General features: G+C 36.9%; 104 protein-coding genes (1 of these 104 running past the window's edge). 91 read left to right on the forward strand and 13 right to left on the reverse strand.

The features are described 5' to 3' along the window. Positions 1–219: 219 nt before the first annotated feature. The 4 genes from CVT13_RS07710 to mraY form a co-directional block, all read right to left on the reverse strand. The gene (locus tag CVT13_RS07710) at positions 220–1,002 is read right to left on the reverse strand and encodes a hypothetical protein (RefSeq protein WP_107812152.1); all 783 of its coding nucleotides are present in this window, start codon (positions 1,000–1,002) and stop codon (positions 220–222) included. Positions 1,003–1,011: 9 nt separating this feature from the next. After that, positions 1,012–4,563: a glycoside hydrolase family 19 protein gene (locus CVT13_RS07715; protein WP_107812153.1), complete on the reverse strand. Its 3,552-nt coding sequence runs from the start codon at positions 4,561–4,563 to the stop codon at positions 1,012–1,014. A gap of 144 nt (positions 4,564–4,707) precedes the next feature. Further along, entirely contained in the window at positions 4,708–5,925 is a 1,218-nt protein-coding gene (gene murD, locus CVT13_RS07720; protein WP_107812154.1) for a UDP-N-acetylmuramoyl-L-alanine--D-glutamate ligase, read from the reverse strand. A gap of 8 nt (positions 5,926–5,933) precedes the next feature. Continuing rightward, positions 5,934–6,998, reverse strand: a complete 1,065-nt coding sequence (gene mraY, locus CVT13_RS07725; RefSeq protein ID WP_021091573.1) for a phospho-N-acetylmuramoyl-pentapeptide-transferase — start codon at positions 6,996–6,998, stop codon at positions 5,934–5,936. A 79-nt stretch (positions 6,999–7,077) separates the two neighbouring features. Here mraY and gpmI point away from each other — a divergent pair, with 79 nt between their 5' ends. From gpmI to CVT13_RS07825, 20 genes are read left to right on the forward strand one after another with little or no spacing between them, the layout of a single operon-like run. Then, positions 7,078–8,541: a 2,3-bisphosphoglycerate-independent phosphoglycerate mutase gene (gene gpmI / locus CVT13_RS07730; protein ID WP_107812155.1), complete on the forward strand. Its 1,464-nt coding sequence runs from the start codon at positions 7,078–7,080 to the stop codon at positions 8,539–8,541. A gap of 4 nt (positions 8,542–8,545) precedes the next feature. Next, complete coding sequence (fliR, locus tag CVT13_RS07735) at positions 8,546–9,307, forward strand: flagellar biosynthetic protein FliR (protein WP_107812156.1); 762 nt, start codon at positions 8,546–8,548, stop codon at positions 9,305–9,307. 57 nt (positions 9,308–9,364) lie between these two features. Continuing rightward, positions 9,365–10,807 (forward strand): Highly acidic protein, encoded by a 1,443-nt coding sequence (locus tag CVT13_RS07740; protein WP_107812157.1) that lies wholly within the window; start codon positions 9,365–9,367, stop codon positions 10,805–10,807. Further along, positions 10,808–11,419 carry a guanylate kinase gene (gmk, locus tag CVT13_RS07745; RefSeq protein ID WP_087584055.1) on the forward strand — a complete coding sequence of 204 codons (612 nt, stop codon included), beginning with the start codon at positions 10,808–10,810 and terminating at the stop codon, positions 11,417–11,419. It abuts the gene before it with no gap. Positions 11,420–11,469: 50 nt separating this feature from the next. Continuing rightward, complete coding sequence (gene tatA, locus CVT13_RS07750) at positions 11,470–11,691, forward strand: twin-arginine translocase TatA/TatE family subunit (RefSeq protein WP_107812158.1); 222 nt, start codon at positions 11,470–11,472, stop codon at positions 11,689–11,691. Positions 11,692–11,700: 9 nt separating this feature from the next. Continuing rightward, positions 11,701–13,284, forward strand: a complete 1,584-nt coding sequence (gene argS / locus CVT13_RS07755) for an arginine--tRNA ligase (protein ID WP_107812159.1) — start codon at positions 11,701–11,703, stop codon at positions 13,282–13,284. Positions 13,285–13,334: 50 nt separating this feature from the next. Further along, complete coding sequence (locus tag CVT13_RS07760; protein WP_107812160.1) at positions 13,335–15,050, forward strand: ABC transporter ATP-binding protein; 1,716 nt, start codon at positions 13,335–13,337, stop codon at positions 15,048–15,050. Next, a complete protein-coding gene (locus CVT13_RS07765; RefSeq protein ID WP_107812161.1) occupies positions 15,043–15,816 on the forward strand; it encodes a methyltransferase domain-containing protein in 774 nt (257 codons plus the stop codon). The genes CVT13_RS07760 and CVT13_RS07765 overlap by 8 nt, the downstream gene beginning before the upstream one ends. Beyond that, entirely contained in the window at positions 15,813–16,340 is a 528-nt protein-coding gene (locus tag CVT13_RS07770) for an HAD hydrolase family protein (RefSeq protein WP_107812162.1), read from the forward strand. The genes CVT13_RS07765 and CVT13_RS07770 overlap by 4 nt, the downstream gene beginning before the upstream one ends. Then, positions 16,337–17,482 (forward strand): hypothetical protein, encoded by a 1,146-nt coding sequence (locus CVT13_RS07775; protein ID WP_107812163.1) that lies wholly within the window; start codon positions 16,337–16,339, stop codon positions 17,480–17,482. Before CVT13_RS07770 ends, CVT13_RS07775 begins: the two co-directional genes overlap by 4 nt. Before the next feature lie 12 nt (positions 17,483–17,494). Then, positions 17,495–17,842, forward strand: a complete 348-nt coding sequence (locus CVT13_RS07780) for a cupin (RefSeq protein ID WP_107793367.1) — start codon at positions 17,495–17,497, stop codon at positions 17,840–17,842. A gap of 3 nt (positions 17,843–17,845) precedes the next feature. Further along, positions 17,846–19,423, forward strand: coding sequence for a phosphotransferase (locus tag CVT13_RS07785; protein WP_107812164.1), 1,578 nt, complete (start codon positions 17,846–17,848; stop codon positions 19,421–19,423). Next, the gene (locus CVT13_RS07790; RefSeq protein WP_107812165.1) at positions 19,413–20,555 is read left to right on the forward strand and encodes a class I SAM-dependent methyltransferase; all 1,143 of its coding nucleotides are present in this window, start codon (positions 19,413–19,415) and stop codon (positions 20,553–20,555) included. Before CVT13_RS07785 ends, CVT13_RS07790 begins: the two co-directional genes overlap by 11 nt. 11 nt (positions 20,556–20,566) lie before the next feature. Next, positions 20,567–21,775: a glycosyltransferase gene (locus tag CVT13_RS07795; protein ID WP_107812166.1), complete on the forward strand. Its 1,209-nt coding sequence runs from the start codon at positions 20,567–20,569 to the stop codon at positions 21,773–21,775. Further along, positions 21,768–22,829 (forward strand): glycosyltransferase family 4 protein, encoded by a 1,062-nt coding sequence (locus tag CVT13_RS07800; protein ID WP_107812167.1) that lies wholly within the window; start codon positions 21,768–21,770, stop codon positions 22,827–22,829. The genes CVT13_RS07795 and CVT13_RS07800 overlap by 8 nt, the downstream gene beginning before the upstream one ends. After that, positions 22,822–23,925 carry a glycosyltransferase gene (locus CVT13_RS07805; protein WP_107812168.1) on the forward strand — a complete coding sequence of 368 codons (1,104 nt, stop codon included), beginning with the start codon at positions 22,822–22,824 and terminating at the stop codon, positions 23,923–23,925. Before CVT13_RS07800 ends, CVT13_RS07805 begins: the two co-directional genes overlap by 8 nt. Beyond that, complete coding sequence (gene asnB, locus CVT13_RS07810; RefSeq protein WP_107812169.1) at positions 23,913–25,778, forward strand: asparagine synthase (glutamine-hydrolyzing); 1,866 nt, start codon at positions 23,913–23,915, stop codon at positions 25,776–25,778. Before CVT13_RS07805 ends, asnB (CVT13_RS07810) begins: the two co-directional genes overlap by 13 nt. Before the next feature lie 6 nt (positions 25,779–25,784). Continuing rightward, positions 25,785–26,861, forward strand: a complete 1,077-nt coding sequence (locus CVT13_RS07815) for a glycosyltransferase (RefSeq protein WP_107812170.1) — start codon at positions 25,785–25,787, stop codon at positions 26,859–26,861. Further along, positions 26,849–28,741, forward strand: a complete 1,893-nt coding sequence (gene asnB / locus CVT13_RS07820) for an asparagine synthase (glutamine-hydrolyzing) (protein ID WP_107812171.1) — start codon at positions 26,849–26,851, stop codon at positions 28,739–28,741. The genes CVT13_RS07815 and asnB (CVT13_RS07820) overlap by 13 nt, the downstream gene beginning before the upstream one ends. Continuing rightward, positions 28,734–29,840 carry a glycosyltransferase family 4 protein gene (locus CVT13_RS07825; protein ID WP_107812172.1) on the forward strand — a complete coding sequence of 369 codons (1,107 nt, stop codon included), beginning with the start codon at positions 28,734–28,736 and terminating at the stop codon, positions 29,838–29,840. Before asnB (CVT13_RS07820) ends, CVT13_RS07825 begins: the two co-directional genes overlap by 8 nt. Before the next feature lie 4 nt (positions 29,841–29,844). Here CVT13_RS07825 and CVT13_RS07830 read toward each other — a convergent pair whose 3' ends face one another. Then, on the reverse strand, positions 29,845–30,780 hold the full coding sequence (locus tag CVT13_RS07830; RefSeq protein ID WP_107812173.1) for a sugar transferase: 936 nt from the start codon (positions 30,778–30,780) through the stop codon (positions 29,845–29,847). A 103-nt stretch (positions 30,781–30,883) separates the two neighbouring features. Between CVT13_RS07830 and CVT13_RS07835 the strand changes: the two genes are divergently transcribed. Further along, a complete protein-coding gene (locus CVT13_RS07835) occupies positions 30,884–31,867 on the forward strand; it encodes a YeiH family protein (RefSeq protein ID WP_107812174.1) in 984 nt (327 codons plus the stop codon). Here the strand turns inward: CVT13_RS07835 and nadD are convergent. Next, positions 31,851–32,732: a nicotinate (nicotinamide) nucleotide adenylyltransferase gene (gene nadD / locus CVT13_RS07840; RefSeq protein ID WP_107812175.1), complete on the reverse strand. Its 882-nt coding sequence runs from the start codon at positions 32,730–32,732 to the stop codon at positions 31,851–31,853. The two genes, CVT13_RS07835 and nadD, sit on opposite strands and share 17 nt — an antisense overlap. A gap of 79 nt (positions 32,733–32,811) precedes the next feature. On the opposite strand from nadD, the gene gap reads away from it, so the two are divergent. From gap to CVT13_RS08025, 38 genes are all read left to right on the forward strand, one after another. Further along, on the forward strand, positions 32,812–33,810 hold the full coding sequence (gene gap / locus CVT13_RS07845; protein WP_107812176.1) for a type I glyceraldehyde-3-phosphate dehydrogenase: 999 nt from the start codon (positions 32,812–32,814) through the stop codon (positions 33,808–33,810). A 16-nt stretch (positions 33,811–33,826) separates the two neighbouring features. Further along, entirely contained in the window at positions 33,827–35,026 is a 1,200-nt protein-coding gene (locus tag CVT13_RS07850; protein WP_107812177.1) for a phosphoglycerate kinase, read from the forward strand. A 3-nt stretch (positions 35,027–35,029) separates the two neighbouring features. Then, positions 35,030–35,707, forward strand: a complete 678-nt coding sequence (locus CVT13_RS07855) for a triose-phosphate isomerase (RefSeq protein WP_107812178.1) — start codon at positions 35,030–35,032, stop codon at positions 35,705–35,707. A gap of 438 nt (positions 35,708–36,145) precedes the next feature. Continuing rightward, a complete protein-coding gene (fabI, locus tag CVT13_RS07860; protein WP_107812179.1) occupies positions 36,146–36,964 on the forward strand; it encodes an enoyl-ACP reductase FabI in 819 nt (272 codons plus the stop codon). Between the two features lie 128 nt (positions 36,965–37,092). After that, on the forward strand, positions 37,093–37,392 hold the full coding sequence (locus tag CVT13_RS10580; protein ID WP_320205055.1) for a DUF2625 family protein: 300 nt from the start codon (positions 37,093–37,095) through the stop codon (positions 37,390–37,392). Between the two features lie 747 nt (positions 37,393–38,139). Then, positions 38,140–38,385 carry a hypothetical protein gene (locus tag CVT13_RS10495; RefSeq protein WP_234412003.1) on the forward strand — a complete coding sequence of 82 codons (246 nt, stop codon included), beginning with the start codon at positions 38,140–38,142 and terminating at the stop codon, positions 38,383–38,385. 19 nt (positions 38,386–38,404) lie between these two features. Then, positions 38,405–40,159, forward strand: a complete 1,755-nt coding sequence (locus tag CVT13_RS07870; protein WP_234412004.1) for a TonB-dependent receptor domain-containing protein — start codon at positions 38,405–38,407, stop codon at positions 40,157–40,159. Between the two features lie 128 nt (positions 40,160–40,287). Next, positions 40,288–41,634: an FAD-dependent oxidoreductase gene (locus tag CVT13_RS07875; protein ID WP_107812180.1), complete on the forward strand. Its 1,347-nt coding sequence runs from the start codon at positions 40,288–40,290 to the stop codon at positions 41,632–41,634. A gap of 38 nt (positions 41,635–41,672) precedes the next feature. Further along, positions 41,673–42,350: a DUF4272 domain-containing protein gene (locus CVT13_RS07880; RefSeq protein WP_234412005.1), complete on the forward strand. Its 678-nt coding sequence runs from the start codon at positions 41,673–41,675 to the stop codon at positions 42,348–42,350. 45 nt (positions 42,351–42,395) lie between these two features. After that, positions 42,396–43,454, forward strand: coding sequence for an NAD-dependent epimerase (locus tag CVT13_RS07885; protein WP_107812182.1), 1,059 nt, complete (start codon positions 42,396–42,398; stop codon positions 43,452–43,454). A gap of 9 nt (positions 43,455–43,463) precedes the next feature. Then, positions 43,464–44,042 (forward strand): DNA-3-methyladenine glycosylase I, encoded by a 579-nt coding sequence (locus CVT13_RS07890; protein ID WP_107812183.1) that lies wholly within the window; start codon positions 43,464–43,466, stop codon positions 44,040–44,042. Continuing rightward, a complete protein-coding gene (locus CVT13_RS07895; RefSeq protein WP_107812239.1) occupies positions 44,042–44,890 on the forward strand; it encodes a DNA ligase in 849 nt (282 codons plus the stop codon). The genes CVT13_RS07890 and CVT13_RS07895 overlap by 1 nt, the downstream gene beginning before the upstream one ends. 80 nt (positions 44,891–44,970) lie before the next feature. Next, positions 44,971–45,954, forward strand: coding sequence for a UDP-glucose 4-epimerase GalE (gene galE, locus CVT13_RS07900; protein WP_107812184.1), 984 nt, complete (start codon positions 44,971–44,973; stop codon positions 45,952–45,954). Positions 45,955–45,962: 8 nt separating this feature from the next. Beyond that, positions 45,963–47,285 (forward strand): UDP-glucose dehydrogenase family protein, encoded by a 1,323-nt coding sequence (locus tag CVT13_RS07905; RefSeq protein ID WP_107812185.1) that lies wholly within the window; start codon positions 45,963–45,965, stop codon positions 47,283–47,285. Continuing rightward, positions 47,282–47,722 (forward strand): ecotin family protein, encoded by a 441-nt coding sequence (locus CVT13_RS07910; RefSeq protein ID WP_107770771.1) that lies wholly within the window; start codon positions 47,282–47,284, stop codon positions 47,720–47,722. Before CVT13_RS07905 ends, CVT13_RS07910 begins: the two co-directional genes overlap by 4 nt. Then, complete coding sequence (locus CVT13_RS07915) at positions 47,719–48,951, forward strand: nucleotide sugar dehydrogenase (protein ID WP_107812186.1); 1,233 nt, start codon at positions 47,719–47,721, stop codon at positions 48,949–48,951. The genes CVT13_RS07910 and CVT13_RS07915 overlap by 4 nt, the downstream gene beginning before the upstream one ends. An 8-nt stretch (positions 48,952–48,959) precedes the next feature. Beyond that, entirely contained in the window at positions 48,960–51,086 is a 2,127-nt protein-coding gene (locus tag CVT13_RS07920) for an STT3 domain-containing protein (RefSeq protein ID WP_107812187.1), read from the forward strand. Next, a complete protein-coding gene (locus CVT13_RS07925) occupies positions 51,086–52,603 on the forward strand; it encodes an MATE family efflux transporter (protein ID WP_107776324.1) in 1,518 nt (505 codons plus the stop codon). Before CVT13_RS07920 ends, CVT13_RS07925 begins: the two co-directional genes overlap by 1 nt. After that, positions 52,604–53,365 (forward strand): glycosyltransferase family 25 protein, encoded by a 762-nt coding sequence (locus tag CVT13_RS07930; RefSeq protein ID WP_107776325.1) that lies wholly within the window; start codon positions 52,604–52,606, stop codon positions 53,363–53,365. Then, entirely contained in the window at positions 53,366–54,298 is a 933-nt protein-coding gene (locus CVT13_RS07935; RefSeq protein WP_107776326.1) for a glycosyltransferase family 2 protein, read from the forward strand. Further along, on the forward strand, positions 54,295–55,353 hold the full coding sequence (locus tag CVT13_RS07940) for a glycosyltransferase (RefSeq protein ID WP_107812188.1): 1,059 nt from the start codon (positions 54,295–54,297) through the stop codon (positions 55,351–55,353). Before CVT13_RS07935 ends, CVT13_RS07940 begins: the two co-directional genes overlap by 4 nt. Next, positions 55,350–56,393 (forward strand): glycosyltransferase, encoded by a 1,044-nt coding sequence (locus CVT13_RS07945; RefSeq protein ID WP_107812189.1) that lies wholly within the window; start codon positions 55,350–55,352, stop codon positions 56,391–56,393. The genes CVT13_RS07940 and CVT13_RS07945 overlap by 4 nt, the downstream gene beginning before the upstream one ends. Next, on the forward strand, positions 56,390–57,514 hold the full coding sequence (locus tag CVT13_RS07950; RefSeq protein WP_107812190.1) for a glycosyltransferase: 1,125 nt from the start codon (positions 56,390–56,392) through the stop codon (positions 57,512–57,514). The genes CVT13_RS07945 and CVT13_RS07950 overlap by 4 nt, the downstream gene beginning before the upstream one ends. After that, positions 57,507–59,606 carry an STT3 domain-containing protein gene (locus tag CVT13_RS07955; RefSeq protein ID WP_107812191.1) on the forward strand — a complete coding sequence of 700 codons (2,100 nt, stop codon included), beginning with the start codon at positions 57,507–57,509 and terminating at the stop codon, positions 59,604–59,606. Before CVT13_RS07950 ends, CVT13_RS07955 begins: the two co-directional genes overlap by 8 nt. A 2-nt stretch (positions 59,607–59,608) precedes the next feature. Further along, entirely contained in the window at positions 59,609–60,724 is a 1,116-nt protein-coding gene (gene pglA, locus CVT13_RS07960; RefSeq protein ID WP_107812192.1) for a N,N'-diacetylbacillosaminyl-diphospho-undecaprenol alpha-1,3-N-acetylgalactosaminyltransferase, read from the forward strand. Continuing rightward, positions 60,717–61,322: an undecaprenyl phosphate N,N'-diacetylbacillosamine 1-phosphate transferase gene (gene pglC / locus CVT13_RS07965; RefSeq protein ID WP_021091777.1), complete on the forward strand. Its 606-nt coding sequence runs from the start codon at positions 60,717–60,719 to the stop codon at positions 61,320–61,322. Before pglA ends, pglC begins: the two co-directional genes overlap by 8 nt. Then, positions 61,309–61,899 carry a UDP-N-acetylbacillosamine N-acetyltransferase gene (pglD, locus tag CVT13_RS07970; RefSeq protein WP_107812193.1) on the forward strand — a complete coding sequence of 197 codons (591 nt, stop codon included), beginning with the start codon at positions 61,309–61,311 and terminating at the stop codon, positions 61,897–61,899. The genes pglC and pglD overlap by 14 nt, the downstream gene beginning before the upstream one ends. Before the next feature lie 48 nt (positions 61,900–61,947). Further along, a complete protein-coding gene (gene pglE, locus CVT13_RS07975) occupies positions 61,948–63,039 on the forward strand; it encodes a UDP-N-acetylbacillosamine transaminase (RefSeq protein WP_107812194.1) in 1,092 nt (363 codons plus the stop codon). After that, the gene (gene pglF / locus CVT13_RS07980) at positions 63,040–64,821 is read left to right on the forward strand and encodes a UDP-N-acetylglucosamine 4,6-dehydratase (configuration-retaining) (RefSeq protein WP_107812195.1); all 1,782 of its coding nucleotides are present in this window, start codon (positions 63,040–63,042) and stop codon (positions 64,819–64,821) included. It begins immediately after the preceding gene. A 2-nt stretch (positions 64,822–64,823) separates the two neighbouring features. Continuing rightward, positions 64,824–65,720 (forward strand): PDC sensor domain-containing protein, encoded by an 897-nt coding sequence (locus CVT13_RS07985; protein WP_107812196.1) that lies wholly within the window; start codon positions 64,824–64,826, stop codon positions 65,718–65,720. Then, positions 65,717–66,328, forward strand: coding sequence for an imidazole glycerol phosphate synthase subunit HisH (hisH, locus tag CVT13_RS07990; RefSeq protein ID WP_107812197.1), 612 nt, complete (start codon positions 65,717–65,719; stop codon positions 66,326–66,328). Before CVT13_RS07985 ends, hisH begins: the two co-directional genes overlap by 4 nt. After that, on the forward strand, positions 66,328–67,038 hold the full coding sequence (gene hisA, locus CVT13_RS07995) for a 1-(5-phosphoribosyl)-5-[(5-phosphoribosylamino)methylideneamino]imidazole-4-carboxamide isomerase (RefSeq protein WP_107812198.1): 711 nt from the start codon (positions 66,328–66,330) through the stop codon (positions 67,036–67,038). Before hisH ends, hisA begins: the two co-directional genes overlap by 1 nt. A gap of 63 nt (positions 67,039–67,101) precedes the next feature. Then, positions 67,102–67,467, forward strand: a complete 366-nt coding sequence (locus tag CVT13_RS08000; RefSeq protein ID WP_002939933.1) for a chemotaxis response regulator CheY — start codon at positions 67,102–67,104, stop codon at positions 67,465–67,467. Continuing rightward, positions 67,467–68,300, forward strand: a complete 834-nt coding sequence (locus tag CVT13_RS08005; RefSeq protein WP_107812199.1) for a 50S ribosomal protein L11 methyltransferase — start codon at positions 67,467–67,469, stop codon at positions 68,298–68,300. Before CVT13_RS08000 ends, CVT13_RS08005 begins: the two co-directional genes overlap by 1 nt. Continuing rightward, on the forward strand, positions 68,293–70,218 hold the full coding sequence (ftsH, locus tag CVT13_RS08010) for an ATP-dependent zinc metalloprotease FtsH (RefSeq protein ID WP_072594437.1): 1,926 nt from the start codon (positions 68,293–68,295) through the stop codon (positions 70,216–70,218). Before CVT13_RS08005 ends, ftsH begins: the two co-directional genes overlap by 8 nt. Before the next feature lies 1 nt (position 70,219). Then, positions 70,220–70,846, forward strand: coding sequence for a phosphatidylserine decarboxylase (locus CVT13_RS08015; protein WP_107812200.1), 627 nt, complete (start codon positions 70,220–70,222; stop codon positions 70,844–70,846). Further along, the gene (pssA, locus tag CVT13_RS08020; RefSeq protein WP_072594435.1) at positions 70,839–71,570 is read left to right on the forward strand and encodes a CDP-diacylglycerol--serine O-phosphatidyltransferase; all 732 of its coding nucleotides are present in this window, start codon (positions 70,839–70,841) and stop codon (positions 71,568–71,570) included. The genes CVT13_RS08015 and pssA overlap by 8 nt, the downstream gene beginning before the upstream one ends. A 145-nt stretch (positions 71,571–71,715) precedes the next feature. Further along, the gene (locus CVT13_RS08025; RefSeq protein WP_107812201.1) at positions 71,716–73,230 is read left to right on the forward strand and encodes a 2-isopropylmalate synthase; all 1,515 of its coding nucleotides are present in this window, start codon (positions 71,716–71,718) and stop codon (positions 73,228–73,230) included. A 650-nt stretch (positions 73,231–73,880) separates the two neighbouring features. Here the strand turns inward: CVT13_RS08025 and CVT13_RS08030 are convergent. Beyond that, positions 73,881–74,531 carry a ThiF family adenylyltransferase gene (locus tag CVT13_RS08030; protein ID WP_107812202.1) on the reverse strand — a complete coding sequence of 217 codons (651 nt, stop codon included), beginning with the start codon at positions 74,529–74,531 and terminating at the stop codon, positions 73,881–73,883. Continuing rightward, the gene (gene surE / locus CVT13_RS08035; protein WP_107812203.1) at positions 74,521–75,297 is read right to left on the reverse strand and encodes a 5'/3'-nucleotidase SurE; all 777 of its coding nucleotides are present in this window, start codon (positions 75,295–75,297) and stop codon (positions 74,521–74,523) included. Before surE ends, CVT13_RS08030 begins: the two co-directional genes overlap by 11 nt. A gap of 102 nt (positions 75,298–75,399) precedes the next feature. On the opposite strand from surE, the gene lpxB reads away from it, so the two are divergent. From lpxB to CVT13_RS08155, 24 genes are all read left to right on the forward strand, one after another. Beyond that, entirely contained in the window at positions 75,400–76,434 is a 1,035-nt protein-coding gene (lpxB, locus tag CVT13_RS08040) for a lipid-A-disaccharide synthase (protein ID WP_107812204.1), read from the forward strand. A gap of 2 nt (positions 76,435–76,436) precedes the next feature. Then, positions 76,437–76,922 carry a transcription elongation factor GreA gene (gene greA, locus CVT13_RS08045; RefSeq protein ID WP_072594430.1) on the forward strand — a complete coding sequence of 162 codons (486 nt, stop codon included), beginning with the start codon at positions 76,437–76,439 and terminating at the stop codon, positions 76,920–76,922. Positions 76,923–76,985: 63 nt separating this feature from the next. Then, positions 76,986–77,777, forward strand: coding sequence for a UDP-2,3-diacylglucosamine diphosphatase (locus tag CVT13_RS08050; RefSeq protein WP_107812205.1), 792 nt, complete (start codon positions 76,986–76,988; stop codon positions 77,775–77,777). Then, complete coding sequence (locus CVT13_RS08055) at positions 77,777–78,730, forward strand: chemotaxis protein (protein ID WP_021091802.1); 954 nt, start codon at positions 77,777–77,779, stop codon at positions 78,728–78,730. Before CVT13_RS08050 ends, CVT13_RS08055 begins: the two co-directional genes overlap by 1 nt. Before the next feature lie 8 nt (positions 78,731–78,738). Next, on the forward strand, positions 78,739–81,081 hold the full coding sequence (locus tag CVT13_RS08060; RefSeq protein ID WP_084109471.1) for a chemotaxis protein CheW: 2,343 nt from the start codon (positions 78,739–78,741) through the stop codon (positions 81,079–81,081). A 9-nt stretch (positions 81,082–81,090) separates the two neighbouring features. Beyond that, positions 81,091–81,588 (forward strand): chemotaxis protein CheW, encoded by a 498-nt coding sequence (locus CVT13_RS08065; protein WP_072594427.1) that lies wholly within the window; start codon positions 81,091–81,093, stop codon positions 81,586–81,588. An 8-nt stretch (positions 81,589–81,596) separates the two neighbouring features. Next, complete coding sequence (gene serB / locus CVT13_RS08070; protein ID WP_103618793.1) at positions 81,597–82,223, forward strand: phosphoserine phosphatase SerB; 627 nt, start codon at positions 81,597–81,599, stop codon at positions 82,221–82,223. Between the two features lie 6 nt (positions 82,224–82,229). After that, positions 82,230–83,222: a transaldolase gene (locus tag CVT13_RS08075; RefSeq protein ID WP_107812206.1), complete on the forward strand. Its 993-nt coding sequence runs from the start codon at positions 82,230–82,232 to the stop codon at positions 83,220–83,222. Between the two features lie 117 nt (positions 83,223–83,339). Further along, complete coding sequence (locus tag CVT13_RS08080) at positions 83,340–83,876, forward strand: 50S ribosomal protein L25/general stress protein Ctc (protein WP_021091684.1); 537 nt, start codon at positions 83,340–83,342, stop codon at positions 83,874–83,876. 11 nt (positions 83,877–83,887) lie between these two features. Continuing rightward, the gene (gene pth, locus CVT13_RS08085) at positions 83,888–84,436 is read left to right on the forward strand and encodes an aminoacyl-tRNA hydrolase (RefSeq protein WP_107785279.1); all 549 of its coding nucleotides are present in this window, start codon (positions 83,888–83,890) and stop codon (positions 84,434–84,436) included. Continuing rightward, a complete protein-coding gene (locus tag CVT13_RS08090) occupies positions 84,433–85,497 on the forward strand; it encodes an LptF/LptG family permease (protein WP_107812207.1) in 1,065 nt (354 codons plus the stop codon). The genes pth and CVT13_RS08090 overlap by 4 nt, the downstream gene beginning before the upstream one ends. Positions 85,498–85,552: 55 nt before the next feature. Beyond that, a complete protein-coding gene (gene lysA, locus CVT13_RS08095; protein ID WP_107812208.1) occupies positions 85,553–86,776 on the forward strand; it encodes a diaminopimelate decarboxylase in 1,224 nt (407 codons plus the stop codon). Beyond that, positions 86,760–87,839, forward strand: coding sequence for a prephenate dehydratase (pheA, locus tag CVT13_RS08100; protein WP_107812209.1), 1,080 nt, complete (start codon positions 86,760–86,762; stop codon positions 87,837–87,839). The genes lysA and pheA overlap by 17 nt, the downstream gene beginning before the upstream one ends. Continuing rightward, entirely contained in the window at positions 87,839–88,936 is a 1,098-nt protein-coding gene (gene hisC / locus CVT13_RS08105) for a histidinol-phosphate transaminase (RefSeq protein WP_107812210.1), read from the forward strand. Before pheA ends, hisC begins: the two co-directional genes overlap by 1 nt. Before the next feature lie 4 nt (positions 88,937–88,940). Then, positions 88,941–90,638 carry a flagellar basal-body MS-ring/collar protein FliF gene (fliF, locus tag CVT13_RS08110; protein WP_103576694.1) on the forward strand — a complete coding sequence of 566 codons (1,698 nt, stop codon included), beginning with the start codon at positions 88,941–88,943 and terminating at the stop codon, positions 90,636–90,638. Continuing rightward, complete coding sequence (gene fliG, locus CVT13_RS08115; protein ID WP_103603771.1) at positions 90,638–91,669, forward strand: flagellar motor switch protein FliG; 1,032 nt, start codon at positions 90,638–90,640, stop codon at positions 91,667–91,669. Before fliF ends, fliG begins: the two co-directional genes overlap by 1 nt. Continuing rightward, the gene (fliH, locus tag CVT13_RS08120; protein WP_107812211.1) at positions 91,666–92,529 is read left to right on the forward strand and encodes a flagellar assembly protein FliH; all 864 of its coding nucleotides are present in this window, start codon (positions 91,666–91,668) and stop codon (positions 92,527–92,529) included. Before fliG ends, fliH begins: the two co-directional genes overlap by 4 nt. Beyond that, positions 92,522–94,348, forward strand: coding sequence for a 1-deoxy-D-xylulose-5-phosphate synthase (dxs, locus tag CVT13_RS08125; protein WP_107812212.1), 1,827 nt, complete (start codon positions 92,522–92,524; stop codon positions 94,346–94,348). Before fliH ends, dxs begins: the two co-directional genes overlap by 8 nt. A 72-nt stretch (positions 94,349–94,420) precedes the next feature. Beyond that, positions 94,421–94,831 carry a Fur family transcriptional regulator gene (locus CVT13_RS08130; protein ID WP_054197019.1) on the forward strand — a complete coding sequence of 137 codons (411 nt, stop codon included), beginning with the start codon at positions 94,421–94,423 and terminating at the stop codon, positions 94,829–94,831. Positions 94,832–94,971: 140 nt separating this feature from the next. Then, entirely contained in the window at positions 94,972–96,378 is a 1,407-nt protein-coding gene (locus CVT13_RS08135; protein ID WP_234412006.1) for a CHAD domain-containing protein, read from the forward strand. A gap of 12 nt (positions 96,379–96,390) precedes the next feature. Beyond that, on the forward strand, positions 96,391–97,113 hold the full coding sequence (ubiE, locus tag CVT13_RS08140; RefSeq protein ID WP_107812213.1) for a bifunctional demethylmenaquinone methyltransferase/2-methoxy-6-polyprenyl-1,4-benzoquinol methylase UbiE: 723 nt from the start codon (positions 96,391–96,393) through the stop codon (positions 97,111–97,113). After that, positions 97,106–98,272, forward strand: a complete 1,167-nt coding sequence (gene xseA, locus CVT13_RS08145; protein ID WP_107812214.1) for an exodeoxyribonuclease VII large subunit — start codon at positions 97,106–97,108, stop codon at positions 98,270–98,272. Before ubiE ends, xseA begins: the two co-directional genes overlap by 8 nt. A gap of 2 nt (positions 98,273–98,274) precedes the next feature. Further along, positions 98,275–99,354, forward strand: coding sequence for a phosphoserine transaminase (serC, locus tag CVT13_RS08150; RefSeq protein WP_107812215.1), 1,080 nt, complete (start codon positions 98,275–98,277; stop codon positions 99,352–99,354). Beyond that, positions 99,354–100,814: a class I SAM-dependent methyltransferase gene (locus CVT13_RS08155; protein ID WP_107812216.1), complete on the forward strand. Its 1,461-nt coding sequence runs from the start codon at positions 99,354–99,356 to the stop codon at positions 100,812–100,814. Before serC ends, CVT13_RS08155 begins: the two co-directional genes overlap by 1 nt. Positions 100,815–100,844: 30 nt before the next feature. Here CVT13_RS08155 and CVT13_RS08160 read toward each other — a convergent pair whose 3' ends face one another. Next, complete coding sequence (locus tag CVT13_RS08160) at positions 100,845–101,585, reverse strand: sulfite exporter TauE/SafE family protein (protein WP_107812217.1); 741 nt, start codon at positions 101,583–101,585, stop codon at positions 100,845–100,847. A 152-nt stretch (positions 101,586–101,737) separates the two neighbouring features. Here CVT13_RS08160 and CVT13_RS08165 point away from each other — a divergent pair, with 152 nt between their 5' ends. Further along, complete coding sequence (locus CVT13_RS08165) at positions 101,738–103,009, forward strand: anthranilate synthase component I family protein (protein ID WP_107812218.1); 1,272 nt, start codon at positions 101,738–101,740, stop codon at positions 103,007–103,009. Here the strand turns inward: CVT13_RS08165 and CVT13_RS08170 are convergent. The 4 genes from CVT13_RS08170 to CVT13_RS08185 are packed head-to-tail and all read right to left on the reverse strand — an operon-like array spanning position 103,006 to position 108,878. Continuing rightward, on the reverse strand, positions 103,006–105,876 hold the full coding sequence (locus tag CVT13_RS08170) for a response regulator (protein WP_107812219.1): 2,871 nt from the start codon (positions 105,874–105,876) through the stop codon (positions 103,006–103,008). The two genes, CVT13_RS08165 and CVT13_RS08170, sit on opposite strands and share 4 nt — an antisense overlap. Beyond that, on the reverse strand, positions 105,866–106,621 hold the full coding sequence (locus CVT13_RS08175) for a hypothetical protein (RefSeq protein WP_107812220.1): 756 nt from the start codon (positions 106,619–106,621) through the stop codon (positions 105,866–105,868). The genes CVT13_RS08170 and CVT13_RS08175 overlap by 11 nt, the downstream gene beginning before the upstream one ends. Further along, the gene (gene uvrC, locus CVT13_RS08180) at positions 106,618–108,435 is read right to left on the reverse strand and encodes an excinuclease ABC subunit UvrC (RefSeq protein WP_107812221.1); all 1,818 of its coding nucleotides are present in this window, start codon (positions 108,433–108,435) and stop codon (positions 106,618–106,620) included. Before uvrC ends, CVT13_RS08175 begins: the two co-directional genes overlap by 4 nt. After that, positions 108,429–108,878 carry a hypothetical protein gene (locus CVT13_RS08185; protein ID WP_107812241.1) on the reverse strand — a complete coding sequence of 150 codons (450 nt, stop codon included), beginning with the start codon at positions 108,876–108,878 and terminating at the stop codon, positions 108,429–108,431. Before CVT13_RS08185 ends, uvrC begins: the two co-directional genes overlap by 7 nt. 30 nt (positions 108,879–108,908) lie before the next feature. On the opposite strand from CVT13_RS08185, the gene CVT13_RS10300 reads away from it, so the two are divergent. The 7 genes from CVT13_RS10300 to CVT13_RS08220 all read left to right on the forward strand — a co-directional run. Then, positions 108,909–109,076 carry a hypothetical protein gene (locus CVT13_RS10300; RefSeq protein WP_021091736.1) on the forward strand — a complete coding sequence of 56 codons (168 nt, stop codon included), beginning with the start codon at positions 108,909–108,911 and terminating at the stop codon, positions 109,074–109,076. A 116-nt stretch (positions 109,077–109,192) separates the two neighbouring features. Beyond that, the gene (gene nhaD / locus CVT13_RS08190; protein ID WP_107812222.1) at positions 109,193–110,581 is read left to right on the forward strand and encodes a sodium:proton antiporter NhaD; all 1,389 of its coding nucleotides are present in this window, start codon (positions 109,193–109,195) and stop codon (positions 110,579–110,581) included. A 10-nt stretch (positions 110,582–110,591) separates the two neighbouring features. Further along, positions 110,592–112,124, forward strand: a complete 1,533-nt coding sequence (gene guaA / locus CVT13_RS08195) for a glutamine-hydrolyzing GMP synthase (RefSeq protein WP_107812223.1) — start codon at positions 110,592–110,594, stop codon at positions 112,122–112,124. Positions 112,125–112,512: 388 nt separating this feature from the next. Then, entirely contained in the window at positions 112,513–112,917 is a 405-nt protein-coding gene (locus CVT13_RS08200) for a YbgA family protein (protein ID WP_107812224.1), read from the forward strand. Next, positions 112,901–113,269 (forward strand): TIGR02328 family protein, encoded by a 369-nt coding sequence (locus CVT13_RS08205; protein WP_107812225.1) that lies wholly within the window; start codon positions 112,901–112,903, stop codon positions 113,267–113,269. Before CVT13_RS08200 ends, CVT13_RS08205 begins: the two co-directional genes overlap by 17 nt. A 552-nt stretch (positions 113,270–113,821) precedes the next feature. Further along, positions 113,822–114,466 carry a cupin domain-containing protein gene (locus CVT13_RS08215; protein ID WP_107812226.1) on the forward strand — a complete coding sequence of 215 codons (645 nt, stop codon included), beginning with the start codon at positions 113,822–113,824 and terminating at the stop codon, positions 114,464–114,466. Between the two features lie 113 nt (positions 114,467–114,579). Continuing rightward, positions 114,580–115,343, forward strand: the 5' portion of a protein-coding gene (locus CVT13_RS08220) for a multidrug effflux MFS transporter (RefSeq protein ID WP_107812227.1). It continues 397 nt past the right edge of the window; 764 of the gene's 1,161 nt are visible here — the first part of the coding sequence; the start codon lies at positions 114,580–114,582; the stop codon falls past the right edge of the window.

A 115,343-nucleotide genomic window follows, 5' to 3' on the forward strand; every position in this document is an offset into this window, starting at 1 on the left:
TTTGGTTGCGTGTGATGTTTATAAGATACATCCTTTATCTACTCTAGTTAAACTCTTTGATTTATTAAAAGAGCTAATAAATTTATACATATTTTTTTGCTTAGCTTCTCATCTTCATATATATTTACATCCTACGCTTGATCTATATTTTTATTTATCAAGACATCATCATGTCTTAGATTGGTTTTAAATATCTTTTCTTTACAAGAAGTAGACACACTACTCCTCTTTTTTATTCTTAGGCAAAATCAAATGACCATTTTTATCTATTAGGGAGTATTGAATAAGTATGATATAGAGCAGGTCATCTATCTGTGGATAATCGGCATCATAGTGGTAAATTTTGTATTTTTGTAAAAATTTGTTATTTTTTTCAGTTCTTTTTACGTCTCTTGATGCACTACCATTTTCTATCGGTACATATTTTAAGGTATCTTCAAAAACCTCTTTAAATTTCTCGTAATCTTCGTCGTAAATTCTCTCAAATAGCTTTTTATCGTTTTCATAAAGCATTAAAGCTAGCTTAGCAGTATACTCTCTATAGAAATTCTTTACGCAATAGATACTTTCAGATACAAAAAATGCTGACTTTGCGATAAAGCTATAGTCATACTCTTTTTTTGAGTATCTAATGCACTCTTTTTTACTATCTTTTATCCTTTCTCTAGCTATCTTTTGAGCTTTATCTTTTAACTTAGGATTTTCTTGTATGATGAGATTATAAAGATCGCTAAAATAGTTATCTCTAAAAGAATTATAGTCTGACTGGCATATAAAGTCTTCTAGAGAGTATTTTTTAAATTTATATTTGCCTTTGGTGTCATAGCAGGCAAAGCTTGGTTTGCTCTTTGTGCCGTAATCCCTCCAAGGGCTTGAATCATAATCATTTAGTTGGTAAAAATCATTACTAAATTTATTGATAGCATTTTCAGGGCTTAAAGGTTCAAAAGCGCTTAAATTTAAACTAGCAATTAGGGCTAGCAATATAATTTTAAATTTCATCCTACATCCTTACTGAAACATCTTAAATATATTTGCATCTCTGATACGTTTATACGCCTCTTTCCTATGCTCTAGCCCAAGTTTTTGTGGATTTATAACAGTAGTTATGCGCTCTACTATATCACTATTGTCCGAATCTGCTTTGCTTTCATCGGCTATTTCATAAAGACGATATTTTTTAGGTTTTGGTCTTTCTATGGTCCAAAAATAAGCAGCAGATACTAGAGCATATTTTCCATCTAAAATCAATAAATCTGGTGAATTTACAAAATTTACTTCTTCATCCAGCCAATAATTATTATGCGCATATTTGTTGAAATCTTTATAGTTAAATTTTCCAGTAAGTTGCTTAATTCCTCTACCTCTAAAATTAAATCCATCATCGCCACCATCATTGCCCAAATAACCCTTTCCACGATCAGAGTACATAGCATTACCAACAAATTTGGCCCATTTTGAAGGATTTGTCTTATCGTAATATTGCGGATATAGTTTTTTGGCTTCTTCTAATCTGGCTTTGCCTCTATGGCTAATTATATTATTCTCTGTAAATTTTTCTAACTCTTCTTCTAAAGTAAAATCACCTTTTGTTGTCTTTGCCTCTACAAAGCATTGCCCAAAAAAATGTTCTAATCTATTTCTAGTATCAAGCTTATATTTTACATACATTTGAATTCCATCATCATCTCTTCTATTTAGCTCATCCACCATCTCTTGTAAGATATATTCTTGATTTGTTTTTATGTTGGTAAATACCTGCTTTAGCATACTTAGCGTAAAAGGATAGTCTTTAATCTCAATTAAAACATTTATCTCCTCATCCCCATCTTCCCATATACCACTATCTACTCTAGTTAAACTCTTTGATTCATTAAAAGAGTTAATAAATTTATCCATATTCTCTTTATTTAATAAATTTATACCAAGCTTATCATCTTTATCTGCATTAGACTGATTATTAGAGCTCTCTTTTTTTGCATAAATTTGATAGCTCTTATTTGTCTTCTCATCACTTTTTAGCTCTTTGCTTAGCTTATCATCTTCATATATATTTATCTCATTTGAAGAGATATTTTTATTTATATATAAGTAATTATCATTTTTTATTAAAGCATCGTCTTTATCATCACTAAGCTTTAATTTAGCATCAAATGCCTTCTCTTTTATAGCATGCTCAAACTCATATATAACTAGCTTATCATCTTTAAGTTTAATATATAAAGGTATCTTTATATCTATTCTCATATGATTTTTGCCATATCTTGTATAAAACTTAAATTTATCCTTATCATCTTCAAGATATGCAAAAAATACTATAGTATGACCACCTTGCTTTAGCTTATCTAGATCATCTTTTTGTATAACATCTGAAATTTTAAATGTTATCTCTTTACCTTTTTGATCTTTTAAGGCTACTACATCTTTTGGATTTGATTTGGATAGCTCATCATACTCTTTACTTTTTATTACCTTATATCCCCAAAGTATCTCTTTATATCTCTTACTACCTTTTTCTTGTTTATATATAGCCTTTAAACATATTGGCTCATTTGTCTTAAATGGATACTCACTATCAGAGATTACATTTGTTATATGATCTGTTATATCTCTTAACGAGACCTTATTGCTATAGCAAAAGTTAGAGCTACTCTTGTCCTGATATCCTAAAGATATTACAGCTGTATCAGTGTGAGCATGAATATCTTTAGTGCTATAAACTTTACTTAGATCACTTGAATAAAGTATAAATTTAGTATCTCCTTTATTCTCTTTATCTATTGGGATATTAAATGTAGCTGTATATGAGTTTTTGATATCTGAGTCTTCATTTTTTACTAAAGATATACTCTCGTATATACTTTTATCAAAGCAGTGATGAAGATATATCTTATCTATATCTTCACTTGCCTTACCATCTTCGTTTTCAATGATGAGATTATTTATTGTAAGAGTAAGACCTGAACTTGATGCTGATGTAGGCACTACATTGTTGCCATGAGCTAGACGAAGCTTTATATCAAACATAGCTGAGTCTTTATCATCTCTTAGGGTAAAGTTATTCTCTTTGGCGAAATTTAATAAAGAGAAATTTAGGTGTTTGTTTTTAGACGTTTGGTCTTCAAAGTACTTCATACTTATAACGCCATCTTCTAGCTTATACTCTATATCATCACTATTTTGCTTTATGCTAGTAAAGGTAGCACCATTTATCTTATCCTCTTCATTTTTGTTTTCTTGATAGAGTATTACTGTATCTTTGCTCTTTGTATTTTTAAATTTTATCTCTTCATTTTTACTATCTTCATAAGAGTCAAATTTAAAGTCAGTAAGTATTAGCTCACATAAATTCACCTTGCCATAGTTTGGCCTACTAGAATTTAGCTCTTTTGGGTTTAGCTCACTGCAATCAAATGGAGTCTGACTAGCTAGCACGACAGTAAATTCACTCTTTTTAGGTTGAAAGACTCTAATAGGAGTTGTCATCTTCCTTGGACATAGCAAGAGTATATTTTCTTGTTTGTAAAATTCCTCCTCTTTTTGTCTTAAGAGCTTATTTATTCTTGAAGTGTTTGAGGCATTTGAGCTGACTAAATTTACGCAGTATATATTTTCAAGGTTAAAAGTCTTTGTACTTTGAGTGCTTAATAAAGAATTTATCTTTGTAACAAATGGCTGAAATAAAGCCTCGCACTTTGATACATCTGATGTGTTTAAATTCGATCCATTTTCTTGAAGCTTCATAAATTCTAAATGAGTGACGTTTTGGATGATCTCTTTATTGTTTTGATTTTTTGATTTATATTTTGCTTTGGATATATTTAAATGGCTAAAAATATCTATACACTCGGCAAAATTAATATTTTGTTCATCACTCTCATAAAGCCCAAACTGATTTGAAATTTTTTCTCGTAAAAGAGATATTTTATTGCTTACTTCATCACTAAAGCTCTCATATGCTAGCCAAAACCAGGCCTTAAAACGATTTTTGCTTTTGATGTAGCTTGCTAGGGATGGATCAATATTACTTTTCTTGCTGATATAAAGAAGTGCTAAAAGCGCGACATGCTCTCTTGAAATTTGGCTGTTTTGTGTATCTGAAGTGAGCGAAACGGCTTGTAAATTTTTAAGCGGAGAGTTGTTTAATTTTTGATTTATCTCTTGGATTAGTGGCGTAAGCTTTTGCTCCAAGATAGCATTTAACTGATCTTCTGAGCTAAATTCAAACTCAGGTAAAGTATCGGCACCTCCAGACTTTGCATAAGCCTCTTTTGCGGCATCATTTATCTTTTTAAAAAGTTCATCTGTATCTATCTTTTCTATGGTAGTCTTACTTGTGGTGTTAGCAATAGTTTGCTTGATATCTTTTATGACTTTGTCTTTGTTGTTTTTATAAATTTGAGCACAAATAAGTTCTATATCATCTTTTAGGCTAAAGCCATATCCAATAAGTAGTTTGTTGTTAGATATAAATGGTCTGCTTATGTCATTGTCATATGAAAATTTTATGATATCTATTAAATTTCTTTTAAAATTTACATCATTTCTGGGCGTTAGAGGCATTAAACTTCCTTGGAAATTTTTGCTAAATATTAGCACAAACTTAAAAAGTATTCAACAATAAAACTTTATAGTAAAAATTTATATCAAAAACATAAATTTGCATGTTTTTATTTTTGACAAGGCTATTTAAAAGAGCTTGTAAATTTAAAGCGCCTTTATAAACTCTTTAAATTTATCGCCTCGCTCGGCATAGCTCTTAAACTGATCAAGGCTCGCAGCTGCCGGGCTTAGAAGTGCTATCTCGCTAGTCTTTAGCTCTTTATTTATCTCATTGACGGCATTTTGCAAAAAGTCGCATTTCAAAGCTGGTATGCCAAATTTAGTCGCTAATTTCATAAGTTTGTCACTATTTGAGCCGATGGCGTAAATTTTTACTCTTAAACTCTTTAAGCCTTCAAAAAGTGGCGTCATATCAACACCCTTATCATCGCCACCAAGTATTAGATGTATGAAATGATCTTTGTAGCGCTTTACGGCCTGTATGCTCGCGTCTATGTTAGTCGCTTTTGTGTCATTGACCCATATTCTGCCATTTTTATCGCTAAATTCTTCAAGCTTGTTTGCCTCGATGACGAAGGTATTTAAAAGCGCGACATCGCAGCGGTCAAATAAAATTTTCTCTACCGCAAGTGCTAGCAGTGCATCAAGCAAAAATGGCGTTTTGAAATTTATATCATCTACGTTTACGCCGCAAAATTTAGCCAGATCGCTCTCGTCTTTATAAGCGATCACTTTTGCCTTTGTTGGCGTATTGGCGTAAATTTCAGGCACGATCACCACGCTACTTTCACTCATGCTAGCAAGCGGCTTTAGCTTAGCCTTTTCGTATTCGCTCATATCGCCATGCCAGCTTAGATGATCTGGAGTGATCGGTAAAAGCACGTAGATGCCCGGTGTGGCGTGATTTGTGTAGTGAAGTGTAAATGAGCTAGTCTCAAGTATCCAAATTTTAGCGTTTGAGTCTAAATTTGCTAGTGCGATGCCGACGTTACCGCCCATTACCGAGCCCTTGCTCTCTAGTAGGTGCTGCGTCATCTTTGTGGTTGTAGTCTTGCCGTTTGTGCCGCTTATCCAGATATTAAATGGCAGATTTTCTTTATAAATTTCATAAAAATAGTCATACTCGCTAACTAAATTCTTAGCTTTTTTAATAAGCTCGTGATGAGGCGGGATGCCTGGACTTGGTATCTCTAGGCTGCTTTTTGCTGGATCAAATTCGCTAACTGGCAAAAGAGCATTGCCAAACTCATCTTTTGAAATTTCACTAAATTTATCATCATAGATATCCCAAAGGCCGTCTTTTGTGAAATTCTTCGCGATAGCCTTTATCGTGCCACCGTAGCCAAATAGCGATTTTCTCATGACTTTCCTTATCTGATCTTTAGTGCGGTTAGTGCTATTAGATTTGCTAAAAGTGCGATGATCCAAAAGCGAACGATGATCTTATTTTCCGCCCAGCCTTTTATCTCAAAATGGTGATGTATAGGCGCCATGAGGAAAATTCTGCGTTTAAAAATTTTAAAGCTACCCACTTGCAAGATGACGCTTAGGGTCTCAACCACAAATATAAGGCCGATGATAATGAGTAAAATTTCATTTTTTGTCGCAACGCCCATAAAACCGATATATGCGCCAACGCTTAGGCTACCGCTATCGCCCATAAAGACTTCAGCTGGATGGCAGTTAAACCATAAAAAGCCCATCAATGAGCCAATTAGGGCTGAAGAGACAACAACACTTTCGCCAACGCCTATGATCTTTGGCAAGAGCAAATATGAGCTAAAGACAGCGTGTCCGCAGATATAAGCAAAAACGCCAAGTGTTAGAAGCGAAAATATAGATGGCACAGTAGCTAGCCCGTCAAGCCCGTCTGTTAAATTTACTGAATTTGAGGCAGCAACTATGACCAGTGTCCAAAAGAAAATGGCAAAAATTTTTAAATCTAAAATAGGTTGCTTAAAAAAAGGTAGATAAAACTCGGTGCTAAGCTCGTGACTTGCATATAAAAAAACAGAAATTACAAAGGCTATTAAAAACTGAAAAAAGAGCTTTGCTTTTGGGCTTAGGCCGGCGTGATTTTTTGCTCCTAAAATTTTACTGTAATCGTCCTTGTAGCCAAGCAGCGTAAAGCAAACTAAGCAAAAGAGCGATGTTAAGACAAATGCGTTATCAAGCCTTGCGCAAATTATCGTGGAAAGTACGGCTGTAAAGACAAAGACGAGTCCGCCCATGGTCGGTGTTTTGGCCTTTTTTTGATGAGTTTGCGGAGCAAGCTCGTAGATAGGCTGGGCGGCATTTTTCGCCTTTGCCCAAGTGATAAATTTGGGCATCAAATAAGTTGTGAGTGCAAAAGCGATGAAAAAAGCGATACCAGCACGGACGGTGATGTATTGAAAGATATTAAAATTTAAAATTTCATAGATATAGTAAAACATGAGAGCCTTTATTTTTAAAAAAAGCAATTTTAGTATAATGGCCTTAAAAATTATCTAAAATTAAGGATAAATTTTCAAAATGAGTCAAAAAACTATTTTAATAATAACTGATGGTATTGGATTTAATAAAAGCGGTAAATTTAACGCATTTGAGGCGGCTAAAAAGCCAAATTACGAGAAATTTTTTAAAGAGATTCCAAACTCGCTCATAAAGACATCTGGAAACGCTGTGGGACTACCTGAAGGGCAGATGGGAAATAGCGAAGTAGGGCATATGTGCATAGGAAGTGGGCGAGTTTTGTATCAAAATTTGGTCAAAATTTCACGCGGCTTTAATGACGGCTCTATAGCAGAAAATGAAGCACTAAAAGCTCTTTTTAAAAAGTGCAAAAAGATCCACGTTATAGGGCTTTATAGCGACGGCGGCGTGCACTCACATATGGAGCATTTTGATGGTATGTGCGAGCTTGCTAGTAAAAATGGCTGCGAGGTTTTTGCTCACGCTATAACTGACGGACGCGATGTTAGCCCAAATAGCGGTATAAATTTTATAAAAAGTTTGGAGGCTAAATTTAAGGTAGCGACGGTTTGTGGAAGATTTTACGCGATGGATAGAGATAAACGCTGGGAGCGCGTAAAAGAGGCCTATGATAGCTTGGTGGAGGGAACAAATTTAAGCAGCTTGTCGCCAAGCGAGTATCTACAAAAAAGCTACGATGAGGGCGTGACTGATGAGTTTGTAAAGCCAGCAAGCTTTAATGGCTTTAAAGGCATAGGCGAAGATGACGGCGTGATCGTAATAAATTTTAGAAATGATAGAGCTAGAGAAATTTGCCAGGCTCTAGGCGAGGAGAAATTTAGCGAGTTTGAGCGACCTTTTGCTATCAAAAATCTAATTACTATGACCGAATACGACGCAAATTTTAAATTTGAAGTGCTATTTAAAAATGAAAAGATAAAAAATACCCTAAGCGAGGTCATAGCGGCTGCTGGGCTAAGGCAGCTTCACACGGCTGAGACTGAAAAATATGCCCACGTAACATTTTTCTTTAATGGTGGCATTGAGGAGCTAGCCAGCAACGAAACTAGGGTGCTCATCCCTAGCCCAAAAGTAAAAACATACGACGAAAAGCCAGAGATGAGCGCTGCAGAAGTTTGCAAAGCCGTACTAAAAGGCATGGATGACGAGCAAGACTTCATCGTGGTAAATTTCGCAAATGGCGATATGGTGGGGCATACTGGCAACTATGAGGCTGCTATAAAAGCAGTTGAAGCAGTGGATGCTGCCCTTGGAGAAATTTACGCCAAAGCAAAAGAGAAAAACTACGCTATGATCATCACGAGCGATCACGGAAACTGCGAAGAGATGCGTGATAGCAGCGGTGAGCTACTGACAAACCACACGACTTATGATGTCTTTTGTTTTGTGATGGCTGATGGCGTAAAAAAAGTAAAAAACGGCGGTCTAAATAATATCGCTCCTAGTGTTTTAAAGATCATGGGGCTTGAAATTCCAGCTGAGATGGACGAGGCGTTAATATAAAATAATGGAGCTAGTCGAGTTTTTCGGAGCGGATAAAGTCATAACCTTCATGCTCCTTTTTGCACGTCTTAGTGGGCTTATTGTATTTTTTCCATTCTTTTCTCACAATCAAATCCCGCTTAGCGTAAAAACTTTACTAGTTTTCGCCCTTTGTATCGTGCTTTTCCCGCTCTCACACACCCATGAGCACGCTATAAATTTTTTGATCATGGAAATTTTAAGTGAGGCCATGCTCGGACTTTGCGCTGGACTTTTACTAAATATCGTTTTTGCCATACTTCAAATGGCTGGCGAGCAGATCTCAATGATCATGGGTTTTTCGATGGCTTCAGTGCTTGATCCGCAAACTGGTACAAATTCGCCAGTGATCGCAAATATTTTAAATTTTATTGCGCTTCTTGCATTTTTAATGCTTGATGGGCATCATTTGATATTACAGTTTTATTCCACTTCACTTTCTGCTATACCGCTTGGAGATTTTTATCCAAGAAGTGGTGTGATGAGCTACGCCCTAAAGCTCTTTGGTAATCTTTTTATGTTTGGATTTATTCTAGCTTTTCCTATTATCGCGCTTTCTATACTTTCAGATGCTATTTTTGGCATGCTTATGAAAACTATGCCACAATTTAACCTATTAGTCGTTGGTTATCCTATTAAGGTAAGTATCGGCTTTTCGGTTTTGATAGCTATTTTAGCTGGTATTATAAAAATCATAACTGATATGATGGTGCAGATTTTAAACGATATGCCAGCACTATTTTTTTAAGTAAATAGCAATGAAATTTATCATAAAATACAGCCTCAAGCTCTTCAAGGAGGGATTATGAAAGTTGCACTTGTAAACAAAAACCCAGCAGTTTCTCGTCTTATAACGTTAAGTTTAAATAAGCTAGGCATAGAATATAGTGAATTTGACGATGTTAATAGTGTTGGAGATCAATTTGATTATATTATCATCGATAGTGATATGGATAGCAGCGATGTTAATTTAAATCAAAAGATAATGTATCTAGCACCTAGAGGCGGTGAAAAGCCAGATTTTGCTGATGTTATGCTTGAAAAGCCCTTTTTACCAACAGAATTTATTAGTTTGTTTGAACAAAACAAAGATACTGACAATGATAAAGAACTTGAACTTGGACTAGATGAGTCTGCAAATTTTAATGACTTTGACGAAAGCAATAAAAACTTTGATGATTTAGAAAATTTTGAGCTTCCAGAAATTGATATGGGTCTTGAAAATTTAGCAAAAGAAGATAATGAGGCAGATAAATTTGATAATGAGGCTTTAGATGATGAGTTTTTAAAAGAGGAGCTAAGTGAGCTAGAGACCGAGGATTTAAAGGATAAAGATATCAGTTTTGATGAAACAGATACTGAACTTATAGATGATGATATGATAAATGACATAGCTAGCAAATATATGGCTGATTCAGAAGATATAGATAAATCCTTAGAGCAAAACAATGAGCCGCCTGTGATAAAAGAAGAGCATAGTGATAATTTTGATGAGCTTAGTTCACTTGTAGATGAGATAGATGATATGGGTGAGAGTGACTTGGCGGATGAAGAGGCGAAAAACGAGCTTGATAAAATGGTCGAGCAAAATTCTCAAAATTTAGAAACTACCGAGCTTAATGAAGAATTTGTAGATGATATAAGCCAAAGTAAAAAAGAGCTCAGCGAGATCGAGTCTTTGGATAAAGAGCTAAACGAAGAAGCTAACGAAGATAGCGAAAATTTTGATGAGCTAGAGACTGATTTTGGCAATGATGAAAATTTTGGGCCTGAAAGCAGCGAGGCAAATTTGATAGATGAAGCTAGTCAAAATTTAGAGGAAGATATAGATGAAGAATCTACCCAGGAAGCAGAGGAGATTTCTTTGGATGAAGATATAGACCTTGAAAAAGAGCCAGCCAAAGAAGATCATGAAGAAATTTCTGAAGAAGTCCTTGCGCAAGAAGATCTAGGTATGGTAGATGAAGTATTTGAGGAAGAAAATTTTAAAGAAGAGACGTTAGGTAGCCCAAATTTTGATGTAGCATCTATTGAAGAAATAGATGAAAATACGATGCAAGCAGCATTTGGATTAAATAATGCGCCACAAACTAGCTCATGCGATGAAACAAAAATCGATGCTGACTATAAAGAAGAGCTAACCAAAAAGATCACAAAACACGTCCATGAGTCGTTAAACGAAAGCTCGCTAAGAGATGTGCTAAAAGATATGAACATAAAGATAAATATAAGTTTTGAGGAAAAGTAGTTGCAAGGACAAATTTTAGTAGTTTCTGGGCCTAGTGGAAGTGGGAAAAGTACGCTTTTGGGCCGTCTTTTAAAGGAAGAGAAGGATCTTTATTTTTCTATTTCAAGCACGACAAGGGCAAAAAGAGAAGGTGAAGTCGATGGAGTGGATTACTATTTTATAAAAGAAGATGAATTTAAAAGCGGCATAGAAAAGGGCGAATTTTTAGAATGGGCGCAGGTGCATAAAAACTATTATGGAACGAGTCTAAAGCCTGTTTTAGCAGCACTTGAGGCTGGGAAGATAGTTATATTTGATATCGACGTACAAGGCTTTCACATCGCACTTGAAAAATTTAGAAGCTACATAACTTCAGTTTTTATCACAACTGCAAATAAAAAAGAGCTTAAAAAACGCTTGAAAAACCGCGGAACTGATAGCGACGAAACGATAGAAAATCGCCTAATGAACGCAGTTGGCGAGATGGAACACATCTTAGAATATGATTATTTTTTGGTAAATGATGACATTGAAAAGAGTTATAAAGGCCTAAAATCAATTCTTAGAGCGATGAGGTTAAAAAGCGCGAAAATAGACTTAAGACGCGTTATTGATGAGTGGATAGATTGCTAGAAATTCAGGAATTTATGATAACATTTTGAAAAATTTATTGAGGAGAAAAAATGGGTTCTTTTAGTATTGGTCACTGGCTAGTTGTTTTAGCGATTATTGTTTTACTTTTTGGAGCAAAGAAGATCCCAGAACTTGCAAAAGGACTAGGCAAAGGCATAAAGACTTTTAAGGCTGAGATGGAAGATACAACACCTGAAAAAAGTGAGAAAGTCGAGCACAAAGAAGAGAGTGCTACTAGTCAAAAGATAGAAGAAACAACTAAAAACGCATAGGTTTTAGAGTTGAAAAATAAAATAAAAGCTGAAATTTCAAAGGTTTTAGAGCGTGAATTTGTGCTTGAAAAGCCAAAGGATAAAAATTTAGCCCACTATGCTACGCCACTTTTTAGCCTAGCAAAGGAGCTAAGAAAGTCTCCAGCTATGATAGCTAGCGAGTTTGCCGATAAATTTAGTGATAGCAAAATAGTTGAAGCTAGTGCAGTAAATGGCTACTTAAATTTCAAACTAAAAAGCGAGTTTTTAGATGAAATTTCAAAGCAAATTTTGCTAGACAGCGAAAATTTTGCAAAAGAAGATGCGAAAAAAGATAGCTATTTAATAGAATACATCAGCGCAAATCCAACTGGGCCACTTCACATCGGACACGTTAGAGGTGCAGTTTACGGCGATACCTTGGCAAGACTTGGCAAAAGACTTGGCTACGCTATCTCAACAGAATACTACATAAACGACGCTGGTAATCAAATTGATCTGCTTGGCACTTCGATATCGCTTGCGGCCAAAGAGCAGCTTTTTAACGAAAGTGTTGTATATCCAGAGAAATACTACCGCGGGGATTATATTTTAGATATTGCTAAGCTTGCAAATGAGAAATTTGGCAAGGAAATTTTTTATGACGAAAGCAAAAATCTCGAACTTGCTGAGTTTGGCAAAGATATCGTGCTTGAGATCATCAAAAAAGATTTAGCAGATGTTGGGATATTTATAGAGAGCTGGGCTAGTGAAAAGGCTCTTTATGACGGCCTAGAGCCAACTATAAACAAGCTAAAACGTTCAAATCAAATGTACGAAAAAGAGGGCGCTACTTATATCGCTTCGACTACGCTTGGCGATGATAACGATAGGGTTGTGGTTAGAAATGACGGCAGACCAACATATCTAGCTGGCGACATTATCTATCACAACGCTAAATTTGAGAGAAATTTTGACCACTACATAAACATTTGGGGTGCTGACCATCACGGATATATTGCAAGACTAAAGGCTGCGATAAATTTTCTTGGATACGATGAAAACAAGCTTGAAGTGATACTTATGCAGATGGTTAGCCTGCTAAAAGAGGGCAAGCCATACAAGATGAGCAAGCGCGCTGGTAATGCCGTGCTGATGAGTGATATCGTAAGTGAGATCGGTGCTGAGGCGCTTAGATTTATCTTTATAAGCAAGGCAAACACGAGCAGTTTGGAATTTGACGTGGATGAGCTTAAAAAAGAGGATAGTTCAAACCCTATCTTTTATATAAACTACGCTCACGCTAGGATAAATCAGATCTTTGCAAAGGCTGAAAAAAGCGTTTGTGACGTAATAAATGCAGACTTTGAGTGCCTAGATGAAAATGCTAAAAATTTACTTTTTGAAGCGCTTATATTGCCTGAAATTTTAGAAGATGCTTTTGCTTCAAGGCAGCTTCAAAAAATACCAGACTATCTAAAGTCGCTGGCTGCTAGCTTTCATAAATTTTATAATGAAAACCGCGTGGTTGGAAATGAAAATGAAGATAGCTTGCTAAAAGTCTTTGCAGTCGTTGCTGTCTCAATAAAAACAGCATTTAATATAATGGGAATCACAGCTAAAGATAGGATGTAAAGTTTTGGCAAATAAAAGTTATTTTTCTTGTTGTTAAAAAAGAAGTTTATATGCATGATATAAAGAGACTTATTTGTATTATTCCAAATAATTACAAAATTATTTTTTTTATTTTATTAGCTATGAGTATCTTTTTATCTGTTGCTGAAGTTGTAGGTGTCTCCATTGTTATGCCGTTTATTACGCTTGCCTCAAATCCTGAGCAAATATTTAATAATGTTTATTCTAAAGCTATTTTTGATTATTTTTCTTTTAAAAGTTCAGTGACTTTTATAATTTATTTCGGATTTGTATTGGTAGCTTTTTATATTTGTAGAATAGTTTATACTATTCTATATAACTATTTCTTAAATAAATTTACGTTCAATCTATTTAATTATTATACTAATGCACTTTTTGCAAGTTATATAAAATTACCATATGCTGAATTCACTAAAAAAAATACATCCAATCTTATGCGTATAATAACAAATGAAACTATAAATTTATCCATTTATATCCAAAATCTTTTAATGATATTTGTTGAAATTTTTACTATTTTATTACTATACATTGTATTATTAACTATTGACTGGAAAATGACTATTATCTTAACAGCATTTATCGTTTTTATGGTATCTGTTTTAATATTTTTTTTAAGAAATAAAATAAAAACAGAAGGAGCTAAAAGAGCATCAATTCAATCAGATTTTTTTAAAATAGTAGATGAAATGTTTGGAAATTTTAAATTATTAAAATTCATTAAAAATAACGCAAAAGTTAGTGAAAATTTTTATAAAACTTCACTTATGTTTTCTGAAGTCAATATCTTAAATAATGTATTAAGTAATTTACCAAAAATACTACTTGAAAATATTGGCTTTACGATTCTTGTGGTTATTGTAATGTATGTATTATTTAAATACGATGATCCTAACTTTGTGTTACCAATTATCTCAGTGTATGCATTAGCTCTATATAGAATATTACCTGGAGTAAATAGAATATTAGGCAGTTATAATACTATTTTATTTTTATCAAAATCACTAGAATCTATACACAACGAGCTAAGTATAAAATATGTAATTGAAGGAGGAGACCGTATAGAGTTTAAAAAAAATATAGTTTTAGATAATGTTACTTTTGAATATACAAATGGTAAACCAATATTAAATAATATAAATTTAACCATACATAAGTACGATAGAATCGCTTTTGTAGGTAGGAGCGGTGGGGGCAAAACAACTCTAGTTGATTTAATTATTGGACTTTATATGCCAGTTGAAGGTAGTATTTTATTAGATGGCATAAAATTAAGCAGTAATAATATTCAGCATTATCGTTCAAAAATAGGATATATACCACAATCAGTTTATCTATTTGATGGTACTGTTGGAGAAAATGTTTCTTTTGGTTATAAATATGATAAAAAAAAGATTATAGACTGTTTAAAAAAAGCTAATATATATGATTTTCTAGCTACTAAAGATGGTATAAACACTATGGTTGGAAATGGTGGTATACAAATTAGCGGTGGTCAAAAACAGCGCATAGGCATTGCTAGAGCATTATACAATGATCCTGATATACTAGTACTTGATGAAGCAACTTCTGCACTCGATGAAAATACGGAAGAAAAAATTATGGATGAAATTTATAGAATAAGTAAAGAAAAAACTCTTTTAATTATAACTCATAGGTTAACTACTGTTTCTAGATGTAATAAAATATATAAAGTGAACAATGGTGATGTAAAATTATTAAAGGATGGTTCTTTAAATGAATAAGGATAAAGCAGGTTTGGGCTATTGGGCTAAAAATTGGAACCAATACTTAGAGATATCAAAAATTGATATTAATTATTATACAAATAGGTTATTACATAAAATTTTTACGAAATATTTAAACTATAATAAAGAAAAAGATATATGCGAAATAGGGTGTGCTTTTTCGCCATATTTGTTGTATTTTCACGATCATTTTGGTTATAGGATTAATGGATTTGATTACGAAGGGATTTCTGTTAAAAAAACAAAAGAAATATACGATAATATGGGTTATTGCTCTAACATATACCACCACGATTTCTTTGATATAAAAAAATGTAGAAAATATGATATTTTGACATCCTTTGGCGTATTTGAACATTTTGAAGATTTAAATAGTACCATAAATTTAAGTAAGTATTATTTAAAGGACAATGGGACTATAGTTACTGTTATTCCTAATATGTGCGGGTTTTTTGGTTTTTTGCAAAGAATTTTTGATAAGAGAATTTATGACATACATATTCCGTATGATAAAAATGATATTTTATTAGCACATGAAACAAATGGCTATAAAACATTATTTTGTGATTACGCTGGGATTTATCAATTTGGTGTTGTAAATATATCAAATATCAAATACAATAAAATAATAAAAAAATTTTTTTCTTTACCTGGGAAACCTCTATATTATTTTTTAAATTTATTTAATATTAATATGAATTATAAAATCAACTCTCCATATATTATATATATTGGAAAAGCAAAAGAAAAGGTGTTGGAATGAAAGTAAAACCAAAAATATTTATTTTAGATGTTGACGGCGTTATGACAGATGGTAAATTTTATTATAGTGCTGATGGTAAGATTATGAAAATTTTTGGATCAGATGACCATGATGCTCTTTCTTTGTTAAAGCCACATATGTCTATACATTTTGTAACTGGCGATCATAGAGGATTTGAAATAACAAAGGCTCGAATCGTAGACGATATGAAAATGCCACTCGATTTAGTTAGCACTATAAAAAGAATAGATTGGATTAAAGAAAGATGGAATCCAAACGAAGTTATATATATGGGAGATGGTATTTTTGATCACTATGTTTTTAAGAATGTAATGTATTCAATTGCACCAGCCAACTCTAGCAGTATAGCAAAATCGTATGCGAGTTATGTAACAAAAACAAGTGGAGGTGAACGGGCAGTCTCTGAAGCATCTTTGCATATCTTGGAGAAATTTTTTGTGCCGTATAATCCTGATGTTTTGCCAGATAAACAAATTAAATTTAGCGGAGAATGGACGATATGATAAGAGAATTTATAAAAGCAAAAAAAGCAACAATGCTTTGTAGTGGACCTATGAGTAAAAATTGTATTGATGCTGCCATTGAATTATCTAATGAACTACGTATTCCACAAATATTAATAGCAAGTAGAAGACAAATTGACTCTTCTGAATTTGGTGGAGGTTATGTAGAAAATTTTGACACACATAGTTTTGCAAATTATGTAAGATCAAAAAAATCAGATAATATTTTTATCGCAAGAGATCACGGTGGTCCTTGGCAAAGCTTAGTGGAACAAAATAGTAATCTAAATATTAATGATTCTATGAGATCAGCAAAAAAATCTTTTGAAACAGATATATTGTCTGGATTTGATTTTATTCATATTGACCCAAGCATACCTATACAAAACGAAAATTTAACGATAGAACAAATATTAAGTCGACTTTTTGAGCTATATGGTTATACATATGAGTTTGCTAAACAAAATAATAGAAATATAGAATTTGAACTTGGTACGGAAGAACAAAATGGATATGCTCAAGATCTAGAAAAATTTGAGTATTTTTTAAATGAAGTTCAAAAATTTTGTATTAAAAATAAAGTAACAAAACCAACATTTGTTGTAGCCCAGACTGGTACTAAGGTTATGGAGATGCAAAATATAGGTATTTTTGGATCAAACCTTAATGAAAGTAAAAAAATATCTTTAAATATTTTGTTTAAAACACTTGAAATATGCAATAAGTTTGATGTTTTGCTAAAAGAACATAATACCGATTATTTATCAGATGAAGCACTAGCCTTAAGGCCAATTATAGGAATACATGCTTCAAATGTAGCTCCAGAATTTGGTGTTATTGAAACAAAAGCGTTGTTATATATATTGAGAATGTTTGGATATGATGAGGAATTTAATCTTTTTATACAAACGGCATTGAGTTCAAATAAATGGAAAAAATGGATGTTAAAAAATAGTAAAGCAACAGATATAGATAAAGCAATTATTTGTGGACACTATATCTTTGCAAATGAAAGTATAAAAAATATGAGAGATAAGGTTTCTAGAGAATTGATTGTAAAGAATATAGATTTAGATAATTATCTAAAAAGAATAATAAAGCAGGCAATGACAAGATACATTAGATTATTTAAGATGATTTAAAAGGATATTAAAATGGAAATTATTGTTATAGAAAAGCCATGGGGAAAAGAGGAACTTTTAGAAAAAAACGAGCGGTACATGTTTAAAAGACTTACTATGTATAAAGGTCATGCTTGTAGCCTTCAGTATCATGAAATCAAGGTAGAAACAGTTTATTTATTAAGTGGAATTTTAAAAGTATATTTGGGAGATAATGAGCATGAACTAAGTCAAATCATAATGAACCCAAATGATGTAATTACACTAAAGCCATTTAAAATTCATAGGATGGAAGCTATTGAAGATTGTATTTATTTGGAGGCTTCAACACCAGAACTCGAAGATGTTATAAGATTACAAGATAGGTATAAGAGAGCATAAGTCATGAAATATAAAGTCCTTATTGCTTCGGCTGGTCTTGGCAATCGTTTAAAAGGCATGACTAAAAATGTAAATAAAGCATTGATATCAGTTGCACACAAACCAGCTATTTCATATATCATTGATAAATTTGACAAAGATATAGAATTTGTAATCCCTGTTGGATATAAGGCACAAACAGTAAAAGATTGCTTGAAATTAGCGTATCCTGATAGAAAATTTACATTTGTTGATATTGATTTATATCAAGGAGACGGATCCGGGCTCGGTTATACTATCATGAAGTGCCAAGACAAGCTTCAGTGTCCATTTATATTTACTTCAAACGATACTATTGTCTTAGAAAATATAAAGCCACCCATTCATAATTGGATGGGACAGGCAGATACAGATGATAATTCGCAGTATAGAACAATCGTAAGCAAAAACAGCCATGTTATAGAAATTTGCCCAAAAGGTTCAAAGAGTGGTAAGGCATATATTGGATTGGCTGGCATATTTAATTATAAAGAGTTTTGGGACGCTATGAATGATGGCGTCAATCAAGGTTCTATAGAAATAGGAGAAAGTTTTGGCCTAAGGTCGCTTATAGACTTTGGCATAGAGCCTATCGATTTTACATGGTTCGACACCGGAAATATAGAGCAACTTGAAAAAACAAGAGAGTATTTTGCAAAAAATATAGATGCAAATATCCTGGAAAAAGAAGAAGAAGCCATTTGGTTTGTTGATACGCGTGTAATCAAATTTTCTATTGATAAAAATTTTATACAAGATAGAGTTTATAGGGCTAAATCGCTCGGAAATTTTATTCCTAAGATAGAAAACTCGACCGAAAATATGTATGCATATAAAAAAGTAAATGGTGATGTTTTTTCAAAAAACCCAACTATTTCTACATTTAAATACTTTTTAGATTGGATGGATGGATTTTGGATTAAAAAGGATTTAAATTTACAAGAACAAGTAAAATTTAAAAGCATATGTATGGATTTTTATAAAGAAAAAACTTACAAGAGAGTAAAACAATATTTTACAAATTTTGAGCAGATTGATAGTGAAGAATTTATTAATGAAAATAAAGCACCTAAAATTTTTGATTTACTAGATAAAGTAAATTGGCAAGAGTTATCCAATGGCTTACCGGTTAGGTTTCATGGTGACTTACATTTTGAAAATATTTTAATAAATGATGATGAAAAGGCACCATTTACACTATTGGACTGGAGGCAGAATTTTGGTGGATGCATGGAATATGGAGACATTTATTATGATTTTGGAAAGCTAAATCACGGCATAATAATGTCTCATGAGATAGTTGACAAAAAGTTATTTAATGTTAGTCGTAAATTAAACAATGTTCATTATGATTTTTTAAGAAAGCAAAGTTTGGTTGATTGTGAGCAATATTTTAAAGAATGGATAGAAAATAAAGGATATGATTATACTAAAGTTAGGTTGATGACGGCTATTATTTACTTAAATATAGCAGCTTTGCATCATTATCCTTATAGTTTGCTTTTGTTCTATCTTGGTAAAAATATGTTAAATGAAATTCTAAAGGATAAAGATGAAAACTGAAAAAAGGATGAAATGTGAAATAACTGGTTCCAGTGATATGGAACACCTTTATACGTTTAAAAACTTCCCAGTGTTCATGGGTTGTACCAATCAAGACAAAAAAGATGACATTTTGCACGATATGAGCTGGAGTATATCAAAGAGTAGTGGTATCATACAACTTGATGAACTTCTACCTCTTGATATTCTTTATCCAGAAGCTCATGGTGCTGGTATTATAGGCGATTTGTGGCTGAAACATCATTTGCAATTTGCAAAATTTATATCAAATTACTCTCCTAAAAGTGTGATTGAAATAGGTGGTGGCTCTGGGATATTATCCAAGGAGTACCAAAAAAATAATGATATTGATTGGACCATTGTAGAGCCAAATCCAACTCCAATTGATGGCGTTAAGGCCAAATTTGTAAAATGTTTTTTTGATGAAAAATTTAAATTTAATCATGAATATGATGCGATACTTCATTCTCATGTATTTGAGCATATTTATCATCCAAATATTTTTGTAAAACATATTGCTAACTTCATGAAAGAAGGAAAAAGATTAATATTTAGTGTGCCAAACATGCAAGCGTGGCTAGAAAGAAAGTATACAAATTGTATAAATTTTGAACATACTATTTTTCTTTCAGAGCCTTATATAGAATATCTTCTTAACAGTAATGGTTTTATTTTGGAGAAAAAAGAATACTTTTTGGATGACCACAGTATATTTTATAGTTTTATAAAAAGTAAAAAATCAGCAAGTCAAATTACCAAGCTTGACAAAAATTTATATAAGAAAAACAAGGATCTTTATTTGGAATATTTGTGTTACTATAAAAAACTAGTAACCAAGATAAATAAGCAAATAGAAAGTAGCAATAAAGATATATTTTTATTTGGAGCCCATATTTTCACGCAATATCTTATTTCTTTTGGTCTTGATGTAAATAAAATAAAACTTATATTAGATAATAATCCAGATAAGCAAGGAAAGAGACTTTACGGAACAGATCTTTTTGTTGCCTCACCAAAAATCTTAAAAGATAATAACAATTCTTCAGTGATATTACAGGCAGGAGTTTATAATAAAGAAATCAAAGATGATATTTTAAACAACATTAATAAGAATATTGAGTTTTTGGAGTAGTTTTAAAATAGATGAAAAAAATTATATTTTATAACCCATATATAGAGCAGTGGTATGGTAAAAATGTTTTTAATTTTGTAACAAGAAGACAGCATATGCATAAATATTGGTATATTCTAGAAAACATAATAAAAAAATACTACAGTAATGTTTATATATATCTTGATCTTAAAGAAAATTCCTTTTATAGAACCTTTTTTAAAAGTCCTTTTATTTGTAAAATATTTGCATTATTTGAATTTTTGTTTTGGTGTGTTTTAAATAAAGTAAATTTTTTTAAATTAAATATAATTTTTAATATAGATGGTGTAGAACGTGAAGATGCTTTGGTAGCGTTTGCCTTTAAAAATATAAAAGATGATTTTAAAATGGTGCAATTTTCTAAAGCTAAATGTAAGAAATTTTTTTTTCTAAACCATTATCATATTTATACTAGTAAGATTTCTGATAACCTTAAAAAGGTTGGTGTTTATAGATTTTTGGCTGAAAGCGATTTAGCTAAAAATAGTGAATATTTTAAACATTACTTTCAATGGTATAAAAATAGTGTTCTGCTATTGCCATATGTTTATAATAAAAGATTTATGTTACTTAATGATTTTAATATGCGAGAAAATTTATGTTTGGCAACAGGAAGTCTATTTTATTTTAAAAGAACTGAAGATATTATTGACTGTATAGATTTTTACAATACCGATACTCTCCATCCAATGAGAAAAGAAATTTATGAAAAGCAAGATGAACTCAAGGATGTGATTTTTTCTAGGATATCTGACCTTACTAGTGAAATTCAATCAAAAGAGGTTTTAGGAAAAAGTATTATAAAAGATTTTTTTGCAAAAATTTACAACCTATTTTATGTAAAACAAAAAGAATATTATAAGTTTGATATGGTTAATGAATATAATAAATATAAAATGTTTATAGTGCCAGAAGAGATTACTGGATTGCCAGCTATAGGCTTTGTTGAAGGAATGGCATGCGGTGCAGCTTTTATCGGTTTAAGTAGTCCTATCTATAAGGATATGGGGCTTATAGAAAATTTTCATTACATATCTTATGATGGTAGTTTAAAAGATTTGGTAAAAAAAATAAGATATTTTCAGTTACATAATGATGAGCTTCAAAGAATTGCTAAAAATGGTTATGAATTTGTGATTAATAATTTTAATGGAGAAAAAATTGCACAGCAATTTTTAAATTATTTAAATAATGTATAAAATAGCATTTATAATTTTCTCTTTAGCTTCTGGAGGAGCTGAGAGAGTCTTAACAATATTGGCGAATGAACTTATAAGAAAATATAAAATATATATAATTACTTTTTCAAGTGATGATCCTTTTTATAGTCTAGACAGCAGGATAGAACATATAAAATTAGGTATAGACAAAGAATCAAAAAACATATTTCAATCTATTAAGAATTCTTTGGCACGTTTGACCCTATTAAAAAGAACATTAAAAGACATCAATGCTAATACTAATATAAGTTTTATGACTCACACAAATATTTTGAGCATAGTTGTATCAAAACTAAATAGGCAACATATTATTATTTCTGAGCGTGCAGCATATGATTTTTATAATTCATTAGCCTTAAATATTTTACGAAGAATAACCTATACATTTTGTGATATGCTAGTTTTACAAACATTGTCTGATCGAAATAACTATAAATTTATAACCAATAGTATTGTTATTTATAATCCTGTTAGTAAAATCCAAAATGCAAAAATGAATAAAAAAAATATAATTTTAGGTGTAGGGAGGTTGGAAAACAAAAAGGGATTTTATAATTTGGTCTTAGCCTTTGAGAAACTAAAATTAGATGATTGGCAACTACATATTGCAGGGGATGGTCCACAAAGAATTGAGTTGGAGAATTTAATAAAAAAACTAAGATTAGATAATGTTAAATTACTTGGCAATAAAAAAGATATATTTAGTCAATATGCAGTAGCTTCTATTTTTGTACTATGTTCTGAAAGAGAAGGATTTCCAAATGTACTTTTAGAGGCAATGTCTTGTGGCTGCGCTGCTGTGAGCTTTAATTGCAATTATGGACCTGGAGAAATTATAGAAAATAGAAAAAATGGAATTTTAGTAGAAGATCAAAATTTTGAAGAATTGGCCAATGAAATTAGGGCGTTAACAATGGATAATGATATGAGAAAAAAAATAGCTAGTGAAGCTGTTGGGGTAAAAGAAAAATTTTCTTTAGAGAAAATAGTAAAACAATGGGATAGCGTAATCCAAAAGGTTCTTGATGATTAGCCTTGTTTTAGCAATACGTTCATTAAATATTGGGGGCGCAGAAAGACAATTTATAGAGCTTTTAAAAAATATTGATAAAAGTAAATTTAAAGTATCTGTTTGTACTATGTATGGTGGTTGTCAGGAAGTAGATATTATGGGTATAGGGAATATAGAATATTATAACCTTAAAAAGAAGGGTCCATATGATATTCTAGGGTTTTATTTGACTTACAAAAAGCTTTTACACGGTATAAAACCAGATGTCGTTTATAGTTTTATGCCTGAGATGAACCTTTTTTCCCTATGGTGCAAGCCTAAAAAAACAAAAATTATTTGGGGTTTTCGTGCTTCAAATATAGATTTAGATAAATATAATAATATTGCTAAGCTTGTTTTTTTATTGCAAAAAATATTTTCAAATAAAGCAAACCTTATTATTGCGAATTCATATAGTTCTATAGAATTTCATAAAAGTGTTGGATATTTTATGGATAGATCCGTTGTTATTCCAAACGGAATAGATGTCAATAAATTTACGCCAAATAAAAAAGAAAATAATAATTTTAGAGAGAAGTACGGCATTGATCAAAGAGACATTGTTATAGGCATAGTTGCAAGACTAGATCCTATGAAAGGGTATATAGTGCTCTCAAAAGCTGCAAAAGAAATACTTGAAAAATATAAAAATATAGTATTTTTTTCGGTAGGACGTGGCGATGAAAATATTAAAATAGAATGCCAAAAGGTGCTAGAATATAATAATAGGTTTATTTGGCTTGGACAGCAATATGATGTCGAAAGACTGTATGCCGGTTTTGATATCGTTGTTTCTTCTTCCAGTAGTGAAAGTTTTAGTAACTCAATAGCAGAAGCCATGAGCTCTGGGTGTATGGTTGTAGTTACTGATGTTGGTGATAGCAGAAGGATTGTGGGGGATATTGGAGTGGTTGTTGAGCCAAATAATGTTGATGCGCTACTTTGTGGAATAGATAGGGCATTGCAAAGCAATTATAAATATATTGGTCGTATGTGTAGAGATCGAATACTAAATAATTTTTCTATAAAGAATATGATAGAAAGTACCCAAATGGAAATAATAAAATGTGTGGAATAGTTGGATTTAATAGTAAAAATAGTGCAAAAATAGATGCCATGTTAGATAGTATAAAACATAGGGGTCCTGATGGAGTTGGCAAATTTGAAAGCGATTTATTTTCTATGGGCCATGTTAGATTGTCGATATTAGATCTTAGCAAAAATGGTGATCAACCAATGTATTTTGAAAATATTGTTATGGTCTATAATGGTGAGATTTATAATTTTAAGGAGATACGCAAAGAGCTTATAAACTATGGATATCATTTTGTATCAAACACCGATAGTGAGGTTGTTCTAAAAGCTTATCATAAATGGGGTATAAAAGCTATTAATAAATTTATAGGCATGTTTGCTATTGCATTTTATGATAAAAGTAACCAAATTCTAACAATAATAAGAGATAGAACTGGAATTAAACCATTATATTACTTTTTTAATGGTGATGATTTTATTTTTGCTAGTGAATTAAGACCGATAATGAAATTTCAAAATAATTTAGATATATCAAACGATGCACTAAGTGAGTTTTTTCGCTATGGATATATTTCATCAAACCTGTCTATTTTTAAGGACTGTTATAAATTACCAGCTGGATATTTTGGAGTATTTGATTTAAATCAAAAAAGTTTTAAATTAGAACAGTATTGGTCTGTTTTACCTTTTTTTGACATGCCTAAGTTTGATGTGAGCGAAGAGAAGCTCATAGATAATTTAGAAGAAGTTCTTGTTAATGCTTTTACCTGCACAACTGTATCCGATGTTCCTATAGGTATTTTTTTGAGCGGTGGCATAGATAGTAGTATTGTAACTGCAATACTACAAAAGCATTGTGGTAATGTTAATACTTTTACTATAGGTTTTAATAATGAAAAATATAATGAAGCAGAATATGCGAAGAACATAGCTAGATTTTTGAAAACAAATCATCATGAGGAATATCTAGATATTTCACAGGCAAAATCTATATTAAAGAAATTCCCGGATATCTACGATGAACCTTTTGCTGATAGTAGTGGAATACCAACTGTTTTGGTTAGCGAGTTTGCAAAAAAAAATGGTATAAAAGTAGTTTTAAGTGCCGATGGTGGTGATGAAATATTCTGTGGATATGAACGATATTGGAATATACATAAAATTGGAAAAGAAATGTTTAAGGTCCCAAAAATATTACGTAAATATATATCCCGTACTATGACTTTCTCAAAAGGATATGTTTTGCCATTATTGTCTCTTTCTGAAAATTTAAGGCATAAGTATTATCAGTTAAAAGAAATATTGAATTGTAATGAATGGTTAAATTTTTATGAGCTTATGGTTCAAAGTAATAAAAACTATGAAATAGAAGAGCTTTTTAAGAAACGAACATTTATTGAAAAAAGCATTATATCTTTAAATAGCTCAAATGAACATGCTATGCAAGATATGATGTTATGGGATTTTAATAGATATATGCCAGATGATATACTAACAAAAGTTGATAGAGCTACAATGAGTGTAGGAATAGAGGGGCGAGAACCTATGCTTGATCATCGAATAATAGAATTTATGGCTAGGGTTCCATTTGAATTAAAATATAAAAATAAAACAAGTAAATATATTTTACGTAAGGTTCTAGAAAGATATGTACCAAGCGAAATGTTTAGTAGACCAAAGATGGGATTTGGAATCCCTATGTTGGAGTGGTTTAGCGGCGATTTATCGTATTTATTCAATGAGTTTTTAAGAAAAGATAGAATACAACATAATTTATTAAATGAGTGTTGTATAGCTAATGAGCTTAAAAAATTAAAAAATGGCAAACAGCGAAACATAAATAAACTATGGTTTATTTTAGCATTTCAAATGTGGTATTTTAAATATATAAAATAACTTATCATGAAGAAAATAAATGTATTGCAACTCATAACCGGACTTGGTATCGGAGGTGCTGAAAAGGTAGTATATGATATTTCTATTAATATAGATAAAGATAAATTTAATAATTATGTCGTTTCACTATCTAAACAAAATGATATGCTAAAAGAATTTATAGATTCTGGAACTAGTGTAATATCTTTAAATAAAAAAAAATCTTTGGTTGATTTGTTTTGCATGTTTATAAGACTTGTAAAGTTTGTTTATGAAAAAGATATTGATGTTATTCATGCCCATATGTCGCATTCAATCATTGTTGCTACTTTGCTAAAAATTACGAAACCAAAAATTAAGATTATAACTACATCACATAGCTTAAAAATGGAATCATTGTGTCGTGAAATTTTTCTTTATATATTTAAATTTTTACGTTTTAAGGATATTATTTTTTCTAAAAGAATGGTTAGATTTTTTTATATTAAAGACTATGAGGTTTTACCAAATGGAATTGATGTCTCGCATTATAGTATTGATAAAAAAAAGAATAACAGGTTTACATTTATATCAATTGGAAGACTTGAAGAGGTAAAAAATCATAAAGATATAATAAGAATAGCTTATGAGATGAAAGGTAGGTTTGATTTTGAGCTACAAATAGTTGGCGATGGAATACTTAGATGCGAATTGCAAAAATTGATCGATGAATTAGAACTTAATGACAACGTAAAACTATTAGGATTTAGAAAAGATATTCCTTTGTTGCTAAATCAAGCACATTGCTTTCTACTGCCATCGTTATGGGAAGGTATGCCAATTGTACTTCTCGAGGCTGCTGCTAGCTGTTTGCCAATAATTTCAACCCCGGTAGGAGGAATAAAGGATTTTCTTGATGATACGAATGCAACACTTTCTTCTATTGCTAATTTTAAGCAGGAAATGATAAAAATGATAAATAACTATGATGCTTACTTGGTAAAAGCAAACAAACTTTATTTAAAAGTTAAAAATGAGTATTCAATTAAAGCAATAGTAGAGAGGCATGAGAGAATTTATTTGGAAGCTTTTCAAAAAACAGAAAGCATAACATGTGCGGGTTAGTTGGTTTTATAGATAAAAATAAAAATGAGCAAATTTTAGTAGATATGCTAGAGATACAGGCATATCGCGGCCCAGATGATAGAGGTGTTTTTTTTGATGAAAAAAGTGGCGTTCACCTTGGCCACAACCGCCTATCTATAATGGATCTAAGCTCAAATGGTCATCAGCCATTTGTGAGTGATTGTGGTGGGTATGTGATAGTTTTTAATGGAGAGGTTTATAACTTTAAAGCTATAAAGGGAGAGCTATTAGCCCTTGGCTATAAATTTGTATCAAATTCTGACACCGAAGTTATTTTGTACTCTTATAAAGAGTGGGGTGATGAGTGTCTTGCTAAATTTATAGGAATGTTTGCATTTGCTATTTTGGATAAAAATAAAAATGAGCTATTCTTATGCCGTGATAGAGCTGGTGTAAAACCACTTTATTACTATTTTGATGGTATAAATTTTATTTTTTCTTCTGAGATCAAATCTTTTCACAAGCATCCAAAATTTAAGAAAGAGCAAAATTTAGATACGCTAGCTTATTTTTTCCAGTTTGGCTACATTCCTGCACCTTATAGTATTTTTAAGGATTGTTTTAAACTTCCTGCTGGTTATTATTTAAAATTTGATATTGTCAAAACAACATTTAAAATAACAAAATATTGGGATGTAGGATATTTTTATGCACAGCCAAAATTTAATAAAAACGAGAGTGAAATTTTAAACGAACTTGAAGGTCTTTTAGATAGTGCAATAAATTTACGTACTATCGCTGATGTACCAGTTGGTGTCTTTTTAAGCGGTGGATATGATAGCTCACTGGTGACTGCTTTACTAAGCAAAACGCATAAGATTGATACATTTACCATAGGTTTTGATGATACTAGATTTAACGAGGCTGCCCACGCAAAGCAAGTGGCCGCGCACTTTAGTACAAATCATCATGAGTATTATATAAATGAAGCCGATATGCTTTCATGCATCGACACTCTTTCTTTCTTTTATGATGAGCCTTTTGGGGATAGCTCTGCGGTAGCGACTATGGCAGTTTCAAAAATGGCAAAACAAGATGTAACAGTTGCACTTAGCGCAGATGGTGGAGATGAACATTTTTGTGGATATAGCAAGTATTTCTTTTTATATAAATTTCATAATATTTTTTCTACTTCGTTCAAGAGAAATTTGATAAAAATTGGATTAAATTTAATAAATGAAAAAATAGCCGACATTGCAAATCAAGTCTTACCAAATAATATCCGCCAGACAAATTTTAGAGATAAATTTCTAAAGTTAAAAAGAGCTATAAATAGTAAAAATTTAGACGAAATGTTTATAAATGCAAGTAGTTATGTAGATAGGTCGGACGTAACTAAATTTCTAAAAATAGGGCTAAAACAAGAGTATGTGAATGTGTGGAAAAATGAGCACAAGCTTGATTTTTTAGATCATATGATGATGTGTGATTATAAGCTTTTTATGTGTGATGATGTGCTTACAAAAGTTGATCGCGCTACAATGAGTGTTAGCTTAGAGGGACGTGAGCCGCTACTAGATTATCGTTTGATAGAGTATTTGGCACGCGTTCCAGTAAATATAAAATATAAGAATAATCAGCCAAAATATTTGCTAAGACAAATTCTGTACAAATATATCCCAAAAGATATAATAGACAAGCCAAAATCAGGCTTTCAGATCCCGCTTGCAAAGTGGTTAAGGGGTGATATAAGATGGCTCGTTGAAGAGAATTTGGACTCTAGGGCTTTAAATGATGAGATATTTGATGTAAAACAAATACAAAATTTAAAAGATAGATTTTATGCTGGAGAAGAGCTTCAAAGTCTTATTTGGTTTATGGTGGTTTATCAAATGTGGAAAAGGAGATGGCTTGAGTAAAAGCGTCTTTATGGTGACAAATAGCGCTTGGAGTGGGTACAACTTTAGACTGAGCCTTGCAAATCACCTAAAGAAAAACGGCTTTAAAGTGTCGTTTGTTGTTCCATTTGATGAAAAATACTCGGCTTTATTAGAAGAAGAATTTGAAGTTTTTCATGTAAATTTTGATGCAAAAGGGATAAATCCGTTAGTTGATCTAAAAACTTTTTTTAGTTTGCTAGCCCTTTATAAAAAGGAGAAGCCAGCTTGTGTCTTAAATTTTACTATTAAGCCAAATATTTATAGTTCACTTGCCTGTAAAATTTTGGGCATTTGTTGTATTAGCAATATCACGGGACTTGGGACGGTTTTTATAAAACAAAGTTTTGTCACAAGCATAGTTAAATTTCTTTATAAGATATCGCTAAATGCAAACAAGGTTGTATTCTTTCAAAATTTAGATGATCAAGATCTATTTAAAAATTTAGGCATTATTTCAAAAAGAAAATGCGACCTGCTGCCAGGAAGTGGTGTAGATATAAATAAATTTGCCCCAAGACAAGAGAACAAAAGCGACGAAAAATTTAAATTTTTATGTGTAGCAAGACTTATAAAAGATAAAGGCATTTTCGAATTAGTTGAGGCTGGTAAAATTTTAAGAAAAAAAAGAGATGATTTTAAGATATTGCTACTTGGAGAAAAAAATGTTAAAAATAATACTGCCATTAGTGATGAAGAGTTAAATTCGTGGCTTAAAAACGACTTTTTGGTTTATCTTGGTATGAGCGATGATGTAAGTAAAATTGTAGCTAGTGCTGAGTGTGTTGTGCTGGCATCGTATAAAGAGGGAATGTCAAAAAGTTTATTAGAGGCCGCATCCATGGCAAAGCCATTAATAGCTACAAATGTTAGTGGCTGTAAAGAAATAGTAGATGATGGAGTAAACGGCTTTTTGTGTGAGCCAAAAAACTCTATAGATCTCGCTAAAAAAATGGAAAAAATTTTAAATCTTGATAAAAATATTCTTGAACAAATGGGTAAAAACGGCAGAGAAAAGATGATTTTATCTTTTGATGAGAATATTGTCCTAGAAAAATATACGAAAGCTATTATGGACTAAACAACTAAATACCTTTTTTGCCTAGTATTATCTCAAATGTTTTAAATATAGTTTTTATCTCTAGCCAAAGCGACCAGTGTTTGATGTAGTAAAGATCATACATCAGCTTTTGCTTGGCGTCATGTGTATTTGCGCCATAATGGTAATTTACCTGTGCCCAGCCGGTAATCCCTGGGCGGACGATATGGCGTTCATTGTAGTAAGGTATCTCTTTTTCAAAGAAATTTATCCAGTATCTTCGCTCAGGCCTTGGACCTATCAGATGCATTTGCCCTCGAAGCACATTTATACACTGCGGCACCTCGTCTATACGAGTTTTTCGCATAAATTCGCCAAATTCAAACACTCTCTCATCATTTTCACTAGCAAATTTTGCTCCATCTTTCTCGGCATCTTCCATCATCGAGCGAAATTTTATACATTCAAATTCCTTGTTATTTAGACCAACTCTACTTTGTAAAAAGTAAAGGCTTCCAGGCGATTGCACGTCTATCTTTCTTTTTACATAAAATTTTAGGCCAAAAAGCAAGATAAAAAGTATTAAGCAGCTAGCATAATCGATCATCCGCTTGAGTGTGTAAGCAAAGGCACCATAAGGCCTTATCTCATCTAAAAAATTAAGATTTTCACCATTTTCTGGGATATAACATTTGTGCAGATAAATTTCTAAAAAATTCTCTACGTTTAGAAATTTTATCTTTTTATACTTCGTTTTAAACTGCAAAAGCGTGAGAAATCTCACCAGTTTGCCATCAACTGGCTTTGCGGTATTTAGCACGATTAGCCTTTGATCGCCTGATTTTATGAGATTTTCTAGTGCGCTTCGCAAGGCTTTTGCGTCGCTATTTTCATGGGATAAAAAATTTACTTGACCAAATTTCTTTCTAAGCTTTTCTAGTTCTAAGCTGGTAAAAGCATATTTTTCGCCAAGGATGATCATAGTCCTATCCCTTTATCTTTATTTTAAATTTGCATTATAAAATTCGTCTAATTATACCCAAACGTGCTAATTGCATTTTTAAAAAAAGAGTTAAGGTTAAAATATGTCTCATAAATTTCTTGCTGTGCTTGTTTTAGCGCTGATTTGTGCCATTTCTTTTATGCTCTCAAACACGATTTTAGCTAAATTTCACACCAGCCCGCTCATTATCTCTATCATTTTAGGCGCCATTTTTGCAAATCTTTTTACAAAACAAACTCAAATTTTAAAAAGTAGTGGCGTCGTAGCGATCGCTGGGAAGCAAATTTTAAGACTTGGCATCGTACTTTTTGGCTTTAATATAAGCCTTAGCGAGATCGCAAGTGTCGGCACCATTGGCGTGATATATGCAGCTTTTATGGTATTTGCGACCTTTTGCTTTGCGCTTTTTACCGCTAAAGCTTTGGAGCTTAGCAAAGATAGCGCTGCGCTCATTGGCTCAGGAGCTAGTATATGCGGTGCAGCTGCTGTTATGGCTACTCAAAATGAGATAAAAGCAGACGCAAACAAGCTTGCTATCGCTATTTGCACGGTGGTACTTTTTGGGACGATTGGTATGTTTATCTATCCATTTATCGCTAAATTTCTAGCTCTCACGCCGCACCAAACCGGTTTTTTTATCGGTGGCTCGCTTCACGAAGTAGCCCATGTAGTGGCAGCCTCAGCGGCATTTGATAGTACAGCAAACAGCACCGCCGTCATCATAAAAATGCTTCGCGTCATCATGCTAGTACCTTTTTTGTTTTTGCTAAATTTCTTAAATTTAAGCCAGAATAGCGGCGGCTCAAAGCTAAAGAGCATACCATGGTTTGCACTATTTTTCCTAGTGGCGATCTGCGTTAGGTCTTTGCCATTTTTCCCTGAAAATTTGGTGCAAATTTTAAAGCTAGCCGCCAGCATTTGCCTTTGTGTTGCGGTGTGTGCTTTGGGATTTGGGATAGATAGGAGTATATTTAAAGCGACTGGCAAAAAGCCATTTTTGCTAGCATTTTTTATATTTTTATGGCTTATTTGCTCATCGCTTATCTTTGTTAAGACTCTTTGCTAGTTTTTAGCTTTTGCAAAAACTCTTCGATGTTGTATTTTGCTCGATAAGCTGGGCTTAAAAGATGTACTAAGATGTCGCCAAGGTCCATCACGATCCAATCAGGCGAACTCTCAGTGCCTATAAATTTTTCTCCAAGAGGTTTAAGTTCCTCTTTTAGATCCTCGCTCAGTGAGTAAGCGTGCCTCTCGCCAAGTGTTGTGGCGATAACTACGGCTTTTACGAAATAATCATCTCCACTCATATCAAACACTTGTATCTCTTCAGCCTTTTTTGCGTCTAAAACCTTAACTATACTTTCGGTGCGCTCTTGCATCGATCTCTCTTGCATTTTTAATCCTTGGTAAAAATTTATAATTTCATTTTTTATCTTGCTAGGCAGCTCATCAAGCCCCTTTTGATGCCTGATCTGCGACGAGCTAACATCCACGTGTACGTCCATTTTTTGTAAATTACGTGGAATTTCTATGTGATTGCGCTTGGCGATCACAAACTGCACTAAATTTTTTAGCTCCTCGTACCCGTGCCATTTATCAAGTGTGGCTAGGTGGTCCGCGCCTATTATGAGATAAAATTTTTCTATCTTGAATTTCTCATACAAATACTTAACCGTCTCTATGGTAGGCACCGGGCGAGCTAAATTTATCTCATAGTCAGAAATCTCGACCTTCTCTAGGCCGCCCCAAATTTCTCTTATCCACTTTAGGCGAAGCTCTGGTGGAGCTGAAAATTCGCTCTTAAAGGGACTTATAAAAGTTGGCATGATGATGAGCTTGTCAATATCTAGGCCACTTAGTGCCATTTTTACAATACTATCGTGTCCTAAATGAACTGGATCAAAGCTCCCGCCAAAAAGTGCTAACTTCATCTATTAAAGTGCCTTGTTTATATTTGTTTTAAAATTCTTTTTTGTAGAATTAGGCGTAATTATATCAAAAGGAGCTAAGATGTCAGTTAAAGTAGCAATAAACGGCTTCGGGCGTATCGGCAGGTGTGCCGCTCGTATTATTTTAGAGCGAGACGACGTTGAGCTTGTCGCTATCAACGACACGGCGACGCGCGACATGACGCGCTATCTGCTCAAATACGACAGCGTGCACGGCGAATTTAAACAAGACGTTAAGGTGATAAGCGACGATTTTATAGAAGTAAACGGCAAAAAAATAAGAGTTTTTTCAACAAGAGATCTAAACGAGCTTAGCTACGCAGACTACGGCGCAGACGTAGTTTTGGAGTGTACGGGCAAGTTTTTAACCACTGAAAAATGCGAACCGTATTTAGCTCGCGGTATCAAAAAAGTCGTCATGAGCGCTCCGGCAAAAGACGACACGGCGACGTTCGTAGTCGGCGTAAACGACGATAAATACGCAGGCGAAGCTATCGTCTCAAACGCAAGCTGCACGACAAACGGCCTAGCTCCCGTCGCAAAGGTGCTAAACGATAAATTCGGCATCGTAAAAGGGCTCATGACCACGATCCACGCCTATACAAACGGCCAAAGCTTGGTTGACGTGAAGGCCAAAGACTTCCGTCGCTCGCGCGCTGCAGCCCTAAATATCGGGCCTACGACCACAGGAGCCGCCAAAGCGATCGCCAAAGTGCTTCCCGAGCTAAACGGCAAGATGCACGGCCAAGCCGTCCGCGTGCCGGTCGCAAACGTCTCGATGGTCGATCTAACGGCGGTTTTAAAAAGACCGGCTGGCAAAGAGGAGATAAACGAGGCGTTTAGAGCGGCTGCGGAGTCAAATTTAAAGGGGATTTTATTTGTCGATGACGATTATAGAGTGAGCAGCGACTTTTGTACGAGCGCATACAGTAGTATCGTGGCTAGCGACACTACGCAGGTTATTGCGGGCGATATGGTGAAGGTCTTTGCATGGTACGACAACGAGTGGGGCTACTCGACAAGGCTTGTTGACCTAGCTAAGATCGTGGCTACGAAGTAAATTTAAAGGGTGAAAAATGAGTGAAATTTTATCGATCAATGATCTTGAGCTCGGCGGCGCGAAGGTATTTGTTAGGTGCGATTTTAACGTGCCGATGGACGAGTTTTTAAACATCACCGACGACCGCAGGATCCGCTCGGCGATACCAACTATTCGCTACTGCCTAGATAACGGCTGCAGCGTGGTTTTGGCTAGCCACTTAGGACGTCCTAAAAATGGCTTTGAGGAAAAATTTTCGCTGCGAGGCGTGGCAAAGAGGCTTTCTAGGCTACTTGATAGAGACGTGATATTTGCCGAGGACGTCGTCGGCGCGGATGCCAAAGCTAAAGTCGCCGCGCTAAAACCGGGCGAAATTTTACTTCTTGAAAATTTGCGCTTTGAAAAGGGCGAGACCAAAAACGACGAGGCGCTAGCCGCTGAGCTCGCTAAATACGGCGAATTTTACATAAACGACGCGTTTGGCGTCTGCCACAGAGCTCACAGCTCGGTCGAGGCGATCACTAAATTTTACGACGAGAAGCACAAAGCGGCGGGATTTTTGCTGCAAAAGGAGATAAATTTCGCCCAAAATCTCATCAAACACCCTACGCGCCCGTTCGTCGCGGTCGTCGGCGGTAGTAAGGTTAGCGGCAAGCTGCAAGCCCTGCACAACCTGCTTCCGCGCGTGGATAAGCTGATAATCGGCGGCGGCATGGCGTTCACGTTTTTAAAATCGCTCGGCGAAAATATCGGAAATTCGCTGCTCGAAGAAGATCTCATCGAGGACGCGCGCGAAATTTTACGCAAGGGCAGGGAGCTTGGCGTTAAAATTTACCTACCAGTAGATGTCGTCGCTGCTCAGACATTTTCAGCTGAAAGTGCCGTAAAATACGTCCCAGCCCAAGAGATCCCAAATGGCTGGATGGGGCTTGACATCGGGCCTGCGTCGATTAGGCTATTTAAAGAGGTCATCGCCGATGCGCAAACCATCTGGTGGAACGGACCTATGGGCGTTTTTGAGATGGATAAATTTAGCAAAGGCAGTATCAAAATAAGCCACGCTATCATCGACACTCACGCGACAACCGTCGTTGGCGGTGGCGATACGGCTGACGTGGTCGAGCGCGCAGGAGATGCTGATGAGATGACATTTATCTCAACTGGCGGAGGTGCGAGCTTGGAGCTAATAGAAGGCAAAGAGCTGCCTGGCATAAAGCCGCTTAGAAAAGAGGAGTAGGTCTTGAAATTTCTAGCGAATTTAAAGTGCAACCACACAAGAGCAAGCTTTAGAGAGTACGCGAAAATTTTAGACGAAAATTTAAGCGCAAACGACGACGTGACGGTATTTCCTCCGTTTAGCGCGCTTGATCTTGCGGCTCATAAATTTAAACTCGGCGCGCAAAATTTCTATCCGTGCGAAAGCGGTGCTCACACCGGCGAGATCGGCAAGGCGATGCTGGACGAGTTTGGCGTAAAAAGTGTACTGATCGGACACTCCGAACGGCGCGAGCTGGGCGAGAGCGAGGAGCTTTTACGAGCTAAATTTGGCTTCGCCGTAAAGGCGGGCTGGCAGATTGTCTACTGTATCGGCGAAAATTTGAGCGTGAATGAAAGTGGAGCGACCAAAGAATTTCTAAGCCGCCAGCTTGAAAATATAGACCTTGGCTACGAGCGGCTGCTGATTGCCTACGAGCCCGTGTGGGCGATAGGCACGGGCAAAAGCGCGAGCACAGAGCAGATCGAAGGAGTTTTAAATTTCATTCGCGAGCAGACGAGAGCGCCGCTACTTTACGGCGGCAGCGTAAATGTCGCAAATATCGGCGGGATAGCGGGTATCGCAAGCTGCGATGGAGTGTTAGTAGGTACGGCGAGCTGGGACGCGACGAAGTTTTTGGAGCTTATGCGCGTTGTCTCGTGAGCGTCTTTTAATGAGTTGGAAATTTTAAGTCTGCGACAGGCTATGTGCCTAGTCTTGGGGCGAAATTTACTGCGAAACATTTAAATCCGCCTAGTGATATTTCCGCTTGTCGATTTATATTCAAAATTTGACGTTTTGTTAAATTTGGATTGCAAAATTGTAAGTCGCCTAGTCTAGCTTCGCAATACTGTCGCTATCCAATTTGGTTTCAAATTTGGCGTTTTCGCGAGATTTCGCGAATTTTAATTTATAGAATTTTAAGTCAAATTGCGAAGGATTTTTCGCTTAGTTAAGGTAGAATTTAAAAAATAAGCAGAGTAAGCATATAGTTTTTGAGTAGTGCTTTTAAAATTTTAACGAAAGATAAATAACTCTGCTTGTAGCTGTAAGCTTGTGAAGCAGAAAAAGTTAAGTAGCTTTAATAAAAAAGGAGAACAAATGATACTAAAAGGCAAAAAAGGCCTCATCGTCGGCGTCGCTAACGCCAAATCCATCGCTTACGGCATCGCCGAAGCTTGTCACGCCCAGGGTGCGCAAATGGCGTTTACATACCTAAATGATGCTCTTAAAAAGCGCGTAGAGCCGATCGCAGAGGAGTTTGGTAGCAAATTTGTCTACGAACTTGATGTGAATAATCAAGCACATTTAGATGGACTTGCGGATCAAATCAAAGCAGACCTTGGCGAGATAGATTTCGTCGTGCATGCAGTGGCTTACGCACCAAAAGAAGCGCTTGAGGGCGAGTTTGTAAATACGACAAAAGAGGCATTTGATATAGCGATGGGCACTAGTGTTTATTCGCTACTAAGCCTTACTCGCGCGGTCCTACCGGTGCTAAAAGAGGGCGGCTCGGTGCTAACTCTTACATATCTTGGCGGACCAAAATTTGTGCCACACTACAACGTAATGGGTGTTGCCAAAGCAGCACTTGAGAGCTCAGTTCGCTACCTAGCACATGACCTTGGCGCTAAAAACATCCGCGTAAATGCGATCAGTGCAGGTCCTATCAAAACGCTTGCTGCAAGCGGAATAGGCGACTTTAGGATGATTTTACGCTACAACGAAGTAAATAGCCCGCTAAAACGCAACGTCACGACTGAAGACGTCGGCAACAGCGCGATGTATCTGCTTAGCGACCTTGCTAGTGGCGTGACCGGCGAGGTGCACTACGTAGACTGCGGCTACAACATCATGGGCATGGGCGACGTGGCTACCGACGCCGAGGGTAACACGATTTTAGCTTGGGACGCAAAATAATCTACTAATACAAATTTGGCGGGGTGACTCGCCAAACTCTTCTTTTAAATTTCATTAAATTTATTGTAACTGTACACAATAAGAGCTCTAGGGTGGCTTATAGATACAAATAAGCCAGGCTTGGGAGCTTGGTCGAAGAACGGCTAAATAATCTAAAAATGGGTGAAATTTTACTGCGTGATGAGAGCAGGGCGCAAAGCGAGCTTTTAGGGCTTCAGGTAGCTACTTGCTCACCGATGGGAGCGCTTATTTATGGGTGTGGTGGCATCGTGATGAATAGAGGTTGGCTGCGCCTGCTTGGTTCAGGATGCGAGCAGATGAAGTGTGGAATTTATAGCTTTAACCTTGGCAAAAGCTTTAGTGAGATAGGACATATATCTAGCTATTTGCTCGTGGCAAACGATATTTTGGGTAAAATTTTGCGCTAAATGGCGTAACCTTTGGTGGCAAAGCCGGCAATGTCTTTTACTGCATGCCAGACAAGCGGCAAATGGGAAGATGCGCAGCTTGGCTACTCGCAGTTTTTATACTGGGCGATATGCGGCGATATATCTAAATTTTATGAGCTTTACCACTAGGATGACTGGTTCGAGGATGTAAAAAATTTTAGCCTTGATAAGGTGATGTTTGCATTGCTGCCGATACTTTGGCAAGACACCAACGTAAGTCTAAGACTAAAAAATATGAAAAAGGATGATATTTTCATGAATGAATTTTTCAATTTTGTCTTCAAGGGCGTCTAGTAAATTTATATGATACTTCCAGCAGATCCAAGAGTTTTGCTCTATCTTATTTAAATTTTAAAATTTCTTCATAATCTACTTAAGAGTGTTTATAAAAAACAATTCTGAGCGCTAAAAAAGTAAAATTTATTTTATGTTTTTTAAGCCTTTCTTGATAAAAATTATCTATAAAATTTAAGAATTTTTATACTTGTAAGAAATTTTCTATTAAAAATTAACCTTATTTGCTACCTTGATAAAATCATATAATTTTATCCTTTATTTCGATATCTAATTAATTTATTAGATAATTAGAATTTAAAAATAGTTTATATTTTTATCTAAAAACTCAAAAATTTATATAAAATTTATACTTAAGATTATAATATTCAATCTCAAAAATTATGCTATAAAATTAAAATAGTAATTTTAATAATCAAACTAGGAGGAGAGATGAGATTTAAGGGCTTATTTAAGCTCTCTCTTGCAGCAAGCGTGGCAGTTTGTGCAAACGCAGCAGACGAGAGCGTATTAAGCGGAGTTGAGGTAACAAGTAGCAGTGGCGGATACGGCGTTGATGACATCAAAATTTCAACTAGAAACGCTGGCCTAGTAAAAGACGTGATGAGAGATATTCCTGGTGTTTATGTTGGCGGAACAAACGGCATGAATCAAAAAATTTACATGAGGGGGCGTTAGCGATCGCGGTCTAAATATCATGATAGATGGCGCGAAACAAAATGGAAATACATTTCACCACAACGCTGACTTGCTGATCGATCCAGATCTTATAAAAGCTGTTGATGTCGAGGTTGGCTCAAGATCAGTGGTAAATGGCTCAGGCACGCTTGGTGGTTCGGTCGCCTTTAAAACGGTGGACGCAAAAGATTTGCTAGAAAGTGGTGAGATTATTGGCGCAAAGATAAAGACAGGATACGCCTCAAACAACGACGAATTTTCGCAAGGTCTTATGATCTTTACTGCACCAGTTGAAGGGCTTGATTTTATAGCTGCTATTAATCACAAGGGCTACGACTGCGGCAAAAGCGGCAACAAAAGAAAGATAGGCGGCGACGGAAACGATCTTAGCTATCTTTTAAAGCTTGGTTATAGCTTCCTTGATGCACATAGAATTTCTATCTCAAGAGAACATAATGAATTTAAAGGCATGTATCCAATGAGAGCTGAGTTTGGCAGCTGGTATACTGGTCGATTTCCTGTTGATAACCGCAAATACGAGCGTGATACGACAACGCTAAAATACGAGTATAAGCCTAGTGATCTTTTGAATTTGGAGGTAACGGCATATAATACCGAGCACAAAAAAGATGACCCAGTCTTAAAAATTTTAGGCGTAAAGACAAACGGCATAAATGCAAAGGCTAAAAGTGTAGTAGAGAGCGGCGCTTTGACGCAGACATTTAGATATGGTGCTGAGTTTTATCAAAGTAAAAATTTTAACAAACCAGACAATCGCTACCCAGAAAAGGTAAATAACTACTCGATCTACGCAGAAGATGCGCTAAATTTTAGCTCGCTAACCGTTACTCCTGGCGTCAGATATACGCACCATGAGCTAAAAAGCTATGATGGCAGAGCTGGAAATGTAAAAAGCTACACCTATAAATTTAACGAATTTACCCCAGCGCTTGCGCTTGATTATGAAATTCTTAAAGGGCTTAACGCATTTGCAAGCTATGCGAGGGTCTTTAGAGGACCTGACGTCATGGAGTCGATGATGGCAAGCGGAATTAGCAGGGGCAGGGCACTAAACTGGGAGGCAAATAAAGATCTAAAAGCGACAACTGGCAACAGCTACGAAACTGGTCTTAAATACCATGGCGACATAAGTGAAGCTAGTTCATATAGCCTATCTGCAAAATACTTCATGACAAAATATAAAAATTTAATAGTTGATAACAACACAGCAAATGGAGCTTTAAAGAGGATAAACGCTGGCGGGGCTGATATAAGCGGCGTCGAGCTACTTGCAAGGCTAAATTTAGACGCACTAAGCCTAGCTGCTAGCTACACTCATCAAAAGGTAAAATATAGAAATAGGGTATTGACATCTTGTTCGGTGGGGGTTGTTGGGCCTTGCTATGCGACATCAAACGTCATTGGCTACCGCGATCAAGGTGATAAATATACATTTAACGCCGAGTACGCATTTTCAAGGATCGATACGCTAATAGGCTACAACCTAATCTACTTTGCCTCAAAAAATACCATATCAGCTGGCGATAATAAAAATGTCAAGATGCCAAGCTACGCAGTTAGCGACATCTACGCTACCTATGCGCCAAGCAGCGGTAAATTTAAAGGTCTAGAGATAAATGCTGGAATTTATAACCTCTTTAACAAAGCCTATACTTCACAATCTCTGAGGGTAGCTACATATACAGGCAACTCAAATACGATAGACTGGGAGCCAGGTAGAAATTTCAAAGTAAATGTCTCTTATAAATTTTAGCTTTATGGCAAGGTGAAAGCCTTGCCAAATTTCACTTTTACACAGCCTATTTTTCACACCTCGCTTTTTGCTGTTTGATTTAAATTTAATATAGTATCATTTGTGCAACTAAACTTTCAGGGGAGAAAATGAGGCAAAAGCACTTTGAAGTGGCAATTGTTGGAGCGGGCATTAGCGGGACGGCACTCTTTTACGAGTTGGCTGCATTTAGCGATATAAAAAAGGTCGCGCTTTTAGAAAAATATGACGGCGTAGCGACGCTAAATTCAAGCGGCAAGGGCAACTCACAGACCATCCACTGCGGCGATATAGAGACAAACTACACGCTAGAAAAGGCAAAAAAGGTCTCGCAAGTGGCAAACATGCCAGTAAAATACGCTCTAAAATACAACTTAGAGGGCAAATATATGTTTGCTCATCAAAAGATGACGCTAGCCATCGGAGATGCCGAAGTAGAGCGCATCAAGGAGCGATATGATAGCTTTAAAGAGCTATTTGCTTATCTTGAAATTTATGACAAAGAGAAGTTAAAACAGATCGAGCCAAACGTCGTTTTTGACGCAAATGGCAATGAGAGGCCAGAAAGCATCATCGCCATAGGCACGCAAAATGGGCAGTTTACGACGATGGACTTTGGTGGCTTAGCAAACTCACTTGTGCAAAATGCGCTGAATTTAGGCGCAGATGGCTACGAGATCAGTCTAAACTCAGAAGTAACTGATATAAAAAAGGCGGGCGATACATTTCACATAAAGATAAATGATGGCGAAGCGATCACTGCAAACTACGTTGTAGTAGATGCTGGAGGACACTCGCTATTTTTGGCTCATAAAATGGGTTATGGGCTTCATCTTAGCACACTGCCCGTTGCTGGAAGCTTTTACTTTGCAAAAAAACGCCTACTAAACGGCAAAGTTTATATGGTGCAAAACGATAAGCTGCCATTTGCTGCGCTTCACGGCGACCCAGACATCCTAGCTAATGGAAACACTCGTTTTGGCCCAACAGCCCTAGTTATACCAAAACTAGAGAGATATCACGGCTGTTCAAGCTTTTTTGACTTTTGTAAATGCCTAAAATTTGATAAAAATGTCTTTGAAATCTTTACAAATCTCTTAAAAGATAGCGACATCAGATCTTATATTTTAAGAAATTTCTTATTTGAAGTGCCATTTATCAATAAAAAAGAATTTGTAAAAGACGCTAGAAAGATCGTACCAAGCCTAAGTGAAAATGACCTAAGCTATGCTGTAAATTTTGGCGGCGTAAGGCCACAAGTTATCGACCGTAATAAAAAGTGCCTTGAGCTTGGCGAGGGCAAGATAAGCACAGGCGAGGGTATAAGTTTTAATATGACTCCAAGCCCTGGGGCTACAAGTTGCTTTGAAATAGCAAGAACTGATATGATCGAAGCCTGTAAATTTTTAGGTAAAAATTTTAACGAAGAGAAATTTAACGCCGAGTTTTTTGGGTAAAAATGGGAGTGTTTGATATTTTTAAAAAAGGTGCGGATATGCCAAAAACAGCGCAACAAAGAAAAGATGAGAGTATAAAAATTTTAAAAAAAGAGGGTGTGGCTGTGCTTGAGAGTCTGCCACTAAGGTATGACAATAGTGAAGTTACGCCAAGAAGCGTTGATGAGATCATTGCTCGTGCGGTTTGCTCATTTACGGCCATTATGTGTGCTTGCACTATCCGCGACAATGGACACCTAAGTGAAGATGAGATAGCTTGGGCTAAAGACTTTTTGGGCGATTTTTATGATGATTTAAGTGTAAAAGAAAAAGAGGTCGTAGAGGGAAGGGCTGATATAAATTCGGCTGTAAATATGGGCTGGAAGTATGAGTCGCTTTGGATCTTGCTTTGGGTACTTGGTATTGCTGAAGATATCGGTAAGATGGATAAAATTTGCGACTGTCATTTTGTGATGGGTATCTTTAGAGAGGGTGGACTCAAAAACCGCTCAAAACCGCGCAGTTTGGATGAAATTTTAAACAAACTTGACCTAGTTTATCGCTACCACTGGGCGTGTGTGGATGCAAGGGTAAATGGCAAAAAGGTTGCTGGACTTGACGAAGAGATCGTTATGGAAAGACGTGCAGGGCTTGAGTGGTTATGTTGCAAAGGACAAGAAAATGATGATATAAAGTCTGAATTTAACGCCTGGGACTACCCTGATCTAAATACGTAAATTTACATTTTTGCACTAAAATAAGCCAAAAATGAAAGGAAAAATATGAAAATTTTAGTAACTGGAACAGCTGGATTTATAGGATTTCACCTTGCAAATGCCCTTGTGGCACGTGGCGATGAGGTTGTTGGGTATGACGTGATAAATGACTATTACGACGTAAATTTAAAGCTTGCACGCCTAAAAACGGCTGGCTTTGAGACTAGCGAGATAGACTATGGCAAGCTTATCACCTCAAAAACGCATCCGAATTTAAAATTTATAAAAGCAGATCTCGCTGATGAAAAGACGATGAAAGAGCTTTTTGCCAAAGAAAAATTTGACGTAGTGGTAAATTTAGCTGCACAAGCAGGCGTTCGCTACTCGCTCATAAACCCAAAAGCCTACATAGACAGCAATATCACGGGTTTTATGAACATCCTAGAGTGCTGCCGCCACAATGAGATCAAAAATTTAGTCTATGCAAGCTCTAGCTCGGTTTATGGCCTAAATGAGAACATGCCATTTTCTACGCACGAGGCGGTAAATCACCCTATAAGCCTCTACGCAGCGACTAAAAAGAGCAACGAGATGATGGCACACACTTATAGCCACCTATTTAATGTGCCAACGACTGGACTTCGCTTTTTTACGGTGTATGGACCATGGGGACGCCCTGATATGGCGCTATTTTTGTTTGTTGATGCTGCGCTTAAAGATAAAACTATCGACGTCTTTAACTACGGCAAGATGAAGCGCGACTTTACCTACGTGGACGACATCGTAAAGGGTATCATCAAGTGCATCGACAACCCTGCTAAGCCTAATCCAAACTGGGACGCAAAGCACCCAGATCCTGCCACTTCAAAAGCTCCTTTTAAGGTCTATAATATCGGCAACAACAGCCCAGTCGAGCTAATGGATTACATAAAAGCAGTTGAGATAAAGATCGGCCGTGAGATCAAGAAAAATTTCTTCCCACTTCAAGCAGGCGACGTGCCAGCGACATTTGCTGATGTGAGCGATTTGGTGGCTGACTTTGACTACAAGCCAAATACAAAAGTAAACGACGGCGTGGCTAAATTTGTCGAGTGGTACTGCGAGTTTTACGGAGTTAAGATTTAAGGGACGCAGATGAGGCGATGCGAATGGGCAAAAGGCGAGCTTGATATAGCTTACCACGATAACGAGTGGGGCAAAGTCGTAAAAGAAGATAGAAAATTTTTCGAAATGATAGTTTTGGAAGGCTTTCAGGCGGGACTTTCGTGGCATGGAGTGCTTCAAAAAAGAGAGGCCATGAGAGAGGCGTTTGATGGCTTTGATCCAGAGAAGATCAAGCTTTACGGCGAGGCTGAGATAGCGAAATTTATGCAAAATGAGAGGCTGATCCGTAATAGATTAAAACTAAAATCACTCGCTATAAATGCCCTTGCATTTTTATCCGTAACGCAAGAATTTGGTAGCTTTTATGACTATCTTTGGGGATATTTGTTAAGAAAATTTGACCCAAAATTTGACGGCAAGCAGATCATAAATCACTATCAAGATATCAAACAAGTGCCAGCCACTACGCCGATGTCTGATTTTGTGGCAAAGGAGCTAAAAAAGCGAGGGTTTAAATTTTTAGGCTCTGTTAGCACCTATGCATTTTTGCAAAGTGTGGGCATTGTAGACGATCATATGGATTATTGCTTTTGCAAGGCAAAAGCTTGATTAGAATATTTTTTGCGGTTTTACTCCTTTTAAATTTTGCATTTTCTCTTGATTTGCTGCGCCTTAGCGAGTATAAAGATCAAAATGTCTCAGGCTGGCTAGCTAGCGAAAAGCTTGATGGCGTGCGTGCCTACTGGGACGGAGAGAATTTACTCTCAAGGCAAGGCAAAAGGCTGAATGCGCCGCTAAGTTTTACTAAAAATTTCCCAAAATTTGCACTCGATGGCGAGCTTTACGCAAAGGAGCTTAAATTTGAAGAAATTCAAGCAATAGTGATGGATAAGTTGCCCGATGAAAAAGCTTGGCATAGGCTAAAATTTCATATTTTTGATGTGCCCGAGGCAAATGGTGGCTTGCTTGACCGTCTTGAAGTTTTAGCTAAATTTCTAAAAAATGAGCCAAATGAAAATTTGATGATCATAAAACAGATAAAAATGCGAGATAACGCTCAGTTTTTGAAATTTACTGAAAGTATCATCGCAAAAGGCGGCGAGGGAGCAGTCGTGCGCGAGCCAAATGCGCCATACGAGAGAAAACGAAGCAAAAATGCACTGAAATTTAAAAAATTTAAAGATGCCGAGTGTGAAGTAATCGCTATAAATAAAGGTAGCGGCAAATATGCAAAATTTATTGGCTCGCTTACATGCAAAGCGCTTGGTGGCAAGCAGGGTGAAGAAAAATCTGGTGAGCCAAAATCTGGCACTATCTTTAAAATAGGCTCTGGACTAAGCGATGAAAAGCGCCGAAATCCCCCAAAGATAGGCTCCATAATCACATATAAATTTCAAAATTTAACCTCTAACGGCAAGCCAAGATTTCCTATATTTTTGAGGGTTAGAGAGGATTAAATTTTATTCAAAAGCCTTGCTTTACTTTTGCTTTACTCTATTTTTGATAAAATTAACCACTTTTTATGAAAGGCTTAAACTTGAAAATTTTAGTAACAGGTGGTGCTGGATACATCGGCAGCCACGTAGTAAAAGCACTTTTAAAGCAAGGCAAAGATGAGATAACCATTATCGACAATCTTTGCAAGGGTTCACAAAAAGCACTTGAGGCGCTTCAAAAAATCGGAAATTTTAAATTTATAAACGCAAATTTAGAAGATGATCTAAGTGAAATTTTTGAAAGTGGCAAATTTGATGCGATCATCCATTTTGCAGCGTTTATAGAGGTTTTTGAGAGTATGAGCGAGCCGCTAAAATACTATCTAAACAACACCGCAAACGTCGCAAGGGTGCTAAGATATGCAAAAGCTTACAATGTAAATAAATTTATATTTAGCTCAACTGCTGCAGTTTATGGCGAGCCAGACGTGGCGGAGGTGAGCGAAACAACGCCTACAAACCCGATAAATCCATACGGCAGAAGCAAGCTCATGAGCGAGCAGATCATCAAAGACTACGCCGCTTCAAATGAAAATTTCAAATTTGCGATTTTGCGCTATTTTAACGTGGCAGGTGCAGACGAAGAGGGACTTATCGGTCAAAACTATCCAAATGCCACGCACCTTATCAAGGTGGCTGTGCAAACTATACTTGGTAAGCGCGAGAGCATGGGCATCTTTGGCGATGACTACGCGACAAAAGATGGCACATGTGTAAGAGACTACATTCACGTTAGTGACCTAGCAGATGCTCACATCAGTGCGCTAGAGTATATCAGCCAAAATGGAAGTGAAACTTTTAACGTGGGATATGGCAGAGGATTTAGCGTAAAAGAGGTCATCGAAACTGCAAAAAAAGTAAGCGGAGTAAATTTTAAAGTGCTAAATGCGCCAAGAAGGGACGGCGACCCAGCTATCCTTATCTCAAACGCAAGCAAACTACGCTCGCTAACAAGCTGGAAGCCAAAAAGAGACGATCTAGCGCTCATCATAAAAACTGCCCTTGAGTGGGAAAAGAAAATTTAAGGATAAGTATGAAAGTAGCTGTGATTGGAACCGGATATGTCGGGCTAGTAAGTGGTGCATGCTTTGCTAAAATGGGCAATAGCGTGATCTGCGTCGATGTCGATGAAAAAAAAATCAAGGCACTAAAAAACGGTATCGTGCCGATATATGAGCCAGGGCTTGCTGATATCGTGAGCGAGTGCTACAAAAATGGTTCGCTTAAATTTAGTACGCAGATAACTGAGGCGCTAGAGCATGCAGATGTGCTATTTATCGCAGTTGGCACGCCTATGGGCGCTGATGGACAGGCGGATTTAAAATACGTTCTCTCGGTGGCAAAATCGATCGGAGAAAATTTAAGCAAACCACTAATAGTCGTAGATAAATCAACCGTTCCAGTAGGCACTGGAGCTAAGGTGCATGAGGTGATCGAGGCTGAGCTTAAAAAGAGAAATGTAGAGGTTAAATTTGAAGTCGTTTCAAACCCAGAGTTTTTAAAAGAGGGTGCGGCAGTCGAGGACTTTTTAAAGCCAGATCGCGTAGTTATCGGAGCTAGCAGCGAGTGGGGCTTTAGCGTGATGAGAGAGCTTTACGAGCCATTTATGAAAAATCACGACAGGCTCATTTGTATGGACGTAAAATCAGCCGAGATGACAAAATACGCTGCAAATTCGATGCTAGCAACCAAAATAAGCTTCATAAACGAGATAGCAAATATCTGTGAACGCGTGGGCGCTGATGTAAATTTAGTAAGAAAAGGCATCGGCAGCGACTCTCGTATCGGTTATAGCTTCATCTATCCAGGCTGCGGATACGGTGGCAGCTGCTTTCCAAAAGACGTCGAGGCACTCATCTACACAGCTAGACAAAATGGCTTTGAGCCAGAGCTTCTAAACGCGGTCGAGTCAAGAAATAAGGCTCAAAAAAGAGTACTGTTTGATAAAATTTATAACTTCTTTGGCGGCGATCTAAAGGGCAAAACTATCGCTCTTTGGGGGCTTGCATTTAAGCCAAACACAGACGATATGCGCGAGGCTAGCTCGATAACATTGATAAAGCTTTTAGACGAAGCTGGCGCAAAAGTGGTCGCTTATGATCCAAAATCAAGCGAAGAAGCTAAAAAATATATGCCAAATTTAGATGTAAAATACGCTAAAAATAAATATGACGCGCTTAATAACGCCGATGCTATGGTGCTTGTGACTGAGTGGAGTGAGTTTAGATCGCCTGATTTTATGGAGATCAAAGAGAGGCTAAAAAATGCTGTCATATTTGATGGACGAAATCAATACAACGCTAAAATTTTAGCCGAGCATGGATTTAAGTATTTTCAAATCGGAGTAAAGGCATGAGAAAATTTTTACTTTTTATCGTAGCTTGCGTGCTTCCGTTTGCGCTTTTTGCAGGCGAAAACGCGCCAAAAACCGAGGAAAATATCTTTGAGCTACCTATTTCAAAGATGCCGCCTGATTATTTTAAATACGAAGTCGCATTTTTTAAAGAGATAGAAATCGACTGCAACTTTGCCTTTTTACTCGGCGGAAAACTCGAGGAAAAAGAAGACGCGCACGGGATTTATTACGAATTTAATGGCGGGGATGAGCTAGCGCAAACGATGATGCTCTGCAAGGACGCAAAGAAAAAGAGACGGGTTTATTATGAATTTACTAAAATTTTACCAGGCATTAGCCCTATTAGGATCATAACTCCAAAAGGTGTAAGTGCGGAAATAAGAATGTATGAGCGCGTAAAAAAGATAGAAGCAAAAAAGAAAGGAAAAAATAAATGAAAATAGCAGTAGTAGGACTTGGATATGTGGGACTTCCACTTGCAGCAGCTTTTAGCGAGAAGTACGAAGTAGTAGGCTTTGATGTAAATGCAAAGCGTATAGAAGAGCTTAAAAATGGCTACGATAGAACGCTTGAACTTAGCAACGAGCAGATGAAAAAAGCAATCGATAATGGCATGAAATTTAGTCTAAATTTAGATGATATTAGAAGTTGCAACTTCTTCATCGTAACCGTCCCGACTCCAATAGATAAGAACAAGCGCCCTGATCTAACTCCAGTGGTAAAAGCGACTGAGAGCGTGGCAAAAGTGCTTAAAAAAGGCGACATTGTTGTCTATGAAAGCACCGTTTATCCAGGCGTTACAGAAGAAATTTGCGTGCCACTTCTTGAAAAGAGTGGGCTTAAATTTAACAAAGACTTCTTCTGCGGCTACTCTCCAGAGCGCATAAACCCAGGCGACAAAGAGCACACAGTGACAAAGATCAAAAAGATCACAAGTGGCTCAACTCCAGAGATCGCTGAGAAGGTCGATGAAATTTACCGCTCTATCATCACAGCTGGCACTCACAAAGCTTCAAGCATCAAAGTAGCCGAGGCCGCAAAGGTCATCGAAAACACCCAACGCGATATAAACATCGCCTTTATAAACGAGCTTGCGATGCTCTTTGAAAAGCTTCACATAAACACTATCGACGTGCTTGAGGCTGCAGGTACGAAGTGGAATTTCTTAAATTTCCGCCCAGGTCTAGTTGGTGGACACTGCATCGGCGTAGATCCATACTACCTCACTCACAAAGCTCAAGAAGTAGGTTATCATCCTGAAATGATCCTAGCAGGCCGCCGCATCAATGATGATATGGGTAGATACGCAGCTGATCAAGTGATAAAACTAATGATAAGAAAAGGCGTGCTTATCAACAAAGCGCGCGTGCTTGTTCTTGGTATGACATTTAAAGAAAACTGCCCAGATATAAGAAATTCTCGCGTTATAGACGTGGTTGATGAGCTAAAAGATTTTGGCTGCAAGGTCGATGTGACTGATCCTTGGGCTGATAGCACTGAGGTAAAACACGAGTACGGCTTTGATCTAGTAAAAGAGTATAACCTAAACGACTACGACTGCATCGTGATCGCCGTAGCTCATAATGAGTTTAAAAAGCTAAATTTAAAAGGCCATTTAGTTTATGATATAAAAAATATCTACCCAGAGGCTGACGCTAGGCTGTAAGGAATTTAGTGCACAAAGTAAGCATAAATTGTAAAATTTTACTTATATTTCTGGCTGCTTATCTGTTTGGATTTGCGGCTAGGATGCTCTGGGTATTGTGGGCAAAGGATATGCCAGAGTTTTACTTTAATGGCGAATTTATGCTTACGACAAATGACGCATATTATTACGCAGAGGGCGCTAGAGATATGCTGGCTGGCTTTCATCAGCAAAATGACTTTAGCCCCTTTAATCACCCAATCTCAACCATAGTTTTTTATATTTGCAAAATTTTTCCTTTTAAGATCGAAAGCGTGATGTTTTACATGAGTATCTTTTTAGCTCCTCTTATTGCACTTCCAGTCATTTTAATATCAAATGAGTTTAAGGCGCTAAAAGCTGGGGCTGTGGCTGCATTTATGAGTGTTATCTTGCCAAGCTATCTTTCAAGGACATCGCCTGGATATTTTGATAGCGACATGTTAAATGTCACATTTGCGCTTTTTATCATCTATTTTTTGATCAGGCTTTTAAACACAAATGAACAAAAATTTATCGTTTTGCCGAGCCTTTTTGTATCGCTTTATCTTTGGTGGTATCAAAGCTCATATGCACTTATTTTAAGCATTTTCTTTATGATTTTACTATATACGCTAGTTTTTATGCGAGATAGATTGCAAAATTATCAAGCGATATTTTTTATATTTATAAGCATTGTAAGCTCAAATGTTTTTACTAAAGATCCACTAATAGCAAATAAAATTTTGATTTTAAATTTAGCAGTTATTGCTTTATTTTTCTCTCTTTTTTGCAAATATAAAAATTTACTCTCAGCTAGAAATTTAGCCATTTTTCTTACTTTAATGCTAGCTATTTTTATCTATTTTGGTGGTTTTGATTTCATTACCTCAAAAATTAGTATTTATGTTTTTAAAGGCAATGAAATTCTTAGCGATAAATTTCACTTTATAAATGAGCATAATTTCATCAGTGAAGTAAAAAGTGCTAGCCATTTGTATTTTATCTATTTCATGTCGGGAAATATTCTTATACTACTGGTGGCTATTATTGGATACTTACTACTTTGCTTTAAATTTCGTCCATTTTTACTTACTTTGCCAATGCTTGGACTTGGACTCCTCTCTTTTTTTAGCGGAGTTAGATTTGTTATGTATGTAACACCACTTGTTGCGCTTGGTTTTGGGTATTTTTTGCATTTTTTTTTAAATTTATTTGATCTTAGAAATTCTATTAAAAATTTATCATTTTTAGTTTTTGCTGTAGCCGCTCTTGCTATAAATTTAGATTTTGCTTATTCATATAGGCCAAAGACTGTAATTAGCCGTGATGAAGCAGTAGCGCTTGATGGGCTCAAAAAGGTAGCAAAGCACGATGATTATGTATTTTCATGGTGGGATTACGGATATGCTATAAGGTATTTTGCAGATGTTATGACTTTAAATGATCCTGGCAGACAAGGTGGCGAAAATAATTATTTTGTTAGCCTTGCTTTGAGAAAAGATGAGGCATTTTCGGCTAGACTTGCAAGAGTGGCAGTTACGTATAATGACATCTCGCTTGAGCAAAATGTAAGGCCAATAGATAAAATTTTAAAAGACTACAACACAAGCGATATAAATACTTTTTTAAGCCAGCTTGAGAGTGAAAATTTTTCTCAGCCGGTGGCAAAGAAGGCGGTTTATTACTATCTTGTGCCTAATATGATTGACATCGCGCCAAATATCTTTAGATATAGCTATATCGACGTCACAACTGGTAAAAGGCAAAAAGAGGATTTTTATCATGTTAGTGCATTAAATGGCGTTAGCAAAGCTGGTATCGACCTTGGAGATGGTTATATTTTACCTACAAATGAGCAAAAATTTATCATACATAACGGTGAAAAAATAGCCGTAAAATCATTTTATAAGGTAAAAGGAACCGGAAAAGATTTGCGAATAGATGAAAAAATCATAGATGAAAACGCTAAAATTTATGTGGTTTTTTTAGAAGATTATGCGCGGATATTGTTGCTTGATGAAAATGCTTTTAACTCATCTTTTGTGCAGCTTTATATATTTGAAAAGGCCGATGATAGATACTTTGAGCCATTTGTCATCTCAAATGGCGTAAAAATTTACAGGTTAAAAGTCTAATGCTAATCAATCTAATAAGCTCGATCGTCGTTTTTGTCGTATCAATGGGCATAAATTTCTTTCTTACGCCATTTATCTTAAAAAGTCTTGGCAACGAGGCATTTGGCTTTGTGGGACTTAGCAACGCCATAGTTAGCTACGCAGCAGTCGTGAGCGTGGCGATAAACTCGGTTAGTGGGCGCTTTGTCGCTCATGCGTGGCACAAAAATGACCTAAGCCTTGCAAACACCTACTACTCGTCAGTGCTTGTTGTAAATATCTTCTTTTGCGCTGTTGTAGTGGTGCTTAGCTCCATTTTTATACTAAATTTGCAAAGCTTTTTAAACGTCCCTGAAAATTTACTCTTTGATGTGAGAATGACCCTTGTTTTTTACTTTATAAATTTCTGCGTTGGGCTATTTAACGGCGTTTTGACGGTTTGCGCCTTTGTGACAAACAAGCTCTATCTACTCTCCATCAGAAACGCCATCTCAAGCGCGATCCTAGCAGCCCTCATCGTGGCGCTCTTTTTCTTTTTTAAGCCGTTCATCTCTTACATCGCCATCTCAGCGCTAGTTGCTAGCCTTTTTGTCTTTTTTAGCACCATTTTTATGTCAGCTCGCATCACGCCAGAGCTAAAATTTAGCCTTAGTAAATTTGACTTTTCTAAGATCAAAGAGCTTCTAAGCTCTGGCATTTGGAACAGCTTTAATGCGCTAAATCGCATACTTTTAACAGGCATGGACCTATTTATTTGCAACATTTTTGTCAATGCAAACGCCACTGGCCTTCTTTCTGTCGCCAAGGCCGCCCCTATCATACTTGAGAGCTTTGTAGCACAGCTTAGCGGTATCTTTGCACCAAAATTTGTCGAGCTTTACTCTAAAAATTTGATCACAGACCTCATAAAAGAGGCTAAATTTTCAATGAAGGTGATCGCCTTTGTGATGAGTGCTCCGGCCGCATTTTTCGTCGTTTTTGGGCTTGATTTTTACACGCTTTGGCTACCTTTTAAAAGCGCAGATGAGGTTAAATTTATATATAGTGTCTCAATGATCACGCTTGTGCCTATCGTATTTATAAGCTTTGTTTTTTCGCTTTTTAACCTTGATAGCGCGACAAACAAGCTTCGCCGCCCAGCCATTGCTAACACTATCCTTGGCGTTAGCACGATCATAGCGCAGATCGCACTGCTTAAATTTAGTGACTACGGCGTTTATGGCATCGTCATCGTCGCAGCCATTTTTTATAGCATAAGAATTCTCGGCTTTGACCTCATAAATGCCGCTTTAAATTTAGAAGTGAAGCTCACCACATTTTACGGGGTCTATTTTAAAAATTTAGCCGTTTTTGCGCTCTGCGTGCTTGCGATGTTTGCCTGCAAGGACTTTGTGAGCTTAGATAATTGGCTAAAATTTGCTATCTTTGCTGCGATCTACGCCAGCGCAGCTTATGTTTTGGGATATTTTTTGTTTTTTAATGCTTTTGAGCGAGGCATAGTCTGGCGTAAAATTTTAAAAAAATTTAAAAGGTCTTAAATGGATGAAATTTACCTGATCTCTTTGGCTAAAGACACCAAAAGGCGCGAGCTTTTAAAGCAAAAATTTAGCTCTTATGATAGCTTTAAGCTAATAGATGCAGTTGATGGCAGGGAGCTAAACGCGAGGGAGTACTACAAGATCATTTCGCCATCATTTAAAGCTTACGGCAAGGTTTTAAGCCCAGCAGAGGTTGGCTGTTCGCTCTCGCATGTAAAAGCCTACGAGGCGTTTTTGGCAAGTGAGGCGAAATTTGCCCTCATCTTTGAAGACGACGTGATTGGAGATGACTTAGCTATAAAAGAGGCCTTTTTAGCAGCTAGCAAGATGTCTGAAAATAGCGTGCTCATATGTGGCATGCAAGATGGTCTGGAGGGCAGGTTTAGCGCCTTTGGCAAAAAGGTGGATACTAGCCTAAGTAAGCCACTATGGCAGGTTTCAAAGCACTCATTTTCAAGTATTTATAGAGCAGGGGCTTATGTGCTAACTAAAAAAAGCGCAAAAAATTTGCTTGAAATTCATAAGCGTGCGCTTTGTACGACCGATGTTTGGGACTATTTGCTTGGTGTTAATGAGATGCAGATGTATTTTTGCGATCTCTTTTCGCATCCAACTGATCTAAGTGGCTCAAACATCGAGGGCGAGCGCCTTGAGAGAGGATACAGCGCAAATTTAAAGGCCTACATAAAAACAATTAAATTTATACTTTTCTCACGGCTTGAAAAGCTTCAAGGCTATGAGAGAATTTTTAAAAGGGGCTAGATGAGCGAGCCATTAATCAGCATCGTAACTGCGACATACAAGCGTCCAGAGCTTTTACAAAAGGCCATAAAAAGCGCTCTAGCTCAAAGCTATAAAAACCTAGAGATCATAGTCACTGACGACGGCGATGACGAGAGTGCGAGTGAAATTTGCAAGAGTTTTAACGACGCTAGGATCAAATTTGTAAAAAATAGCGCTCACAAAAAGAGCCCAAATGGCAACAAAAATAACGGCTTTGACAACGCAACAGGCGAGTTTATCTGCTTGCTTGACGATGACGATGAGCTTTTGCCAGATGCTATAAAAGAGTGCTATGAAATTTTAAAAAGCGGCGAGTATTCGTGCGTTTTTGCAGATGCGATCTGCGAGAAAGATGGCGTGATGACCGAGGTGATAGCTGGTAGAAGCCCTTATAATAAGAGCGGGGTGATGAGTAAGGTTGATTATCACTGTGGGCGGATAAATGGCGAGTATTTCAAGCTTTTTTCACGTGAATTTATAGATGATTTTAGGTTTGATGAGAGCAGTTTTGGCGGCGAAAATGAGCTTTACATCCGCTTTTTTGAAAAAAATGTCTTTTATCTTAAAAAGCCACTTTACATCTACCGTATCGCAAGAAGTGATAGTGCGACGCTAAATGCCGGCAAGCACGCGTTAAATGTTGCAAATGCCTATATCAAAACGGCAAATTTGCACTACGACATCGCTATCAAAAACGAGCCAAAATTTCTAGCTATGCAGTATAAAAACGCCGCTTACTACGCCAAAATCGCTGGCGAATATGGCCTGATGTTAAGGTGTATCTTTAAAAGTCTTAGCATTAAATTTAGCAAAGAGGCGTTTATTTTCTTACTACTTAGCTCGCTTCCAAGTGGCATTTTGCCGGCACTTTCAAAGCTTAGAGTAAAGATCAAGCAAAGGTTTGGCGTATGAAGATATTATTTGTCACATCAACGCTTAGAAGTGGCGGTGCGGAGCGAGTTTGCGCGGTGATCGCATCAAGATTTAGCATGGATCACGAGGTAAGCCTTGTTAAATTTGACAAAGATGAGCCATTTTACGAGCTAGCAAGTGGCGTGAAGCTCATAAATTTGGGCGTTGGGGCTGATGAGTTTGGCTTTGTTGGAAATTTAAAAAAGAGAGTTTTAAAGGTGCTTGCTTTAAGAGCGCTCATAAGAGAGGGCAAATTTGACGCTGTGATATCCTTTTTAGACGCCGTAAATACCTTGGTGCTATTTAGCTCGGCTGGGCTAAAAACACCTATAATCATAAGCGAGCACACAAACTACCTTGCGCCAAAAAGAGCCATTTTTAAGGTGCTAAGACGCATAAGCTATCCATTTGCAAACGCACTTAGCGTCCTAAGCGACGAGGATCTAGGCTACTACTCTAAATTTTGCAAAAATGTGATGAAAATTTACAACCCGCTCTTTGAAGAGGTGCGCAGCGAGAGCTTTGATAAAGAAAATTTAGTCATCTTTGTTGGCAGACTAAATAAGATAAAAAACTGCGAAATGTTTGTAAGAGTGGCTGCAAGCTTAAAGCAAAGCGGCTATAAATTTGCTGTCGCTGGAGATGGTAGCGAGAGAGCAAATTTAGAAAATTTAGCTAAAAATTTAGGCGCTGATGTCCAGTTTTTAGGCAATGTAAGCGACATCGCCTCGCTTTATAAAAGGGCAAAGGTGCTGCTCTCTTGCTCAAATTTCGAGGGTCTTGGAAACACCTTGATAGAGGCGATAAACTATGACTGCGTGCGGGTCGCAACAAGAACTAGCGGGGCAAAAGAGCTTATAAAAGATGGCTTTGATGGCTTGCTTTGCGAGATAAATGACGCTGATCAGATGAGCGAAAAGCTTGCAAATTTGCTGCAAGATGAGGCAAAAATGAGCGAATTTGCCAAAAACGCAAGAGCAAGGCTTGATGAGTTTAGCGTGGAGCAAATTTATAAAAAATGGCTAGAGCTTTTAAGGCTTGGAGGTGTGAAGTGAAAATTCTTTTTGTCATAGCCGCACTTAGAAATGGTGGGGCTGAACGTGTGCTAAATGTGCTTGCAAATGAGCTTAGCAAGGACAATGAGATCACTATCGCTCTGCTTGAAGAGGACCTTGGGCTTTATAAATTTAGTGACAATATAAATATCATAAACCTTAACGTCACTGGCTCAGGGCTCGCTTTAAAATTTAAGAAAATCCTAGCTCTTAGAGCACTTTTTAAAGAGCAAAGGGCTGATCTGATAATGAGCTTTATCGACTGGACAAATGTCGCTTGTGTGTTGGCAAATGCTGGTCTAAGGAGCAAACTAATAGCAACCGAGCATCACGAGCATAGCTACTTAAAAAGCAAGGTCGCAAGCGCTATGCGTGATATTTCCTATAAATTTGTAGATGGCTTAAGCGTGCTAAGCAAAAGCGACTACGAGTACTATAAATTTGTCAAAAACTGCGAGGTTATCCACAATCCACTTTTTATCGATGTGCCTGAAAATTGTGAGAAGCAAAATGTCATCTTAAGCGTGGCAAGGCTGGAGGCAGTAAAGGGCTATGATATCTATTTTGAGGCACTTAGCAAGGTGGATAAGAGCTTGCTTGATGGCTGGGAGATAAAGATCGCAGGTAGTGGCAGACAGGAAGCCGAGCTAAAGCAAATGGCGTCAAATTTAGGGCTTAACGTAAAATTTCTAGGCCACATAAGCGACGTTAGTAAGCTTTATAGCGAGGCAAAAATTTTTATTCTTAGCTCACGAAGCGAGGGGCTTTCAAACGTGCTAATCGAATCAGGCGCTTTTGGTTGCGCTAGGCTAAGTAGCGACACCGTGGGCGCAAGAGAGCTTATAAATGACGGCACGGACGGGCTTATCTTTAAAAATGGCGACGCAAATGACCTAAAAGATAAGCTTGAAATGCTTTTAAAAGACGAAAATTTAAGGCAAAAACTAGCAGAAAATGCCGGCGAAAGTGCAAATTTATTTAGCAAAGAAAACATCATCAAGCAGTGGCGAGAATTTATCAAAAAGGTTGTTAGCAAGTGAAAAAATTAGCCGTTTTTTTATACTCGATGGGACCTGGTGGGGCTGAGCGAAATGTGGCAAATTTACTGCCATTTTTGGTTAAACGTTATGAAGTTCATCTCATCTTAATGAGCAAGGTCATCGCCTATGAGATCCCAAGCGAGGTGCAAATCCACTTTATAGAAAATAGCGATCCTTATGAAAGCGGGCTAAAGAAGCTTGCAAGGCTCTTTTTAGCGATGCCAATGCTTGCCTTTAAGTATAAAAAGCTTTGTCAAAATTTGGGCATAGATATGCAGTTTGTGCTGATGAACCGCCCTTGTTATATTGCTGGGCTTGCTAGAATTTTGGGCTTTAAAAAGAGGCTAGTTATCAGCGAGCGAAGCTGTCCGTCGATCCTATATAAAAACGATCTAAGCGGTAGGGTTAATAAATTCTTACTCACTCATCTTTATAAAAAAGCTGATCTCATCCTTGCAAATGCAGCTGGCAACAAAGAGGATCTGGTGCAAAATTTTGGCATGAGCGAGGCAAAAACAAAGGTGCTTTATAACGCCCTTGATCTAAAAACTATAAATTTGCTAAAAGATGAGCCGCTTGAGAGTGGTTTTAGTCCATTTTTCATAAATATTGGCCGCCTTGATAGCGGTAAAAATCAAGCCATGTTAATAAAAATAATAGCTTCTATTAACGACCCTCGCGCCACGCTTGGCATCCTTGGCAAAGGACCTTTAAAGGATGAGCTGCAAAATTTAATAAACAAGCTTGGCGTAGATAAGCGAGTAAAGCTTCTTGGCACTGATAAAAATCCTTTTAGACACATAAAAAATGCCTCGTGTTTGCTTTGTGCTTCGCGTTTTGAGGGCTTTTCAAATGTCCTGCTTGAAGCACTAGCATGTGAGAAAACTATCATCTCAACCGAGCATAAAAGCGGTGCAAAGGAGCTTTTGGGCGAGAGTGAGTTTGGCATTTTGGTGCCTGTTGATGATGAAAATGCAATGAAAGAGGCGATGATAAAGGTGCTTAATGCGCCTGAAATAAGGCAAAATTTTGAAAATGTTGCGTATAATCGGGCTAAATTTTTTGATAGTGAAAATATAGCGAGCGAGCTTATAAATTTTTTGGAAAATCCTAATGAATAGAAATTTATTTTTTAAAAATTACTCTTTATACTTGATGATATTTGTCGCAGTCTTTTTTAGCGTGATTTGCAGGCTTTACTGGGTCTTTTGGGCGAGTGAATATCCGGTATTTTTCTGGAACAACGAGCTGATGATCAGCACAAACGACGGCTACGCATTTGCCGAGGGTGCAAGGGACATGCTGGCTGGCTTTCACCAAGAAAACGACCTTAGCTACTACGGCTATCCGCTCTCGACGCTTACTTACTGGATCGTGAAATTTCTGGGCGTCAAGCTTGAGACGGCGATGATTTATATGAGCGTATTTTTCTCATCGCTTGTCGCTGTGCCAGTCATCTTGATCGCAAATGAGTATAAGCTCAAATTTGCTGGCTTCATCGCCGCACTTCTTGCTGTCGTCGCAAATAGCTACTACAACCGCACGATGGCAGGATACTACGACACTGACATGCTCATCATCCCACTTAGCGTCTTTGTCGTCTGGGGACTTGTTAGGGTGCTTGAGAAAAAGGACGCAAAGAGCCTAATAATCGCACCTTTGAGTGTGCTTATTTATATGTGGTGGTATGCGAGTGCGTTTTCGCTTATTAGCATTTTAACTGGGCTATTTTTACTTTACACGCTCATCTTTGATAGGAAAAATCCACTTTTTTACCTTGAAATTTCACTGCTTTTACTTGCTATTTCGAACCTTGATCTAACGCTTAAATTTATCGCTATCATCGCTATTTACGCACTTTGTCTTTTTAAAAAAGAGGTGATAAATTTAAAAATTGCTCTTGGTATTTTGGCAGTTATTTTTATAGTTTTTGTCATTCGTGGCGGACTAAATCCGATTATTTTTCAGCTTAAATTTTACGTCTTTAGAGATGCGCCTGAAGTTGGCGGTATGAGTTTTCACTTTTTTAATGTCAATCAGACTATTCAAGAGTCAAGCATCGTTGATTTTACGCTATTTTGCGAGAGGATTAGCGCAAATGTCATCACATTTTTGATCTCGCTTGCTGGCGTTGCTCTTTTTTGCTTTAAATACCGCTCATTTGCCATCTCGCTTGGCATGCTAGCTCTTGGCTTTTTAGCCTTTAAAAGCGGCCTTAGATTTACTATTTATGCTGTGCCTATCATGGCACTTGGATTTGGCTACTTGGTGGAGTTTATACTTTCAAATTTAAAGCTAAAAGGAGCGGTGCTAAATCTTGCGAGAGCTTTTATAACCGTGCTTGCTCTTACTCCAGCGCTCATTCATATCTATGGTTACAAAGCTGAGCCAGTTTTTGTGCACAAAGAGGTTGAAATTTTAAATAAGCTAAAAGGTATCGCAGGACGCGAGGACTACGTGGTTGCGTGGTGGGACTATGGATATCCGATTAGATATTACAGCGATGTTAAGACGCTCATTGATGGCGGAAAGCACCTTGGACGTGAAAATTTTGCCGTGAGTTTTGCGCTTGGAAGCGATGAGATAAGCTCAGCAAATATGGCAAGACTTGATGTTGAGTACACAGAGAGAAATTTTAAAGAGCGATTTAATGGCAATTTGGCTCAAATTTTAAAAGAGAGAAATGCAAGCATCGATCATTTTTTTAGCGATATAAAAGAGGCAAATTTTAGCCTGCCAGCAAAGACTAGGGATATTTACTACTACTTGCCAGATAGGATGCTTGGTATTTTTCCGACCATTTTGCAATTTAGCAAGATCGATCTAAAAAGCGGTAAAAATTTAAACAACGGCCTTTTTATCGTCACAAGAGCGATCTCTCAAAATGAAAATGGCATTAGACTAAATGGTGGTTTTACGCTCACAAGTGATGTCACAAATTTAATCTATGATGGCAATATCTTGCCTCTTAAATCTTTCATAGAGACTGATTATAACGAGGCTGGCAAGCTAAATGTCAAAGAGTATAAAAATAACGAAAGCTCAAATATTTCTGTCATTTTTATGAGGGATTATGGCAGATTCATCATCCTTGATGAGAGCATTTTAAATAGCGCCTACATCCAGCTTTTCGTGCTTGAAAGATACGATCCTAAGGTCTTTGAGCCAGTCATACTTGACGGGGCGGCAAAAGTTTATAGGCTAAAGAGGTAGAGATGGCAAGGATAGGATTTTTAAGCCACGCTGATATGAGCATACACTTTTTTAGACGCCCTATAATGCAGGCTTTAAAAGATATGGGGCATGAAGTTTTTGCTATCGCTCCAAAAGGAAATTTTACTGATGAGCTTGCCAAAAGCTTTCACGCTGTTACCTACGAGCTTGATAAGGCGAGCCTAAATCCGCTAACTGTGATAAATAACTCAAAAAAATTATCTCAAATTTTAGGTGAGCTAAATTTAGACCTGCTTCAAACTGGCGCTCACAAGTCAAATGTATTTGGCACGTTTGCCGCTAAAAACGCTGGCATAAAACACGTGATAAATTTAGTTGAAGGCCTTGGTAGCTTTTATATCGATGATGATATTAAGACGAAGGCTGTGCGTTTTGTCATGGAGAGTCTTTATAAATTTTCCTTTGCAAAGGCTGATGCTTGCGTGTTTGTAAACGACTCTGACGCTAATTATATGATCTCTCGTAATTTGATAGATAAAAGTAAAGTTTACCGCATAAAAAGTGTCGGTGTTGATACTGCTAAATTTGACCCAGCTATCACGCAGGCGGCTGACCTTGGTGAAAAAAAGGTCATTTTGATGATCGCAAGAGCGATGTGGCACAAGGGTGTTCGAGAATTTTACGAGGCAGCTGAAATTTTAAATGGCTACAAAAACTGCGAATTTATCTTTGTGGGTGAGGGCTTTGCTGGTAATAAATCAACTGCGGACGAGAGCTTTTTAAAAGGTGGTAAAGTATGTTATCTTGGCGCTAGAAACGACATACCACAGCTTTTAAAGGCATCTTACTTGCTAGCACTTCCTAGCTACAAAGAGGGCTTTCCAAGAACGGTTTTAGAGGCGATGAGTATGGCTAAAGCAGTCGTTGCAAGCGACGTGACAGGCTGTAATGAAGCTGTAAGAGAGGGCTATAACGGACTTTTATGCAAAGTAAAAGACGCAAGCGATCTTGCTAGTAAGATAAAAATTTTACTTGATGACGAGAAGCTTTGCACTAAACTTGGGCAAAATGGCAGGGACTGGGCGGTGAGTGAGTTTGACGAGAAGCAAATCGCAAAAAGATATATAGAAATTTATAGGAAATTTATAGATGTATAGAAATTTTTTAAAGAGGGTGATTGATATTTTGGGGGCTTTGTTTTTGCTCATTTTAACGTCACCTATCATCATAGCAACGGCGATTTTTATCTATTTTAAAGTAAGCCGTGATGTTATTTTCACGCAGGCAAGACCAGGTCTTAATGAGAAAATTTTTAAAATTTATAAATTTAAGACGATGAGCGATGAGCGTGACGCAAATGGCGAGCTCTTGCCAGATGAGCAGCGTCTTGGTAGATTTGGTAAGCTAATCCGTTCGCTTAGCCTCGATGAGCTACCACAGTTATTTAACGTGCTAAAGGGCGACATGAGCTTCATTGGGCCAAGGCCGCTTTTAGTTGAGTATCTGCCTATTTATAACGAAACGCAAAAGCACCGTCACGACGTACGTCCAGGTATCACAGGGCTAGCGCAAGTAAATGGCAGAAACGCCATAAGCTGGGAGAAAAAATTTGAGTACGACGTCTATTACGCTAAAAATTTAAGCTTTATGCTTGATGTAAAGATTGCCTTACAGACCATCGAAAAGGTGCTAAAACGAAGTGGCGTCAGCAAAGAGGGGCAGGCTACGACGGAGAAATTTAATGGCAAAAACTAAGAAAATTTACATCTACGGAGCAAGCGGTCACGGGCTAGTCGTAGCTGACATCGCTAGAAGCAACGGCTATGATGAGATAGTTTTTTTAGATGATGCTAGTGAGTGTAAATTTAGCCCAGAGCTTGAAAAAGCAGACATCATAATAGCTATTGGCGAAAACAAAACAAGGCAAAAGATCAGCCAAAAAGTAGAGGCTGCTGGCTTTGATATAGTAAATTTGATCCATAAAAGTGCGGTTGTGAGCGAAAGTGCTGTGATAGAAAAAGGCGTAGTTGTCATGCCAAATGCCGTTATAAACGCAAAAGCCCGCATAAAAGAGGGTGCTATCATAAATTCTGGCGCGGTGATAGAGCATGAGTGCGTGATAGGTAAATTTGCTCACATCAGCCCAAATGCAGCCCTTGCTGGAAATGTTAGCGTGGGCGAATTTACGCACATAGGTATCGGCTCAAGCATCATTCAAGGTATAAGTATTGGCAAAAACTGCATCATCGGCGCTGGAAGCGTGGTTGTTAGAGATATAAAAGATGACACAAAGGCTTACGGCGTGCCAGCGAGCGAGCGCGCTAAGATATAAATTTAAAAATAAGTGCTAAAATCGCCAAAAAATCACGAAAGGGATGAAATGGATAGAGTTTTTTTATCTCCACCAAATATGAGCGGAAAAGAGCAAGAATATATAAAAAAAGTTTTTGAAAGCAACTATATAGCGCCACTTGGCGAGTATGTTAATAAATTTGAAGAAAGTATAAAAAGCTACACTGGAGCAAAAGATGCTCTTGCGCTAAGCGCTGGAACAGCAGCACTTCACCTAGCACTTCGCGTCCTTAGCGTAAAAGATGGCGACTTTGTGCTGGCTTCTAGTTTTACTTTCATGGCTTCAGTCTCGCCTATACTTTATGAAAAAGCAACTCCAGTATTCATAGACTGCGATGAGAGTTGGAATTTAAGCCCAGAACTACTTAAAAAAGCAATCTCAAATTTACCTAAAAAGCCAAAGGCATTAGTCGTTACTCATCTTTACGGGCAAGCTTCAAAGATGAAAGAAATTTGTGAAATTTGCCAAAACGAGGGCATCGCTTTAGTTGAAGATGCAGCTGAAGCACTTGGCGGATTTTACGGCGGTAAGGCACTTGGCACATTTGGCGTGATGGGTGCATATAGCTTTAACGGCAACAAGATAATCACTACTTCAGGCGGAGGTATGCTAGTTGGTGACAAGGAATTTGTAGAAAAAGCTAGATTTTACAGCACTCAAGCTAGAGAGCCACTGCTTCACTACGAGCACAAAGACTATGGCTACAACTACCGCTTAAGCAACGTACTAGGTGCTATTGGCGTGGCTCAGATGGAAATTTTGGAAAAAAGAGTCGAGCAAAAGAGAAAAGTCTTTGAAATTTATGAAAAAGAGCTTGGCGATATTTTAGAATTTATGCCAGAGCTAGCAAATTCTCGTGGTAACAGATGGCTGACAACTGGCGTTTTTGCCAAAAAAGATACACATTTAAAAGTTATAAAAGCACTAGCTGATGCAAACATCGAGAGTCGCCCACTTTGGAAGCCTATGCATTTACAGCCTGTCTTTAAGGGTGCGTTAAGCTTTATCGATGGATATAGTGAAGATCTATTTTCAAGAGGAATTTGCTTGCCAAGTGGCAGTGATATGAGCGAGCAGACACAAGAAAGAGTGATAAAAATAGTCAAGGAAAATGCGTAAATGTTTCATGCAACAAAGTTAAAAAGGCTTGTATTTTTCCTTCTTGGCGATGTTTTTATATTTATCTTTTCGATATATGCGGCTTATCTTTTAAGATTTAACGCTGACATCCCAGATATCTACGTGCAAGGGCTTTTTGTAACGGCTGGATTTTTGATCGTATTTAAGCTCTTTTTTATGTGGATGTTTAAAATTTACAAGGTGCCGTGGAGGTTTTTCGGATTAAACGAAGCAAGAAAAATTTTCTTAGCTCACGTTTGCTCAGCGGTTTTATTTACGATCATTTTTTTTATCATTCAAGATTTTTTAAATCCGTACCCAAGAAGCGTTATTTTCATTGATCTTCTTATTTCATGCTTACTTGTTGGGCTTTTAAGAATTTCAAAACGCATGGTGCTTGACTTTTCAAACAAACCTCACAAAGGTGAGCCTTGTATCGTTATAGGCGCTACCTCAAAAGCGCTTCACGTCTTGCGTGGCTTAAAACAAGGGTATCTTGACTACTACGCGGTTGGAGTGGTAGATGGTAGAAGCGACCTTGTTGGTACTTATTGTGATGGATTTTTAGTTCAAGATAAAAAAGATATACCAAACCTTATAAAAGACTACGACGCAAAGACTGCTATCATCGCACTAGCACTTGATCAAGACGAGCTTCAAGCTTTAGTTGATGAGCTAAGTGGATATGGTATAAGAGATATGAAACTCTTTTCGCTTATCGAAAATGAGCCGATCAAGGATATCTCTATTGAAGACTTGCTCGCTAGAAAGCCAAAAGATTTAAACCCAGAGGCTATTTCAAATTTCTTAAAAGATAAAAGAGTACTTGTCACTGGAGCTGGAGGCAGTATAGGAAGTGAAATTTGTAAGCAATGCTTAAAATTTGGTGTAAGTGAGCTTATAATGGTTGAGCACAGCGAGTTTAACCTTTATAAGATAGGCGAAGATACAAAAGATAAAAAAACTATTAGCAAGCTTGTAAATATCACAAATTTAAAGGACTTTGAAGAAGTCTTTGCTGACTTTAAACCTGAGATCGTTATCCACGCGGCTGCTTATAAACACGTGCCGCTTTGCGAGCTAAACCCTCGCTCAGCAGTTGAAAACAACATCCTTGGTACAAAAAATGCAGTCGATCTTTCTAAAAAATACGGCGTTAAGAAATTTGTCATGATCTCTTCAGACAAGGCTGTGCGCCCAACAAACATAATGGGTACAACTAAGCGTGTTTGCGAGCTTTACGCACTAAATTCAAACGAAGCAGGTGTCTGCGAGATAGTTTGCGTGCGCTTTGGTAACGTTCTTGGCTCAAGTGGCTCAGTCATACCTAAATTTAAAGCACAGATCGCTGCAAATAAGCCACTAAGCGTCACTCACCCAGAGATCACAAGGTACTTTATGCTTACATCTGAAGCGTGCCAGCTAGTCCTTCAAGCAGCCTCTATAGCAAAAGGTGGAGAGCTTTTCGTGCTTGATATGGGCGAGCCAGTTAAGATCGTCGATCTTGCTAAAAAGATGCTTCTGCTTTCAAATAAAGAGCATCTGGGTATCGAATTTGTAGGGCTTAGACCTGGCGAGAAGCTTTATGAGGAGCTGCTTATCAACAAAGATGACGTTCAAACCAAGTATGAGTCGATCTTTGTCACACACTCGCAGCCTTATGATCTGACCCTTTTAAATTCACAGATAAATGGGCTTTTGCAGCTTGAAGATGACGAGGTAGCACCTGCTCTTAAGGTGATCGTGCCAGAGTTTAACCATGCATTAAATTTAAAAGGCTAGTTTTGGTTATAAAAGATATTAAGAGATTTAGTGACACGAGATACAAGGCAAGGGCGTATATCTGCTATTTATTTAGTAGAAATTTGCCAAACAGACTGCCTGGAGTGTGCTTAGAAAACATAAAAGCTGGCTTTGATAAGATCAGCCACGAGATAGAAAATTTTGATGCACTATACATTTTAGACGAAAATGGCATACAGATCGAAGACTCGATCAGCCTAAATGAAAAGTATAAAATTCCAAAAGGTGAAAACCGCGCAAATAAAGCCTACTACTACACCGCCGTGCGCGAGAAAAGGTGTGTTTTAAGTGATCCTTATCCATCAAGTCTAAATGGAGGTTTATGTGTCACAGCAAGCGTGCCTATCTATAATGAAAAAAATGAGCTTAAATTTATCGCTTGCATCGATATAAGCCTAGAAAATATCCTAAATATAGTCGATAGCGGCTTTGTCGAGGAGCATTTTGGTAGATTTTTAAAGACAGTTTATGCGCTCTTTTGTGCATCGCTTTTTATGATCTGCGCATTTTTGTTTTGGCACGGCGTAAAGAGCTTTATCTCAAAGAGCATCGAGCATATAAATGTCGAAGAAATTTTTGAATCAACCATCATTTTAACGCTGGCTCTTGCCATTTTTGACCTTGTAAAGACGATATTTGAAGAAGAGGTTTTAGGCAAAAATCACGAAGAAAATAGTGTTATTTATAAGACGATGGTTAGATTTATCGGCTCTATCATCATCGCACTTGCGATCGAGGCGCTCATGCTAGTCTTTAAATTTGCTATCACTGCACCTGAAAATATCATAAACGCTATCTATCTAATAGGCGGTGTGGCGATGCTAATGGCGGCACTTAGCTTTTATCTTTTTAGCGTAAAAAGGCAAGAGAACAGATGATTGCTATTATTGATTATGGTGCGGGCAATATCAAAAGCGTGATAAATGCTTTTGATTTTCTTGACAAAAAATGTACCTTAGTAAGTAAGCCTGAAAATTTAAAGGAGTATTCGCACATTGTTTTGCCAGGCGTTGGAGCTTTTGGTGAGGCGATAACAAAGCTAAAAAATAACGGCATGGACGAAGCCGTAAAAGAAGCTGTAAAAAGCGGCAAAGCTTTTATTGGTATTTGCCTTGGTATGCAGCTTTTGTTTGAAAAAAGCTTTGAGTTTGGCGAGCATGAGGGACTCTCTCTTTTGCCTGGCAAGGTCGTAAAATTTAATGAAGCTAATTTCGATAAGCCATTAAAAATACCTCACATTGGCTGGAACGCTTTGGAATTTAAGCAAAATAGTCCATTAATTTTAGGACTAAAAAAGCTTGAGTATTTATATTTTGTACACAGCTATCACGTGGTTTGTGATGATAAATTTGCACTGGCAAAGACAACTTATGGATATGAATTTACAAGTGCGGTTTGGCATGAAAATATATTTGGCTTTCAGCCTCATCCAGAAAAAAGTCATGAAGCTGGACTTAAAATTTTAGAGAATTTTGCGAGGTTATGATGGAAATTTTTCCAGCGATTGATTTAAAAGAAGGACAAGCGGTTAGACTTAGCAAAGGTCTTATGCAAAGCGCTAAAATTTACAGCAGCGAGCCAAGTGAGCTTGCTAAAAGGTTTGAAGATTACGGTGCAAAATGGCTGCATGTGGTCGATCTTGACGGAGCATTTGCAGGGGAGGCTATAAATTTTAAGACGATCGAAAAGATAGTAAAAGCTACAAATTTAAGCGTCCAAGTGGGCGGTGGCATAAGAGATGAAGAGCGTATAAAGCGCTATTTGGACCTTGGAGTTAGCAGGGTGATCCTTGGCTCAGTTGCCCTTCGTGATCCAGAATTTACAGCAAAAATGGCTGAAATTTATAGAGTTGTAGTTGGCATTGACGCAAAAGATGGCTACGTGGCCGTACAAGGTTGGGACGAGATTTCAAATATAAAAGCAGTCGATCTTGCAAGAAAATTTGCAGATGTTGGCGTGGAAGCTGTGATTTGCACCGATATTAACAAGGATGGAATGCTTGGCGGAGTCAATGTTGAGTTTAGCTTGCAAATAGCTAGAAATAGCAAGCTTGAGACAATAGCAAGTGGTGGCGTGAGTGATATAAATGATATTTTAATGCTAAAAGCCACAAATGAGATTGGTGGCGTAATAGTTGGAAAAGCCTACTATGAAGGGTTGCTTGACCTAAAAGAGGCCTTTAAACTACTTAGGTAGCGTTAAAGCTTTTATAAATTTAAATTAGCTAGAATAGGGCAATTTTTACTAAAAGGATATTATGTGAAGATTTTGGTTGTAGATGACAGTTCAACAATGAGAAGAATCATAAAAAATACTTTACAAAGGTTAGGACATCAAGAAATTCTTGAGGCTGAGCACGGTCTTGAGGCCTGGAATATCTTAACTCAAAATGAAGGTATCGAAGTTCTTATTACTGACTGGAACATGCCTGAGATGAACGGTCTTGAGCTTGTTAAAAAGGTAAGGGCTGAGCAAAAGTATGTTGATATGCCTATCATAATGGTAACAACAGAGGGCGGAAAAGCTGAAGTTATAACAGCTTTAAAAGCAGGTGTTAATAACTACATCGTTAAACCTTTTACGCCACAAGTCTTAAAAGAGAAGCTTGAAGACGTTCTTGGTTAATGAAAGATAAATTCTACGAATTAAGCATAAAAACATCAAATTTTTATGATGAAATTTTAGAGCTAGTTTTCTCTTTTGGAGTTACCTGTGTTGAAGAGCTAGATCACGAGATCATCATCAGGGAAGAGTATGATCTAAAAGATATAGCTTGGGGTATTGAAGAGTATGCAAAAGGGCTCTCTAGTGTTCGTAAAATTTCAAATGATTTAAAAATTTCTCTTAATTTAAAAGAAAATAAAGACTGGCTAGGTGAATATAAAAAGGCAGTTAAGCCTATTTTGGTTGATAAAATTTATGTTAGACCTAGCTGGGAAGAGCCACTTAATGGCGTAACAAATATCATAATCGACCCAGCTCTAGCCTTTGGCTCAGGGCACCATGAAAGTACAAATTCTTGTCTTCTTCTTTTGCAAAAATATGCAAAAAGCGGAAAAGCCGCTCTAGATGTAGGTTGTGGAAGTGGGATATTAAGCATTGCTTTATCGAAGCTTGGCTGCAAGGTCGATGCTTGCGATACAGACGAACAAGCCACGCAAAGCTCACTTAGCAACGCCAAGTTGAATGAAGTTAAATTTAATAAAATTTGGACAGGCTCTATCGCAAATTTAGAGCAAAAATATGATATTGTCGTAGCAAATATCATTGCTGATGTCATTTTTATGCTCTCAAATGACTTAAAAAAGTCACTTAAAAAAGGCGGCTACTTGGTATTGTCAGGAATTTTAAACAAATACGAAGATAGGATTAAAGATACATTTAAGGATTTGGAGCTAATCGAGATAAAACAAAGTAACGATTGGAGTAGCTTTGTTTATAAGGAAATAGATGAATAACCAAAATAATAACCAAAACAATGGCAACAATAACGGTTTTTTTAATAAAAATCCTATTTTCATTTTTGCCATTTTTGCAATAGTTATAGTTTTAGCTTTTAGAAGCTTTAGTGGAGACGGACTAGGTGGCTCTTTTGGGCTAAATAGTAATGCTCAGAGTAAAATGGTAGCTTATTCTGAGTTTAAAGATATGTTAAAAAATAAGCAGCTAAATGAGGTTGCTATCTCAGAAACTACCATAAAAGGCATAGGTAGTGACAAAACTATCTATCTTGCAAAACGTATAAATGATCCAACGCTCATTGGCATACTTGAGCAAAATGGCATAACTTATAGCGTTTATAGCGAAAATAACTGGTTTGGAGATCTTATATTTTCATGGATCATCCCGGTATTTATATTTTTTGCTATTTGGATGTTTATTGCTAGTCGTATGCAAAAGAATATTGGCGGTGGCATACTTGGCATAGGAAGTGCAAAAAAACTTATAAATTCTGAAAAACCAAAAGTTAAGTTTGATGATGTCGCAGGTGTCGAAGAGGCAAAAGAAGAGGTTCAAGAGATAGTTGATTATCTAAAAAGTCCTGATAAATATCTAAGACTTGGGGCAAAAATTCCAAAAGGAATTTTACTAGTTGGCCCTCCAGGTACAGGTAAAACACTTCTTGCAAGAGCAGTTGCAGGCGAGGCAAGTGTGCCATTTTTCTCTATGTCAGCATCAAGCTTTATTGAGATGTTTGTCGGCGTTGGTGCAAGTAGAGTTAGAGATCTTTTTGAAAATGCTAAAAAAGAGGCTCCAGCGATTGTTTTTATAGATGAGATCGATGCGATCGGTAAAAGTAGAAATTCTGGTCCAATGGGTGGCAACGACGAGAGAGAGCAAACGCTAAATCAGCTTCTTTCTGAGATGGATGGCTTTGACGCGGATAAGTCGCCAGTTATCGTTATAGCGGCTACAAATAGACCTGAAGTTTTGGACGCTGCGCTTTTAAGGCCAGGTAGATTTGATAGGCAAGTGCTTGTTGATAAGCCTGATTTTAAAGGACGCTGCGACATTTTAAAAGTTCACATGAAAGATGTAAAGATTGGCAAAGATGTAAATATCGAAGATATTGCAAGGCTTACGACTGGTTTAGCTGGTGCTGATCTTGAAAATATCATAAATGAGGCTGCACTTCTTGCAGGACGGAAGTCAAAGACCTTTGTCGAGCAGGCTGATCTTGTGGAGGCTGTCGAGAGATCGATAGCTGGACTTGAGAAAAAGTCTCGCCGCGTAAATCCAAAAGAAAAAAGAATCGTCACTTATCATGAGTGTGGTCATGCCTTGATAGCTGAGCTAACAAAAGGTGCAAAAAGGGTAACAAAAGTCTCAGTCGTGCCACGTGGTCTTGCGGCACTTGGCTATACTCTAAACACGCCTGAAGAGAATAAATTTATGATGCAAAAGCATGAGCTGATAGCAGAAGTGGATGTGCTTTTGGCTGGTAGAGCTGCTGAAGAGGTGTTTATTAAAGAAATTTCAACTGGAGCTAGCAACGACCTAGAGCGTGCGACTGATATCATAAAAGCTATGGTTAGTATGTATGGTATGAGCGATGTTGCTGGTCTTATGGTGCTTGAAAAGCAACGCGCGACATTTTTAAATGGTGGTCAAAGCATCAAAGATTATAGTGATAAGATGGCTGAAAAGGTTGATGAGTTTGTAAAAACACTTCTTCATGAAAGATACACAGCTGTGCTTGGTTTGCTTGAAATTTATAAAGGTGCTATTGAAAATATGGTATCAGCACTTTATGAAGAAGAAACAATCGAAGGAAAAAGAGTTAGAGAGATCATTAAAAACTATGAGATCGAAAATGATCTAGAGAGCAGACTCGTAGAGACCGAAGAAGACGAAAAGAGTAAAAAAGAGGAATAAAATGAGTGGCTATATTGTGAAAGCGGGATATAAATTTATATTATTTTTTCTAATTTTATTTGTTTTATCTTTGCTATTTGGGATCTTGCCACTACTTTTTACTATTTTACTTTTTTTGGGACTTTATTTTTTTAGAGATCCTGAGAGAGAGCCATTTTCTGATGATAAATTGGCTTTACTATCGCCGATTGATGGCAAGATAAAAGAGATTAGTGCTTCAAATTTTGATAATAATGAAGTAGCTAAGATCGTTATAAAAAAATCTTTTTTTGATGTTGGTACATTAAGGGCTGTAAGTGATGTAAAAGTAGCTGAAATACGCAAAAGACATGGCTTATTTTTGTGTCAAGCTATGAAAATTTCAGAATTTTTAAATGAAAGAGCGATTATTCGCTTTGAAAAAGAAAATATAAAATTTGTTATGAAAATTATAGCTGGGGCTTTCAGTAGAAGTTTAGAAATTTCAAATGTTACTAGCCTGAAAGCATCTAGAAAATTTGGTTTTTTAGGAAGTGGTGAGGTGATTTTATACCTACCAAGAGATACTAAGATATGTGTAAGCGTTGGAGAAAGCGTAAAGGCTGCTTCACTTTTGGGATATTTTGAAGAGGGAAAAATAGATGAATAACATACAAAAGATGCAACTAATGTATATCTTGCCAAATTTATTTACAGCAGCTAGTGCTTTTTTGGGTGTTATTAGTATTATTTCATCTATTCAAGGTAACTATTTTAAAGCCATTATTTATATAATCTTATCGCTTATTTTAGATGGACTTGATGGACGTGTGGCTAGACTTACAAAGACAACTAGTAAATTTGGGGTAGAGTTTGATAGCCTTGCAGATCTTGTTGCTTTTGGTGTAGCACCAGCGATTTTATTTTATTTGACTATTGGTAAAAATTTTGGCAGATTTGGAGCACTTATAGCTGCTATGTTTGTGGTTTTTGGAGCTATCAGGCTTGCTCGCTTCAATGTCACTACTGGTACATATGAGCCAAATGTTTTTATCGGACTTCCTATACCATCAGCAGCTATTGTGAGCGTACTTTGGGTTGGTATTTATATCGACTATACTTTTTTAGAAGGATTTGAGTGGTGCTTGATGCTACTTGAAGCTACTTTGGCAGCTTTAATGGTTAGTAACATTCGCTATCCAAGCTTTAAAAAAATAAATTTAAAACAAACTCACGTGATAAGAATTTTAGTAGCTCTTGTGGTTGCGTTTTCGATGCTTTATCTATATCCATTTGAAAGTGCGACTTTGGTTATGAGTGTCTATATGCTTTATGGCATAGTAAGAGCCACTATAATGTTTAGTAAAAATTCTAAAAAAAAGGAGAGCGAATGAGCGAAAATGGCGTCATAAAATCACGTAAATTTTTACCAAAAATCGAAATCAAAAACTCTCTACTGCTGCTACTTAGGTAGCAAATTTCTCTTTACTTAACTCATCAAATTTAAAATTTAAATATAAAAAACAAAAAAGGACAAAAATGGATAAGAATAAAATTATAATCTTTGATACGACTTTAAGAGATGGTGAGCAAAGCCCTGGTGCATCGATGAATACAGCCGAAAAACTACAGATCGCACTTCAGCTTGAAAGGCTTGGTGTGGATGTTATGGAGGCCGGATTTGCAGCAGCAAGCCCAGGGGATTTTGATGCGGTAAACCAAATAGCAAAGCAAGCCTCAAATATCACGGTTTGCTCTCTTGCACGCGCAGTTGAGCGTGATATTAAGGCAGCTGGCGAGGCATTGGCTCCAGCTAAAAATAAGAGAATTCATACATTTATAGCGACAAGCCCAATTCATATGGAGTACAAGCTAAAAATGAGCCCAGATGAAGTAATAAAACGTGCAGTTGAGTCTATAAAATACGCAAAAACCTTTTGCGATGATGTGGAGTTTAGCTGCGAGGACGCTTGTAGAAGTGAAATGAGCTTTTTAAAAGAAATTTGTGATGCTGCCATAAATGCTGGTGCAAAAACTTTAAATATCCCTGATACGGTTGGTTATTTATATCCTGAAGAGATAACTGCTCGCATTAGTGAAATAGTAAAATTTGTAGGCGATAGAGCGATAATATCTGTGCATAATCACAATGACTTAGGCATGGCTACGGCAAACTCGTTAGCGGCCATAAAAGCTGGTGCAAGGCAGGTCGAAGGCACGATAAATGGTATAGGTGAGCGCGCCGGAAATGCTGCGCTTGAAGAGATTGTGATGGCTATCAAAACCCGCCAAGACGTCTTTGCCCCACTTTATACAGACATTATCTCAAAAGAAATTTATCCAACTTCAAGACTGATTGCTAGTATTATAGGCATTGAGCCTCAACCAAACAAAGCTATCGTTGGTAAAAACGCATTTGCTCATGAGAGTGGCATACATCAAGACGGCGTGCTAAAACACAAAGAGACCTATGAAATAATTAGCGCTGAGAGTATAGGCCTTGAGAAAAATTCTCTTGTTTTAGGTAAGCATAGTGGTCGCCACGCGTTTAAAGATAAGCTTGCTAGCCTTGGATTTGACCTTGATAGCGATGCTCTTAATAAGGCATTTGAAAAATTTAAAGAGCTAGCTGATAAGAAAAAAGAGATATTTGATGATGATATTAGAGCTCTTGTGGCTGAAGAGATTACAAAAATTCCACAAGCTTATGAGATCACGGCTCTTCTTCAAAGTAGTGGCGGAAGCCTTGCAAGTGCTTCAATTAGAATAAAACACAATGATGAAATCATCAATGACTCAGCTCTAGGAAATGGTACCGCTGATGCGATATTTAAGGTAGTTGATCGTATTAGTGGCATTAGTGGTACGCTCAAAGACTATAAAGTGGCGTCTGTTTCTCAAGGTAAAGATGCACTTGCAAAGGTTGATGTAAAGGTCGAGTTTGAGGGCAAAACGGCTGTAATAGGACATGGACTTGATATAGATACTATGATGGCAAGCGCAAAAGCCTATGTTGGCGCACTAAATAGCTACCTTCGCATACATAAAAACTAAAATTTTAGCCGGCTACTAAATTTGCAGCTGGCTACTTTAAATTTAATCCAAAAACTATATAAATTTTTAAAATTTAAAGTCTTTGTTTAAAAAATAGAATTTTAGTATCTTTCTTTGCAAATTTTAAAATCTTACTCACTCACCTTAGCAACTTACTAATTTTAGGGCTCATAAACATTCGCCACTAAATTTAGAAGCGTGATATATTCGCTCATAAATTTTAAAATTTGATAGAGTTTAGACCGCATGCGGTGCGAAGCACTAGAGCATGCCCCTTGAATGTGTGAGGGATTTGGGGGGGATTAAAGGGGGATGAGGGGATAGATTTCGTGTCTGCCACGTAGTTGCGAGCCTGAGAAGTAAAATTTAAGTCCCCTTGCCTACCTTTTGAATAAAAAATGAAAATTTAATCAAGCCGTCTTTGCAAATTTTAAACTTTCATTCGCTCGCAAGAATTGATTACTAAAATTTGGCTTCGCTTACCGCTTATCTCAAATTTTAGAGCCGAAATTACTCGCTCATAAATTTTAAAATTTGCTAGATTCTCATCTTGGATTGTTAAATTCGTGTTTTGTAGAGCTAGCTATTAAATTTATATCTAAAAATGCCAGCTCTAATTTGAAATTTTACTCGGAGAATAAATTTTTGACTTACTGCCCAACTATCTTTTTAACAGCTAGTGAAGCTAAATTTAGTCCAAAGCAAGCAGTCACGCCCATGAAGCTTCCAAGTGGCTTGCAAAGTGGCTCTTCAACCGAAAAGACCACGTCAAATTTACCGCTAAAGCCTGATCTTTTGAGCTCATATCTATATTTTCTAGCTAGCGGATCGACCGAGGTTTTCCACACGCTAGCCACCTTTATCTTGGTTGGATCAATCCTTTTTGCACCACCCATAGAGGCTATAAATTTGCCAGGATCTACCACATTTGCAAGGGCGATCTTGGCAGTGATATCATCGATCGCATCGATCACTACGTCAAATTTACTAAAGTCAAAACCAGCAATAAATTCTGGCGTGATTAGCGTCTGAATAGGCGTTATACAAGGATAAATCTTGGCAAATTCCTCCACCTTTACGCCGCCAACGTTTTCGCTGTAAATTTGGCGGTTTTGATTTGTCACATCAAAGATGTCTTTGTCGATCAATGTGATATGCCCAACTCCACTTCTAGCAAGCGCATCCACGCACATTCCGCCCACACCACCAGCTCCGCAAACTAGCACTTTCGCACTTTGAAGCCTGCTAAAACCATCCTCGCCAAAGAGCCATCTTATCCTCGTAAATCTATCATTTTGCATCAAATTTCCCCTTTAAGCCCTCCAAACTTTCATACGAAGTCATGTTTAGTTTTATAGGCGTTATCGTGGCAAAGCCCTCATTTACCTTGCTGATGTCGCTTGGCTCGCCCTTTTCGTATTCAAGCGCAGCGTTTCCAAGCCAGTAGTACTCGATGCCTCTTGGATTGCGATTAAGCGTAGCATGCGTTGCATAGGTGCGTTTGCCAGCTGGGACGACGGAGTAGCCTTTGAAATTTTTGCTAGTTACAGCCGGAATATTTATATTTAGAAATTCTCTTTGATTTAGCGAAATTTCACCCTCTAGCACCTTTGGTACGATAAATTTCACTACCTCTTTTGCTAGCTCAAAGCCAAGTTCATTTAGTGAGTTATTCGCATAAAACTGCGAAAAAGCGATGCTTCTAATGCCCTGTAAAACGCCCTCCATCGCCGCTCCACACGTGCCAGAGTAGGTGATGTCCTCGCCCAAATTTGCTCCGTGATTTATGCCGCTTATCACCAGATCTGGTTTTTTGTTATAAAGTGCGTGAAGTGCGAGATAGACGCAATCACTAGGCGTTGCGTCATCGAGTTTAAAAAAGTTATCATCAAGTTTTATAAACCTAAGCGGCCTTGTAAGTGTCAAAGAGTGAGCGCAGGCTGATTTTTCTGAGCTTGGAGCTACGATCGTGACATTTACGCCATCTAGCTCGCTTAAAACTTCTTTTAAGGCAAGCAGCCCAGTCGCCTCAAATCCATCGTCATTTGTTATCAAAATTTCTTTCAAATTTTATCCTTTAAAGGGTTGGATTTTATCACAGCTTTCTTAAAATTTTAAAGAATTTTTGCGTATAATGCCCCCAAAAAAAGACCTGATGAAAGTGTGTAAATGAAAATTTTAGTCTCCGCTCTTGAGCCATCGGCAAATTTGCATTTAAAAGAAATTTTGAAAAATTTTGAGGGCGAATTTGAGCTAATGGGAATTTTTAGCGAAGAGCTTGGCACGCCATATATGAAAAGTAGCGAGTTTTCAGCGATGGGCTTTGTCGAGGTTTTGCCGCTCATCTTTAAAGCCAAAAAAGCGATGAAGGTGATGAGCCAGATGGCAAAAGAGGCTGATGCTGTGCTACTAATAGACAGCCCAGCTTTTAATCTGCCGCTTGCAAAAGCGATAAAAGAGTCTGGTGCAAAGACGGCCGTGACATACTATATCTTGCCTCAAGTTTGGGCGTGGAAGCCAAAAAGAGTGAGCGCGGTTGAGAGGTATTGTGACAACCTAGCTTCGATCCTTCCATTTGATGCGAAATTTTATAGCCGATCGACCTACGTGGGACATCCTTTGATGGATGAGATAAAGCTTAAAAAAACTAGCCTAAGCAGTAGTGGCAAAGTGGCGTTTTTACCGGGATCAAGAAGGTCAGAGATTTCAAGACTTATGCCAGTTTATAGAGAGCTTGCTAAGAATATTGAGGCAAAAATACTACTTGTTGTGCCACCATTTTTGCTTGATAAAGTGGGCGAAATTTATGGAGATGTTAGCGATTTTGAGGTCGTCTCAAACACGCCTGAAGCTTTGTATGAGAGTGATTTTGCCTTTGTTTGCTCTGGCACTGCTACGCTTGAAGCAGCGCTCATTGGCACACCATTTGTGCTAGCCTATAAAGCAAAAGCGATAGACGTTTTCATAGCTAGAAAATTTGTAAAGATCAAGCACGCAGGACTTGCAAACATAATGTTTGATTTCATGGGCAAAGAGCCACTTCATGAGGAGTTTATCCAAGAATTTGCAACAGCTGAAAATTTGCTAAGAGCTTATGAGAGCTGCAATAGGCAGAAATTTTTAAAAGGCTGTGATGAACTAAGGGCTTATTTAGGGCATGGCAGCAGTAAAAATGTAGTAAAAATTTTAAAGAATATGGAGTAAAAATGAGTGAACCAATGACAATGCATGGATATGAGAAGATAGAAGCTGAGCTAAAAGACCTAAGGCTGGTGCAACGCCCTCAAATCGTAACTGAGATAGATATCGCAAGAAGCCACGGCGATCTAAAAGAAAATGCTGAGTATCACGCTGCAAAAGAAAAACAAGCCTTTATAGATGCTAGGATCGCTGAGCTTAGCGCGCTTCTTGCAAATGCCGAAGTGATCGATCCAAGTAGCTATGAGCACGATAGAGTTAGGTTTGGCTCAAGTGTGACGATAATGGACGAGGAAACCGAAATAGAGCACACATATACGATAGTTGGCATTAGTGAAAGCGACATCGATAAAGGCTATATCTCGATAAACTCACCTCTTGCAAAGCAACTTTTGGGTAAGGCTGAGGGCGATGAAGTAGTGCTAAATTTACCAAAAGGTAGAAGCGACGTTGAGATTGTAAAAATTTGCTATAAGCCTATAAAATTTGACTAAAAAGATGAGACAAAGAGCTAAAAACTGCTTTTTGGCTCTGCTAATTTTTAATTAAGGCAAAATTTGAGCGAATATCTATATGCCCCTATTATAAAAGAAGGTGCGATCTTTTTAGCTGATGCACATGAAAACGTAAACCGCGATGGCTTTTTAAAATTTTTAAGAGCTGTTAATAGTGGCGAGATCAAAGAGCCACCACAAATTTTTTTATTAGGCGATATGTTTGACTTTCTAACGGGCGAGGGCGAATATACAAGAGAATTTTACTCTGAGCACTTAAGCCTTATAAATAAAATTTCACAAAAGGTAGAAATTGTTTACTTCGAGGGCAACCACGATTTTAGACTTTCAAATTTATTTAATAAAACAATAGAAATTTGGGATGGGCACGAGATGCTGCGCTATAAAAGCGTTAGGGTTTATGATATTTACGATCAGCCAGCAAATTTCAAAACGATCAATGAAGAACGCGTTCAGATCGCACATGGTGATATATTTTTACCTTTTATAGATAAATATGCACTTAGATTTTTGCGCCTTAGATGGTTTTTAAAATTTATGAATGCTTTGGATAAATTTTTAAATTTTAAAATATCAAAAGCGATATTAGCCAGACTTACTAAGAAAAATTTGGACTATAAAATTCCTAATTTTAAGGAGCTAATGAGCAAGCATTTGCAAGGATATGAGGCCGGCATTGTGATAGAAGGACACTATCATCAAGGCGAGCAATTTAACATTTACGATAAGTTTTATATAAATTTACCTTGTTTTGCATGTGAGCAAAGTTATTTTGTTGTAGAATACGCCCAGCAAAAATTAAATTTGCTCAAAATGAGTTTGAAAGGACATTGATGTTTGGAGATAACGTACTAAAAACGGACTCAAACGAGATGGAACTTGTTGATTTTCGTATCTTTAAAAAGACCGAAAACAAAGTATATGAAGGAATATACGGAGTCAATGTCGCAAAGGTGCGGGAGATCATTAAGATGCCAAATCTTACCGAGCTTCCTGGTGTTCCCGAGTATATTGAGGGAATTTTTGATTTAAGAGGCGTAGTGATCCCTGTCATAAATTTGGCAAGATGGATGAATATTATCGAGCCAACCGAAGGCGTAGTTATAAAGCCACGTGTTATTATTGCTGAGTTTAGTGGTATTTTGATCGGTTTTATCGTCCATGAGGCAAAAAGGATCAGGCGTATAAGCTGGAAAGATATCGAGCCTGCAAATTTTGCTTCAGGTTCTGGCGCTTTAGATAAAGGTAAAATAACAGGCGTAACAAGAATAGAAAATGATGAAGTTTTACTTATTCTTGATCTTGAAAGCATAGTAGAAGAGCTTGGAATTTACTCACCAAAGATCGAATTTGATGTAACAGACGATCAAAAACTAAAAGGTGCTGCTTTGGTTTTAGATGATAGCTCGACTGCTAGAAAGCTAGTAAAAGACGCACTTGAGAAAATGGGACTTAGCGTGGTTGAGGCTAAAAACGGCGTTGAGGGCTTGGAAAGAATGGAAGAGCTTTATCAAAGATACGGAGATAACCTATCAAGAGAGCTTAGAGTTATCTTAAGTGATATCGAAATGCCACAGATGGATGGATACCGCTTTGCTTCAACTCTTAAAAATGATGAAAGATTTAAAGAAGTTCCAATAGTATTTAACTCCTCATTGAGTAATGATTTTAGTGAAATCAAGAGCAAAGAAGCTGGTGGTGCGGCGTATCTTACGAAATTTGATGCAAGCATATTTTATCAAGAAGTGCTAAAAGTTATTGAAGCACATTCTAAATCTGCAAAATGAGGTGAAACATGGATGATATGAAAGAAATAATGGAAGACTTTTTAATAGAGGCTTTCGAACTTATTGAGCAGATAGATCATGACCTTGTTGAACTTGAGTCAAACCCTGAAGATTTGGAATTATTAAATAGAATTTTCCGCGTTGCTCACACAGTAAAAGGTAGTTCAAGTTTTTTAAATTTTGATGTTTTAACAGAGCTTACTCACCATATGGAGGATGTTTTAAATAAAGCTAGAAAAGGCGAGCTAAAGATCACTCCAGACATTATGGACGTAGTTCTTGAGTCAGTTGATATGATGAAAGGCTTGTTAAGCAGTATTAGAGATCATGGAAATGATACAGCTGCTGGCATTGATATTAAAAATATTTGCGCAAGACTTACTCAAATTTCTGAAGGCGAAGCCCCAGCAGCAGCTCCTGAAGCTCCTGCCACACCGGTAGCTGAGCCAACACCAGAGCCAGAGCCAGCCGCGCCTACCGAAGAAGTACCAGAGATAAGTGATGCTGAGCTTTCAAAGCTAAGTGATTCAGAAGTTGAAGCAGAAATAGAAAGACTCTTAAAAGTTAGAAAGGCTGAGGATCAAGCAAGGCGTGCTTCAAAAGGTATAGCTCCAAAATCTCCTAGCGAGATAGCCCCAGCCGCAAGTAGTACTTCAGCTCCAGCTGCAAAAGCAGAGAGTAAGGAAAAAGACGGAGATAAAAAGGTCCCAGCAGCAAGCAGCGGTGCAGTAGCACAGGAACAAACTATACGCGTTGAAGTAAAAAGACTTGATCATTTGATGAATCTAATCGGTGAGCTTGTTCTTGGTAAAAACCGCTTATTAAAAATTTATGATGACGTGGAAGAGAGATATGAGGGTGAGAAATTCCTTGAAGAGCTAAATCAAGTAGTCTCAAGCCTAAGTCTAGTTACGACTGATATACAGCTTGCCGTTATGAAGACAAGAATGCTTCCAATAGCAAAAGTCTTTAATAAATTCCCACGTATGATACGCGATCTTAGCCGCGACCTTGGTAAGCAAATCGATCTTGAAATTTCAGGTGAAGAGACTGAGCTTGATAAGTCAATCGTAGAAGAGATCGGCGATCCACTAGTTCACATCATCAGAAATTCATGCGATCACGGTATCGAGGATCCCGAGACAAGAAAGGCCGCAGGTAAGCCTGAAAAAGGCCTTGTTCAGCTAAAAGCTTACAATGAAGGCAATCATATCGTTGTTGAGATAGTTGATGATGGTAAAGGCTTAGATGCTGACATGCTTAAATCTAAATCGATAGAAAAAGGCATCATCACTGAGCGCGAAGCTGATGCGATGAGCGAAAAAGAGGCATTTGGACTTATCTTTAGACCAGGATTTTCAACTGCGGCAAAGGTTACAAACGTATCTGGTCGTGGTGTTGGTATGGACGTTGTTAAGACTAATATCGAAAAACTAAACGGTATCATTGATATTGAAAGTGAAGTTGGAAAAGGCACAGTTATGAAGCTTAAAATTCCACTCACACTTGCGATTATTCAGTCGCTACTTGTTGGAACGCAAGAAGAATTTTACGCTATTCCACTTGCTAGTGTTCTTGAAACTGTTCGTGTGCCGATTGATGATATCTACACGATCGATGGCAAAAATGTACTAAGGCTAAGAGATGAAGTCTTATCTCTTGTTAGACTCTCTGATGTATTTGGTGTAGAAAAAGCTTTTGATGGTGGAGATCAAACTTATGTCGTAATAATCGGTGTTGCTGAAGCAAAACTAGGTATTATCGTCGATACTTTGGTTGGGCAAGAAGAGATTGTTATTAAATCAATGGGTGATTATTTGCAAAATATCCCAGGTATTGCTGGTGCGACTATTAGAGGTGATGGCCGTGTGACATTGATTATCGATGTTGGTGCTATGATGGAGATGGCAAAAGATATCAAGGTAGATATTAGAGCCGAAATAGAAGATAGCACAAAAGCAAAGGAAAAACCAAGCGATTATAAAGTCTTGATAGTTGATGACTCAAAAATGGATAGAACTATCATGCAAAAAGCGCTTGAACCAACTGGGGTAACGATAATAGAGGCCACAAATGGTGTTGAGGCATTAAATATCGTAAAATCCGGAGAGCACTCCTTTGATGCGATCTTGATAGATATTGAGATGCCAAGAATGGATGGATATACACTAGCTGGCGAAATTAGAAAATACTCTAAGTATAGAAATTTACCGCTTATTGCTGTTACATCAAGGACGTCAAAAACAGATAGGTTGCGTGGCGTAGAAGTTGGAATGACTGAGTATATTACAAAACCATATTCAGCCGAGTACTTAGAAAATGTCGTTAGAAAGAATATAAAATTAGCTTAGGGGTAAGGGATGAACAATAAACTAAATCAAGTTTTAAGTAAACAAAAACAGCAAATGAATGGTCCTGAGTTAAAAAATAATGAGGATATAGTTCAGCTAGTAGGATTTGTTGTTGGCGAGGAAGAGTACGCAATACCTATTTTAAATATCCAAGAGATAATCAAACCTATTGAATATACACGTGTTCCTAGTGTACCTGATTACGTTCTTGGCGTGTTTAACCTACGTGGAAATGTTATTCCGCTTATTGATTTGCGTAAGCGTTTTTCACTAAATGTCACAAAACAAAGCCCAAGCACAAGATATATAGTTATGAAAGACGCGGATAATATCGCTGGCTTTGTGATAGACCGCTTGACGGAGGCTATCAGAATAGACCGTAACAGGATCGATCCGCCACCAGAGACTTTAGTAAAAGACAAAGGCATGATTTATGGTATTGGTAAGCGCGATCAAAATATCCTTACGATCTTAAAGGTCGAAAGTCTTTTGAAACGTGATTTTTAGGGTATAGCTTGATAAAACTTTGTGTTTTTGATTTTGACTCTACAATAATGGACGGCGAGACGATAGATATTCTCGCCGCCGCTAATAATGTTAGTGAAGAAGTAGCTAATATAACTAAGCGTTCGATGAACGGTGAGCTTGATTTTTTTGAAAGTCTTACAAAAAGAGTAAAATTTTTAAAAGGATTGCCACTTTTAAAAGTAAATGAAATTTGCAAAAATTTACCCATAATGCCAGGAGCTGGCGAGCTAATAGAAGCTTTAAAGCAAAAGGGTATCAAAGTCGTGATTTTTAGCGGTGGATTTCACAATGCAACCGATGTAATGCAAAAAAAACTTAATTTTGATGCAAATTTTGCAAATATCTTGCATCATAAAGATGGAATTTTAAGTGGTGAAGTTGGCGGAGAGATGATGTTTGGTAGTTCAAAGGGAGATATGATTGATCGCTTGTGTGGACTATTAAATTTAGGCAAGGACGAGATAATGTGTGTTGGGGACGGGGCCAATGACATATCGATGTTTAGAAAGTGCGACCTTAGCATTGCATTTTGTGCAAAAGATATCTTAAAAAAAGAAGCGACACATTGTATTGATGTTAAAGACTTGCGTGAAATTTTAAAATTTATAAGGTAGAAATTAATGTATGACAACGAAGCTAAATTCTCTCTTTGGTGTGATTTTATAGAGAGAAATTTTTTACAAAGCGAATTTAACTCTTTATTGGAAAATAATATTATAAACGGCGCTACAAGTAATCCGGCTATTTTTAAAACAGCATTTGCTTCACCTGCTTATAAAAAGATCATAGAAACTAGCAATAAACGCCACCCAAAAGATCTTTATGAAATTTTGGCTACTCAAGATATAAAAATTGCAGCATGTAAAATGTTAAGAAATTATGCAAACGGCGATGATGGCTTTGTAAGCATTGAGGTTGATCCAAATTTAAGTGACGATACAGTCGCAACGATAGAAGAAGGTATCAGGCTTCATAATCTAATATCAATGCCAAATGTTATGATAAAAATTCCAGCTACAAAAGATGGCTATGAGGCGATGAGCGCGCTTATGGCAAGAGGAATTAGCGTAAATGCAACGCTTATATTTTCGCCAGATCAGGCTAAAAACTGCCTTGAAGCATTTAAAGAAGGCAGTAAGGCTTATGCAAGTCGCTTTATGGATACTACTATGCCAAAAGGTGTGATAAGTGTTTTTGTAAGTAGATTTGATAGAAAGCTTGATGAGGTTATGGCTGCAAAGAGCTTGCCAACGGGACAAATTGGCATAATGAATGCTGCGAATATATACCACCTGATTGAAGATTTTGGACTAGAAAATGTAAGAACACTTTTTGCAAGCACAGGCGTAAAAGGCGGTAGTTTAAGAGGGGATTATTACGTTAGAGAGCTAATGTATAAAAATTCTATAAATACAGCACCAATAGAGACGATAAAAGAATTTATAAAAGAAAAAGCAGAGGCAAAAAATGTACCTAGTAAAGAAAATATCTCAAGCTTTTTTCAGATTATAAAAAATAATGAGATAGATATAAATGTCGTTTATAAAGATTTATTAAGCGATGGCTTAAAGCAGTTTGTGTCAGCATTTGATGATATTATGAAATCACTTTAGACAAAGAAGTCCAAGCTAATACACAAACAGCAAAAGTGATCATTCTTAAACAAGCTTTATGTGAAATTTATAAAGCATTGGATAAAATCAGCACCTATTTTTTATGAAAGGAAAACGATGTTAGAAGGAATCGTTAGAGAGAGTATCGGTAAGAAGTCTGCAAAGGCTTTGAGAAGAGATGGTTATCTAATCGCCAACATTTATGGCAAGGGATTAGAGAATGTTGCAGCTGCTTTTAAAGTAAATGACTTTATTAAAGAAGCACGTAAAAAAGAGAGCCTTGCTTTTGATGTGAAAGTAGGCGGAAAAGTTTATAATGTCGTTATTGTTGATTACCAAAGAGATGTTGTTACAAGTGATCTTAAACACGTAGATCTAAAAGTAGCACTTCCAGGCGTTTTATCAAAATATATGATCCCAGTTAAGCCAGTTGGAACACCTATTGGTCTTAAAAATAAGGGCGTTTTGATCCAATCAAAAAGACGTCTTTGCGTAAAATGCACAGCTGAAAATTTACCAAATTCATTTGACGTTGATGTAAGCAAACTTGACATCGACGATACTATTTTGGTTCGTGACATCACAGCTCCTAAAGGCGTTACTATTGTAGACGCTGACCGTGTTGCGGTACTTGGAGTTATTAAAGCTAAATAAAAAGGGCTTTTGTGACACTAATAGCGGGGCTGGGAAATCCTGGCTCCAAATATGAAAACACTAGACATAATATAGGCTTTATGCTTATAGATCTCCTAAAAGACTCAAATTACAAAGATGTTAGCTCAGCCAAATTCCAAGGCGAAGTTTTTAAATTTAACGACATTATCTTGCTAAAACCAACAACCTTTATGAACCTCTCAGGACAAAGTGTAAAAGCGGTAAAAGACTTTTATAAACCAGATAGAATAATTGTAATACACGATGACCTTGATCTTAGTTTTGGTGCAGTTAAATTTAAAAAAGGCGGCAGTAGTGGCGGGCATAACGGCATAAAATCGATCGATGGATTAATAGGCAACGACTACGAAAGGGTGCGTATTGGCATTGGACACCTTGGTGATGCTAAAAATTTCGTCCTTGGAGAGTTTAGTGATGAAGAAAAAAAGGCTTTAGATGAAATTTTAGCCTACACAAAAAATGCAGTTTGTGAGCTAATAAAGAGTGACATCAATGAAATTTCGCAAAAATTTACGATAAAAAAAGGTCTTATCAAATGAAACTATACGCCAGATACGTTGGCTGGGTCTATATAAAATCTTTTCTTATCGTATTTTTAGCGCTTGAACTATTTTATGTCGGAATCGATCTACTTACAAATTTAAAAGATCTGCCGCCATCTGCTAACCTTCAGCTCCTTTATGTTGGGCTTACATCGCTTAGCGCTATTGGCTATGTTTTGCCACTTTCGCTCATTTTTGCACTAATAATTTTACATGTAAATATGGTTCGCTCAAACGAGCTAATCAGTTTTTATGCACTTGGCATTAGCAAAAATAGCTTAATTTTTCCACCATTTTTTATTGCACTTTTTGTAACTATTTTTTATGTCGGCTTAAATTTTACTCCATTTGCCTATGCACACGACTATCAAAAAAGTATCGCTAAAAATACGGCTTTTTCAAAAAGCACAAATGATTCATTTTTAAAATTTGAAGGCAAATTTATCTACATAAAGGAGCTAAATTCTGTTAATCAAATAGCAAATGATGTTAGAATTTTTGAGATAAATGGCACAAATTTACTCTCAACTACATTTGCAAATCATGCTAATTTTAAAGACAATGAGTGGATTTTAAAAGATGTTAATCAAACTCTTTTGCCGCAAATTTTAGAGCTTGGTGAAGCTGGTTTTAATAAAATACAAAGTGATAGCTTAGATGCATTAAAAGGCTTTAAGCCAAAGAGTATTGAAAGCGCTGCTAGTGTTGAAAACTCAAAATTTAATATCCCAGATGCGATAAATTTTATAAAGACATTTAAGAATGAAGGCATCGGCCTTGATAGCGCAAAAACAGCTTTTTACAACCTTGCTATCGCACCATTTTTTGCACCATTTTTGTTGCTCATTTTTTACTATCATTTGCCTGTAACTGGTAGATTTTTTAATCTTGCACTTTCGACTTTTATTTTTGTTGTGATAACTCTTGTCGTTTGGGGATTGCTCTTTATTCTTGCAAAATTTGCACAAACTTCTGTGATCTTGCCAGAGATTGGTATAGTTTTGCCAGTCATTTTACTTTTTGTATACGCCATTTATCTCATAAAATCGCATCGTTAAGCCAAATTTTGGCAAGCTTTTTGTAAAATCAAGCCATTTTAATAAAGGCTATTTTATGGATTTTAAAGAGCTTGCAAATAGATACAAAACCCCACTTTACATTTATGATTTTAACCACATAAAAAACCGCTATGAAGCACTAAAAAATGCATTTTTTGCTAGAAAATCTCTCATTTGCTATGCGGTGAAAGCAAACTCAAATTTAAGTGTTTTGAAATTTCTAGCTGATCTTGGAGCTGGATTTGATTGTGTTAGCATTGGCGAAGTAAAAAGAGCGCTTTTAGCAGGCGCGAAGAGATATCAGATCATTTTTAGTGGTGTTGGCAAGAGCGATGAAGAGTTAAAAGAGGCTTTGAAAAATGAAATTTTACTCATAAATGTTGAGAGTTTTGCCGAACTTTTAAGGCTTGAAGAGATCGCAAAAGGGCTAAACTTAAAGGCAAGAATTAGCATTAGGGTAAATCCAGGTGTCGATGCAAAAACTCACCCATATATCTCAACAGGACTAAATGAAAATAAATTTGGCGTTGATGCCGAAACAGCTAAAAGAATGTATATTCACGCTAAAAACTCGGACTTTCTTGAACCAACTGGCATACATTTTCACATCGGCTCACAGCTAACTTCTCTAAGTCCTATAATTGACGCTGCAAATATCGTTAGCGAGCTTTTAAGAGAGCTAAGAGCGCTTGAGATAGATATCAAATTTTTTGACGTTGGTGGCGGACTTGGTATCATCTATAACGACGAAAAAGAGATAAATTTATACGACTACGCACAGGGAATTTTAGGTGCGCTAAAGGGTCAAGACGCAACTATCGTTTGCGAGCCAGGGCGCTTCATTGTTGGTAATGCTGGCTACTTTGTCGCAAGTGTTTTATATGAAAAATTTAACGGCAAAAAGAGATTTGTCATCACTGATGGCGCGATGAATGATCTCATAAGGCCAAGCCTTTATGGCGCGCATCACAAAATTTTTGTCGATGGTAAAGACGAAAATTTAGGCACTTGTGACGTGGTCGGTCCAGTTTGTGAAAGTGGCGATTTTTTAGCAAAAGATATAGAGCTACCAGAGTGCGATAGTGGCGATATCATCGTGGTTAAAGGGGCTGGGGCTTATGGATTTAGCATGAGTTCAAACTATAACACAAGAAACAGAGCCGCTGAAGTTTGCGTGCTTGATGGCAAAGATAGACTTATAAGAAGACGTGAGAGCTTTGAAGGTGTCGTGGCACTTGAGAGAGAATTTTTGGAGAGCGCTGATGCAAGAGCTAAATGAGCTTAGAAAAGAGATCGATGCGATCGATGATCTCATCTTAAAAAAACTAAATGAAAGGATGATTTTAGTTGAACAAATAGGCAAGCTAAAACAAACTAGCGGAACGCCTATATATCGTCCTGAACGCGAGCGAGCTATCATAAACCGCTTAACTAGTCTTAGCAAAGACAAAGCTTTAAATAAAGCTGCTATTGAAGCCATTTATCTTGAAATCTTTGCTGTTAGTAGAAATTTAGAGATGCCTCAAAAGATCGTATATCTAGGGCCTGAAGGCACTTACACGCATCAGGCGGCTCAGAGTAGATTTGGCGCGATGAGTTTATATTTGCCACTTGCGACCATCGAGGCGGTTTTTACAAAGCTAGCTCAAAAAGAGGCGAAATATGGCGTTGTGCCTATTGAAAATAATACCGAAGGCGCTGTTGGCGCTACGCTTGATTGTTTGAGTAAATTTAGTGATATAAAAATAGTTGCTGAGCTTTATGTGGATATCCATCACAGCTTTGTTAGCATAAATGAAAATTTAAAAGAGATAAAGCGAATTTATTCACATCCGCAAGGGTATAATCAATGCCGTAAATTTTTAGAAGATCATATGCTAAATGAAATTGAATTTGTTCCAGCAAAATCAACCGCAGCAGCTGCATATATGGCATCAATGGATAGAAACTCAGCTGCCATTTGCTCAAAGATCGCAGCAAAAATTTACAACGTGCCAATCGTCTATGAGACGATCGAAGACAATATGGCAAATAGAACGAGATTTTTGATTTTAAGCGATTTTAAAAATGCAAGAGTTGAAAACTCAAAAACTTCGATCCTTGCAAAGACCGATCATAGTCCAGGACGCCTTGCTGATCTGCTTTCTATATTTAAAAATGAAAATATCAATATCACAAAACTTGAGTCACGTCCTATCAAACAGCGCGAATTTAAGTCAATTTTTTATCTTGACTTTGAAGGGCATATCGACGATGAGAAGGTGCAAAACGCCTTTGAACTCGCAAAAGAGAGCGGTGCTGAGATAACATGGCTTGGAAGCTATTTAAACGGAGATGAGTAATGAAATTTAATGACTTTTTAGATGATCTAGTAAATTACGAGGCTGGAAAGCCGATCGAACTTGTGGTTAGAGAGTTTGGCATCGATGCAAAAGATGTGATAAAGCTAGCTAGTAACGAAAACCCTTTTGGCACGAGCAAACGCGTAGAAGAGGCGCTAAAAGAGGTCGCTAAAAAAGCGCATCTCTATCCAGACGATAGCTACTTTGAGCTAAAAGAGGGGCTGGCTAAGAAATTTGGTGTAACTAGCAAAAAATTAATCATCGGCTCTGGAAGTGACCAGATCATAGAGTATGCACTTCACGCAAAGGCAAATAAGCAAAGTGGTGTTTTGATGGCTGGTGTGACATTTGCGATGTATGAAATTTATGCAAAACAAACTGGGGCTAAAATTTATCGCACAAAGAGTGTGGAGCATAATTTGAGTGAGTTTTTAGAAATTTATAATGCGCATAAAGATGAAATTTCAGTAATCTTTCTTTGCTTGCCAAACAATCCTTTGGGTGAGTGTTTGGACGCAGATGAGGTCTTTAAATTTATAAAAAGCATTGATGAAAACACGCTTGTGGTGCTTGATTGTGCTTACAACGAATTTGCTAAATTTAAAGATAGCAAAAAAGAGATAAAACCAAGCGAGGTGGTAAAATTTAAAAATGCCATCTATCTTGGAACATTCTCAAAGGCCTACGCACTTGGTGGTATGCGCGTGGGATACGGCATAGCAAATGAAGAGATCATAGGTGCTCTCTCAAAACTAAGAGCTCCGTTTAACGTCACAACTCTAAGCCTAAGAGCTGCGATAGTAGCACTTGGGGATGATGAGTTTGTGCAGCAAACCATGCAAAATAACTTCGAGCAGATGAAGAGATATGAGGAATTTGCAAGGCAAAATGGCATAGAGTTTATCCCAAGCTACACAAATTTCATTACATTTAAATTTAACGAGCCAAAATCAAGCCAGATATGCGAAAAGATGCTAAAAAAAGGTATAATTTTACGAGATTTAAAAAGCTATGCCTTAAATGCGGTGAGAATCACCATCGGTCAGGCATGGCAAAACGATAGGTTTTTTGAAGAGTTAAAGCAAATTTTAAAGTAGGGATATGGATTTTAAGGCATTACTTCATCAAATAAGTCAAATTTATCAAAAGCTTTCATTAAAGCAAAAAATCGTTGCAGCTAGCTCGATCGTCTTGGTCGTGGCATTTTTGGTATTTTTAACACTTTATAAAAGCAAAAATGAAAATTTTGCAGGCTACAGCGTTCTTTTTGAAAACATCAGCCCAAGCGACTCAGCCTTAATAGTCGATCAGCTAAACAAAGATGGCATTAAGTATAAACTAGCAAACGAAGGCACTATCCTTGTGCCAACGAGCGATGTCTATAAAGAGCGTATCGCGGTTGCAACGCTTGGCATACCAAAAGAGAGTAAAATCGGCTTTGAAATTTTTGATAAGCAAGAATTTGGTGCGACTGATGCCGAGCAGAGAGTAAAATTTCAAAGAGCGCTTGAGGGCGAACTAGCTAGAACGATCGAGAGTCTTTCTTCTATCCAAAAAGCGACTGTAAGAATAGCCATACCAAAAGAGAGCGTTTTTACTGAGCGTCAAGCACTTCCAACAGCTTCTATCGTTGTTGAGTTAAAGCCAGGCGTTAGCCTAAACGCAAAGCAAATTTTTGGTATTAAAAACCTTGTCGCTGCTTCTGTTACAAACTTAAGCACAGAAAATGTAAAAATCGTAAATCAAGACGGCGTCGCACTTGGCGATGAAGATGGTGAGTTTGATAGTGATGCTATAGCTCAGCAGATCCGCTATAAGCGCGAGTTTGAAAATAATTACGAGCAAAAGATCGTAAATGTGCTAGCTCCTATCGTGGGCGGTGCGGACAAGGTCGTAGCAAAGGTAAATATCGACTTTGACTTTGATAAAAAAGATACAAAAAGCGAGGTTTATGACCCAAATAACGTCGTAAGAAGCGAAAGCAATATCGAGGAAAAGCGCCAAGGCTCAGCACCAAATGAAGTTGGTGGCGTCCCAGGTGCAGTTAGCAACATTGGCCCTGTTCAAGGGCTAGATGACAGCACTTTAAAAGAGCAGTACAACAAAAGCTCGCAGCAGACAAACTACGAAATTTCAAAGAAAGTAACAAATGTCAAAGGGCAGTTTGCTAGCATAAACAGAGTAAGTGCAGCTGTCGTTATAGACGGACTTTATCAGAGCAAAAAAGACAAAGATGGCAAGCCAACTGGCGAGCTTGAATTTGCCCCACTTACCAAAGAGCAAAGAGAGTCAATCACAAATTTAATCAAACAATCAATCGGCTATAACCAAAATAGAGGCGATGAAGTAAGCTTAGATAACTTTGAGTTTAAAACTGGCAAAGATATAAGCACTAGCGAGAAGATGGATGGCTTTGTGAATAACTATGTGGTGCCATTTATGCCGCTATTAAAATATATTTTTGCAGCATTGTTGCTTTATATTTTCTATAAAAAAGTCATTGTGCCATTTATGCAAAAGATGCTTGAAGAGACAAAAGAAGAAGAGGAGCAAGTTCAAGATGGCCTTGAGGATATTGAGGTAGATGCTGAAGATACGCTTGAGAAATTTAAAGCTGCTCGCAAAAAGGTCGAAGAGCAACTAGGACTTAGTGGCGAGTTTAATGAAGATGAATTAAAATATGATGTTTTACTTGAGAAAATGAGAGCAGTCATCACAGAAAGAAATGAAGAGATAGCAATGCTACTTCAAGATATGGTAAAAAATGACAGCGACTTTAATATGCGTAAGGAAATTTGATGTCAATAAAGCTAAATGACAAGCAAAAAATGATTTATGATGATCTATCGATGCCTGAAAAGATTGCTATTTTGCTGATCCAGCTTGGCGAAGAGGCAACTGCTCTTATATTTTCTCACATGGATGTTGATGTCATCACTGAAATTTCAGGCTATATCGCAACCGCAAAAAACATAGACAAACAAGTCGCAAGTGCCGTACTAGAAGAATTTTACGCGCTAATGCAGTCAAATCAATATATGAGAAGTGGTGGTTTAGAGTACGCAAAAGAAATTCTTTACCGCACATTTGGTCCAGAGGCAGCTCAGAAAATTTTAGACAAGCTTGCAAAAAGCATGGAAAACTCAAAAAGCTTTGGCTATCTTGATAAGATAAAACCACAACAGCTTGCAGACTTTATCATAAAAGAGCACCCTCAAACCATAGCGCTAATACTAGCTCACATGGACTCAACGAGCGCTGCTGAAACGCTTAGCTTTTTCTCAGATGAGCTAAGAAGCGAAGTTGTCATTAGAATGGCAAATCTTGGTGATATTAGCCCATCGGTAATTAAGCGTGTTTCAACCGTACTTGAGGGCAAGCTTGAAAGTCTTACATCATACAAAGTCGAAGTTGGTGGTCCAAGAGCTGTGGCAGAAGTGCTTAATAGACTTGGGCAAAAAGCCAGCAAAAGCACGATCGAACGCATCGAACAAAGCGATGATAAGCTTGCAACAACGATTAAAGAGCTTATGTTTACATTTGAAGATATTATCAACCTTAACGCAACTGCGATTAGAGAAATTCTTAAAAATGTCGATAAAAAAGACCTTATGATCGCATTTAAAGGCTCAAGCGATGGCATCAAGGATAAATTTTTATCAAATATGTCTCAGCGTGCAGCAGAAGCCTTTAAAGAGGAGATGCAGTATCTTGGTGCGGTGCGTGTAAAAGATGTTGAAGAGGCTCAAAGACGCATAGTAGAGACAGTGCAAACTCTAGCTGATCAAGGTGTGTTCCAAGTTGGCGAAGCAGATGAGATGATAGAATGAAAAGCAGCGTAATAACCAGTGAGACTTCTCCAGCTCACTTTATAGAAAATTACAGATTTAAGGTGCTTGGAGTTGGAGAGCGAGCCACAGATAGTACTCCTGTATTGATAGAAGAAAATAATCTTAGTGAAGAGCTAAGCGAGCAAAATTTTGGGCAAAAGGGTGAAAATTTTGTTCCTCAAGCTAGCCACCAAACGCAAGCAAGCCCGCAAAACCACTTTGCTTCTCAGGCTCAAAGTCTACAAATACAGCAAACAGGCGAGTCGAGCTTCGTCGAAGAGTTACTTAAGAAAACAGATGAGCTAAGCAGTAACATCATCAAACTTCAAATGCAAATAGAAAATCAAGAGAGCGAATTTGCTAAACGCCTTGAGGCTGAAATTTCTCGCGCAAAAGAGGATGGTAAAAATGAGGGTATCGCCAAGGCAAATGCGGCAAATGAAGCAAGAATAAATGAACTTGAGGCTAGATTTAGTGCTTCAGCTGCAAAGCTAGATGAGCAGTATGTTAAATTTGATGAGTTTTTAAAGAAGATCGAAGAAGAGCTTGGGCAAACTGCTATAAAAATCGCAAAAGAAGTAATCGATAAAGAAATTTCAACCTCTTCAAATCAGATCGCTCATCATCTAGCAAGCTCGCTTATAAAAGAGCTAAGTAATGTCAAAAATATAGAAATTCGCGTAAATCCCGAAGATAGCGAATATATAAAAGAGCAATTTAACAAGAATGAACACGTCAAAATAAGCGCTGATGATGCTATAAGCAAAGGCGGTGTGGTTATTATAAGTGATGGTGGCAATATCGATGCGACTATGCAAACAAGGCTAGAAAAACTAAAAATGCTGGTAAATAATGAATAAAGACGTTAAAAGTTTAGATGTTGATGAACTAAACGCGCTTTGTCATGACATCAGGGATAAAATTTTAGCTACTGTTAGCAAAAATGGCGGTCACCTTAGCTCAAACATCGGTGCAGTTGAGATCATTGTGGCGATGCATAAAATTTTTGATGTGACAAAAGATCCATTTATTTACGATGTAAGCCACCAAAGCTACGCACACAAGCTACTGACTGGACGCTGGGAGAGCTTTGATACGCTTAGAAAATTTAACGGCATCAGTGGCTATACAAAGCCAAGCGAAAGTAAATTTGACTACTTTGTAGCAGGGCATAGCTCGACTTCTATATCTCTAGCAGTTGGTGCTGCAAAGGCGATAAAACTTAAAAACGAAGATCGTATCCCAGTAGCTGTCATAGGAGATGGCTCGCTAAGTGGCGGAATGGCGTACGAGGCGCTAAATGAGCTAGGCGATAGAAAATATCCTTGCGTCATCATCCTAAATGACAACGAGATGAGTATAAGCAAGCCAATAGGCGCACTTAGCAAGTATCTAAGCCAGATGATGGCAGGACAGTTTTATCAAAAATTTAAAGGCAGGGTTGAGAAATTTCTAAGCTATATGCCAGACTCAGCTGCATACATGGCTAGACGTATCGAAGAGGGCATTAGACTCATCACTCCTGGCATGTTTTTTGAAGAGCTTGGACTCGAGTATATAGGTCCAGTTGATGGACACGACTTAGGCGCGCTTCTTAGTACATTTGAAACTGCTAAAAATATGAAAAAGCCAGTCATTGTGCACGTGCAGACACTAAAGGGCAAAGGGTATGAATTTGCTGAGGGGTGCTACGAAAATTGGCACGGAGTTGGACCATTTGATCTAAAAAGTGGCGAATTTATCAAAAGACAGTCAAACAAGTCAGCCACGGCGATCTTTAGCGAGCAGCTTTTAAAGATGGCAAGAGAGCATAGCGACATCGTTGGCGTAACGGCCGCGATGCCAACAGGCACTGGCATGGACGCTTTGATACAAGAATTTCCAGACCGCTTTTGGGACGTAGCGATAGCTGAGCAGCATGCAGTTACCTCTATGTCAGCCATGGCGAAAGAGGGCTTTAAGCCATTTGTTGCGATATACTCGACTTTTATGCAAAGAGCCTATGATCAAGTCATTCATGACGCTTCTATTTTAAATTTAAATATCACTTTTGCGATGGATAGGGCTGGCATTGTGGGCGAAGATGGCGAAACGCATCAGGGCGCCTTTGATATTAGCTTTTTAAATGCTGTGCCAAATATGGTTCTTTTTGCTCCAAGGTGTGAAGAGAGCATGAAAAATGTTATGGAATTTGCCTACTCTTACAAGGGTGTTAGCGCATTTAGATATCCGCGTGGGGCATTTATCTTAAGAGATGAGTTTGAAGCTCAGCCACTTGAGTTTGGCAAGGGTGTAATTTTAGCTGACGCAAAGAGTGATATCGTATTTTTAGGCTATGGTAACGGCGTTGGCAAGGCAAATTTGGTCAGAAACTTACTTGCTGGTAAGCTTGATGTGATATTGGTTGATCTTGTCTTTGCAAAGCCGCTTGATAGTGAGCTTTTACTGGATCTTGCAAAACGCACTAAAAAATGGTACATCTTTAGCGATAGTGCTAAAAAAGGCGGTATTGGCGAGATATTAAGTGCATTTTTACAAGAAAATAAAATTTCAAATATAAGCGTCATTAGCTTTGAGTATGAAGATAAATTTATCCCCCATGGTTCAACTGCTGAGGTTGAAAAATATCTTGGTATAAGTGCCGAGCAGATTACCAAAAAATTACTAGAAAATAATTAATATCATTTAATAAAGTAACGTTTAATATTATTTTTGCTAGCATAAGCCAAAATAAAAACAAGGAAAAGCATTATGCAATACGTATCATTATTAAAGCAATCTGGGCTAAAAGTCACGCCACAACGCCTTAGCGTTTTAAGAATTCTTGATCGCCACACGCACCCAACGATTGATGAGCTTTATGATGAAATTTTAAAAGAGAGTCCATCGGTTTCTCTAGCAACGGTTTATAAAAATTTAAATACTTTAAAAGACGAAGGTCTCGTAGTTGAAGTAAATATCGTCAATCAAAAAGCTAGATACGACATCTACGAATATCCACATATCCATGTAGTTTGCGAAAGCTGTGGAAGCGTTGAGGACGTGAGCTACGATGATGCTGAGCTTGGCAAATATCAAGAGGCACTAGAAAAGAAGATCGGAAATATAATAGAACGTCTAAACATCGTAGCTAGCGTAAAAAGCTGTAAACACTGTAAATAAAATTTATGTTGCTATTTAGCAGCATAAATTCCATCTTTTTTCCTAATAAAAATACTTTTAAAATAAGCCCAGATTTAGCATCTTTCTCATTGTTTTAAGCACTAACTTGCTAAAATGAACAAAAAATTTTGGAGAAAAATGTGAGTTTGGAGATAGAGCGTAAATTTTTACTCAAAAATTCTCAAATTCTAGATTTTTTAAAAGAAGCTGGAGTAGTCTTTAAACATCTTGAAATTTCTCAATTTTATACCAAGATAACGCAAAATGAAGAGATCCGCTTTCGAAGTGAAGAGGATAAATTTATAAAAACTGTAAAGATTGGCAAAGGTCTAATCAGAGAAGAAAATGAAGAATTTTGCGAAAAAGCGGAGTTTAAAAAGGCTCTTAAAAACCGCATCGGTAGCGTCATCTTAAAAGATAGATACACTTTTAAACTAAATAACAATCCTTGCAATATCGATATTTTTAAAAATGAACTAAATGGGCTTTGTACATTTGAAATCGAATTTAGCGATGAAAATGAGGCCGTCTTTTTCAAGCTGCCACCATTTTTAGAAAATTTTTGCTTAAGTGACGTAACTTGTGACAAAAGATATAAAAACAAATTTCTTGCCATCCACGCTAACGAAAATGAACAAATTGACTACAAAAGAGCCTATAAGATCATAAAAGAAAAAGAAATTCTGCCAAATTTTGCTGCAAATCTAAAAAGCGGAGAGGCGCTAAGAGTCCTTTTTGTTAGTATTTTTAAAGTAATAAAAAGGCTAAAAAGCCAGTATTTGATAGACAAAGATGAAGAAGTTTTGCATGAACTTCGCGTAAATTTAAGAAAGGTTAGATCGTTACTTAAAATTTTTAGTGGCGTTTTTGATGAGAAAGTGACACTTTTTTTTGGCGAGAATTTTAAAATGCTTGCAAACTCGACAAACAAAAAGCGAGATTTGGATGTATTTTTAAGCTTTTTAAACGAGCAAAAACATGCAAATGAGTCTATCTATTTTGTGCAAAAGGCTCTAGATTTAGAGTATGAAAATGTAAAAAGCTACCTTGGCGATGAAGAAAACTACGCATTTTTAAAAGAGTGGGAGATATTTTTAAATGAGGGTGAATTTTATAAGTCAAAACTCTTTGATGTAAGCCTTTCGCGCCTTGGTTCGTTTAAGCTTAGAACGCTTTTGGTTTTAGCTCAAAAAAGGCTAAAAAGCCTTAATCAAGACTGCCCAAATGAGAGCTTTCATGATCTTAGGATAGAGCTTAAAAAGATGAGATATACATACGAGTTTTTATGTGAAATTTTCTATTTTGAAGGGCTTAAAAAGTATGAAGAGAAGCTAAAGCAGATGCAAGAAATTTTTGGCAATCTTCAAGACTATGACGTCTGGCTCGGCATCCTTAAAAGACTTCCAGAAATGCCAGATAAAGAGAGGCTCGAGAGTAAAATTTACAAGCAAATTTATAAAAGTAGAGAAGAGATACTAAAAAAGCGTCTTAAATTTATAAAAGCAACTCGCAAAATTTCAAGAAATTTAAAAATTTACTACATATAAAAGGGCAAATTTATGCAAAAACAAGAAAAAATCGTTGATATGTTTAACCAGATCGCTCCGACTTATGACGTCGCAAACAGAGTGCTAAGTCTTGGTGTGGACGTGAGTTGGAGGAAATTTGCCTGCAGATATATGCTAGAAATTTTTAAAAATAAAAGCATAAATATCGTGGATGTGGCTTGTGGCACTGGCGATATGATGGGGCTTTGGAGTGAAATTTCAAAAGAATTTGGCGTTGAGGTGAAAAGCCTCACTGGCATCGATCCATCAAGTGGTATGCTAAAAGAGGCTAGGGCGAAATTTCCAAATTTTAAATTTATAGAGGCCTACGCTGACAACACGACGCTTGCAAGCGGTGAGGCTCAAATTCTAAGCATAAGCTATGGCATCAGAAATGTGGTCGAGCGAAAGGCGGCACTTAGGGAGTTTAACAGAGTGCTTGCTTTAAATGGCTACGTTGTCGTGCTTGAATTTACTAAACGCCAGAAAAAAGGTCTTATAACCTCACTAAGGGATTTTTACCTAAGTAAAATTTTGCCAAAAATTGGTGGCTTTATCTCAAAAAACAAAGAGGCATACGAATATCTGCCAAGCTCGATCGAGAATTTCTTGGATGCTAAGAGTTTTTGTGATGAACTTATAGAGGCTGGCTTTGAGATAGAGCTTTGCAAGGGCTTTAGCATGGATATCTCGACGCTATTTATCGCTAAAAAGGTCAAAGAGATCAATGCTTAGCGTATCTGAGCTAAACGAAAAAGCAAAGGCGCTGCTTGAGGCAACCCTTGACTACGTCGAGGTAAGTGGCGAAATTTCGCGCCTTACTAAGCACGCCTCTGGGCACTGGTACTTCACGCTAAAAGACGAAAAGTCAAGCATCTCAGCCGTTATGTATCGCATGAACAACCAAAAGGTGAAATTCTTGCCAAAAGAGGGACTAAAAGTAAAAATTTATGGCAAAGTGACCATTTATTCGCCAAGTGGGTCGTATCAGCTAGTGGCTAGCGCGATGCTGCCTGATGGCGAGGGCGAGCTTGAGCTTGTGTTTAGACAGCTTAAAGAAAAGCTCGAAAACGAGGGACTTTTTGACGTAGGCGCAAAAAAAGAGATACCAAATTTACCTAAGAAAATAGCCCTTGTCACAAGCGCCACTTCAGCCGCACTTCAGGATATGCTAAAGGTGGTAAGAAGCCGCTGGAGGCTAAGTGAAATTTATATATTTGACGCGCTAACTCAGGGCGAAAGTGCTCCAAGCTCGCTCATAAAAGCTTTGCGCAGAGCCGATAAATACGGTGTCGATGTGATCGTTTTGGCTAGAGGAGGTGGTAGCAAAGAGGATCTTTGGTGCTTTAACGATGAGGGCTTGGCACGTGAAATTTACGCTACAAAAACGCCAGTCATAAGCGCTATCGGGCATGAGATCGACTATGTTATAAGTGACTTTGTGGCAGACCGCAGATCTCTTACGCCAAGTGCAGCCATGCTAGATCTGTTGCCTGATGAAGAGGCGTTTTTCCAGTATCTTGATAGGCTCAGCGACGATCTTGATAGCGCCTTAAATTTAAAGATCACAAAGAAGCAAAATCTGCTAAATTTACTACTTTCTAAATTTTCATCAAACGCTCTAAAAGCTAGGATCGAGCTAAAATTTAGCGAGGTGGCAAACAAGCAAAACGCCCTAACTAACGTCGTGCAAAGAAAGATCTTGCTTCTTGGCTCAGCTCTTGGCTCGCTAGAGAAGGCTTATGAGATGAGGGAGCTCTTTTTTGAGAGCACAAAGGGGCTTATCGAGGTTAGAAAAGATGGTAAGAGAGCCGATCTTAGGGATTTAAATTTAAATGATGAGATCGAGCTTATCTCGCAAAATACACATAAAAAAGCAATTATCAAGGAGTAAAAATGAGTAGAAAAATCAACTTTAGCGCAGGCCCAAGCGCGATACCACTAGACGTTTTAGAGCATGCAAAGGCCGAATTTACCGACTATAGAGGCGAGGGCTACTCGATCATGGAGATCAGCCACAGAAGCAAGACCTTTGAGGAGATCCACTTTGGCGCGATGGAGAAGATAAGAAAGCTTTACGGCATCGGCGATGAGTATGAAATTTTATTTTTGCAAGGCGGCGCACACTTGCAATTTAGCATGATACCGATGAATTTATATCAAGGTGGCAGGGCCGAGTACGCAAACACCGGCGTTTGGACAAACAAAGCCATCAAAGAGGCAAAAGTGCTTGGCGTAAACGTAGATGTCGTCGCAAGTAGTGAAGATGAAAATTTCTCTTACATCCCTGATGTAAAATTTAGTGACGATGCCGACTACGCCTACATCTGCTCAAATAATACGATTTATGGCACACAGTATAAGGCTATGCCAAAGACAAAATCTCCCCTAGTTGTTGATGCTTCGAGTGATTTTTTCGCTAGACCGCTTGATTTTAGTAGTATTGGTTTGCTTTACGGTGGCGCTCAGAAAAATGCAGGCCCAAGCGGCGTGACTATCGTCATTTTAAGAAAAGACCTAGTTGATCGCGTGAGCAGCCAAAATGTCCCTATGTTTTTGCGCTACAAAACGCACGTAGAGGCAAACTCACTTTACAACACACCGCCAACTTTTGGAATTTATCTTTTAAATTTAACTATGCAGCACCTGCTAGATCTTGGCGGACTTGCCGAGGTTGAGAAGATAAATGCCAAAAAAGCAAGCACGCTTTATAGCATCATAGACAGCTCAAATGGCTTTTACGTGGGGCACGCTAAAAAATCAAGTAGGTCAGATATGAACGTGAGCTTTACGATACCAAAAGATCATGCGCTTGAGCCAGTTTTTGTCGAAGAAGCGCTAAAAGAGGGCATGCTAGGACTAAAAGGTCACAGACATCTTGGCGGCATAAGAGCCTCTATCTACAACGCCGTTAGCCAAAGTGACGTTGAGAAACTTGGCGAGTTCATGAGAGAATTTGCTAGAAAGCACGGCTGATGAACAAGGCAAAAAAAGCTTACGACGAAATTCCTTATTTCTCGGCCGCATTTAGCGACTGCTCGCCAGTTAGGATAGAAGCGGTTGCTAAATTTCTGGGGCTTAAAGCAGCTAGCCTAAAAGAGGCTAGAGTGCTTGAGCTTGGCTCATCATATGGCGGTAATATCTTGCCATTTGCCATTTCACATAAAAATGCAAAAGTCGTTGGTATCGACATCTCAAGCCATCAAGTGGTTGAGGGTAACAAGGTAGCAAAGCAGATAGGTTTAGAAAATTTTACTTTGCTCGAGCGAAATTTTTTGCACATGAACGAAAGCGATATAAAAGAGCTTGGGAAATTTGACTATATTATCGCTCATGGCGTTTATAGCTGGGTGAGTCCAAATGTAAGAGATGCGTTGCTTGCCACGATTAAAGCACTACTTAGCAAGGATGGCATCGCTTATGTTTCGTATAATACCTATCCTGGCTGGAAGAGCCTTGATATTTTAAGAGATTTTATGCTTTTTGTAAGCTCAGGCAACGACAGCAAAGAAGCACTTGCTCGCGTAAAAAGCGAGTTAAATTTTTTACAGGATTATTTGAAATTTAGCCTGCAAAGCCAAAGCGATGTCGTATACAAAGATAGCATGAAGCTTCTTCTAACGCAGCTAAATTTCTTACAAGGCATCATCGCAAAGGGTAATGATTATTATATATTGCATGATTTTTTAGAGGCTAGCAACGAGCCAATCTACTTTCATAAATTTGCTAAGCATATCAACAAACACGGACTTTGCTACGTAATAGATGCTTCGCTAAATGACATCTTTGCAAGCTCGACTGGAATTTATCGCTTTGATGCACATATCGAGCAAAATTACAACTCTCGCATCAAAAAAGAGCAACTAAACGATTTTTTATTTAATAGATCATTTAGAAAAAGCCTCATCGCTCACAAGGAGAGGCTTGGCGGTGCTGAGGACTTTGAAGCGGTACTTGGAGAGAGCGAGCTTGATAAGATTTATTTTGCATATTTTAGCGAGCAGCCAAGGACAAAAACGCAAGAAATTTTAAGCAAAGCCTATCCACAAAGCTTAAATTTAAGCGAAGTAAAGGCGGTACTTGGCGAGAATGCAAATGAAGCTTTTGTAGGACTACTTGAAATTTTAAACGATCAAAACACTAAAATTTCTTCTTCAAAACTTGCAGCACTTACCTATGAGCCTTGCAAAACTAGACTAAAGCCTAGAACTGCTGCGTATCTGGAGTATTTTTTAAACGCTAGCTCACCAGTTATCTCTTTGGCAAATGAGCTAAATGGCAAGCTAAACTTAAGCCATGAAGAGATCAAGGCCGCTTTAAAATTTGATGGTAAAGCTAGTTTAAAAGATATCGCAAAGAGCGTAAATTTAAGTAAAGACGAACTAGATAAGCTTGCTTTTAAATTAAGCGAAGCCTACTTTTTTGAAGAAATTTAAGACTAGCTAGCCTAGCCTTAAATTTTTGATTTAGCCAAATATCATATCTTTTAAGATTAGAATAATCATCGCTATATAAAAGAGTAAAAACCATTTTTTAAGTGTTTTTTTGTCGGTATGTTGCGTCTTTTTGGTGCCAAAGTATGCGCCTATTAGCGAGCCAAGACCTAAAAATGTGCCCTCAGCGTATGAGATGTGACCATTTAGTGAGAGTGAGGTGAAGCCGGCAATGGCTGCAAACATAACGAAAAACACGCCCATTGAGACTGCTTTTTTCAGCTCATAACGCAAAAAGCCAACCAAGATAGGAGCGATAAAGACACCTCCGCCGATGCCGATGCTAATGGCAAAAACGCCAACAAAAACGCCAACTAAAAATAGCAAAAAGAGCGAATTATTCGCATTTGAGCCGTCGCTGTTTGGTGAAAAGTATAGTTTTATAAGCGAAAAGACAAATGTTGCAAGTAGCATAGACTCAAGCAAGAGTGCAGGTGCGTGCGATACGATGATGCCACTAAAGCTGGCTCCAACCAAACCTCCAAGCCCCAAAACCACGCCACGATCTAGCTTTAAAAGTCCAGCTTTGTAGTTTAGATACGAGCCAAAAGTTGCACTAAATATCATTTGCATAACGCTTATGCCAATAGCGGTTTTTATGTCATATCCAAAGGCGACCATTATAGGAACAACGACTGTGCCGCCACCAATGCCAAAAAAGCCAGCGATATAGCCAACGCCTATACCGATTATAAAAAGTTCAACAAAAAGCATAAATTTCCTTTTATGAGTGCCAAATTTTAGCCAAGTGGTATTAAAAAAATAGTAAAAATGTGAAATTTAGGCATAAATTTAGAAATTTGATAAAAATTTTAAAAAGTAAAAGCGAACTTTTTTTATAATCATCAAAAATTTAAAGGAAAAAAATGCTCTTAGAACAACCACTGTTTTATTATGAAGTGATTAGAGAAAAATTTAAAAATAGCTACCTAGCCGAGGATAAGACGCAAACAATTATAGGCATTGATTGCGAATACATCGATGAAGAGGATATGGATTTTTATGGGCTTAGAAGTTATTTTGATACTAATCGTAACAGATCGCTCGCACCTTTTGCGGGACTTTTTGGCGTTTTTGCTTATGATGGTGTGAGATATTTTGAATATATCGGAGAAGAGAAAGCTAAAAAGTATGAATTTCCAAAATTTATCTATGCCGATGCAAAGGCCTATCTGCACTTTGATAAGATGAGTAAAATTTATACATTTTATGGAGATAAGAATAAATATTATGACTTTTTGCTTGATGCGAAAGTTGAATGCAAAAGCAAAGAGCAGAGTAAATTTAGTATAAAAACTGATCTTAGTAAAGAAAAGAAACACTTTGAGGATATGGTTGAGTTAGCAAAAGAGTATATAAGAAGCGGCGATGTCTTTCAGGTGGTGCTTGGTGAATTGCTTGAAATTTCAACGAATATGAGCAGTTTGGAATTTTATAAAAAGCTCTCACTTACAAATCCAAGCCCATATATGTTTCATTTTCCTACACCTTATGGCGATGTGGTTGGCTCTTCGCCAGAGCTTGTTTTTGAGATGAAAAGTGAGCAAATTTTTGTGGCACCAATTGCGGGCACAAGGCCTAGAGGAAGCGATGCAAATGCAGATGCGGCACTTGAAAATGAGCTATTAAGTGACGAAAAGGAGCTGGCTGAACACAAAATGCTAATCGATCTTGCCAGAAATGACATCGGCAGGGTTTCAGAATCAAAAAGTGTATCCGTAAAAAATGCTATGCATATCCAAAAATATGAAAAAGTAATTCATATCGTAAGCGATGTCTATGGCAAATGCACCAAAGGGCTTGATCTTTTTGACGTCTTAGCTAGCATTTTTCCGGCTGGCACACTAAGCGGAGCCCCAAAAATAAGAGCTATGCAGATAATCAATGAGCTTGAAATTTCTGAGCGAAATATTTATGGCGGCGGCATTGGATTTTTACATTTTAATGGCGATGCTCAGGTTGCTATTCTTATTCGCTCAGCCATATTTGTGCCAGGTGAAAATGGATTTAGTAATGTATTTGTGGGGGCTGGAGCTGGTATAGTTTACGACTCAAAGAGCGAAAGAGAATATGCTGAAATTTGCCATAAGCGGGCAAGCGTGCTAAATGTATTTAAAAATAACGCAAAAGAGTTTTAAGCGTTAAACTTAATAAATTCATAAGAGCTTTTAGCATAGCTAGTGCCCATAGAATCGATTTGCTCTCTTACGGTAGCTGAAAGCTCTGCTTTTGTGATATTTTTGGCTAGCACTTTTACAAAAGGAAATTCACTTCTTTCTTGTGCGCCAAATATCAGCACTCTTGTATCAACCTTTTGGCTTTGTCTTATCTTATCAACAACTCTTGTTAGCTCTTCGTAGTTGAAGCCTTTTACGTTTTCATCTATAAGAACGATGCCATAAGTTTTGGTCTTTATTTTTGTTAATAGCTCATCAAAGCTATTTGTGGTTTCAAGTGTGTTGTAAAATTCTCCTAAAGCTGAGCTAAATATTTTATTTTCCATTGGCGATTTCTTAAATAAAATAATATTTTCGCTTTTTGCCAGATAGCTTTCGTCTATTGCAATCTCGCCAAAATTTGGCAAAAATTTTCTAAAAATTTGAGCCAGTTCGTCGCTATTTATTGGCGTTTTTATATAAGCATTAAAGTATTCTTTGACGCTCTCTCCATCTATATTTGAAGTATTTGAAAGCATTAGTATAATTGGAATTTTCGCATTCTGTATAGCTGCTTTTATAAGATCAAGATTTTTTTGAAGGCTATTTTTTTCAGCTTCGAAAAATTTCGAGCCAACAAAGATAAGGTCAAAATTGCCTTGCTTTATGGCTTGTTTTAAATCTTTTTTATTACAAACTCCCACAACTTCGCAGTTAAATTTACTAAAGCCACTTGCTGTTATATCTATGTAAATTTCATTAGTATCGTAGATTAAAATTTTTGGTTTATCGTTTAAATTTTTATTCATAATATCAGCTTCACCTAAGCAAAGTAGTCTTGTGATACTTAATGGAGTTAGCGGATCTTTTAAAATGAGCGGATTTTTAATATCTTGGCCTTGCTTATTGGTGTTTCTTAAAAATATAGCATCATAATTTTTTGTAATAGATGGACTAGTGCTTGTTAGCATATCCACTTTGAGTCCAAGGTCTTTTGTGGTCTGCTCAAAAGCTTCGTTGTAAGCGACATTTACGTCTTGCAAGAATGCTAATTTATGATTGCATTTTATATCAAAGTCTTTATAGTTTGATGTTGTTTTAAAAATGACTATAAATTTAAACTCATTGCCAATACTTGGAAACGAGTTAATCTCCAGCTTGCTTTCTAAATTTTTTAAATAAATTTGAGCGATTTTTAGATAAAACTCGCTCTCATCATTATTTAAGCTATTCTCATCATCTAAAAATATATCTGAAATTTGCTTTTCGCTCATGGCAGCTGAGCTATTTTTTATGCTAAAGCTTACAGAACAAAGCCCGCTTCTATCAAACTCTTTTTGAACTTTTTTGATAGTGATGATAATGTTTTGATGTCTTAAAGACATTGATAAAGACGCCAAAAAGATAGAGTTAAATGCGGTTTTTAATGAATTTAGATTTCCTTCTAGTTCATTTGTAAGGCTTGGATCAAGGTAACTTATAAAATTTATCTTTTTGCTTTGCGAATAGACGATATTTGCTTGCAAAATTTCTTCGAAGCTTTTTTGAGGATCAAATATCTCGGTTTTATTGCATTCGCTATATTTTTTAACATTTGAGATATTTTTAGCATTGTTATAAAGTGAAGTCATGATATTTGCATTTTTTTCTATCGTGTCTATAAATACTTGCTTTTTGCTATTATTTGTTTCTATTTTTAAAGCCGCAGTCGATGTAAAAATTTCCTTATTGATAGACTCTAGCTTCTTGCTCACGGATAAAATATATCTATCTTTTATCTGAAAAAAGCTGCTATCTTTTATATAGGTTTCTTTTAGATCTTCATAAGTTTTTATAAGTTTTGATATCGCATTATCCGCACTTGTCTCTTTTGATGATAGGATATAGTTTGATATGTATTTTGACTTATCGATAAGCACCTTTAAAAATTTCAACCTAGCAGAAATGCTAAGCAAAGATAAAATGAGCAAGCCACAAAGCAAAAACTCAAAGAAGGTCTTTATGCCAAATCTTATTTTCTCGCTCTTAGTAAGTTCTAACAGCTCATTTTTTATGTTTATGGCACTATCTAATAAAAGTATAAATTTATCATCTTCATACTGTTTGATTAAGATGATATCTTCGATGTTTAGCTTCTCAGAAAATGCGATCTTGGCTTTAACTTCTCTTATTTTTCTGGCTTGATAGTTGGCTTCAAACTGGTTAAAGTCTTTATAGATATTCTCTTTTAGCTCACTTTTTGGAAGCATATCAAGATTTGGCGTGTTGTCCTTTACGGAATATATATTTTCTCTCACATTGCTATTTATTGAAAATAAAGGGCCATTTATAAAGATATTTTTTACATAGTATTTTGTGTTGTTTGCTAAAGAGAGTTGATTGTAAATTTTACTTAAAGTTGCGGCATAAGCTTTTATTATAAGTGGAAAGTCTCGGTCTAAGTCTTGTTTAAAATCGCTATCTATTTCTCCATTTATATTTTGGAAAAATTCATAAAATAGTTCATCAAATTTATCATTTTGATTTATATTTGCTAGCAATTCTTTTAATTTATTTATATTTCGTATCTCGATGCGATCGTCTTTTCTTATAGAATTTATAAATTTTTGTGTATTTTTTAAGGTGTTATCTTGCAACCTTTTTATATCTTCTTGGTTTTTGCCTATTAGCGTATCGTGCTCTTGTATTACAGATCTTATAGTTTGAAATACTAAGGATTGTTTATATAGTTTTTCATTTAGATCTTTTAGTTCTGTAAATTTTTTATAGCTTTCATTTCCGCTATATGCGCAAAAGATCGCTGAAATTATTATTGGCGCTAACAATATATAAAATTTATTATTTTTCATGGATACTCTTTTTGCTATGTTTTTTTACAATATTTTCTATCTCAATTAGTCTTTTGGTAAAAAGAGACATCTCTTTCATTTTTCCATTTTGATTGTTATCTAAAAAAGCGTTAAGCTCATTTGCAAGGTTATTAAGCTTTAAATTTAATGCAGCTTCCCTTATCTCATCTACGTATTTTTTGAGCATTATCTCGTCTTTTGCGATTATGGCTGATTGGATTTGGATAAGAATTTCTCTTGCGTTATGCAAAAAGATATTTAAGTAGGACGCAAAATCTTTTTTATTTAAATTTAGTATTTTAAGCGATGTTTCAAACCAAGAATCATCGATAAGTGACTGTGTCTGTGTGTCAAAAAGATACCATGCGTTCAGTTTAAAAACAGGCAGTCTTAATGTAGGTTTTACTTTTACCGCTGCTATTAGATTTTGGTTGTTTATTATGTCTTGCTTCTCTAAAAGCACGATAAAAAATTTCTCACCATTTTTTAAAATGGCATTTTGCAATCTCACTTCTAGTAAGATCGCGCCACCATCTTTTCTTTTTAAATTTACTCTAGCGCTATTATCTTTCGTATTTTGTAAAAATTCCAAGAAGCTGTAGTTTGTACTTTCCTGGCTTGTTATGACTAGCTCGCTTATATCTTTGTATCGCAACAAAAAGTCATCTAAACTATCAAAACCTAATAGCTCAAGTGAATCTTGCGTTATCGCAGATATTTTTAAATTTTCATCATATATTATCACTTCAAATTTCCTTCTTTGAGCACTGCAAGCTTTTCTGCTACGCTTTTATTTGTTATTTTTGCCACTTCGTCTAAATTCGCTTCGCTGATTTTATCAAAACTTCCGTAAAAGCTGATTAATTTCGCGATACTGCCCTCAGAAACGCCAGCTTGCTTTAGAATTGATCTTTGCATATCGTTTTTCTGCCTTGTTTTTCTGTGAAAGCTAATGACAAATCTATGGCTTTCATCACGCATTTTTTGGAAAAACTGAAGCTTTTTATCGCTCGTACTTAGGCTAAAGCTACCATTTTTTGTGTAAATTTTATCCTTTGCTTCGCCTTTTGCGCGGTGAGCTTTGGCATCGATCTTCTCTTTTGAAATGGCTATCACATCGACATTTGCGCCACTACTTGCTAAAATTTCACAGGCTAAGTTTAAAAGCACTTCGCCTCCGTCAATAACCCAAAGATCAGGTGGGCTAAGCTTGTCAAATCTAAGGGCTCTAGCTGTTAGGCTCTCTTTCATCTGATCGTAGTCGTTTTTAGAGCTTAGGTGCATATGGCGGTAGTTTTGCTTTGCCCACTCGCCATGCTCATAGCGCACCATTGCTCCGACACTTGCCTCGCCAAAAAGGTGTGAGTTGTCGTAAGCTTCGACCACGTAAGGCGTGTGAGCTAGGTCAAAGTACTCTTTTATCTCGTTTAATAGCACGTTATCGTGCGTTTTTAGATATTTTTCGATGCTAACTTCAGCGTTTTTGGTAGCGATCTCACAAATTTTACGCTTATCGCCAATTTTAGGGCAAGTGATGCTAAATTTACGTCCAAATCTCTCGTTTAAAATTTCTTCAACAAGCTCGCTATCTTCAAAGCTCTCATTGACGTAAATTTTGGTGCTAATTATTGGCTGTCCAGCTATGAAGCTTTTTAAAATAGCCTGCTTATAAGCTTCGTTTATCTCATCTTTTTGAGCGTTTTTAGCCTGCGCGATGTCAGTTTTTACGCCAGTTATCTTGCCATTTTGCACGCTAAATCTCACCGCACAGATCATATCGTGCACGCAAGCGACCGAGTAGGCCTCAAAGTCCTCAAGTTTAGCTAGATCAACTTCAACCTTTGTTTGCATGTTTTTAAGTGTTTGTATTTTATCTCTAGTCGCGGCTGCTTGCTCGTAGTCTTCAGCCTTGGCGTAGTTTAGCATGAGCTCTTCAAGGCGAGTGATGAGTAAATTTGGATTTTGTAAGGCCGCGATAGCCTCATTTACGATCTTAGCGTAGTTTTCTTTTGAAATTTTGCCTTCACACGGAGCATAGCAGCGTTTTAGCTGATAAAAAAGGCAGGCTTTTTTGCCTTTGATGCAGGACTTTTTCTGAACGAGATTAAAATTTAGATAAAGCGCCTCAAGTAGCTCGCTAGCTCCACTAAAATATGGCCCAAAATAGCGGATATTCGAGCCTTTAACCACCTTTCTAGTGATCTCAAATCTTGGAAAATCATCATTTAAATTTATAAAAATGTAAGGGTAGGTCTTGTCGTCACGAAGCAAGATGTTGTACTTTGGTTTTAGCTGCTTGATGAAAGAATTTTCAAGTATGAGCGCGTCTGCTTCGCTTGGCGTGACGATGTATTCAAGATGCACAGCTTCGCTTATCATCTTTGAAATTCTTGGGCTTAGTTTTTCAGCCGGAGCTAGGCTTGGGGTAAATTTAAAGTAGCTTTTGACCCTATTTTTTAAAATTTTGGCCTTGCCAACGTATAAAAGTCTATTTTGCGCGTCAAAATATTGATATACGCCAGGCTCGTTTGGAAGCGTTCTTATCTCGTCTATTAGCATCTTGCCTGCTCATTTTTCTTTAGCAAAATTTCTCTTAGCTCTTCAAATTTTTGGCGTATTTGCTCGTCTTTTGCCAAATTTTTAAACTCGCCTTTACTAGCTGGCGCATAAAAGATGGTACTTTGCTCTTTTTGATTAAAAAATTTTAAAAATTTGCTCACGACAAATCTTATATTTTCTTCTTTTTTGTTCTTTGTATAGTTGATTTCGTTAAGAGGCTTTGGAGTAAGAATGCTGTTAAAAACGCTATTTTTATTAAATTTGCAAAAGGTTTTTAATAACCTTTTTATATCATTTATACTACTATCACGCCTAAGCTCTAAAAGCCCAGTGGGATGAGTAAGAACAAAGGTCAAAACACCTTCTCTAACGTAGCAAAAAGCTATATAAAATCGTTTTGCTTTCCCCATAAGCTCTAAAAGCTGTTGGCACTCATTTGCCATGCTTAATTTTTCTTTATACAAAGGATTTTCGTGAATAGTATTTATCAAAAATTTAGCGTTTTTCATGGGCTTATCTTATCATCTTTTATTTTAATTTTTACTCTTTTTGCATTTAGCGGTTGTGGTTACAAGGATGATCCATTTTATGGAAATGCTCCCGTAAAAGAAAAGAAAACTGATAAGATAAACAAAATCTAGTAAAATTTTTCGTATTTAAATAAAAATGTAATGTAAGCTTAATAATTTTAACTAACCTAATTTTTAGGCTCATTTAAGTAATATACCAAGATTTTTTATTCTACAAGGAGAGTATAATGAGGTTTTTTGGACTTCTAGGCTTGTTTTTCGCGATGGCTTTTGGTGCTGATGGAGAAACCGCAGCTATTGACTTAACTACTACATGGGCAGGAATTTTATCGCTTATAATTTTTGTTGTTGGATATTTTTTTATAGCAGCAGAAGAAAATTTCCATATCGACAAAGCAAAACCTGCTATATTTATCGGTACGTTTATGTTCCTACTTATCGGTGTTTATATGCTTATAAATGGCATGGATGTGCATTCGCTTGAACATGAGGTAAATCACCTGATTTTAGAGATTGCTCAGATCGTATTTTTCTTGATGGTGGCGATGACTTTTATCGAAGCACTTATCGAAAGAGACGTATTTAATGCACTTAAATATAATCTCGTATCAAAAGGCTATACTTATAGAAAGCTGTTTTGGCTAACTGGTATTTTGGCATTTTTTATAAGCCCAGTAGCTGATAACCTAACAACAGCGCTTATTCTTTCAACCGTTCTTCTAACGATAGATAGAAATAATACAAATTTTTTAGTAGCTGGCGCGATAAACATCGTCGTTGCAGCAAATGCAGGTGGAGCATGGAGTCCATTTGGCGATATCACTACGCTTATGGTTTGGGCAGCAGGTAAGTCACCGTTTCTAGACTTTTTCGCACTTTTCCCAGCATCTATTATTGGCTGGCTTGTAACAGCATTTTTACTTTCTCGCGTAGTGCCAAGTACTGCACCACATTTTGATGTGGCAAACGAGCCAAAAGTGGTTATGAAAAAGGGCGGTAAAGCGGTTATTTTTATAGGTGCATTTACTATCTTTTGTGCTGTTATGATGCATCAGCTTTTCCACTTACCAGCGATGTGGGGAATGATGTTTGGCTTCTCACTACTTAGTCTTTATACTTACTATTTTAAAAAAGCTCACAAAAATGAAGAGCCAATGCATGTATTTCACTATATGTCAAAGATCGAAAACAACACACTATTTTTCTTCTTTGGAATTTTAGCTGCAGTTGGCGCTCTTCATTTTGCTGGATTTTTAAATTACGCTGTATCACTTTATGATAAATTTGGCTCAACTGCTGTAAATATTGGCGTTGGCTTCCTTTCAGCCATCGTTGATAACGTCCCTGTTATGTCAGCTGTCTTAAAAGCAAATCCAGCTATGGGAGCTGATGCGGGCGAGGCGATGAGTCAGTGGCTACTAGTGACACTAACTGCTGGTATCGGCGGTTCGATGATCAGCTTTGGCTCAGCGGCTGGTGTTGGAGTAATGGGTAAATTAAAAGGAATTTATACCTTTGGTGCACATATGAAATACGCTTGGATGGTGGTTCTAGGATATATCGTATCAATCATTGTTTGGTATGTGCAGTTTGAAATTTTTCATATCTATTTTTAAAAGGTTATAAATGAACAATACGATTATAGTTTTGGATTTTGGTTCGCAATACACTCAGCTAATAGCTAGAAGGCTAAGAGAAGAGGGCGTCTACACTGAAATTTTGCCATTTAATGCAAAGCTTAGTGAGATAAAGGCGAAAGAGCCAAAAGGTATCATTTTAAGTGGCGGTCCAGCTAGTGTTTATGCTAAAGATGCTTATTTTTGCGATAACGGTGTCTTTGAGTTAAACATCCCTATACTTGGCGTTTGCTACGGCATGCAGCTACTTGCTCACACGCATGGAGCTGAGGTTTTAGCGGCCGATCAAAAAGAGTACGGCAAGGCTGAGCTTAGCGTTATTAAAGAGCATGAGCTATTTAAAGATACACCTTCAAAACAAATCGTATGGATGAGTCATAGTGACTATGTAAAAGACTTGCCAGAGGGCTTTGAAGTGATCGCTATTAGTGAAAATTCGCCTTATTGTGCTTTTGGCGATGATAAACGAAAATTTTATGCGATCCAGTTTCACGCAGAAGTGCAACACAGCGAATACGGTACGCAAATTTTAAAGAATTTCGCTAAATATATCTGCGGCTGCGAGAGCACATGGAATATGGGAAGCTTCGCTAAAAATAAGATAGAAGAGATAAGAAAAACAGTAGGTACTCATAAGGTACTTTGTGCAGTTAGTGGCGGCGTGGATAGTTCTGTAACCGCAGCACTTTTAGCAGCTGCTGTGCCTGAAAATTTGATCCTTGTCTTTGTTGATAACGGACTTCTTAGAACAAATGAAAGAGAGCAAGTTGAGGCTACTTTTAGAACAAAGCTTGGCGTTGAGCTAGTTAGCATAGATGCGAGTGAGATCTTCCTTGGCCGCTTAGCTGGTGTGGTTGATCCTGAGAAAAAGCGCAAGATCATAGGCGAGACCTTTATAGAAATTTTTGAGCAAGAGGCTAAAAAGCACGGCGATGTGAAATTTCTAGCTCAAGGTACTCTTTATACTGATATTATCGAAAGCTCCGTAGTTGGCTCAAGCAAGACGATAAAGAGCCACCATAATGTTGGCGGTTTGCCTGATTGGATGACATTTGAGCTAATAGAGCCACTAAGAGAAATTTTTAAAGATGAGGTTAGAAAACTAGGCCTTGAGCTTGGACTAAGCCGTGATCTAGTATTCCGTCATCCTTTCCCAGGACCAGGCCTTGCTATTCGCATCATGGGTGAAGTAAATAAACCAAGCCTTGAGCTACTTCGAAAAGCTGACGTGATCTTGCGCGATGAGCTAAAGAGCACTGGCTGGTACAACAAAACTTGGCAGGCATTTTGCGTGCTTTTAAATGTAAATTCTGTTGGTGTTATGGGTGATAACCGCACTTATGAAAATGCTGTTTGTGTACGTGTGGTCGATGCGAGCGATGGCATGACTGCTAGCTTCTCACGCCTGCCGTACGATCTGCTAGAAAACGTAAGCCGCCGCATTATAAACGAGGTAAACGGTATAAACCGCGTAGTTTACGACATTTCAAGCAAGCCACCTGCAACTATTGAGTGGGAATAGAGTAAAAGTATTTCTGTTGTAAAACCGTTGAAAATACAATATCACAACGGCTTACGGAAGCAAAAACTCTTTAGTGATACTATTTTGATACTAAAAGTAAGAAAAAGTAGGTTCCAAAGGGAGTTGTTGAATTTAGATAAATTATTTAGAAAGCCTTCCACCATTTTAGTGGGAGGCTTTTGTGGAAACAGTGGTTGATAAGTTTGAATTTGAAGAGATTACAGTAATAAAAATTCTTTGTATCGGAGCACACTTAAACATATAGCAATGCGGGATATTCATTTATACCTTATCTAAATAAAAATTTAAATGCTATTAATAAAGACTTAAATGGTGATATACTATATGGGATTTATTTTAGTTTGAATATTTTGAAAAAGGCGTCAATATGAGTCACAAAGATATAAGAATAGAATGTGAAGAATTATGGGCAAAAAATAAATATTTTGTACTAAGCAAATCGCATAAAGCATATTTGGGGATAAGAGAGTACTTAAAAGGAACAGAATTGGATGTTTTATGGCTAAATGAAAAAATACATGAAACAAGGGATATGAAGGAGAGTAAAAAAGATTTTAGTAACGCTGTTCTTCACATATGGGGTTATTTCAAAAAAGACGCAAGTACAATTGAAAAACAGGTATTATTTGATATATTAAATGGATATATGGAAGGGAAAAATAATCAAGATGTTGTAATTGAATGCATTAACACTTTACTAAAGAAATACCCTAATGAATATTTAGAAAAATCAACTTTGTTAACAGTAGAACAATATGAGACTATGGCATGAAAAACTTATCCACTTATTGCCCAAAAGTCAGCTTCTTGGGCAACATAGGGAATGTTGTGCTCTGAGGGGCAATGGATGGAAAAAGAAACATAAAACTGTAGACTATGTGTTTACATATTCCCCGTATCATCTTTTTATTTACCATGTATTGGTTATGGAGGAGATGGAAAAAAGGGGATATAATGTTTCTGCGGAATGGAAAGATAAAAATTATAGAGGAAGGACAGCAGAAAAGTACGATAATCTTAAAGAAGAAATTATAAGCAGTCCAATTTACAAAGAGCACGATATTGAATATCTGGCTGATTGCATAGAAAATTTAAGAAACAAAGGTATACATTTAAAAGTATAGAAGTTGTGGAAGAGTAAATTGATATAAAAATAAAAGAAGTTGAAGATAAATTAGAAAAGTAAGCTGTGTCAAGAGAAATATTATATGACCTTTCAGAATGGTTTGGAATACCAGAAAGCACAGAAGAGTATATTCGTGATTCACGGTAAAAGCCTTTTCTCGCTTGCCATATGAATGATGAGTCGGTTGGTTTTGTTGTATTAAATGCAACCGACAAGGATTGTACAGATATTTTTGTAATTGGTATAAAAAATTCCATCAAATGGGTATTGGATTAGTACTTAACGAAGCTTACAAAACTACGGCAAGGAAGCCGGGTTACGCATATTAAAAACAGAAACTAAAAAGATACTGTTATAGAATAAAAGAAACAAATATGATATGGTAATTATTGAGTGAGAGTAGACACAAAAATCCCTTTATGAAATTTTCTGTAAATGGAACTTCCTTATATACATTAGTTTTAATTAGGATATTTTTTCTCTTTTTATTAACATTGGTCAATGAAATTTAGCTCTTAACCTTTTATAATTTTGCAAAAAAGGATATAAAATGAGTAAAATTTACAATCTAAACGCCGACACGAAAGTCGTCGCAAAAAGCGTCGTTAGCAAGAGAATTTTTGATTGCGAGAACGCTCATGTCGATGTATTTGCTTTTGATACGGGTGAGGAACTAGATCATGAGATGCTGTTTTGCGACAGCCTTGCATGGGTTGTAGAGGGCGGTGCTAGCCTATACTATGGCGAAAAGCAGATGCATATAGGCAATGAGCAAGCTTGCCTGATAGAGAAAAAAGTGTGGCGCAAGCTAGTTTTTAAAGAACCAACGAAATATATTTCAATTGATTTTAAGGAGGACTTAATGATAGATCATTTACCTAAGGCAGCTATTTTTAGCTTAGTTGATGCAGTCGAATACGAAAAAGGCAAAATCGTGAGCAAAACGCTCGTAAAGAACGAAAACGGATCAATGTCATTACTTAGTTTTGACACAGACCAAGAGCTCTCAACTCACGCAGCTCCAGGCGATGCACTACTTATCGCACTTGATGGCGAGATGAAACTAACTATTGGTGATGAGCATTTTGATATCAAAAAAGGCGATACCATCGTGCTTCCAGGTAAAATACCACACGGATTAAAGATAAAAGATAAATTTAAAATGCTCTTAATCGTCACTAAAGACAAAATGTAATACTAAGCCCTAATTTTAGGGCTTTTATATTTTATAAATCACGTTAAATTTACCCTTAATAACCCAAAAAGCAAAGTCATAATATAATCTCTTTTAAAATTTAAAGAAAAACTATGAAAAAAGAAAATTCCAAACTATTTTTATTGCTATTTTTAGGTGCTCTCTCTGCCTTTGGACCATTTGTGACAGATCTTTATTTGCCAGCACTTCCGGCTATTACTGAGTGGTTTAAAACAAGCGTTACAGCTACACAATTAACGATCACTACATCGATGGCAGGCTTAGCCATAGGTCAGCTCATAGTTGGTCCAATAAGCGATAAATTTGGCCGAAAATTGCCCCTTACTATCTCACTCATCGTCTATACTATAAGCACTATTTTTATATTTTTTGCACAAAATATCCAGTTTTTTATCTTTATGAGAATTATTCAAGGGCTTGCAAGTGCCGGCAGTTTGGTTATTTCAAGGGCTGTTGTTAGTGATCTTTATAAGGGCCATGAAATGACTAAATTTTTTAGCCTTATGATGGTCGTAAATGGTCTAGCCCCGATACTTTCACCAATTGGCGGTAGTTTGCTGCTTAAATTTACCGACTGGCGTGGCATCTTTATGGCGCTTACTATCATTGGTATTTTGCTTTTTATCGCAAATTTTTATTTCAAAGAGAGCTTGAGTCAGTCAAATCGCTTAAAAATGCCTTTGCTAGTGACTTATAGTGTTTTTGGCAAAATTTTAAGAAAGAAAAAATTTATGCTTTTTGTAAGCATTCAGACATTTGCGATGGGTGCGATGTTTGCTTATATAGCGTCATCTTCGTTTATCTTTCAAGAATTTTATTCTCTAAGTCCAGTAAGTTATAGCTTTTGTTTTGCTTC

This window comes from Campylobacter concisus (assembly GCF_003049085.1).
Classification (GTDB): domain Bacteria; phylum Campylobacterota; class Campylobacteria; order Campylobacterales; family Campylobacteraceae; genus Campylobacter_A; species Campylobacter_A concisus_H.

Excerpts from the sequence above, each read along its gene's own strand:
- CVT13_RS07710 (WP_107812152.1), bottom strand. The coding sequence starts at position 1,002 with ATGAAATTTAAAATTATATTGCTAGCCCTAATTGCTAGTTTAAATTTA.
- CVT13_RS07715 (WP_107812153.1), bottom strand. The coding sequence starts at position 4,563 with ATGCCTCTAACGCCCAGAAATGATGTAAATTTTAAAAGAAATTTAATA.
- murD (WP_107812154.1), bottom strand. The coding sequence starts at position 5,925 with ATGAGAAAATCGCTATTTGGCTACGGTGGCACGATAAAGGCTATCGCG.
- mraY (WP_021091573.1), bottom strand. The coding sequence starts at position 6,998 with ATGTTTTACTATATCTATGAAATTTTAAATTTTAATATCTTTCAATAC.
- gpmI (WP_107812155.1), top strand. The coding sequence starts at position 7,078 with ATGAGTCAAAAAACTATTTTAATAATAACTGATGGTATTGGATTTAAT.
- fliR (WP_107812156.1), top strand. The coding sequence starts at position 8,546 with ATGGAGCTAGTCGAGTTTTTCGGAGCGGATAAAGTCATAACCTTCATG.
- CVT13_RS07740 (WP_107812157.1), top strand. The coding sequence starts at position 9,365 with ATGAAAGTTGCACTTGTAAACAAAAACCCAGCAGTTTCTCGTCTTATA.
- tatA (WP_107812158.1), top strand. The coding sequence starts at position 11,470 with ATGGGTTCTTTTAGTATTGGTCACTGGCTAGTTGTTTTAGCGATTATT.
- CVT13_RS07760 (WP_107812160.1), top strand. The coding sequence starts at position 13,335 with ATGCATGATATAAAGAGACTTATTTGTATTATTCCAAATAATTACAAA.
- CVT13_RS07765 (WP_107812161.1), top strand. The coding sequence starts at position 15,043 with ATGAATAAGGATAAAGCAGGTTTGGGCTATTGGGCTAAAAATTGGAAC.
- CVT13_RS07770 (WP_107812162.1), top strand. The coding sequence starts at position 15,813 with ATGAAAGTAAAACCAAAAATATTTATTTTAGATGTTGACGGCGTTATG.
- CVT13_RS07775 (WP_107812163.1), top strand. The coding sequence starts at position 16,337 with ATGATAAGAGAATTTATAAAAGCAAAAAAAGCAACAATGCTTTGTAGT.
- CVT13_RS07780 (WP_107793367.1), top strand. The coding sequence starts at position 17,495 with ATGGAAATTATTGTTATAGAAAAGCCATGGGGAAAAGAGGAACTTTTA.
- CVT13_RS07785 (WP_107812164.1), top strand. The coding sequence starts at position 17,846 with ATGAAATATAAAGTCCTTATTGCTTCGGCTGGTCTTGGCAATCGTTTA.
- CVT13_RS07790 (WP_107812165.1), top strand. The coding sequence starts at position 19,413 with ATGAAAACTGAAAAAAGGATGAAATGTGAAATAACTGGTTCCAGTGAT.
- CVT13_RS07795 (WP_107812166.1), top strand. The coding sequence starts at position 20,567 with ATGAAAAAAATTATATTTTATAACCCATATATAGAGCAGTGGTATGGT.
- CVT13_RS07800 (WP_107812167.1), top strand. The coding sequence starts at position 21,768 with ATGTATAAAATAGCATTTATAATTTTCTCTTTAGCTTCTGGAGGAGCT.
- CVT13_RS07805 (WP_107812168.1), top strand. The coding sequence starts at position 22,822 with ATGATTAGCCTTGTTTTAGCAATACGTTCATTAAATATTGGGGGCGCA.
- asnB (WP_107812169.1), top strand. The coding sequence starts at position 23,913 with ATGTGTGGAATAGTTGGATTTAATAGTAAAAATAGTGCAAAAATAGAT.
- CVT13_RS07815 (WP_107812170.1), top strand. The coding sequence starts at position 25,785 with ATGAAGAAAATAAATGTATTGCAACTCATAACCGGACTTGGTATCGGA.
- asnB (WP_107812171.1), top strand. The coding sequence starts at position 26,849 with ATGTGCGGGTTAGTTGGTTTTATAGATAAAAATAAAAATGAGCAAATT.
- CVT13_RS07830 (WP_107812173.1), bottom strand. The coding sequence starts at position 30,780 with ATGATCATCCTTGGCGAAAAATATGCTTTTACCAGCTTAGAACTAGAA.
- CVT13_RS07835 (WP_107812174.1), top strand. The coding sequence starts at position 30,884 with ATGTCTCATAAATTTCTTGCTGTGCTTGTTTTAGCGCTGATTTGTGCC.
- nadD (WP_107812175.1), bottom strand. The coding sequence starts at position 32,732 with ATGAAGTTAGCACTTTTTGGCGGGAGCTTTGATCCAGTTCATTTAGGA.
- gap (WP_107812176.1), top strand. The coding sequence starts at position 32,812 with ATGTCAGTTAAAGTAGCAATAAACGGCTTCGGGCGTATCGGCAGGTGT.
- CVT13_RS07850 (WP_107812177.1), top strand. The coding sequence starts at position 33,827 with ATGAGTGAAATTTTATCGATCAATGATCTTGAGCTCGGCGGCGCGAAG.
- fabI (WP_107812179.1), top strand. The coding sequence starts at position 36,146 with ATGATACTAAAAGGCAAAAAAGGCCTCATCGTCGGCGTCGCTAACGCC.
- CVT13_RS10495 (WP_234412003.1), top strand. The coding sequence starts at position 38,140 with ATGAGATTTAAGGGCTTATTTAAGCTCTCTCTTGCAGCAAGCGTGGCA.
- CVT13_RS07870 (WP_234412004.1), top strand. The coding sequence starts at position 38,405 with ATGATAGATGGCGCGAAACAAAATGGAAATACATTTCACCACAACGCT.
- CVT13_RS07875 (WP_107812180.1), top strand. The coding sequence starts at position 40,288 with ATGAGGCAAAAGCACTTTGAAGTGGCAATTGTTGGAGCGGGCATTAGC.
- CVT13_RS07880 (WP_234412005.1), top strand. The coding sequence starts at position 41,673 with ATGCCAAAAACAGCGCAACAAAGAAAAGATGAGAGTATAAAAATTTTA.
- CVT13_RS07885 (WP_107812182.1), top strand. The coding sequence starts at position 42,396 with ATGAAAATTTTAGTAACTGGAACAGCTGGATTTATAGGATTTCACCTT.
- CVT13_RS07890 (WP_107812183.1), top strand. The coding sequence starts at position 43,464 with ATGAGGCGATGCGAATGGGCAAAAGGCGAGCTTGATATAGCTTACCAC.
- CVT13_RS07905 (WP_107812185.1), top strand. The coding sequence starts at position 45,963 with ATGAAAGTAGCTGTGATTGGAACCGGATATGTCGGGCTAGTAAGTGGT.
- CVT13_RS07910 (WP_107770771.1), top strand. The coding sequence starts at position 47,282 with ATGAGAAAATTTTTACTTTTTATCGTAGCTTGCGTGCTTCCGTTTGCG.
- CVT13_RS07915 (WP_107812186.1), top strand. The coding sequence starts at position 47,719 with ATGAAAATAGCAGTAGTAGGACTTGGATATGTGGGACTTCCACTTGCA.
- CVT13_RS07925 (WP_107776324.1), top strand. The coding sequence starts at position 51,086 with ATGCTAATCAATCTAATAAGCTCGATCGTCGTTTTTGTCGTATCAATG.
- CVT13_RS07930 (WP_107776325.1), top strand. The coding sequence starts at position 52,604 with ATGGATGAAATTTACCTGATCTCTTTGGCTAAAGACACCAAAAGGCGC.
- CVT13_RS07935 (WP_107776326.1), top strand. The coding sequence starts at position 53,366 with ATGAGCGAGCCATTAATCAGCATCGTAACTGCGACATACAAGCGTCCA.
- CVT13_RS07940 (WP_107812188.1), top strand. The coding sequence starts at position 54,295 with ATGAAGATATTATTTGTCACATCAACGCTTAGAAGTGGCGGTGCGGAG.
- CVT13_RS07955 (WP_107812191.1), top strand. The coding sequence starts at position 57,507 with ATGAATAGAAATTTATTTTTTAAAAATTACTCTTTATACTTGATGATA.
- pglA (WP_107812192.1), top strand. The coding sequence starts at position 59,609 with ATGGCAAGGATAGGATTTTTAAGCCACGCTGATATGAGCATACACTTT.
- pglC (WP_021091777.1), top strand. The coding sequence starts at position 60,717 with ATGTATAGAAATTTTTTAAAGAGGGTGATTGATATTTTGGGGGCTTTG.
- pglD (WP_107812193.1), top strand. The coding sequence starts at position 61,309 with ATGGCAAAAACTAAGAAAATTTACATCTACGGAGCAAGCGGTCACGGG.
- pglE (WP_107812194.1), top strand. The coding sequence starts at position 61,948 with ATGGATAGAGTTTTTTTATCTCCACCAAATATGAGCGGAAAAGAGCAA.
- pglF (WP_107812195.1), top strand. The coding sequence starts at position 63,040 with ATGTTTCATGCAACAAAGTTAAAAAGGCTTGTATTTTTCCTTCTTGGC.
- hisH (WP_107812197.1), top strand. The coding sequence starts at position 65,717 with ATGATTGCTATTATTGATTATGGTGCGGGCAATATCAAAAGCGTGATA.
- hisA (WP_107812198.1), top strand. The coding sequence starts at position 66,328 with ATGGAAATTTTTCCAGCGATTGATTTAAAAGAAGGACAAGCGGTTAGA.
- CVT13_RS08005 (WP_107812199.1), top strand. The coding sequence starts at position 67,467 with ATGAAAGATAAATTCTACGAATTAAGCATAAAAACATCAAATTTTTAT.
- ftsH (WP_072594437.1), top strand. The coding sequence starts at position 68,293 with ATGAATAACCAAAATAATAACCAAAACAATGGCAACAATAACGGTTTT.
- CVT13_RS08015 (WP_107812200.1), top strand. The coding sequence starts at position 70,220 with ATGAGTGGCTATATTGTGAAAGCGGGATATAAATTTATATTATTTTTT.
- pssA (WP_072594435.1), top strand. The coding sequence starts at position 70,839 with ATGAATAACATACAAAAGATGCAACTAATGTATATCTTGCCAAATTTA.
- CVT13_RS08025 (WP_107812201.1), top strand. The coding sequence starts at position 71,716 with ATGGATAAGAATAAAATTATAATCTTTGATACGACTTTAAGAGATGGT.
- CVT13_RS08030 (WP_107812202.1), bottom strand. The coding sequence starts at position 74,531 with ATGCAAAATGATAGATTTACGAGGATAAGATGGCTCTTTGGCGAGGAT.
- lpxB (WP_107812204.1), top strand. The coding sequence starts at position 75,400 with ATGAAAATTTTAGTCTCCGCTCTTGAGCCATCGGCAAATTTGCATTTA.
- greA (WP_072594430.1), top strand. The coding sequence starts at position 76,437 with ATGAGTGAACCAATGACAATGCATGGATATGAGAAGATAGAAGCTGAG.
- CVT13_RS08055 (WP_021091802.1), top strand. The coding sequence starts at position 77,777 with ATGTTTGGAGATAACGTACTAAAAACGGACTCAAACGAGATGGAACTT.
- CVT13_RS08060 (WP_084109471.1), top strand. The coding sequence starts at position 78,739 with ATGGATGATATGAAAGAAATAATGGAAGACTTTTTAATAGAGGCTTTC.
- CVT13_RS08065 (WP_072594427.1), top strand. The coding sequence starts at position 81,091 with ATGAACAATAAACTAAATCAAGTTTTAAGTAAACAAAAACAGCAAATG.
- CVT13_RS08075 (WP_107812206.1), top strand. The coding sequence starts at position 82,230 with ATGTATGACAACGAAGCTAAATTCTCTCTTTGGTGTGATTTTATAGAG.
- CVT13_RS08080 (WP_021091684.1), top strand. The coding sequence starts at position 83,340 with ATGTTAGAAGGAATCGTTAGAGAGAGTATCGGTAAGAAGTCTGCAAAG.
- CVT13_RS08090 (WP_107812207.1), top strand. The coding sequence starts at position 84,433 with ATGAAACTATACGCCAGATACGTTGGCTGGGTCTATATAAAATCTTTT.
- lysA (WP_107812208.1), top strand. The coding sequence starts at position 85,553 with ATGGATTTTAAAGAGCTTGCAAATAGATACAAAACCCCACTTTACATT.
- pheA (WP_107812209.1), top strand. The coding sequence starts at position 86,760 with ATGCAAGAGCTAAATGAGCTTAGAAAAGAGATCGATGCGATCGATGAT.
- hisC (WP_107812210.1), top strand. The coding sequence starts at position 87,839 with ATGAAATTTAATGACTTTTTAGATGATCTAGTAAATTACGAGGCTGGA.
- fliF (WP_103576694.1), top strand. The coding sequence starts at position 88,941 with ATGGATTTTAAGGCATTACTTCATCAAATAAGTCAAATTTATCAAAAG.
- fliG (WP_103603771.1), top strand. The coding sequence starts at position 90,638 with ATGTCAATAAAGCTAAATGACAAGCAAAAAATGATTTATGATGATCTA.
- fliH (WP_107812211.1), top strand. The coding sequence starts at position 91,666 with ATGAAAAGCAGCGTAATAACCAGTGAGACTTCTCCAGCTCACTTTATA.
- dxs (WP_107812212.1), top strand. The coding sequence starts at position 92,522 with ATGAATAAAGACGTTAAAAGTTTAGATGTTGATGAACTAAACGCGCTT.
- CVT13_RS08130 (WP_054197019.1), top strand. The coding sequence starts at position 94,421 with ATGCAATACGTATCATTATTAAAGCAATCTGGGCTAAAAGTCACGCCA.
- ubiE (WP_107812213.1), top strand. The coding sequence starts at position 96,391 with ATGCAAAAACAAGAAAAAATCGTTGATATGTTTAACCAGATCGCTCCG.
- xseA (WP_107812214.1), top strand. The coding sequence starts at position 97,106 with ATGCTTAGCGTATCTGAGCTAAACGAAAAAGCAAAGGCGCTGCTTGAG.
- serC (WP_107812215.1), top strand. The coding sequence starts at position 98,275 with ATGAGTAGAAAAATCAACTTTAGCGCAGGCCCAAGCGCGATACCACTA.
- CVT13_RS08155 (WP_107812216.1), top strand. The coding sequence starts at position 99,354 with ATGAACAAGGCAAAAAAAGCTTACGACGAAATTCCTTATTTCTCGGCC.
- CVT13_RS08160 (WP_107812217.1), bottom strand. The coding sequence starts at position 101,585 with ATGCTTTTTGTTGAACTTTTTATAATCGGTATAGGCGTTGGCTATATC.
- CVT13_RS08165 (WP_107812218.1), top strand. The coding sequence starts at position 101,738 with ATGCTCTTAGAACAACCACTGTTTTATTATGAAGTGATTAGAGAAAAA.
- CVT13_RS08170 (WP_107812219.1), bottom strand. The coding sequence starts at position 105,876 with ATGAAAAATAATAAATTTTATATATTGTTAGCGCCAATAATAATTTCA.
- uvrC (WP_107812221.1), bottom strand. The coding sequence starts at position 108,435 with ATGCTAATAGACGAGATAAGAACGCTTCCAAACGAGCCTGGCGTATAT.
- CVT13_RS08185 (WP_107812241.1), bottom strand. The coding sequence starts at position 108,878 with ATGGCAAATGAGTGCCAACAGCTTTTAGAGCTTATGGGGAAAGCAAAA.
- nhaD (WP_107812222.1), top strand. The coding sequence starts at position 109,193 with ATGAGGTTTTTTGGACTTCTAGGCTTGTTTTTCGCGATGGCTTTTGGT.
- guaA (WP_107812223.1), top strand. The coding sequence starts at position 110,592 with ATGAACAATACGATTATAGTTTTGGATTTTGGTTCGCAATACACTCAG.
- CVT13_RS08200 (WP_107812224.1), top strand. The coding sequence starts at position 112,513 with ATGAGTCACAAAGATATAAGAATAGAATGTGAAGAATTATGGGCAAAA.
- CVT13_RS08205 (WP_107812225.1), top strand. The coding sequence starts at position 112,901 with ATGAGACTATGGCATGAAAAACTTATCCACTTATTGCCCAAAAGTCAG.
- CVT13_RS08215 (WP_107812226.1), top strand. The coding sequence starts at position 113,822 with ATGAGTAAAATTTACAATCTAAACGCCGACACGAAAGTCGTCGCAAAA.